The 112972-nt window shown below is 73.2% G+C and carries 112 protein-coding genes and 2 riboswitches (1 of these 114 only partly in view); of the genes, 75 read left to right on the top strand and 37 right to left on the bottom strand.

Annotated elements, in window-relative coordinates; translation table 11 throughout:
* The 3 genes from mmuM to ACGF0J_RS25145 form a co-directional block, all read right to left on the bottom strand.
* Positions 1-399, bottom strand: the start of a protein-coding gene (gene mmuM / locus ACGF0J_RS25155) for a homocysteine S-methyltransferase (protein ID WP_393149415.1). The gene continues 468 nt to the left of window position 1, outside the view; the window shows 399 of its 867 coding nt (coding positions 1-399); its start codon is at positions 397-399; its stop codon lies off the left edge, out of view.
* A 146-nt stretch (positions 400-545) separates the two neighbouring features.
* The gene (locus tag ACGF0J_RS25150) at positions 546-2957 is read right to left on the bottom strand and encodes a VIT domain-containing protein (protein ID WP_393149414.1); all 2412 of its coding nucleotides are present in this window, start codon (positions 2955-2957) and stop codon (positions 546-548) included.
* Positions 2954-3676, bottom strand: a complete 723-nt coding sequence (locus ACGF0J_RS25145) for a helix-turn-helix domain-containing protein (RefSeq protein ID WP_393149413.1) — start codon at positions 3674-3676, stop codon at positions 2954-2956. Before ACGF0J_RS25145 ends, ACGF0J_RS25150 begins: the two co-directional genes overlap by 4 nt.
* Positions 3677-3778: 102 nt before the next feature.
* Here ACGF0J_RS25145 and ACGF0J_RS25140 point away from each other — a divergent pair, with 102 nt between their 5' ends.
* A complete protein-coding gene (locus tag ACGF0J_RS25140; RefSeq protein ID WP_393149412.1) occupies positions 3779-4246 on the top strand; it encodes a Dps family protein in 468 nt (155 codons plus the stop codon).
* Between the two features lie 210 nt (positions 4247-4456).
* The gene (locus ACGF0J_RS25135; RefSeq protein WP_393149411.1) at positions 4457-5491 is read left to right on the top strand and encodes an alkaline phosphatase PhoX; all 1035 of its coding nucleotides are present in this window, start codon (positions 4457-4459) and stop codon (positions 5489-5491) included.
* 56 nt (positions 5492-5547) lie between these two features.
* Here the strand turns inward: ACGF0J_RS25135 and ACGF0J_RS25130 are convergent, their stop codons facing one another.
* Positions 5548-6372 (bottom strand): GNAT family N-acetyltransferase, encoded by an 825-nt coding sequence (locus ACGF0J_RS25130; RefSeq protein WP_393149410.1) that lies wholly within the window; start codon positions 6370-6372, stop codon positions 5548-5550.
* Positions 6373-6489: 117 nt separating this feature from the next.
* Here ACGF0J_RS25130 and ACGF0J_RS25125 point away from each other — a divergent pair, with 117 nt between their 5' ends.
* The 3 genes from ACGF0J_RS25125 to ACGF0J_RS25115 all read left to right on the top strand — a co-directional run bounded on the left by ACGF0J_RS25125 (position 6490) and on the right by ACGF0J_RS25115 (position 10204).
* Positions 6490-7395, top strand: coding sequence for a lactonase family protein (locus ACGF0J_RS25125; RefSeq protein WP_393149409.1), 906 nt, complete (start codon positions 6490-6492; stop codon positions 7393-7395).
* A 105-nt stretch (positions 7396-7500) separates the two neighbouring features.
* Positions 7501-8991: a N,N-dimethylformamidase beta subunit family domain-containing protein gene (locus ACGF0J_RS25120; protein WP_393149408.1), complete on the top strand. Its 1491-nt coding sequence runs from the start codon at positions 7501-7503 to the stop codon at positions 8989-8991.
* A 187-nt stretch (positions 8992-9178) separates the two neighbouring features.
* Positions 9179-10204, top strand: coding sequence for a 6-phosphofructokinase (locus ACGF0J_RS25115; protein ID WP_393149407.1), 1026 nt, complete (start codon positions 9179-9181; stop codon positions 10202-10204).
* A 202-nt stretch (positions 10205-10406) separates the two neighbouring features.
* Here the strand turns inward: ACGF0J_RS25115 and ACGF0J_RS25110 are convergent, their stop codons facing one another.
* A complete protein-coding gene (locus ACGF0J_RS25110) occupies positions 10407-11414 on the bottom strand; it encodes an MHYT domain-containing protein (RefSeq protein ID WP_393149406.1) in 1008 nt (335 codons plus the stop codon).
* 205 nt (positions 11415-11619) lie between these two features.
* Between ACGF0J_RS25110 and thiI the strand changes: the two genes are divergently transcribed.
* Both thiI and ACGF0J_RS25100 read left to right on the top strand, forming a co-directional pair.
* The gene (gene thiI, locus ACGF0J_RS25105; protein WP_393149405.1) at positions 11620-12822 is read left to right on the top strand and encodes a tRNA uracil 4-sulfurtransferase ThiI; all 1203 of its coding nucleotides are present in this window, start codon (positions 11620-11622) and stop codon (positions 12820-12822) included.
* Between the two features lie 81 nt (positions 12823-12903).
* Positions 12904-13350, top strand: coding sequence for a MarR family winged helix-turn-helix transcriptional regulator (locus tag ACGF0J_RS25100; protein WP_393149546.1), 447 nt, complete (start codon positions 12904-12906; stop codon positions 13348-13350).
* 90 nt (positions 13351-13440) lie between these two features.
* Here ACGF0J_RS25100 and ACGF0J_RS25095 read toward each other — a convergent pair whose 3' ends face one another.
* From ACGF0J_RS25095 to aroF, 3 genes are all read right to left on the bottom strand, one after another.
* Positions 13441-14838, bottom strand: coding sequence for a Dyp-type peroxidase (locus ACGF0J_RS25095; protein WP_393149404.1), 1398 nt, complete (start codon positions 14836-14838; stop codon positions 13441-13443).
* Between the two features lie 3 nt (positions 14839-14841).
* Complete coding sequence (locus tag ACGF0J_RS25090) at positions 14842-15114, bottom strand: hypothetical protein (protein ID WP_393149403.1); 273 nt, start codon at positions 15112-15114, stop codon at positions 14842-14844.
* Between the two features lie 189 nt (positions 15115-15303).
* Complete coding sequence (gene aroF / locus ACGF0J_RS25085) at positions 15304-16335, bottom strand: 3-deoxy-7-phosphoheptulonate synthase (RefSeq protein WP_393149402.1); 1032 nt, start codon at positions 16333-16335, stop codon at positions 15304-15306.
* 265 nt (positions 16336-16600) lie between these two features.
* On the opposite strand from aroF, the gene ACGF0J_RS25080 reads away from it, so the two are divergent.
* Both ACGF0J_RS25080 and ACGF0J_RS25075 read left to right on the top strand, forming a co-directional pair.
* Positions 16601-17197: a molybdopterin-dependent oxidoreductase gene (locus ACGF0J_RS25080; RefSeq protein WP_393149401.1), complete on the top strand. Its 597-nt coding sequence runs from the start codon at positions 16601-16603 to the stop codon at positions 17195-17197.
* Positions 17198-17305: 108 nt separating this feature from the next.
* Positions 17306-18049 (top strand): LytR/AlgR family response regulator transcription factor, encoded by a 744-nt coding sequence (locus ACGF0J_RS25075; RefSeq protein ID WP_393149400.1) that lies wholly within the window; start codon positions 17306-17308, stop codon positions 18047-18049.
* 128 nt (positions 18050-18177) lie between these two features.
* Here ACGF0J_RS25075 and ACGF0J_RS25070 read toward each other — a convergent pair whose 3' ends face one another.
* Positions 18178-19107, bottom strand: coding sequence for a helix-turn-helix domain-containing protein (locus ACGF0J_RS25070; protein WP_393149399.1), 930 nt, complete (start codon positions 19105-19107; stop codon positions 18178-18180).
* A gap of 178 nt (positions 19108-19285) precedes the next feature.
* Here ACGF0J_RS25070 and ACGF0J_RS25065 point away from each other — a divergent pair, with 178 nt between their 5' ends.
* Together ACGF0J_RS25065 and ACGF0J_RS25060 are read left to right on the top strand one after the other, a co-directional pair.
* A complete protein-coding gene (locus tag ACGF0J_RS25065) occupies positions 19286-19543 on the top strand; it encodes a hypothetical protein (RefSeq protein WP_393149398.1) in 258 nt (85 codons plus the stop codon).
* Positions 19540-20916 (top strand): serine hydrolase, encoded by a 1377-nt coding sequence (locus tag ACGF0J_RS25060; protein WP_393149397.1) that lies wholly within the window; start codon positions 19540-19542, stop codon positions 20914-20916. Before ACGF0J_RS25065 ends, ACGF0J_RS25060 begins: the two co-directional genes overlap by 4 nt.
* Positions 20917-21654: 738 nt before the next feature.
* On the opposite strand, the gene ACGF0J_RS25055 is transcribed toward ACGF0J_RS25060, so the two are convergent.
* Positions 21655-22494: a deoxyribonuclease IV gene (locus tag ACGF0J_RS25055; RefSeq protein WP_393149396.1), complete on the bottom strand. Its 840-nt coding sequence runs from the start codon at positions 22492-22494 to the stop codon at positions 21655-21657.
* A gap of 147 nt (positions 22495-22641) precedes the next feature.
* On the opposite strand from ACGF0J_RS25055, the gene uraD reads away from it, so the two are divergent.
* The 9 genes from uraD (at position 22642) to alc (ending at position 30609) form a co-directional block, all read left to right on the top strand.
* Positions 22642-23151, top strand: coding sequence for a 2-oxo-4-hydroxy-4-carboxy-5-ureidoimidazoline decarboxylase (gene uraD / locus ACGF0J_RS25050; protein ID WP_393149395.1), 510 nt, complete (start codon positions 22642-22644; stop codon positions 23149-23151).
* Positions 23148-23447: a hydroxyisourate hydrolase gene (gene uraH / locus ACGF0J_RS25045; RefSeq protein WP_393149394.1), complete on the top strand. Its 300-nt coding sequence runs from the start codon at positions 23148-23150 to the stop codon at positions 23445-23447. Before uraD ends, uraH begins: the two co-directional genes overlap by 4 nt.
* Entirely contained in the window at positions 23448-24314 is an 867-nt protein-coding gene (gene pucL, locus ACGF0J_RS25040; RefSeq protein ID WP_393149393.1) for a factor-independent urate hydroxylase, read from the top strand.
* Positions 24315-24316: 2 nt separating this feature from the next.
* Positions 24317-25177 carry an FAD binding domain-containing protein gene (locus ACGF0J_RS25035; protein WP_393149392.1) on the top strand — a complete coding sequence of 287 codons (861 nt, stop codon included), beginning with the start codon at positions 24317-24319 and terminating at the stop codon, positions 25175-25177.
* Positions 25177-25647, top strand: coding sequence for a (2Fe-2S)-binding protein (locus ACGF0J_RS25030; RefSeq protein ID WP_393149391.1), 471 nt, complete (start codon positions 25177-25179; stop codon positions 25645-25647). Before ACGF0J_RS25035 ends, ACGF0J_RS25030 begins: the two co-directional genes overlap by 1 nt.
* The gene (locus ACGF0J_RS25025; RefSeq protein ID WP_393149390.1) at positions 25644-27035 is read left to right on the top strand and encodes an 8-oxoguanine deaminase; all 1392 of its coding nucleotides are present in this window, start codon (positions 25644-25646) and stop codon (positions 27033-27035) included. Before ACGF0J_RS25030 ends, ACGF0J_RS25025 begins: the two co-directional genes overlap by 4 nt.
* Positions 27036-27143: 108 nt before the next feature.
* Positions 27144-28325 (top strand): glycerate kinase, encoded by a 1182-nt coding sequence (locus ACGF0J_RS25020; RefSeq protein ID WP_393149389.1) that lies wholly within the window; start codon positions 27144-27146, stop codon positions 28323-28325.
* A complete protein-coding gene (gene allB, locus ACGF0J_RS25015; RefSeq protein ID WP_393149388.1) occupies positions 28322-29665 on the top strand; it encodes an allantoinase AllB in 1344 nt (447 codons plus the stop codon). Before ACGF0J_RS25020 ends, allB begins: the two co-directional genes overlap by 4 nt.
* Positions 29662-30609, top strand: a complete 948-nt coding sequence (gene alc / locus ACGF0J_RS25010) for an allantoicase (protein WP_393149387.1) — start codon at positions 29662-29664, stop codon at positions 30607-30609. The genes allB and alc overlap by 4 nt, the downstream gene beginning before the upstream one ends.
* Before the next feature lie 19 nt (positions 30610-30628).
* Here the strand turns inward: alc and ACGF0J_RS25005 are convergent, their stop codons facing one another.
* From ACGF0J_RS25005 to thiO, 4 genes are all read right to left on the bottom strand, one after another.
* Positions 30629-32806, bottom strand: a complete 2178-nt coding sequence (locus ACGF0J_RS25005; RefSeq protein ID WP_393149386.1) for a PASTA domain-containing protein — start codon at positions 32804-32806, stop codon at positions 30629-30631.
* Between the two features lie 130 nt (positions 32807-32936).
* Positions 32937-33692 carry a thiazole synthase gene (locus tag ACGF0J_RS25000; protein WP_393149385.1) on the bottom strand — a complete coding sequence of 252 codons (756 nt, stop codon included), beginning with the start codon at positions 33690-33692 and terminating at the stop codon, positions 32937-32939.
* Positions 33685-33885 carry a sulfur carrier protein ThiS gene (thiS, locus tag ACGF0J_RS24995; protein WP_393149384.1) on the bottom strand — a complete coding sequence of 67 codons (201 nt, stop codon included), beginning with the start codon at positions 33883-33885 and terminating at the stop codon, positions 33685-33687. Before thiS ends, ACGF0J_RS25000 begins: the two co-directional genes overlap by 8 nt.
* Positions 33882-35102, bottom strand: a complete 1221-nt coding sequence (gene thiO / locus ACGF0J_RS24990) for a glycine oxidase ThiO (RefSeq protein WP_393149383.1) — start codon at positions 35100-35102, stop codon at positions 33882-33884. The genes thiS and thiO overlap by 4 nt, the downstream gene beginning before the upstream one ends.
* Positions 35092-35206, bottom strand: a riboswitch (TPP riboswitch). (Overlaps the previous gene by 11 nt.)
* A 58-nt stretch (positions 35207-35264) precedes the next feature.
* Here thiO and ACGF0J_RS24985 point away from each other — a divergent pair.
* From ACGF0J_RS24985 to thiE, 3 genes are read left to right on the top strand one after another with little or no spacing between them, the layout of a single operon-like run.
* Complete coding sequence (locus ACGF0J_RS24985; protein WP_393149382.1) at positions 35265-36428, top strand: NAD(P)/FAD-dependent oxidoreductase; 1164 nt, start codon at positions 35265-35267, stop codon at positions 36426-36428.
* Positions 36429-36458: 30 nt separating this feature from the next.
* Positions 36459-36833, top strand: coding sequence for an Rv2175c family DNA-binding protein (locus ACGF0J_RS24980; RefSeq protein WP_393149381.1), 375 nt, complete (start codon positions 36459-36461; stop codon positions 36831-36833).
* A complete protein-coding gene (gene thiE, locus ACGF0J_RS24975; RefSeq protein WP_393149380.1) occupies positions 36811-37446 on the top strand; it encodes a thiamine phosphate synthase in 636 nt (211 codons plus the stop codon). Before ACGF0J_RS24980 ends, thiE begins: the two co-directional genes overlap by 23 nt.
* A gap of 75 nt (positions 37447-37521) precedes the next feature.
* Here thiE and ACGF0J_RS24970 read toward each other — a convergent pair whose 3' ends face one another.
* Positions 37522-38589: a polyprenyl synthetase family protein gene (locus tag ACGF0J_RS24970; protein ID WP_393149379.1), complete on the bottom strand. Its 1068-nt coding sequence runs from the start codon at positions 38587-38589 to the stop codon at positions 37522-37524.
* A gap of 91 nt (positions 38590-38680) precedes the next feature.
* On the opposite strand from ACGF0J_RS24970, the gene metF reads away from it, so the two are divergent.
* Entirely contained in the window at positions 38681-39604 is a 924-nt protein-coding gene (gene metF, locus ACGF0J_RS24965) for a methylenetetrahydrofolate reductase [NAD(P)H] (protein WP_393149378.1), read from the top strand.
* A gap of 204 nt (positions 39605-39808) precedes the next feature.
* Here metF and ACGF0J_RS24960 read toward each other — a convergent pair whose 3' ends face one another.
* Both ACGF0J_RS24960 and ACGF0J_RS24955 read right to left on the bottom strand, forming a co-directional pair.
* Positions 39809-40381 carry a GNAT family N-acetyltransferase gene (locus tag ACGF0J_RS24960; RefSeq protein WP_393149377.1) on the bottom strand — a complete coding sequence of 191 codons (573 nt, stop codon included), beginning with the start codon at positions 40379-40381 and terminating at the stop codon, positions 39809-39811.
* A gap of 10 nt (positions 40382-40391) precedes the next feature.
* On the bottom strand, positions 40392-40892 hold the full coding sequence (locus tag ACGF0J_RS24955; RefSeq protein ID WP_393149376.1) for a YbaK/EbsC family protein: 501 nt from the start codon (positions 40890-40892) through the stop codon (positions 40392-40394).
* A 93-nt stretch (positions 40893-40985) separates the two neighbouring features.
* On the opposite strand from ACGF0J_RS24955, the gene ACGF0J_RS24950 reads away from it, so the two are divergent.
* Positions 40986-41849, top strand: a complete 864-nt coding sequence (locus ACGF0J_RS24950; RefSeq protein WP_393149375.1) for a peptidoglycan-binding protein — start codon at positions 40986-40988, stop codon at positions 41847-41849.
* Positions 41850-42006: 157 nt separating this feature from the next.
* On the opposite strand, the gene ACGF0J_RS24945 is transcribed toward ACGF0J_RS24950, so the two are convergent.
* The gene (locus ACGF0J_RS24945) at positions 42007-42414 is read right to left on the bottom strand and encodes a RidA family protein (RefSeq protein WP_393149374.1); all 408 of its coding nucleotides are present in this window, start codon (positions 42412-42414) and stop codon (positions 42007-42009) included.
* Positions 42415-42487: 73 nt separating this feature from the next.
* Here ACGF0J_RS24945 and ACGF0J_RS24940 point away from each other — a divergent pair, with 73 nt between their 5' ends.
* Together ACGF0J_RS24940 and ACGF0J_RS24935 are read left to right on the top strand one after the other, a co-directional pair.
* Positions 42488-43393 carry a LysR family transcriptional regulator gene (locus ACGF0J_RS24940; protein ID WP_393149373.1) on the top strand — a complete coding sequence of 302 codons (906 nt, stop codon included), beginning with the start codon at positions 42488-42490 and terminating at the stop codon, positions 43391-43393.
* A gap of 168 nt (positions 43394-43561) precedes the next feature.
* Entirely contained in the window at positions 43562-45403 is a 1842-nt protein-coding gene (locus tag ACGF0J_RS24935) for a hypothetical protein (RefSeq protein ID WP_393149372.1), read from the top strand.
* A 99-nt stretch (positions 45404-45502) separates the two neighbouring features.
* On the opposite strand, the gene ACGF0J_RS24930 is transcribed toward ACGF0J_RS24935, so the two are convergent.
* Positions 45503-46114: a TetR/AcrR family transcriptional regulator gene (locus ACGF0J_RS24930; protein WP_393149371.1), complete on the bottom strand. Its 612-nt coding sequence runs from the start codon at positions 46112-46114 to the stop codon at positions 45503-45505.
* A 96-nt stretch (positions 46115-46210) separates the two neighbouring features.
* Here ACGF0J_RS24930 and ACGF0J_RS24925 point away from each other — a divergent pair, with 96 nt between their 5' ends.
* Positions 46211-47410 (top strand): cytochrome P450, encoded by a 1200-nt coding sequence (locus ACGF0J_RS24925; RefSeq protein ID WP_393149370.1) that lies wholly within the window; start codon positions 46211-46213, stop codon positions 47408-47410.
* Between the two features lie 9 nt (positions 47411-47419).
* On the top strand, positions 47420-47611 hold the full coding sequence (locus tag ACGF0J_RS24920) for a ferredoxin (protein ID WP_393149369.1): 192 nt from the start codon (positions 47420-47422) through the stop codon (positions 47609-47611).
* A 181-nt stretch (positions 47612-47792) separates the two neighbouring features.
* On the opposite strand, the gene ACGF0J_RS24915 is transcribed toward ACGF0J_RS24920, so the two are convergent.
* Complete coding sequence (locus ACGF0J_RS24915; RefSeq protein ID WP_393149368.1) at positions 47793-48347, bottom strand: NUDIX domain-containing protein; 555 nt, start codon at positions 48345-48347, stop codon at positions 47793-47795.
* A gap of 460 nt (positions 48348-48807) precedes the next feature.
* On the opposite strand from ACGF0J_RS24915, the gene ACGF0J_RS24910 reads away from it, so the two are divergent.
* Positions 48808-49254, top strand: a complete 447-nt coding sequence (locus ACGF0J_RS24910; protein ID WP_393149367.1) for an SAV_6107 family HEPN domain-containing protein — start codon at positions 48808-48810, stop codon at positions 49252-49254.
* A gap of 260 nt (positions 49255-49514) precedes the next feature.
* Here the strand turns inward: ACGF0J_RS24910 and ACGF0J_RS24905 are convergent, their stop codons facing one another.
* From ACGF0J_RS24905 to ACGF0J_RS24880, 6 genes are all read right to left on the bottom strand, one after another.
* Positions 49515-50009 carry a transcriptional regulator gene (locus ACGF0J_RS24905; RefSeq protein WP_026214021.1) on the bottom strand — a complete coding sequence of 165 codons (495 nt, stop codon included), beginning with the start codon at positions 50007-50009 and terminating at the stop codon, positions 49515-49517.
* 290 nt (positions 50010-50299) lie between these two features.
* Positions 50300-51172, bottom strand: coding sequence for a universal stress protein (locus ACGF0J_RS24900; RefSeq protein ID WP_393149366.1), 873 nt, complete (start codon positions 51170-51172; stop codon positions 50300-50302).
* 2 nt (positions 51173-51174) lie between these two features.
* The gene (locus tag ACGF0J_RS24895; protein ID WP_393149545.1) at positions 51175-52575 is read right to left on the bottom strand and encodes an amino acid permease; all 1401 of its coding nucleotides are present in this window, start codon (positions 52573-52575) and stop codon (positions 51175-51177) included.
* Positions 52576-52640: 65 nt separating this feature from the next.
* Entirely contained in the window at positions 52641-53576 is a 936-nt protein-coding gene (gene arcC, locus ACGF0J_RS24890; protein WP_393149365.1) for a carbamate kinase, read from the bottom strand.
* 4 nt (positions 53577-53580) lie between these two features.
* Positions 53581-54825: an arginine deiminase gene (locus ACGF0J_RS24885; RefSeq protein ID WP_393149364.1), complete on the bottom strand. Its 1245-nt coding sequence runs from the start codon at positions 54823-54825 to the stop codon at positions 53581-53583.
* 51 nt (positions 54826-54876) lie between these two features.
* A complete protein-coding gene (locus ACGF0J_RS24880) occupies positions 54877-55170 on the bottom strand; it encodes a hypothetical protein (protein ID WP_393149363.1) in 294 nt (97 codons plus the stop codon).
* A 190-nt stretch (positions 55171-55360) separates the two neighbouring features.
* Here ACGF0J_RS24880 and pyrR point away from each other — a divergent pair, with 190 nt between their 5' ends.
* The 32 genes from pyrR (at position 55361) to ACGF0J_RS24720 (ending at position 89337) form a co-directional block, all read left to right on the top strand.
* Positions 55361-55918 carry a bifunctional pyr operon transcriptional regulator/uracil phosphoribosyltransferase PyrR gene (gene pyrR / locus ACGF0J_RS24875; protein WP_393149362.1) on the top strand — a complete coding sequence of 186 codons (558 nt, stop codon included), beginning with the start codon at positions 55361-55363 and terminating at the stop codon, positions 55916-55918.
* Positions 55915-56835 (top strand): aspartate carbamoyltransferase catalytic subunit, encoded by a 921-nt coding sequence (locus ACGF0J_RS24870; RefSeq protein WP_393149361.1) that lies wholly within the window; start codon positions 55915-55917, stop codon positions 56833-56835. The genes pyrR and ACGF0J_RS24870 overlap by 4 nt, the downstream gene beginning before the upstream one ends.
* Positions 56832-58121, top strand: a complete 1290-nt coding sequence (locus ACGF0J_RS24865) for a dihydroorotase (protein WP_393149360.1) — start codon at positions 56832-56834, stop codon at positions 58119-58121. Before ACGF0J_RS24870 ends, ACGF0J_RS24865 begins: the two co-directional genes overlap by 4 nt.
* Positions 58118-59224 carry a glutamine-hydrolyzing carbamoyl-phosphate synthase small subunit gene (gene carA / locus ACGF0J_RS24860; protein ID WP_393149359.1) on the top strand — a complete coding sequence of 369 codons (1107 nt, stop codon included), beginning with the start codon at positions 58118-58120 and terminating at the stop codon, positions 59222-59224. The genes ACGF0J_RS24865 and carA overlap by 4 nt, the downstream gene beginning before the upstream one ends.
* Positions 59211-62501 (top strand): carbamoyl-phosphate synthase large subunit, encoded by a 3291-nt coding sequence (carB, locus tag ACGF0J_RS24855; RefSeq protein ID WP_393149358.1) that lies wholly within the window; start codon positions 59211-59213, stop codon positions 62499-62501. Before carA ends, carB begins: the two co-directional genes overlap by 14 nt.
* Positions 62502-62538: 37 nt before the next feature.
* Complete coding sequence (locus ACGF0J_RS24850; RefSeq protein ID WP_393149357.1) at positions 62539-63390, top strand: dihydroorotate dehydrogenase electron transfer subunit; 852 nt, start codon at positions 62539-62541, stop codon at positions 63388-63390.
* 86 nt (positions 63391-63476) lie between these two features.
* Positions 63477-64454 carry a dihydroorotate dehydrogenase gene (locus tag ACGF0J_RS24845; protein WP_393149356.1) on the top strand — a complete coding sequence of 326 codons (978 nt, stop codon included), beginning with the start codon at positions 63477-63479 and terminating at the stop codon, positions 64452-64454.
* Positions 64451-65149: an orotidine-5'-phosphate decarboxylase gene (gene pyrF / locus ACGF0J_RS24840; RefSeq protein WP_393149355.1), complete on the top strand. Its 699-nt coding sequence runs from the start codon at positions 64451-64453 to the stop codon at positions 65147-65149. Before ACGF0J_RS24845 ends, pyrF begins: the two co-directional genes overlap by 4 nt.
* Positions 65150-65756: 607 nt before the next feature.
* Complete coding sequence (gene mihF, locus ACGF0J_RS24835; protein WP_020541698.1) at positions 65757-66080, top strand: integration host factor, actinobacterial type; 324 nt, start codon at positions 65757-65759, stop codon at positions 66078-66080.
* Positions 66081-66219: 139 nt separating this feature from the next.
* Positions 66220-66792 (top strand): guanylate kinase, encoded by a 573-nt coding sequence (gene gmk / locus ACGF0J_RS24830; protein WP_393149544.1) that lies wholly within the window; start codon positions 66220-66222, stop codon positions 66790-66792.
* Positions 66793-66797: 5 nt separating this feature from the next.
* Complete coding sequence (rpoZ, locus tag ACGF0J_RS24825; RefSeq protein ID WP_101783051.1) at positions 66798-67067, top strand: DNA-directed RNA polymerase subunit omega; 270 nt, start codon at positions 66798-66800, stop codon at positions 67065-67067.
* An 8-nt stretch (positions 67068-67075) separates the two neighbouring features.
* Positions 67076-68263 carry a bifunctional phosphopantothenoylcysteine decarboxylase/phosphopantothenate--cysteine ligase CoaBC gene (coaBC, locus tag ACGF0J_RS24820; RefSeq protein WP_393149354.1) on the top strand — a complete coding sequence of 396 codons (1188 nt, stop codon included), beginning with the start codon at positions 67076-67078 and terminating at the stop codon, positions 68261-68263.
* Between the two features lie 108 nt (positions 68264-68371).
* On the top strand, positions 68372-68740 hold the full coding sequence (locus ACGF0J_RS24815; protein WP_393149353.1) for a hypothetical protein: 369 nt from the start codon (positions 68372-68374) through the stop codon (positions 68738-68740).
* A gap of 137 nt (positions 68741-68877) precedes the next feature.
* Positions 68878-70065, top strand: a complete 1188-nt coding sequence (metK, locus tag ACGF0J_RS24810) for a methionine adenosyltransferase (protein WP_393149352.1) — start codon at positions 68878-68880, stop codon at positions 70063-70065.
* Positions 70066-70277: 212 nt separating this feature from the next.
* A complete protein-coding gene (locus ACGF0J_RS24805) occupies positions 70278-72776 on the top strand; it encodes a primosomal protein N' (RefSeq protein WP_393149351.1) in 2499 nt (832 codons plus the stop codon).
* A gap of 49 nt (positions 72777-72825) precedes the next feature.
* Positions 72826-74346, top strand: a complete 1521-nt coding sequence (locus ACGF0J_RS24800; RefSeq protein ID WP_393149350.1) for a hypothetical protein — start codon at positions 72826-72828, stop codon at positions 74344-74346.
* 37 nt (positions 74347-74383) lie between these two features.
* The gene (locus ACGF0J_RS24795) at positions 74384-75718 is read left to right on the top strand and encodes a hypothetical protein (protein ID WP_393149349.1); all 1335 of its coding nucleotides are present in this window, start codon (positions 74384-74386) and stop codon (positions 75716-75718) included.
* A 26-nt stretch (positions 75719-75744) separates the two neighbouring features.
* Entirely contained in the window at positions 75745-76293 is a 549-nt protein-coding gene (gene def / locus ACGF0J_RS24790) for a peptide deformylase (RefSeq protein WP_393149348.1), read from the top strand.
* A gap of 2 nt (positions 76294-76295) precedes the next feature.
* A complete protein-coding gene (fmt, locus tag ACGF0J_RS24785; RefSeq protein WP_393149543.1) occupies positions 76296-77225 on the top strand; it encodes a methionyl-tRNA formyltransferase in 930 nt (309 codons plus the stop codon).
* Positions 77226-77301: 76 nt separating this feature from the next.
* On the top strand, positions 77302-78777 hold the full coding sequence (locus ACGF0J_RS24780) for an RsmB/NOP family class I SAM-dependent RNA methyltransferase (protein WP_393149347.1): 1476 nt from the start codon (positions 77302-77304) through the stop codon (positions 78775-78777).
* A 138-nt stretch (positions 78778-78915) separates the two neighbouring features.
* A complete protein-coding gene (gene rpe, locus ACGF0J_RS24775) occupies positions 78916-79578 on the top strand; it encodes a ribulose-phosphate 3-epimerase (RefSeq protein WP_393149346.1) in 663 nt (220 codons plus the stop codon).
* A 50-nt stretch (positions 79579-79628) separates the two neighbouring features.
* A complete protein-coding gene (locus ACGF0J_RS24770) occupies positions 79629-80438 on the top strand; it encodes an oxygenase MpaB family protein (protein ID WP_393149345.1) in 810 nt (269 codons plus the stop codon).
* Between the two features lie 89 nt (positions 80439-80527).
* Positions 80528-80658: riboswitch (FMN riboswitch) on the top strand.
* A 101-nt stretch (positions 80659-80759) separates the two neighbouring features.
* Complete coding sequence (gene ribD / locus ACGF0J_RS24765; RefSeq protein WP_393149344.1) at positions 80760-82211, top strand: bifunctional diaminohydroxyphosphoribosylaminopyrimidine deaminase/5-amino-6-(5-phosphoribosylamino)uracil reductase RibD; 1452 nt, start codon at positions 80760-80762, stop codon at positions 82209-82211.
* Positions 82211-82801: a riboflavin synthase gene (locus ACGF0J_RS24760; RefSeq protein ID WP_393149343.1), complete on the top strand. Its 591-nt coding sequence runs from the start codon at positions 82211-82213 to the stop codon at positions 82799-82801. Before ribD ends, ACGF0J_RS24760 begins: the two co-directional genes overlap by 1 nt.
* Positions 82798-83466, top strand: coding sequence for a nicotinamide riboside transporter PnuC (locus ACGF0J_RS24755; protein ID WP_393149342.1), 669 nt, complete (start codon positions 82798-82800; stop codon positions 83464-83466). Before ACGF0J_RS24760 ends, ACGF0J_RS24755 begins: the two co-directional genes overlap by 4 nt.
* Complete coding sequence (locus ACGF0J_RS24750) at positions 83463-84680, top strand: bifunctional 3,4-dihydroxy-2-butanone-4-phosphate synthase/GTP cyclohydrolase II (protein WP_393149341.1); 1218 nt, start codon at positions 83463-83465, stop codon at positions 84678-84680. Before ACGF0J_RS24755 ends, ACGF0J_RS24750 begins: the two co-directional genes overlap by 4 nt.
* Positions 84677-85147: a 6,7-dimethyl-8-ribityllumazine synthase gene (gene ribH / locus ACGF0J_RS24745; protein ID WP_393149340.1), complete on the top strand. Its 471-nt coding sequence runs from the start codon at positions 84677-84679 to the stop codon at positions 85145-85147. The genes ACGF0J_RS24750 and ribH overlap by 4 nt, the downstream gene beginning before the upstream one ends.
* A gap of 20 nt (positions 85148-85167) precedes the next feature.
* Positions 85168-85620: a PH domain-containing protein gene (locus ACGF0J_RS24740; protein WP_393149339.1), complete on the top strand. Its 453-nt coding sequence runs from the start codon at positions 85168-85170 to the stop codon at positions 85618-85620.
* Between the two features lie 59 nt (positions 85621-85679).
* The gene (locus ACGF0J_RS24735; protein ID WP_393149338.1) at positions 85680-86546 is read left to right on the top strand and encodes an AAA family ATPase; all 867 of its coding nucleotides are present in this window, start codon (positions 85680-85682) and stop codon (positions 86544-86546) included.
* Positions 86539-87615 (top strand): VWA domain-containing protein, encoded by a 1077-nt coding sequence (locus tag ACGF0J_RS24730; RefSeq protein WP_393149337.1) that lies wholly within the window; start codon positions 86539-86541, stop codon positions 87613-87615. Before ACGF0J_RS24735 ends, ACGF0J_RS24730 begins: the two co-directional genes overlap by 8 nt.
* The gene (locus ACGF0J_RS24725) at positions 87608-88708 is read left to right on the top strand and encodes an XdhC family protein (RefSeq protein WP_393149336.1); all 1101 of its coding nucleotides are present in this window, start codon (positions 87608-87610) and stop codon (positions 88706-88708) included. Before ACGF0J_RS24730 ends, ACGF0J_RS24725 begins: the two co-directional genes overlap by 8 nt.
* Positions 88709-88716: 8 nt before the next feature.
* A complete protein-coding gene (locus ACGF0J_RS24720; RefSeq protein WP_393149335.1) occupies positions 88717-89337 on the top strand; it encodes an NTP transferase domain-containing protein in 621 nt (206 codons plus the stop codon).
* A gap of 87 nt (positions 89338-89424) precedes the next feature.
* On the opposite strand, the gene ACGF0J_RS24715 is transcribed toward ACGF0J_RS24720, so the two are convergent.
* Positions 89425-91146: an asparagine synthase-related protein gene (locus ACGF0J_RS24715; RefSeq protein ID WP_393149334.1), complete on the bottom strand. Its 1722-nt coding sequence runs from the start codon at positions 91144-91146 to the stop codon at positions 89425-89427.
* Positions 91147-91242: 96 nt separating this feature from the next.
* On the bottom strand, positions 91243-92130 hold the full coding sequence (locus ACGF0J_RS24710; RefSeq protein ID WP_393149333.1) for an endonuclease/exonuclease/phosphatase family protein: 888 nt from the start codon (positions 92128-92130) through the stop codon (positions 91243-91245).
* A 105-nt stretch (positions 92131-92235) separates the two neighbouring features.
* On the opposite strand from ACGF0J_RS24710, the gene ACGF0J_RS24705 reads away from it, so the two are divergent.
* The 3 genes from ACGF0J_RS24705 to ACGF0J_RS24695 all read left to right on the top strand — a co-directional run bounded on the left by ACGF0J_RS24705 (position 92236) and on the right by ACGF0J_RS24695 (position 94817).
* Positions 92236-93276, top strand: a complete 1041-nt coding sequence (locus ACGF0J_RS24705; protein WP_393149332.1) for an LLM class F420-dependent oxidoreductase — start codon at positions 92236-92238, stop codon at positions 93274-93276.
* Between the two features lie 41 nt (positions 93277-93317).
* Positions 93318-93443 (top strand): putative leader peptide, encoded by a 126-nt coding sequence (locus tag ACGF0J_RS24700; protein WP_393149331.1) that lies wholly within the window; start codon positions 93318-93320, stop codon positions 93441-93443.
* Between the two features lie 81 nt (positions 93444-93524).
* Entirely contained in the window at positions 93525-94817 is a 1293-nt protein-coding gene (locus ACGF0J_RS24695; RefSeq protein WP_393149330.1) for a dicarboxylate/amino acid:cation symporter, read from the top strand.
* Between the two features lie 62 nt (positions 94818-94879).
* Here ACGF0J_RS24695 and ACGF0J_RS24690 read toward each other — a convergent pair whose 3' ends face one another.
* Positions 94880-95272, bottom strand: a complete 393-nt coding sequence (locus ACGF0J_RS24690; RefSeq protein WP_393149329.1) for a hypothetical protein — start codon at positions 95270-95272, stop codon at positions 94880-94882.
* A gap of 273 nt (positions 95273-95545) precedes the next feature.
* On the opposite strand from ACGF0J_RS24690, the gene ACGF0J_RS24685 reads away from it, so the two are divergent.
* Genes ACGF0J_RS24685 through ACGF0J_RS24675 form a run of 3 tightly spaced genes read left to right on the top strand, consistent with a single transcriptional unit; the run spans position 95546 to position 98027 of the window.
* Positions 95546-96976 (top strand): serine/threonine-protein kinase, encoded by a 1431-nt coding sequence (locus ACGF0J_RS24685; protein WP_393149328.1) that lies wholly within the window; start codon positions 95546-95548, stop codon positions 96974-96976.
* Between the two features lie 3 nt (positions 96977-96979).
* Entirely contained in the window at positions 96980-97315 is a 336-nt protein-coding gene (locus ACGF0J_RS24680) for a transposase (protein ID WP_393149327.1), read from the top strand.
* 16 nt (positions 97316-97331) lie between these two features.
* Complete coding sequence (locus ACGF0J_RS24675; RefSeq protein WP_393149326.1) at positions 97332-98027, top strand: alpha/beta hydrolase; 696 nt, start codon at positions 97332-97334, stop codon at positions 98025-98027.
* Between the two features lie 98 nt (positions 98028-98125).
* Here ACGF0J_RS24675 and ACGF0J_RS24670 read toward each other — a convergent pair whose 3' ends face one another.
* The 7 genes from ACGF0J_RS24670 to ACGF0J_RS24640 are packed head-to-tail and all read right to left on the bottom strand — an operon-like array spanning position 98126 to position 106281.
* Positions 98126-99421, bottom strand: coding sequence for a hypothetical protein (locus ACGF0J_RS24670; protein WP_393149325.1), 1296 nt, complete (start codon positions 99419-99421; stop codon positions 98126-98128).
* A complete protein-coding gene (locus ACGF0J_RS24665) occupies positions 99422-100450 on the bottom strand; it encodes a LacI family DNA-binding transcriptional regulator (RefSeq protein WP_393149324.1) in 1029 nt (342 codons plus the stop codon).
* Positions 100451-102160, bottom strand: coding sequence for a glycoside hydrolase family 36 protein (locus tag ACGF0J_RS24660; protein WP_393149323.1), 1710 nt, complete (start codon positions 102158-102160; stop codon positions 100451-100453).
* A gap of 2 nt (positions 102161-102162) precedes the next feature.
* Entirely contained in the window at positions 102163-102972 is an 810-nt protein-coding gene (locus ACGF0J_RS24655) for a carbohydrate ABC transporter permease (RefSeq protein ID WP_393149322.1), read from the bottom strand.
* On the bottom strand, positions 102969-103871 hold the full coding sequence (locus tag ACGF0J_RS24650) for a carbohydrate ABC transporter permease (RefSeq protein ID WP_393149321.1): 903 nt from the start codon (positions 103869-103871) through the stop codon (positions 102969-102971). Before ACGF0J_RS24650 ends, ACGF0J_RS24655 begins: the two co-directional genes overlap by 4 nt.
* The gene (locus ACGF0J_RS24645; protein WP_393149320.1) at positions 103868-105178 is read right to left on the bottom strand and encodes an ABC transporter substrate-binding protein; all 1311 of its coding nucleotides are present in this window, start codon (positions 105176-105178) and stop codon (positions 103868-103870) included. Before ACGF0J_RS24645 ends, ACGF0J_RS24650 begins: the two co-directional genes overlap by 4 nt.
* 14 nt (positions 105179-105192) lie before the next feature.
* Positions 105193-106281 (bottom strand): aminotransferase class V-fold PLP-dependent enzyme, encoded by a 1089-nt coding sequence (locus ACGF0J_RS24640; protein ID WP_393149319.1) that lies wholly within the window; start codon positions 106279-106281, stop codon positions 105193-105195.
* Positions 106282-106518: 237 nt separating this feature from the next.
* Between ACGF0J_RS24640 and ACGF0J_RS24635 the strand changes: the two genes are divergently transcribed.
* The 4 genes from ACGF0J_RS24635 (at position 106519) to ACGF0J_RS24620 (ending at position 109514) form a co-directional block, all read left to right on the top strand.
* The gene (locus ACGF0J_RS24635) at positions 106519-107583 is read left to right on the top strand and encodes a M24 family metallopeptidase (RefSeq protein ID WP_393149318.1); all 1065 of its coding nucleotides are present in this window, start codon (positions 106519-106521) and stop codon (positions 107581-107583) included.
* A 25-nt stretch (positions 107584-107608) separates the two neighbouring features.
* A complete protein-coding gene (gene efp / locus ACGF0J_RS24630) occupies positions 107609-108169 on the top strand; it encodes an elongation factor P (protein WP_101783018.1) in 561 nt (186 codons plus the stop codon).
* Positions 108170-108580, top strand: coding sequence for a transcription antitermination factor NusB (gene nusB / locus ACGF0J_RS24625; RefSeq protein ID WP_393149317.1), 411 nt, complete (start codon positions 108170-108172; stop codon positions 108578-108580). It abuts the gene before it with no gap.
* Between the two features lie 94 nt (positions 108581-108674).
* A complete protein-coding gene (locus ACGF0J_RS24620; protein WP_393149316.1) occupies positions 108675-109514 on the top strand; it encodes a hypothetical protein in 840 nt (279 codons plus the stop codon).
* Here ACGF0J_RS24620 and ACGF0J_RS24615 read toward each other — a convergent pair.
* The gene (locus tag ACGF0J_RS24615; protein ID WP_393149315.1) at positions 109504-109833 is read right to left on the bottom strand and encodes an MmcQ/YjbR family DNA-binding protein; all 330 of its coding nucleotides are present in this window, start codon (positions 109831-109833) and stop codon (positions 109504-109506) included. The two genes, ACGF0J_RS24620 and ACGF0J_RS24615, sit on opposite strands and share 11 nt — an antisense overlap.
* Before the next feature lie 127 nt (positions 109834-109960).
* On the opposite strand from ACGF0J_RS24615, the gene ACGF0J_RS24610 reads away from it, so the two are divergent.
* The 3 genes from ACGF0J_RS24610 (at position 109961) to ACGF0J_RS24600 (ending at position 112589) form a co-directional block, all read left to right on the top strand.
* On the top strand, positions 109961-110713 hold the full coding sequence (locus ACGF0J_RS24610) for a methyltransferase domain-containing protein (protein WP_393149314.1): 753 nt from the start codon (positions 109961-109963) through the stop codon (positions 110711-110713).
* Positions 110714-110747: 34 nt separating this feature from the next.
* Positions 110748-111989 (top strand): DNA polymerase IV, encoded by a 1242-nt coding sequence (gene dinB / locus ACGF0J_RS24605; RefSeq protein WP_393149313.1) that lies wholly within the window; start codon positions 110748-110750, stop codon positions 111987-111989.
* Between the two features lie 204 nt (positions 111990-112193).
* Positions 112194-112589 carry a DUF3040 domain-containing protein gene (locus ACGF0J_RS24600; protein ID WP_393149312.1) on the top strand — a complete coding sequence of 132 codons (396 nt, stop codon included), beginning with the start codon at positions 112194-112196 and terminating at the stop codon, positions 112587-112589.
* Positions 112590-112972: the final 383 nt, after the last annotated feature.

Raw genomic sequence — 112972 nt, 5'->3', positions numbered from 1 at the left:
GCGGGGCCGGTGCCAGGCCAGCAGGCCCTCCTCGTCCAGGTCGTAGTCGCCGGTGTACTCGGCTCCGTTGGCCAGGTAGGCGCCGTACGGGCCGACCGAGGCGGCCACCAGCCCGCCCCCCGCCTCGTCCCGCGCCTGCCCGGCCAGCTCGACGGAGCGCCTGATGAGTCGTTCGGCCTGCGCCACGTCCAGCCCGTGCCGGACGAACCCGGGGATGGACGCCTGGTAACTCGCGGTCGTGGCCACCTGCGCCCCTGCCGCGAAGTAGTCGGCGTGGACGCGGCGGATCAGGTCGGGATCCTCCAGCAGGAGGCGGGCCGACCACAGGTCGTCGCTCAGGTCGGCGCCGAGCGCTTCGAGGTGTGTGGCCAGGCCGCCGTCCAGGACAAGAGTGCTCACCGCCCCAGACTATGGTCCCCACCGCACAGCTGGAGCCCGCCACGGCCACACCCGCCCAGGTCCCGTCCGCCCAGGTCCCGTCCAGCCCGGGTCCGCGCCCGCGGAGGGGCCCGTCCCCGCCGGAGGGCAGGGACGGGGACCGGGGCTCAGCCGCGCTTCCAGAAGGGACGGCGCTGCTCGGTGGCCGGTCCGCCGCCGGTCAGCGCGGTCAGGACCGCGACGGCCCGCTCGCGCAGCGCCTCCAGGTCCGTGCCCGGCCGCTCGGCCGCCTCCAGGTCGCGGGCCAGCTCGGCGAGCTCGGCGTGACCGCCCAGGTACGCCGACAGCGCCGCCAGCCGGGAGCCCAGGTCGGCGAGGTAGAGGGCGTCGGCCGTCCGCAACGCCCTGAGCCGGTCGAGCTCCGCCAGGAGCTGGGGTTTGACGGTGTCCAGGCCGTGCGGCGACCGGCGGGCGGGAGCCGGCGCGGGCCTGCCGAACGTCCGCCCCCGCCGCGTCCAGCCCTCCGCGCCGCCGGCGTCCGCGGCACCGCCAGGGCCCGCTGCCCCGGCGTCCCCGGAACCACCTGAACCGCCTGCACCGCCGAAGCCGCCGGGCGTGCCCACGGGGCCGCCCGCGAAGGGAGCGTCGTCCAGGGTGGACTCGAACGCGGGCGCGGCCGAGGCGCGGAACGCGCGCGGCGCCGACATCACCGCCGCCTGCGCCATGAAGCCCGGCATCGCCGGCGACTGCGACGGCGTCTCCCACCCGCTCGGCGGCTCGACCGGCTGGATGACCCGGTGCTCCGGCCCGCCCTCGGCCACCTTGCCGGTGTCCACCGCCACGTACGCCGTGAACCGGCACAGCACCCCGTACTCCAGCGAGACGCGGACGATCTCCGCCTCCAGCTCCCGCTCGCCCATCGCGTAACGGTCCTCCAGCTCGCGCAGGTGCGCGCGCGCCCATACGGCGCGCAGCGCCGGACTGTCCACGACCGTCCCGGCCACCTGCCGCTCCCAGGGGGCCCCCGCCGCCAGGCCGCGCACCGTGACCGCCGCGGCGCCCCTCGCTCCGTCACCCTCGCCGTCCCGGCGGCGGCCGTACACCCGCAGCGGCACCCCCGGGAAGATCGAACCCAGGTGGGTGAGCGTGCCCGGCTCCACGTCGAGGCCCTTGAGCGACAGGTCCGTGACCACAGGCGCGCCGATGCGGCGGTGGATCTGGTCCATGGCGGCGTCGAGCCGGTCCTCCGACTCCACCAGCTCGCACCGCCCGGCGCCCAGACCGGCCAGTCGCCCGAGGAACCCGGCGTTCACCGCCCGGTCGATGCCGACCGCGTGCACCCGCATGGCCGACAGCGCGCCGCCGGCCTGTTCCAGGATCTGGTCCTCGTTGCCCACCTGGCCGTCGGTGACGAGCACCACGACCCGCTCGCGGCCGTCCGTCCGCCCGCCGCCGAGCAGGGACACCGCCTGGCGCAGCGGCTCCAGCAGCTCCGTGCCGCCGCGGGAGTCCACCCGGGCCAGGTGCTCGACCGCCCGGTAGCGGTTGCGGTCGGACGCCGCCACCAGCCCCTCGAACGCCTGCTCCACCACCGAGTCGAAGGTCAGCACCGCGAACCTGTCGTCGGCGGTGAGCGTGTCGACGATCCGGGCGGCGGCACGGCGCGCGGCGACCATCTTCCAGCCGCCCATGCTGCCCGACCGGTCCAGCAGGAGCACCAGGTCGCGTGGCGTGCGCGTCTCGTCCACCGGAGGCGGCATGACGGTCAGCGCAAACGTGCCCGTCCCGTCGAGCTGCAACGCCGTGGAGGCCTCGAACGCCAGCCTCAGGACGAAGTCGCGGTCGAGCCGCTCGCCGGGGCGCAGCCGTACGGTGTCGCCGTCCTCCTCGACCACGTGCAGGCTGGACGACAGCTCCCGCAGGTCCAGCCCGGCCGCGTCGATGCGCACCGACAGCGACAGGCGCACCGGGTCGGGGAAGCCGGGCAGCAGGACCGGCGGCGTGATCCGCGACGCGTCGGGCACGGCGTCGGTGTCGGGGGCGGTGCCGTCGCCCGCCGGCGGCCCGTCGAGGGGGACCCCCGGCACGTAGCGGGGGGCGACGACCAGCGGGAAGCGGAACGTCGCCGCGCCGTCCTCGTACGGCAGCGGCTGGCTCAGCGTCAGCCGGACCGTGACGTGCTCGCCGGGCAGGATGTTGCCCACCCTGATCGTGAACACGTCGGGCCGGTCCTCCTCGGCGATCGCCGCCCGCCGGCCCTCGCGCAGCGCCCGGTCGTAGTCGGCCCTGGCCTGGCCGCGCTCCTTCAGCACGCCCTCGATGACCCGGCCGTCCGCCTCCATCCGGAACGCCGTGACCGCCGCCCGGTCGGGCAGCGGGAAGACGTACGTGGCCTCCAGCGTGACGTCGAACGGGTTGCGGAAGCCCTGCGTGACCTCCACCCCGGCGACGAGCCCGCTGATGGAGGCGGCGACGTCGACGCTTTCGAGCGGCAGGTTGCCCCGCTCGGTCCGCAGCGCGCCGAACCCGGCGTCGGGAACCGGCGCGCACCGGGCCGGCTCGAGCGAAGTGATCCTCATGCGAGTTTCCTCTCTTCGAGCACCGCCAGCAGCGGCGCCGCCGCGGCCAGCACCGCATGGACGTCGTCCGGGGTGGGGGAGCGGCCCGCCCGGTCGAGCACGAGCGTCACGCCGGGCGCGATCCGCACGCCCGCGACGAGCCCGGGCGACCCGTCGCCGACGGGCCCGGGCGACCCGTCGTCCCCGGCGCCGTCCGCCGCTGGGACGGCGCCGTCGGGCCGGGCGTCGCCTGGCTCGGGGTGCAGCGGGGCGCGTGCCCAGAAACGGGCCAGTCCCCGCGCCGGCTCCCCGTCCTGCTCCACCAGTCCCGGACCGCCCGGCCCGGCACCGGTCGCGTCACCGGTCGCGTCACCGGTCGCGTCACCGGTCGCGTCACCGGTCGCGTCACCGGTCGCGTCGCCGCTCGCGGCAGCGGACTCGGCGTAGGTCTCCAGCATCGCGTCCGTGGCGCCGGCGAGGGCGGCCTGGATGTCCGCGATCGAGTGGCCCGCCGCCTGCAGCCGCTTGACCGCCACGAGCTGGAGCAGGTGCCGCCTGCCGTACCGGGCGATCCTGCCGCGCCTGGACAGCGGGGGGTCGACGAGACCGATCGTGGTGTACCACCGGATCAGCCGCTCGCCCGGCACCTCGCGCACCCGGCCGTTGCCGCGCTGGGCTTCGGCGCGCAGCAGGGCGGCCGCGCGCTCCGCCAGCTCGCCGATGGTCCAGGTCTCGCTCATACCCTCACAATGACACTGTCATCTTTGCAGTGTCAACTGAGGATTAAAGCGCACGATTTCGCTCATAAGAGATGAGATGCCGTACAACGGGGAGGAAACACCATGGCTACGATCACCGGTCCGCTCTCGGGCGACGCGAAGAACACGGTCGCCGAGGCCCTGCAGGGCGCCCTGGTCGATCTCATCGATCTGTCGCTGGTCGCGAAGCAGATGCACTGGAACATCGTCGGCCACAACTTCCGGCCGATCCACCTCCAGCTGGACGAGCTCGTCGCGCTCGCCCGGGAGCACGCCGACACCATCGCCGAACGGGCGGCCGCGCTCGGCATCAACCCCGACGGCCGTTCGGCCACGCTGGGCCGCTCCACCAAGATCTCCCAGCCGGAGAGCGGGTGGATCGAGGACGGCAAGGTCGTCGCGACGATGACCGACATCCTGGAGGGCGTCGGCCGGCGGATGCGCGAACGGATCGAGGCCACGGATGAACCGGACAAGTCCACGCAGGACCTGTTCATCCGGATCGCCCAGGACATCGACAAGGAGCGCTGGATGTTCCAGGCCCAGCGCTGAGCCCGCCCGAGCCCGGGAGCCCGCGACGGCCCCGGGCTCTCGCGTGCCCGGGCCCGGAGAGGAGTGCCCGGCCGGCCGGGGGGAAATGGCGCGTGATGGGGGATCACGGGGGACTGGTGGGCCCGGGTTCGCGCGGTGTTCTCCCTATCCGGTCCCTCCTATTCACGTCGGTGCTGTCGACTAGCGTGGCACCAGAGGGAGGCGCCTGACATGTCCCACAAGACTCTCCTCCGCGCGGGCCCGCTGCGGCAGCAGACGGTGGGTCCGTACGGCCCGCTCCAGCCCGCCGGCCTCGCCGGGCCGGCCCTGCCCGAGGGATTCACCGGCCGGGTGGTGGCGCGCTCGGGCCACAGAGTGGCGGGGCTGACCTGGCACGCCGCGCCCGACGGGGGCGCCTGCTTCCCCGACGGGGCGGGCTGGATCTACGTCTCCAACTCCGAACTGCCGCTGCTCGGCGGCGCGTCCGCGATCCGGTTCGGCGCCGACGGGTCCGTGGCCGACGCCTACCGCATCCTGTCCGGCACCGACCTCAACCGTGCGGGCGGGGCGACGCCGTGGCACACCTGGCTGTCATGCGAGCTGGGGCATCGCGGGGTCGTCTTTGAGTGCGACCCGTACGGGCAGCGGGCCGCCCGGCCCCGGCTGGCCATGGGCCGCTTCCGGCACGAGGCGGCCGCCTGCGACCCCGACCGGCAGGTGGTCTACCTGACCGAGGGCGAGCCCGACGGCTGCTTCTACCGCTTCAGGCCCGGTGACTGGGGCGACCTGACCGAGGGCGTCCTGGAGGTGCTGTGCGAGTCCGGCGGCTGGCGCCCGGTGCCCTCGCCCGCCGCGCTGTCGCACCCCACCCGCCACCAGGTCGAGGACGCCCGCCATTTCGACGGCGGCGAGGGCTGCCACTACGCCGGCGGCGTCTGCTACTTCACCACCAAGGGCGACGGCGGCCTGTGGGCCTACGACGCTCAGACCTCCGCCGTCGAGCGGGTCTGCGACGGGGTGCGCGCGGTCACCGCGAGCCCGTCCGGTGACCTGTACGTGGCCAGGGACGCGATGCGGATCGACGTCATCACGCCCGATCGTGTGATCGCGCCCTTCCTGGCCCTCGGCGGCCACGACGGGTCGGCGCTGAAGGGTCCGGCGTTCTCGCCCGACGGAGGCCGGCTCTACTTCTCCTCGCAGCTCGGCACGGCCGGCGACCCCTCCGACGGCCACACCTTCGAGATCACCGGCCCCTTCCGCCCATGAGCCGCCCCCGACCCCGCTGATCCCCCGAGTCCGCTGAGGCGTGCCGCCGCGCGGTGTCACAGGTCGAGCGTCCACATCTCGTCGACCAGTTCGATGCCGTTCTCCGTCCCCTGCTCGCCGGACTCCAGCACGAACCCGGCGGCCGCGTAGATGCGCCGGGCGCTCACCAGGCAGTCGCGGGTCCACAGCGTGATCCGCTGGTGTCCGGCGTCCTTCGCGTGCCGCACGCACTCCTCGACGAGCCGCCGTCCCAGACCCAGTCCTCGGGCGGACGGCTCGACCAGCAGCAGCCGCAGTTTCGCCGTGACGCCGTCGCCGTGTTCGCAGAAGACGCTGCCGACCCGTTCGCCGCCCGCCTCGGCGATCCAGCCCCGGTCGCGCGACAGGTCCAGCCCGCCGACGATCCTGGACACGAGTTGCTCGAACTCCGTGCCCCAGCCGTAGTCGCGGTGATAGAGCTCGGCATGCCGGTAGGCGACCCAGGACAGGTCGCCGGTGCGCGGCGCCCTGATCATGTACGGCTCCGGCCGTCCGGGCTCGCCCAAGGCCTGCCTGACGGCGGCCATGCCGGCCACCAGCCGCTCCTGCGCGGTCTCGCCCAGCCCGGCGAGCAGCCGCTCCACCTGCTCGGCCGAGCGGGCGTCCAGCGCGCGGAACACGGTCAGGCCCGCCTCGCTCAGCCGTATCACCTGCTTGCGCGCGTCGGCGGCCGAGCGCTCGCGGACGATGAGGCCGTCCGCCTCGAACCGGGTGAGGATCCTGCTCAGGTAGCCCGCGTCCACGTCGAGCAGGCCGCGCAGCGCGCCCGTCTCCATCGGCTCGGCCTGCGCCAGCTCGAACAGCGCCCGCGCCTCGGTCAGCGAGTAGGGCGAGTCGTGCATGCCTGCCTGGAGAACCCCGATGACCTTCGTATAGAACCGGTTGAACGCTCTGATCTCAGAGACCCTTGCTTTGGTCAACGAATTCATTGCTCAAGTCAACCATGAGAGGACCATGCTGTGAACCTCTACGTCGGCGGGTACGGCCCGGGCATCGTCACGCCCGGCGGCGAGCTGACCCGTCTCGCCTCCCCGTCGTTCCTGGCCGCCCACCCCACGCTCCCGGTGCTGTACGCCGTGGGGGAACTGGCCCGCGGCTGGCTCACGGCGCTGTCCGCGGCCGACGACGGCCTGCGGCCGCTGGCCGAGCGGCCCAGCGAAGGCCACAGCCCCTGCCATGTCGCCGTGCATCCCTCGGGAGAACTGCTCGCCGTGGCCAACTACGGCGACGGCACGGCGAGCATCCACCGCCTCGACCCGCGGGGCGCCTTCGCCGGCGAGCCGATCGTCCTGCGCCACGAGGGGACGGGGCCGGTCGCCGACCGCCAGGAGTGCTCGCACGCCCACCAGGCCGTCTTCCACGAGGACGTGCTGCACGTCACCGACCTCGGCACCGACGAGATCCGCCGCTACGCGCTCGACGGCACGCCGCTCGAACCGATCACGCTCCCGCCGGGCACCGGGCCGCGCCACATGGTCATCGACGGCTCGCGGCTGTACGTGGTGGGCGAACTGGACGGTGCCGTACACGTCCTGGAGGGCGACGGCCGCACCGCCTCGGCCCCCGCGTCGCGGGCCGAGGGGCCCAACCAGCCCTCCCACCTCGACCTGGCCGGTGGCCTGCTGTACGTCGGCAACCGGGGGCCCGACACCGTCTCGGTGCTGCGGGCCGACGACCTCACGCACGTGGCCGAGGTGTCCTCGGGCGGCCGGTGGCCGCGCCACTTCGCGATCGGCGGCCAACGCATGTACGTGGCCAACCAGCACTCGGGGACGGTCGCGGTGTTCGCGCTGGAGGGCGGGGTCCCGGCGCCGACCGGGCAGGCGTACGAGGTGGAGAGCCCGGCCTGCGTCCTCCTCCGCTGAGACCGGTGGGGGGCAGGGCTCCAGCCCGGTAAGGGCGGGTAAGAAGGGCGTCAGATGTCGGCCAAGCCCGCATGCCAGGCAGGCGGAGTGGTCTTCGATGGGCCCGTGCGCAAGCCCATCGCCGCCCTTGCCCTGCTCGCCCTCGGCTGCGGCGCCGCCGCACCCCATGCCGCCGCCGCCCCTGGAACGGCCGCAGCACCCCGAGCCGCCGCCTCCGCAACGGCAAGCCCCGCGGCCGCGGGCCCCGCAGTGGCAGGCCCCGCGGCCGCGGGCCCCGTCACGGCGGCTGAGGCTCGTACGGACGGGGAACGGGACCGGGCGTCGTGGCGCATCGCCCGCCAGGGCGCCGAGCGCGAGATCGAAGGCTATGCCGACCGGGTCAGCGTGCTGCCGGGGGAACGGTTCCGGCTGCTGGTCTCCACGACCGCGCCCGCGTTCACCGCACGCGCGTTCCGCATGGGCGCGCGGGCGACGCAGGTGTGGCGCTCCGGCCCGCTGGACGGTGTGCGGCAGCCGCCCGCGCTGATGGTCGAGGACATGGTGACCGCGGCCCACTGGAAGCCCTCGGTCACGGTGGACACCACCGGCTGGCCGGAGGGCGCCTACCTGGTGCGGCTGGACGCCTCGACGGGAGCACAGCGGTACGTGCCCGTCACCGTCCGCTCGGCCTCGACCCGGGGCCGGGTGGTGCTGGTCAACGCCGTCACCACCTGGCAGGCGTACAACGGGTGGGGCGGGCGGAGCCTCTACGAGGGACCCGGCGGGTTCGCCGGCCGATCACGGAAGGTCACCTTCGACCGGCCGTACGACGGGACCGGCGCCCGGCACTTCCTGGCCTTCGAGCGCGACGCCATCGCGGTGGCCGAGCGCAGCGGCGTGCCGCTGGCGTACCTGACGAGCCTCGACCTGCGGCCCGGCGCCCTGGACGGAGCCCGCGCCGTCGTGTCGCTGGGACACGACGAGTACTACTCGCCCGGCATGCGCGCGGCGCTCACCCGCGCGCGCGACCGGGGGGTGAACCTGGCCTTCCTCGGGGCCGGCGCCGTGTTCTGGCGGATCGCCCTGCACGGCCGGATGATCATGTGTGACAAGGAGAGCGAGTGCCTGCCCTGGCAGGTGTCGGAGCCGGACAACGCGCTGGTCGGGCAGGGATTCGACTGCTATCCGGCCGAGGCCGCCTACGTCGTGAGCAGGCCCGGCCACTGGATCTTCAAGGGCACGCGGGGCAGACGCTTCCCGGGGCTGGCGGGCGTCGAGACCGACCGGGTGTCGCCGCGGTCGCCGGCGGGCGTCCAGGTGCTGGCCCGCTCGCCGGTGGACTGCGGGGGCCGGGCGACCGAGGGCACCACCACGTACTACACCGCGCCCGGCGGGGCGGGGGTGTTCGCCGCGGGGACGACGCGCTGGGTGTGCGGGATGCGCGGCCGGCGGTGCGGCCACGGCGTGACCGGAGCCGCCGCCGCCTTCACCCGCCGGGCCACCCGCAACCTGCTGACCCGCTTCGCCCGAGGCCCCGCCGCGGATCCCGCCGCCCACCCCGCCGCCCACCCCGCCGCGGATCCTGCCGCCCGCGCTGCCGCCCGTCCCGGCCGGTAGGGACGGGCACCCCGCGGGCTGCGACGGGACGCGGGGAGCGCGGCGTCGGGCGGGCGACAGCGGAGGGTGGCGATTCGACTGCCGTGCGGGTTTGCGATCGCTACGCTCACCTTTTGGTCTAGACCACTCGCCTTTCGGGCGGGCACAATGCGATTCTGGTCCTGAAGCTCATCGGGAGGAACCCGTCATGCGTATTGGAGTGCTGACCGGGGGCGGCGACTGCCCCGGTCTCAACGCCGTGATCAGGGCTGTCGTACGGAAGGGAGTCGGCGTCTACGGCCACGAGTTCGTCGGTTTCCGCGACGGCTGGCGTGGACCGCTCGAAGGCGACACCATGCCGCTGGACATCCAGGCCGTGCGGGGCATCCTCCCGCGCGGAGGGACCATCCTCGGTTCGTCGCGCACCAACCCCATGAAGATCGACGGTGGCGTCGACAGGATCAAGGAGAACCTCGCCGCCACCGGCGTCGACGCCCTGATCGCCATCGGCGGCGAGGACACCCTGGGCGTCGCCAAGCAGCTCTACGACCGCGGCGTCCACGTGGTGGGCGTGCCCAAGACCATCGACAACGACCTGTCCGGCACCGACTACACCTTCGGCTTCGACACGGCCGTCAACATCGCCGTGGAGGCCATCGACCGGCTCCACACCACCGCCGAGTCCCACCACCGGGCGCTGATCTGCGAGGTCATGGGCCGGCACGCGGGATGGATCGCGCTGCACGCCGGCATGGCGGGCGGGGCCAACGTCATCCTCATCCCGGAGAAGCCGTTCGACATCGACCGCGTCTGCGAGTACGTCGAGTCGCGCTTCCGCACCCGCTACTCGCCGATCATCGTGGTCGCCGAAGGCGCCCATCCCATCGAGGGCCAGATGGCGCTCCAGGCGGGCGAGCTCGACGCGTTCGGCCACGTACGGCTCGGCGGCATCGGCGAGGTGCTGGCCAAGGAGATCGAGAAGCGTACCGGCAAGGAGGCCCGCACCACCGTGCTCGGCCACATCCAGCGCGGTGGCACGCCGACCGCCTACGACCGGGTGCTGGCCACCAGGTTCGGCCTGCAGGCGATCGACGCCGCGCACGAGGGCGACTTCGGCACGATGGTGGCGCTGCGCGGCACCGACATCGTCCGGGTCGGCCTCGACGAGGCGACCGCTGAGCTCAAGACCGTGCCCGCCTCCCGCTACGCCGAAGCCGAGGTCTTCTTCGGCTGAGTGAAAGCGGCCTGCAAGCGGCGGGCCGTACGTTCTGTCCTGCGGGGTCACCGCTACGACCTCGTCCGACGGGTACGGCCCGCGCGCGCAGAGTCGGCGGCCCACCAGGCGCCGCGAGCCGCACCCGGGACTTGGTCCGAGCAGCGCGGGGCGTGCCGGAGAACCCCATCTCCGACACGCCCCGCGTCGCGTTCCGGCGCGGCTATCGGCCGCGCCGTGACCTGCCGCCACGTGACCGGCCCGGCTCCCTGTCCTGCGCCGCCTCCGGCGGGTAGGGCGGCTGCCCGCCGGGCGCGCCCGGGTACGGTGCCTGACCGCCTGTGGGCTGCACGTCAGGGACCGGAGCGGCGAAGAGCGGCTGGCCGCCCCGGCGCTCCGCGGGCGCGGCGAACGACGACTGCGCCACCGGCGTCGCGGTGATCGGCGCAGAGGCCAGGCGTCGCTGCTCCAGCCGGGCCGCCAACTCGGCGTCCTCGTGCAGTTCCTCCTCCGACGGCGACAGGATGACCATGAGCAGCATGGTGAGCGTGATCAGGCTGATCACGGTCATCAGCGGCACCAGGAAGTCGAGGGCGTCGGCGCCCTCCACGACCCCCGCCTCGTGGTCGACCGTGACCTCCATCGCGAGCATGCCCGTGTAGTGCATGCCGGAGACGGCCACGCCCATGACGAGGGCGGCGAGGGTGATCCAGATCGGGCGCTTGACCCGCAGGGTGAACCAGAGCGCGGTCGTGGCGGCGATCACCGCGATCGCCACCGAGGCGGCCACGGTAGCGCGGTCGTAGGAGACGTGGGCGGACATGTTCATGGCGTACATGCCGAGGTAGTGCATGCTCGCCACGCCGAGGCCGGTGAGCAGGCCGCCGCCGAGCAGGGCGAGCACGCGGCCGCCGCCGTACGAGACGAGGAACAGGCCGGTGCCGACCACCACGATCGCGACCACGGCCGACACGGCCGTCAGCGGCACGTCGTAGCGGATCTGGGTGCCGTCGACCTGGAAGCCCATCATGGCGATGAAGTGCATGACCCAGATACCGGTGCCGCCGATGGAGATGGCCGCGCCGAGCAGCCATCGCACCCGCGCGCCGCCCCGGGAGGCGTGAGCCTGAGCGGTCAGCCGCAGTCCGAGCATCGACCCTATGCACGACATCACGTACGCCAGCAGCGGCGTGATGAAGCCATGGGCGAAATGGGTAACAGCGGAGGACATGATTCAAGTTCCTTGCATTAGGGGTCTCCGGATTGTCGCAGTTGCCCTGTCCCATTTGCATGGATAACTGGACTATCTGTCAATCGGGCGTGTCGGAAACATGAGAGCTGCTCAGGGCTGCCGGTTGACTGCCCGGCGCGGACTAAACTCGATGGGTCGCGGCGTTGGTCACAGCGCCGTCCCGTCTTCCCTCGGAGGTTCCGCCATGACGATGTCCGCCCTGGGCGAGCCATGCGTTCTGCTCAAGCTGGGCGAGATCGTCCTCAAGGGCAAGAACCGTGAACTGTTCGAGCGTCGCCTCATCGCCAACATCCGGGCCGCACTCAAGGAGCTCGACCTCAAGATCGACGTGCGCCGCCGGCACGGCGTCATCGCGGTCTTCCTGCCCATGGGCGCCACCGCCGAGCAGGCCCAGACCGTAGCCGAGCGGGTGGCCGACGTGCCCGGCCTGGTGTGGATCCACCCCGCCTGGCGCGTCGCCAAGGACCCCGACACGGTGCTCAAGGCCGGGCTGGAGCTGCTGCGCGACCGCGAGGAGGTCAAGCGGGGCGCGCCGTTCGCGGTCCGCTCCCGCCGCCGCGACAAGCGCTTCCCGCTGCGCTCCAACGAGCTCGACCGGCTGGTCGGCGGCGCGATCAACGACGAGTACGGCCTGCCCGTCAACCTGCGCAAGCCCGAGTTGACCCTGTTCATCGAGGTCGACCGCGACGAGGTGTTCGTCTTCACCGGCGGCCTGCCCGGGCAGGGCGGCCTCCCGGTCGGCAGCAGCGGCCGGGCGCTGGTCCTCATGTCGGGCGGCATCGACTCGCCCGTTGCGGCCTACCGCATGATGCGGCGCGGCCTGCGCGTCGACTTCCTGCACTTCTCGGGCATCCCGTTCACCACGTCCGAGTCCATCTACAAGGCATACGCGCTGGTCCGGAAGCTCGACCGGTTCCAGGGCGGGTCGCGGCTGTGGGTGGTGCCGTTCGGCAAGGCCCAGCAGTCGATCCGCACGTCGGGAGAGGACCGCCTGGCCGTCATCGCGCAGCGGCGGCTCATGCTCAAGACGGCCGAGGAAGTCGCCCACCGCATCCGCGCCGCCGCGCTGGTCACCGGCGACGCGCTCGGCCAGGTCTCCTCCCAGACCCTGGCGAACATCACCGCTCAGGACCACGCGGTGGACCTGCCCATCCTGCGCCCGCTGGTGGGCTGGGACAAGACGGAGATCATGGCCGAGGCGCGCCGCATCGGCACGCTGGAGATCTCCGAGCTGCCCGACGAGGACTGCTGCAGCCTGCTGGCCCCCAAGCGCGCCGAGACCCGCGCCAAGATCGAGGACCTGAAGCAGATCGAGAAGCGGCTGGACGCCGAGGAGCTCGCCGTCCAGCTCGCCGACTCGATCCAGGAATACACCCTGGAGTCGTGATCGTGACCGGCTGCCGCACGGCGGGGGTCTGAGTCGGTGACCGCCGACGGAGGCCGGCCCCGCGATCCCCGGCCCGACGAGATCCCGTCCGACGATGGCCGGGCCGGTGTGCCCGTGGCGAGCACGTCCGTCATCGCGCTGGCGCTGGCCCGGCGGGTCGAGGCCGAGCTCAACGCCGCCCTGGCCCCCCTCGACCTGACGGTGCGCAGGCTGGGACTGCTCGGCCACATCGCCGGCGTGCCGGGGGTGTCGTTCAGCGACCTGGCGAGGATGTCCGGCACCACCGTGCAGACCGCGCACGCCGCGGTGAAGGCGCTGGTCGCGGCCGGGCTGGTGCGTGACCACACCGCCCGGGCCGGGTCCGCCTCGACGATCGAGCTGACCCCGGAGGGCGCCCGCCTGCTCCAGGCGGCGCGGCGGGCGGTGGCCGAGGTGGACGACCGGATGTTCGGCCCGGGCGCGGAGCCGGCCCAGCGGCAGATCGGCGACGCCGTCCGCGCCGCGTTCAGCGGCGACCTCGCGCCCTGAGCCCCCTGGCGGTCCGGGTCACGGTTCACACCACGGTTTCGGTCACGGTTGTGGTCACGGTTGTGGTCACGGTCCGGGCCGAGGTTCAGGTCACTTCGGCCGGAACAGCGCGGCGGCGATGCTCCCCCCGGGCTTGACGCCCGGCGGGACGGCGAAGACCGCGCTGCCCGTGTGCCGGACGAAGGCGTTCATCCGGTCGGCGGCGGCCAGCTTGCGCTGTGCGCGGACGAACTCGCCGGGATCGCGCAGGTAGGCGCAGAACAGCACGCCGCTGTCGTAGCTGTCGTGCCCGCTGCCGGAGTGGTCGTGCGTGTGACCGTCGTCATGGTGGGCGTCGTCATGGTCGGCGTTGTCATGGTCGGCGTCGTCATGGTCGGCGTCGCCGTGCGCGTGCTTCCCGGCGTCCGGGATCGGTTCGGTGATCGCCTGCACGGCGTAGTCGTAGTTGTACGACCGGCGCAGCATCGGGATGCCGTGCACCAGGGCCACGTGGGAGTCGGGTGGGATGAGGCGCTCACCGTCCGCTCCGGTCCTGGTGAGGTCGGGGGCGGTGAACTCGTGCCCGCCGCTCAGCGGCGCGCCGTCGGTCCGGCGGCGGCCCATGGTCAGATCCTGCTCGCGCGCCGTCGTGGTGTCCCATTTCGGCAGGTCCATCCGGATCTTGCGGAAGACGAGGTAGGTGCCTCCGGCGAACCAGTCCGGCTCGTCGGGGCCGGCCCAGACTCCCTTGTCGAACGATGCGGTGCCGGGCCGGGGATTGGCGGTGCCGTCCCTGTGCCCGAACAGGTTGCGCGGGGTGGCGTCGCCGAACAACCCCAGGAACCCCTGCTGGCTCCAGCGCAGCCGGGCCAGCCCGGGGGCGCGGCTCCGCACGGCGCGGAAGGCGCGGCTGATCACCTGCGCGTCGTCGCCGCAGATCTGGACGAGCAGTTCGCCGCCGGACCAGGCGCGCTGGAGCCGGTCGGTGCCGAACCGGGGCAGCGGGGCGAGCCGGTGGGGCCGCCGTTCGCGCTGCCCGATCCGCTCGAACAGCTCGGGCCCGAGGCCGAACGTCACCGTGAGCCGGGCCGGGTCGAGACCGTCGGCGATGCCGGAGTCGCCCGGCACCCCGGGGCGGACGATCGGGTTCGGGCCGGGCGGCAGGCCGCGCGTCAGGCGCTCGGCGACGGCCGTCCACCGCTCCATGAGGTGCTGGAAGTTGGCGGCGACGTGGGCGGTGGTCAGGCGCTTGCGGCTCCGGGGATCCACGCGTTCCAGATCGAAGGCCGCGAAGAACCCGTACTGCTGCTGGCGTGTGGCGATGCCCGCCTGGTGCGGCCCGTGGAACGGCTCCGTGCCTCTCGGCGCCGCGGCGTGGGTGAGCTGGACGGCGGGCTCCGTCCCGCGGTCGCCCGCCCCCGAGGCGGCGACCGCGCCGCCCACGCCCGCGGTCGCGGCGATCGAGGTGATCAGGGAACGGCGGGAGAAGCGGGTCGGCTGATCCGGCATGGGTCACGCCTCCCCGGTCTCGGCGAGTGGCTGGTCGTGGAGCCGCCGCAGCGCGAGCAGGCCCCCGATCCCCGGGATGAGGGCGCGCCGGCGGACGGCCGCGGGGAAGGGGCTCGTCAGGGTGGTCAGGATGACGATGAGGTACGCGGTGCCGTGCGTCGGGCCGAGCAGTGACGTGACCGGCTTCAGGTGCACGGTGACCAGGTTGGTCAGCAGGATCGCCAGCGAGGCGGCCTCCACCGCCGCTGCGATGCGCAGCGTCAGCGGGCCTTTCACGCTCCCTCCCCGGGAGGGCGGCGGACCGGCGACGTCAGGGCTTCCATTCGGGCCTCCTCAAACCTTCAGGACAACTGAAGCCTAGCAGTCGACCTTCAGGCCCCCTGAAACGGGCTCGGGCGCCGGCCCGAGCCCCTGAAGCGGACTCGGGCCGGTACCGCCGCACCGGCCCGAGCCCCTTCACCCGGATCAGATGGTCAGCGCCGCCGCGGCCGTCTTGCCGAGCAGCGCCGGCAGGTCGCGCAGCACGCCCGCCAGCTCGTCCAGGTCGCCGTCGACCAGCGCCTGCGGCCCGTCGCACAGCGCCAGCTCCGGCTGGGGGTGCACGTCGATGATCACGCCGTCGGCGCCGACCGCGATGGCCGCCCGGGTCAGCGGCAGCACCAGGTCGCGCCGGCCGCCGGAGTGCGACGGGTCCACGATGACCGGCAGGTGCGACAGCCGCTGCGCCACCGGCACCGCCGAGACGTCCAGCGTGTTGCGGGTCGCCGTCTCGAACGTCCGGATGCCGCGCTCGCACAGCACGATGTCGAGGTTGCCGCGCTGCGCGATGTACTCGGCCGCCATCAGCCACTCCTCGATCGTGGCGTTCATGCCGCGCTTGAGCATCACCGGCTTCCCGGCCGCGCCGACGGCCTGCAGCAGCGCGAAGTTCTGCGCGTTGCGCGTGCCCACCTGCAGCATGTCGGCGTACGACGCGACCAGATCCACGTCCTGCGCGTCGACCACCTCGGTCACCACCGGCAGGCCCGTCTCCTCACGCACGCCGGCCAGGATGCGCAGCCCCTCCTCGCCGAGCCCCTGGAACGCGTACGGCGACGTGCGCGGCTTGAACGCGCCGCCCCGCAGCAGGGTCGCACCCGCCGCCTTGGCCATCAGGGCCGCCTCCAGCGTCTGCCGCGGCGTCTCCACCGCGCACGGACCCGCGATCAGCGTCACCGTTCCGGGGCCGATCGGCACCCCGCCCACCCGCACCGTCGAGCGGTCCGGGTGGTTGTCGCGGCTCACCAGCTTGTACGGGGCCGACACCCGCATGACGTCGGCGACCCCGCGCATGCCGCGCAGCGCCGCCGCGTCGAGCTGGGTGACGTCGCCGACCAGCCCGACGATCGTGCGCTGCACGCCCTTGCTGACGAACGCCTCGACGCCGGCCGACTGAACGACCGTGACGATCGACGCGAGATCCTCACCGGTGGCCTGCGGGCCCATCACGATGACCATGTGCTGTCTCCTTACGAAAAGCGCAGGTGGGAAAAGGTGCCAGGGAACGCGAAAGGCCCCGGGTCCGCAACGGACCCGGGGCCTTTCGTTCGCCTGTCTGCTAGCGCAGCCTCAGATGGCGAACGGACTCGGGTCCGTCGCCATACCAAAACAGCCACGCGGTGCGCATAACGCGTAATGGTAGCGCACCCCACCCGATCGCCAACCACTTCCGGCCCGATGGGAGGATGACTCACGACCGCGAGACCGTGCGAGGGGAGTGATCGTGGAGCAGTCGCGCCTGCCCCCGGGACAGTACGTCCCGCGCGGCCGGCCCGTGATCCACTACGGCAGGGTGCCCTCGTTCCGGCCGGACAGCTGGGACCTGCGCGTCTTCGGGGCGACCGCCTCGGGGGAGGAGCACCGGTTCACCTGGCCGGAGTTCGAGAGCCTGCCCCGGACGAGCGTGCTCGCCGACTTCCACTGCGTCACCAAGTTCTCGCTCATGGGCAACGAGTGGCGTGGCGTGAGCCCGGCCACCCTCCTGCGGGCCGCGCCGCCCGACCCGGGCGTCCGGCACGTGATGATCTGGGCCGAGTACGGCTACAGCGCCAACGTGCGGATGTCGGACCTCACCGCGCCGGGAACGGTGTTCGCCCTCGAACTCGACGACAAGCCGCTCAGCGCCGACCGCGGGTTCCCGGTGCGGGCCGTCGTCCCTCACCTGTACGCGTGGAAGAGCGTGAAGTGGGTGCGCGCCGTGGAATATCTTCTTGAGGATCGCCGCGGCTTCTGGGAGGAGCGCGGCTACCACAACGTGGCCGACCCGTGGCGCGAGCAACGCTACTCCTACCAGGAGGAGCCCGGCGAGGGGCCGCCCTAGGGTGCGGCGCCTCTTCCCGCGCCTACATGTGGCTCATCGTGGCCGAATCTTTACCCAGGGTTTGCGTATCGCTTGTGACCTTGGCGTTCTTGCGTCAGCGTAGATGGCATGCTGCGTCTCCTGGCCGTCGACGACGAACAGCCCGCACTGGAGGAGCTGGCATATCTGCTCCGCCAGGACTCCCGGGTCGAGCACGTGACCACCGCCTGCGACGGTGTCACGGCCTTGCAGGACATGGTGCAGATGATCGGCACCGGTGAGCGCCTCGACGGCGTGTTCCTCGACATCCAGATGCCGGGCCTGAGCGGGCTCGACCTGGCCCGGCTCGTCGGCGGCTTCCCCAGCCCGCCCAAGCTCGTCTTCGTCACGGCGCACGAGGAGTGCGCCGTTCAGGCGTTCGAGCTGGAGGCCGTCGACTACCTCCTCAAGCCCGTCCGGGCCGCGCGCCTGGCCGAGGCCGTCCGCAGGCTGCAGGCGGCCGCCTCGCCCGCCGCCGCCGAACCCGGCCAGGACGACGTCATTCCGGTCGAGCTGGGCGGCCGCACCAGGTTCGTGCCGCAGCAGTCGGTGTGGTTCGCCGTGGCCAAGGGCGACTACGTGCGGTTGCACACGGTCGACGGCAGCTATCTCGTACGCATGTCGCTGGCCGCCCTGGAACGCCGCTGGGCCGAGGCGGGCTTCATCCGGGTGCACCGGAGCACGCTGGTGTCCAGCCGGCACGTCAGCGAGCTGCGGTTCGAGGGTGGCCGGGTGACGCTGACGGTCGGCACCGAGACCCTTCAGGTCAGCCGCCGCCACACCCGCCAGGTCCGCGAACAGCTCGTCCACCAGCACCGCACCGCCCTGTCCTGACGTACGCGTCCTGACGTACGCGGCCCTCTCGGGCGGCCCGCGGCGGCCCTCACCGGTGCCCCGGCCTGGCCTGCGCGCGCCGCACCGCGTCACCGATGTCGAGGACGCGCCGGCGCGCCTGACCGGGCTCACTTCTCCAGTGCTTCGCGTTGTGCCGGGCTCAGGCGGTCCGGTCTCGTGGTGAGCGTGTAGGTCTCGGGCCCGGCGGTCCGCAGGACGAAGGGGTCGGTGAGGGCCGGTCGACGGTGGATCGCGTCCAAGGCGGTGGCGGCGCGGTCCCGTGGCCAGTCGAGCGCGCCGGCCAGCGTGCCCAGGGTGAGCGGCCGGCCGGCGTGCACGAGGGCGGCGACCACGGTCAGCGCGTCGTGCACGGCGGTCTCGGCGAGGGTGGTGCCGCTCATCTGTTCGCTGAGCCGGGCGAAGAAGCGGCCCATCGTGCCGAGCCGGGCGCCGGTGGTCGTGTCGGCCCCGAAGATCTCGATGCCCCGCTGTGCGGCGGTGGCGATCTCGCCATGTGCGTCCGTGTCGGCCCGCCACGCCCGGAGCCAGACGTCGTCGTCGATGACGTATCGCTCGCGCCGCCCGCCGGGGTCCGGTCGGCGCGCCACCAGCTCCATGGATTCGAGGGAGCCGATGGACTTGGAGACCGACGCCGGGCTGACCTGCAGCCGGCGCACCAGGTCCGCCGCCGTCAGGCCGCCGGCGTCCGCGGTGAGCAGGCAGACGAACACCCGGGCGGGCATGCGGGGCAGGCCGGTCGCGGCCAGCAGGGCCGCGAACCGGTCGACGAAGCCGCGCTCCACCTCGGTCGGCTGTCCGTCGGTCGCCGCCTCGGCGGGGCGGGCCCGCTTGCGTCGGCGGGCACGGTGGCCGGCGACCCGCTGGGCATGGTCGGCCAGGTAGTCACCGGGTGCGCCGTTGCGGGCGACCTCACGACTGATCGTGGACGTCGGCCGGCCGAGCCGGCGGCCGATCTCGGCGTACCCGAGCCCGTCGCGCAGCCATGCCGCGATCTTGCGGCGGTCCTCGTGGGTCAGCCTGCCTCCTGGCACGGGCACAGCTCCTCTCCTTGCGTTCATCAACAGTACATCGCAACGGGCAGGTGGAGTGGGTTGCATTTACTCGCAGTCTTGTTGCAACGATTCGCTTCTACCTAGGGTTTTGCCAAGAGATCTTGTTGACAAGATTCAAAACGCAACGTAGCTTTTCCGCACCTGGAAAGGAAGGAACACCTTGATGCACGTGATGGCAGTGTCGACCGTCTCCGACGACGGCAAGTTCTGGGACGGCCTGAAGAGGGCGCACGCCGCGCTCCCCAAGGGCGCCAAGTGGAAGGTGGCGGTCGCGAGCAGGGACGGCGCCAAAGCGGTGAACATCATCACCCACGAGTCCGTCGAGGCTGTCCGCGACTTCTTCGAGACACACACCGGCGCCTACGCCACGACGGAGTACTTCGAGGCGGACGCCGCGAACGCGGTCGGTCTCCCGCGATGACGCTCGACGTGCCGCGGCTTCAGGCCCGGGTCGCCGCACTCCTTTCGGAGTACGGAATCCCGGGCGCCGCGATCGGCGTGCTCCGCGACGGAGCCGTCACCGAGTTCGCGGTCGGCGTGAAGAACGTGGAGACGCGGGAACCCGCGACGACGGACACCGTCTACCAGTGCGGCTCGATGACCAAGACGTGGACCGCGCTGGCCTTCATGCAGCTCGTCGACGAGGGGAAAGTCGAGCTGGACGAACCGGTGCGAAGCTACCTGCCCGGTTTCGCGGTGGCCGATCTCGAGGCGAGCGCCAGGACCACCCCGCGTCACCTGCTGAACCACACCAACGGCATCGAGGAAGCCTACGGCGATCCCGGCGAGGGCGACGACGTCTACGAGCGAATGGTCGGCAACATCGCCGACGCGCCGCAGGTCTTCCCGCTGGGGCGCACCCACGGTTACAGCGCGGCGCTGGGTTATGCCGTTCTCGCCCGGATCATGGAGGTGGTCGACGGCAAACGCTGGGATGACGTCATGCGGGATCGCCTGTTCGACCCCATGGGCCTGACCAGCACGAGCAGCGGGCGCGAGCAGGTGGACGAAACCCGGGCCGCCACCGGGCACCTGATCCGCTCCCTGGACGAGGGCCCCGTCGTCACGCCGGTGGACTACCTGCCGCGTGCGTTCGGCCCCGGCGGCGCCGTCACCTCGACGACCGGAGAAGTGCTCGCGATGGCCCACGTCCTCCTCGCCGCCGGCACGGCGCCGAACGGGAAGCGCGTCGTCTCGCCCGGAAGCATCCGGGAGATGATGCGTTCGCGGGTGCCCGTGCCGGATCCGTACCTGTTCGGGCCGGCATGGGCGCTCGGGCTCATCGTGTGTGACTGGCACGGCGAAACCGTCTACGCCACGGACGGCAGCACGATCGGCCAGAACGCCCGGCTCCGGCTCCTGCCGGACTCGGACACCGCCATCGCGATGCTGACGAACGGCGGACCACGAGAAGAGTTCTACCGCAGGGTGTTCAACGACATCCTGGCCGACCTCGGCACGGTCGCCATCCCGGACCTGCCCGCGCCGGACACGACCCTGCACCTCGACCCGTCCAGGTACGCAGGCGTCTACGAGCGCCCCGGCGCGCGGTACGAGGTGTCGGCCGAAGGCGGCCGGCTGCACCTGACCCTGGTCCTCGACCCGGTGCAGGCAGGGTTGATCGAAAGACCGGAGCGCATCGGATACGACCTGCTCCCGGTGAGCGAGACACAGTTCCTGATGCCACCGGCGGACCCGCTGGAGGACACCCAGACGGTGGCGATCTACGATTTCACCGACGGCCCTGCCCGATACCTCCACACCAACTGCCGGGTGCATCCACGGTCGGGGTGACCGGGTGCACGACCGGCCGGGCAGCGGCGGTCGGGAAGCCCCTGGACGGCGACGGGCGGGCGTGAGGGGGGGAGGGGGCCGCGCACGCATGGCGGCGCCGGGAGCCGGGCGGCAGCGGGAGGCACTCGCCGCGCGCAGGGGCGATTGCGCTGGTCACGCCTGACCGCTGCCCGTGGATCCCGGGGCCCGGCCACCACACGCCCGCCCTCCGAAGGCGCGTAAGGCGCGTACGAGCCCCTTGAAAGACCGTTCGTCGCGCCGCACCGACCGCTCGACCCTCCAACACGCTCCGTATGGCGCTGACTACAGACCGTTCGCCGCGCTGTGCGGGAACGGGGTGTCAGCCACAAGATCGCACTCGTAGTGTTTCCGCATCGGACAAGCCACTCCGGCGCATCGGGTGGACGAGCCGGGGGGCTCACTGTCGCACTGATGCGCCGGACTCACCGGTGACCGCGTGGTCACCACGGCTGTCGGGCCCTTGACCGGGGGTAGGGGCCCGCCCGCCGGGTCCGTGAAGGGGCGCCCGCTCCGCAGAGCGGGCAGAGCGCGAGCCGGCCGTACGGGGGCGCCGGATCGCGGGCGGGCGCCCCGACACGAACCGCGATCACCACCCGGCCACGTCCCGCGCTCACCAACCGCTCACGTCCCGCGAACACCACCCGCTCACGTCCCGCGAACACCACCCGCTCACGTCCCGCGCCCACGACGCGGCACCCGCGGACGGCGCGGACGGCGTCAGCCGTCGCGCAGGCGCTTGAGCAGCTCGATGTCGGCGCGGTGCTTGTCGGCCTTGCCCGGGGTCTCGATGCAGATCGGCACGCCGGCCACCGCCGGGTGACGCATCAGGTCGGCGAACGCCTGGCTGCCGATGCGGCCGGCCCCGATGTTCTCGTGGCGGTCCTTCTTGGAACCGCAGTCGTCCTTGGAGTCGTTGGCGTGGATCAGCTTCAGCCGCCCCGGGGCGATCTTGTGCAGGGCGTCGAACGTCTCCCGCACCCCCTCGGCGGTCGTCAGGTCATGACCGGCGGCGAAGGCGTGGCAGGTGTCGAGGCAGACGCCGGCCCGCGGATGCCAGTCGAGCGCCGCGAGATAGGGCTCCAGGTCCTGGACGGTGGCGCACAGCATCGCACCCTGGCCGGCCATCGGCTCCAGCAGCAGGTCGGGCCCGCCGTCGGGGATCTCGTCGAGCAGCGGCAGCAGGTGCTCGTGGAGCTGGCGCATCGCCGCGTCGCGCGGCTGGGTCACCGCCGAACCCGTGTGGACGATCACGCCCTTGGCCCCCGTGGCGACACCGCGCCGCAGCGTGTGGCGGACCAGCGCGACGGAGTTGGCGAGCGTCTCGGGGCTGGGCGAGCCGAAGTTGGCGAGATAGGGCACGTGGACGAACGCGTCGACGCCCGACTCGGCCAGCTTGGCGTCCTGGTCAGGCTTGCCTTCGGCCAGCGCCCAACCGCGCGGGTTGGTGACGAACACCTGGATCATCTCGGCGCCGATCTCGGCCATGTACTTCAGGCCGCCCGTGGCCAGGCCGCCGGTCACGGACACGTGTCCGCCGATGAGAGAGCGTGGGGTCATGATGGGACCCAGTTTATGGGCCCCCACCGCCACCCGGGTCCGCCGCCGACGCTTGGAGCATGCGACGAAAAGTCCTGGCCAACCGGTTGGACAGTTGAGAGTTCTTACGGATGGACCGGGCACGACGGACATGTGTGTACTGCTGGCATGCCCCACACGGTGGCCGGCCTCGACCGGTTCAACGCGCTGGCTCCCGCGGAAGCGGAGCGGGACCTGCTGGCCTGCTGCGCCTCCCGCGTCTTCGCCGCGACCGTCGCCGCGGGCCGCCCGTACGCCGACCCCGAGGCGCTGGCCGACGCCGCGGGGGCGGCCGTGCGCGCCCTGGACTGGCCGGACGTGCTCGAAGCACTGGCGGCCCACCCCCGCATCGGCGCCCTCGCCGACGGCCAGAGCAGGGAGGCGGCCTGGTCGCGGCAGGAGCAGGCCGGCGTGGCGGACGAACTGCGGCAGGCCCTCGCCGACGGCAACCGCGCCTACGAGGACCGCTTCGGTCACGTCTACCTCGTCTGCGCCACCGGCCTGACCGGCGCCGAGATGCTGGCCGGGCTGCGCGAGCGCCTCGGCAACGACGACAGCGCCGAACGCGGCGTCGTACGCGACCACCTGGCCCGCATCACCGGGCTGCGGATCGCCAGACTCCTCGGGGAGGCCCCGTGAGCTTCTCGACGCACGTGCTGGACGCGGTCACCGGCCGCCCCGCCGCCGGGCTGCTCGTACGGCTGGAGCACGACGGCCGGGTCGTGGCCGAGGGCCGCACCGACGGCGACGGCCGGATCAAGGGCTGGACCGCCGGCCCCGGCGTCAACCGCGTCGTCTTCGACACCGGCGGCTACCTCGGCGACACCTTCTACCCGGAGGTCGTCATCGCCTTCACCGTCCGCGACCCCTCGGCCCACCACCACGTGCCGCTGCTGCTCAGCCCGTACGCCTACTCCACCTACCGAGGGAGCTAGATGCCGATCACCCTGGGGCCCAACCGCTACGGCAAGGCGGAGACCAGGCTCGTCCGCGTCACCCGGGACGGCGCCACGCACCACCTCAAGGACCTGAACGTCAGCACCTCCCTGTCCGGCGCGATGGAGCCCGCCCACCTGACCGGCGACAACTCCGCCGTGCTGCCCACCGACACGCAGAAGAACACCGTCTACGCCTTCGCCCGCAAGCACGGCGTGGACCAGATCGAGGACTTCGCGCTGCTGCTGGCCCGCCACTTCGTCGACTCCCAGCCGGCGATCCACCACGCCCGGGTCGAGATCGAGGAGTACGCCTGGAGCCGCGTCCCCGTCACGCCGCACTCGTTCGTGCGCGACGGCGGCGAGGTGCGCACCTGCGTCGTGCACCACGACCGCGACGGCCGCAGCACCGTCGTGTCCGGGCTGACGGACCTCGTCCTGCTGAACACGACCGGCTCGGAGTTCCACGGCTTCGTCGTGGACGAGTACACCACCCTCGCCCCCGCCGCCGACCGCGTCCTCGCCACCGCCGTCACGGCCCGCTGGCGGCACGCCGGCGACACCCCTTCCTACGCCTCCTCCTACGCGCGGGTGCGGCGGAGCCTGCTGGAGGCGTTCGCCGGGACGCACAGCCTGTCGCTGCAGCAGACGCTGTACGCGATGGGGGAGCGGGCGCTGCGCGCTTGCGAGGAGATCTGCGAGGTGCGGCTGGCCCTGCCCAACAGGCACCACTTCCTCGTCGACCTGAGGCCGTTCGGCCTCGACAACGACGGCGAGGTGTACCACGCCGCCGACCGCCCGTACGGGCTGATCGAGGGCGCCGTCCTCCGCGACGACGCCCCCGACGCCGCTTTCGCCTGGGAGTAGCGATGGACTTCTTGCGCCCCACCACGTGGGAGGAGGCGCTGGCCGCCAAGGCGGACCGGCCCGACGCGCTGCCCCTGCAGGGCGGCACCGACGTCATGGTCGAGATCAACTTCGGGGTGCGCAGGCCCCCCGCCCTGCTCGACCTCACCCGGGTGGCCGAGCTGCGCGCCTGGAGCGTCACGGGCGGCGTCTACCGGGTGGGCGCCGGCGTGCCGTACGCGACCGTCATCGAGGAGCTGGGCGGCGCGCTGCCCGGCCTGGCGCAGGCGTCGCGGACGGTCGGCTCGCCGCAGATCCGCAACCGCGGCACCGTCGGCGGCAACCTCGGCGCCGCCTCCCCCGCGGGCGACAGCCACCCGCCGCTGCTCGCGGCCGGCGCCGTCGTCGAGGTGGAGTCGCGCGAGCGGGGCGTCAGGCTGATCCCGGCCGAGGAGTTCTACCTGGGCGTCAAACGCTCGGCGCTGCTGCCCGACGAGCTGATCAGAGCCGTCAGGGTCCCGGGCGCCGCGGGACCGCAGTACTTCTCCAAGGTCGGCACCCGCAACGCCATGGTGATCGCGGTGTGCTCGTTCGCCGTCGCGCTGCACCCGCGCGAGGGCCGGGTCGGCACCGGCATCGGCTCGGCCGCGCCGACCCCGCTGCGGGCGCCGGAGGCGGAGGAGTTCCTGCGCGCCGAGCTCGACTGGGCCGCGCCGCTCGACCCGGCGCTGCTGCGCCGGTTCGGCGAGCTGTGCGCGGCCGCCGCCACGCCCATCGACGACGTGCGCGGCACCGCCGCCTACCGCAGGCACGCCGTCGGCGTGCTCGCCCGCCGCACGCTCACCTGGGCGTGGGACGACCACCTGGGAAGGAGGGCCGCCTGATGCGCGTCACGTTCACCGTCAACGGCCGCGAGGAGACCGTGGACGACGTGTGGGAGGGCGAGAGCCTGCTGTACGTGCTGCGCGAGCGGGTCGGCCTGCCCGGCTCGAAGAACGCCTGCGAGCAGGGCGAGTGCGGCTCGTGCACCGTGTACCTGGACGACACCACCGTCTGCGCCTGCCTGGTCGCCGCCGGGCAGGCCGACGGCCGCCGGGTGCGCACCGTCGAGGGCCTCGCCGACGGCGACCGGCTCGACCCGGTCCAGGAGGCGTTCGTCGAGTGCGGGGCCGTCCAGTGCGGCTTCTGCACGCCCGGCCTCGTCGTGCAGGCGCACGACCTGATCGAACGCGTCGAACGGCCCTGCGACGCGGAGATCCGCGAGGCGCTGGCGGGCAACCTGTGCCGGTGCACCGGCTACGAGAAGATCCTCGACGCCGTACGGCTCGCGGCGGCGCGCAAGGCGTGCCCGTGACCTCCACGCTGATCGAGAACGCCCACATCGCGCCGGTCGCCGGTCCCGAACTGGCCCACGGGTACATCCTGGTCACCGGCGACCGGATCGCCGCCCTCGGCCCCATGACGCAGGCGCCCGAAGCGCCCGGCGCCGCCCGGATCGACGCGTCCGGCTGCCTGGCCACCCCCGGCCTGGTCAACACCCACCACCACCTGTACCAGTGGGCCTCGCAGGGACTCGCCCAGGACGCGACGCTGTTCGAGTGGTTGGTGGCGCTCTACCGCGTGTGGGCCGCCATGGACGCCGAGGTCGTCGCCGGCGCCGCCACCGCAGGCCTGGCCCACCTGGCGCTGTCCGGCTGCACCACCTCCAGCGACCACCACTACCTCTTCCCCTCGGGCCGCGGCGACCTGTTCGCCGCCGAGATCGACGCGGCCCGCGCGGTGGGCCTGCGCTTCCACCCGGCGCGCGGGTCGATGGACCGCGGCCGGTCGCAGGGCGGGCTGCCGCCCGACGAGGTGGTCGAACGGCTCGACGACATCCTCGACGCCACCGCCGAGGCGGTGGACGCCCACCACGACCCGACGTTCTCCTCCAGGCTGCGCGTCGCCGTCGCCCCCTGCTCGCCGTTCTCCGTCAGCGCCGAGCTGATGACCCGTTCGGCCGAGCTGGCCAGGGACAGGGGCGTCCGCCTGCACACCCACCTCGCCGAGACGATCGAGGAGGAGGAGCTCTGCCTGCGGCAGACGGGGCTGCGGCCCGTCCCGTACATGGAGAAGCTGGGCTGGCTCGGCCCCGACGTGTGGGTGGCGCACGCGGTGCACCTGAGCGACGCCGACATCGGCGCGTTCGCCGCGACCGGCACCGGCTCGGCGCACTGCCCCTCCTCCAACGGCCGGCTCGGCGCCGGCATCGCCCGCGTCTCCGAGATGCTGCGGCGCGGCGCGAACGTCGGCCTCGGCGTGGACGGCAGCGCCTCCGCCGAGCTGACCCGGCTGTCCGGCGAGATGCGGCAGGCGCTGCTGTTCCAGCGCGCCAGGTACGGGCCCGCCGCGCTGACCGCCAGGCAGGCGCTGGAGCTGGCCACGCTCGGCGGGGCGCGCAACCTCGGCCGCGAACGGGAGCTGGGGACGCTGGAGCCGGGCAAGCTCGCCGACATCGCGCTGTGGCGGACGGACGGCGCCTTCGCCGCCGCGGTGGCCGACCCGGTGTGCGCGCTGGTCTTCGCCACCGCGCAGCCGCCGCTGGTGCGGCTGCTGGTCGGAGGGGAGACGGTGGTCGAGGACGACGAGCTGCGCACGGTCCCGCACGACACGGCGGGCGCGGCCGGGGCGCGGGCGCACCGCCGGCTGGTCCGGCTCGCCGAGGAGCAGGGAGTCGCCGTCTCGGCCGGGGTCCACCCGTGACGCCGCCGCCGCGAGGCAGGTGTGATGATGGGGCCACGCCGGCACGCCCCGCCGCCCCGGGCGGGAGGAGGGCGTGCGGCCACCGTCGTCGTCGTGTGGGAGTTCGTAGTGGTTGAGCACGTGCTTGTCGCCCCCGACAAGTTCAAGGGGTCGCTGACGGCTGCCGAGGTCGCCGACCGGGTGTCGGCCGGTCTCGGGGTGCCGGCGGTCCGCCTGCCGGTCGCCGACGGAGGTGACGGCACGGTGGACGCCGTGGTCGCCGGCGGCTTCACCCGGGTCGCCGTCGAGGTGACGGGCCCGACCGGGCAGCCCGTTCAGGCGTCGTACGCCTGGCATCCCACCGGCACCCCTGCGGGCGACGGCTCGCCCGGACGGCCGACGGCCGTGATCGAGCTGGCGGAGGCGTCCGGGCTGCGCCGCCTGCCCGCCGGTCCGCAGCCCCTGACCGCCACCAGCCGCGGCACCGGCGAGCTGATCGCGCACGCCCTCGGCAGGGGCGCCCGGCGCGTCGTCCTCGGGCTGGGCGGCAGCGCGTGCACCGACGGAGGAGCGGGCATGGCGCAGGCCCTCGGCGCGCGCCTGCTCGACGCCGACGGCGACGAGCTGGGCCCCGGCGGTGCCGCGCTCACCGCCCTCGACCGCATCGACCTCACCCACTTCACCGACATCTCGGGCGTGGAGTTCGTCGTGGCCGGCGACGTCGACAACCCCCTCCTCGGCCCGCACGGCGCCGCCGCCGTCTACGGCCCGCAGAAGGGCGCCACCCCCGACGACGTCCGCACCCTCGACGCCGCCCTCGGCAGGCTGGCCGCCGTGGCGGCCTGGACCCACGGGCTGACCGGCGCGGTGGAGCACGACGACCGGCCCCGCCCCATGGGTGTCGCGGGCGCACCGGGAGCCGGCGCCGCCGGCGGCGTCGGGTTCGCGGCGCTGGCCTTCCTGCACGCCGAGATCCGGCCGGGCATCGACTACCTGCTCGACCTGCTCCGCTTCGACGACCTCGTGCGCGGCGCCCGGCTGGTGATCACCGGCGAGGGGTCGCTGGACGAGCAGTCGCTGCGCGGCAAGGCCCCCGTCGGCGTAGCCCAGGCCGCCGCCGAGGCGGGCGTCCCCGTGGTCGCCGTGTGCGGGCGGCGCACCCTCACCGACGCGGAGCTCAAGGCCGCGGGCATCGAGGCCGCCTACGCCCTGACCGACCTCGAACCCGACCCGGCCCGCTGCATGACCGAGGCCGGACCGCTCCTCGAACGGCTCGCCGCCCGCCTGGCCGCCGACCGCGGGCTCACATGACGGCCCGCGCGCCCGCCGGGTCCGGGCCGACGCGCTACGACCTCGTCGTACGCTCCCGGCGCACCGTCACGCCCGACGGCGAGCGCGCCGCCGCCGTCGCCGTGCGCGACGGGAGGATCGCCGCGCTGCACGCCTACGCCGACCCCCTGGCCGCGGCCGAGGACGTCGACCTGCGCGACCTGGCCCTCCTGCCGGGCCTGGTCGACACGCACGTGCACGTGAACGAGCCGGGCCGGGCCCACTGGGAGGGGTTCGCCACGGCCACCCGGGCGGCGGCGGCCGGCGGCGTCACCGTGATCGTGGACATGCCGCTCAACGCGCTGCCGCCCACCGTCGACGTGCCGGCCCTGGACGCCAAGCTGCGGGCCGCCGCCGGACGATGCCACGTGGACGTCGGCTTCTGGGGCGGCGCGGTGCCGGGCAACGCCGAGGACCTGCGGCCGCTGCACGATCGCGGCGTCCTCGGCTTCAAGTGCTTCCTGTCGCCGTCCGGGGTGGCGGAGTTCCCGCCGCTGCGGCCGCACGAGGTGCGGCGCGCGATGGAGGAGATCGCCGCCTTCGACGGGCTCCTCCTCGTGCACGCCGAGGACCCGGCGCTGCTCGGCGAGCCGGGCGGCCCCACGTACCGGCACTTCCTCGACTCGCGGCCCGGCGCGGCCGAGCGGAGCGCGGTCGAGCAGGTGATCGGGCTGGCCCGCGAGACCGGCGCGCGCACGCACGTCCTGCACGTCTCCAGCGCCGACTGCCTGGAGCCGCTGGCCGCCGCCCAGGCCGACGGGGTGCGGGTCACCGCCGAGACGTGCCCGCACTACCTGACCCTGACCGCCGAGGAGGTGCCCGAGCGCGACACCCGTTACAAGTGCTGCCCGCCGATCCGCTCGGCGGCCAACCGCGACCGGCTCTGGGACGGGCTCGCCGGCGGTGTGCTGAGCTGCGTCGTCTCCGACCACTCGCCCTCGACCGCGGACCTGAAGCTGCCCGACTTCGCCGCCGCCTGGGGCGGCGTCGCCTCCCTCCAGCTCGGGCCGGCCGCCGTGTGGACCGAGGCGTCCCGCCGCGGCCACGGCCTGGCCGACGTGGTCCGCTGGATGGCGGCCGGCCCGGCCGCCCTGGCCCGCATCCCCGGCAAGGGGGCCATCGTGCCGGGCGCCGACGCCGACCTGGTCGCCTTCGATCCCGGCGCCGAGGTACCCGTGGACGCGCGCAGGCTCCACCACCGCAACCCCGTCACGCCCTACCACGGCCGCACTCTCAACGGCGCGGTCCTCACCACCTGGCTGCGCGGCAGGCCCGTCGAGGGCGAGCCGCACGGCGTGTTCCTGTTCGGAGGGCAACAGTGACGGCCGCCTTCACCTCCCTGCCCGACCTGGCCCTGCGCACCCTCGGCGGGTCGGTCGTCGCCGCCAGCGACGAGTCGTTCGCCGGCAGGGAGAACCTCATCCGCCCCGGCCGGCCCGCCTTCCAGGCCGGCACGTTCGGCGGCAAGGGCCAGGTGTACGACGGGTGGGAGACGCGGCGCCGCCGCGAACCCGGCCACGACTGGGCGATCGTCCGGCTCGGCGTGCCCGGCGTCGTCCACGGCGTGGTCATCGACACCGCCTGGTTCACCGGCAACTACCCGCCGCACGCCTCGGTGGACGCCACGGCCGCCGACGGCCACCCGTCGCCCGCCGAGCTGGAACGGGCCGCCTGGACCGAGATCGTGCCCCGCACCGCCCTGCGCGGCGACGCCGAGCACCACGTCCCCGTGACCGACCGCCGCCGCTACACGCACGTGCGGCTGAACGCCTACCCCGACGGCGGCATCGCCCGCCTGCGCGTCCACGGCGAGGCCCGCCCCGACCTGTCCGCGTACGACGGCCTCGGGCTGGACCTGGCCGCGCTGCAGAACGGCGGCCTGGTCACGGCCTGCTCCGACGAGTTCTACTCCGCCCCGAACAACGTCATCGCCCCCGGCCTGGCCCGCCACCAGGCGGACGGCTGGGAGACCGCCCGCCGCCGCGGCGGCGGCAACGACTGGCTCGTCATCCGGCTGGCCGGGCCCGGCGTCGTCCGGCTGGCCGAGATCGACACCACCCACCTCATCCACAACGCCCCCGCCGCCGTGGCGCTCACCGGCCTGACCGACGGCCGGCAGATCGAGCTGCTGCCCCGGACGCGGCTGCAGCCCGACACCCTCCACCGCTTCCGCCTGCCGCCCGCCGAGCCCGTCACGCACGTACGGGTCGACATCTACCCGGACGGCGGGCTGGCCAGGGTGCGGCTGCACGGCCACCTCGCCTGACCGGCCCGCCGTCGGCGGGTCAGTGCCAGAGCATGACCACGGCGCCCGGCGGACGCTCGCTGTTGGGCAGCGGCCGCTGGAACCGCACCACGCCGCCGTTGCCGAGCCGGCGCACCTTGACCTTGAAGCCGAGCTGCTCCAGCTCCTGCCTGGCGTCGTTGACGTTCTTGCCCATCACCTGCGGCACCAGCGCGAACTGCTGGTCGTCACGCGCCTCGTCGTCGTCGCCGTCGCCCCGGTTGAACCAGCCCCAGAAGTCGTCGCTGCACCGGGCCACCGTGACCATCGCCATCGAGCCCTTGTCGACCTCGGCCTTGGCCTTCGGCGCCTGCGCGATGACCGTGCACGGCTCGGCGTCGTCGTCGACCTCGTTGACCTGCACCTGGAAGCCCTGCTCCTGCAGGTAGGCGGCCGCCTCGTTCTTCGTCATGCCGGACACGTCGGGCATCACCAGACCGGCGCTGACGAAGACGCCGACCTTCGAGCCCTCCCTGACCTTCTCGCCCACCTGCGGCGAGGTGCGGATCACCGCGCCCCGCTCGACCAGCTGGCTGGGCAGCCGCCTGACCGTGCCCACGCTCAGGCCGGCCTTGGCGATCTCCAACCGGGCGTCGCTCTCGCTCAGCCCCTGCACCTTGGGCACCAGCACCCGCTTGGGGCCCAGCGACGGCACCAGCGTGATCGTGGCGCCGCTCTCGACCTCCTTGCCGGAGACCGGGTCGTGGCTGAGCACGAGGCCCTCGGCCACGTTCTCGTCGTGCCGGCCGGGCGCCTGGCGCACCTTGAAGCCGCGGGAGGTCAGGTTCTGCTCGGCCACCACGACGTTCTTGCCGATCAGCCCGCCGGGCACGGCCACGTAGCGGGTCTGCGAGAAGTACACGCCCGTCGCCGCGATCGCCACCGCCATCACGGCGGCCAGCGTGACCAGGAACCAGGTCGAGCGGAGAGCGCGACGCCGCCCCGGCGGCGCGGGGGCCGCCCCCTCGGCGCGCGGCTGGATGAGCGTCGGGTTGGGCCCGCCGGCCGCCGGGCCGGTGAGCCCCGCCTGCGGCAGCGCCTGCGTCGGCTGGGGCTGCGGCGGCAGCGCGTGCGGGGCGGAGTGCGGCTGGGACGGGTGCTGCGGCGCCGAGTGCGGCTGCGGCCCGTAGGGCTGCGACGCGCCGGTCTGGAACCCGTAGGGCCGCGACGCGCCGCCCTGGGAGCCGTAGGGCTGTGATGAACCGTAGGGCTGCGAACCGTAGGCCTGCGAACCGCCGGTCTGGGTCCCGTACGGCTGCGACCCCGACGGTTGCGACGGCTGCGGGTGCGGCTGCGAGTGCTGGGTGCGGGACGCGGCGGGATCGGTCAGCCGGGGCAGCAGGCGGTGCGTCTCGACGGCCGCCACCAGCATCGCGGTCGCATCGGCCGGACGGTCGCCCGGCTCGCGCGCGGTGGCCTGCGCGACCAGCGCGTCGACCTGCGGCGGCACGTCGGGCGTCAGCGACGACGGCGCCGGGACGGTGTCGTGGACGTGCCGGTAGGCCACCGACATCGGGGTCTGGCCGTCGTAGGGCGGCTGCCCGGTCACCAGCTCGAACAGCATGATGCCCGTCGCGTAGACGTCGCTGCGCGCGTCGGCCGCGCCCGTCGTCACCTGCTCGGGCGACATGTAGCCGATCGTGCCGATCATCATGCCGGTGCGGGTCTGGCCGGACGCCTCGATCGCGCGGGCGAGCCCGAAGTCCACCACCTTGACCCGGCCGTCGGCGGTCAGCAGGACGTTCTCCGGCTTGACGTCGCGGTGCACCATCCCGGCCTGGTGGGCCGCGCCCAGCGCCGCGAGCACCGGGATCACCAGCTCCAGCGCCTCACGCGCCGGCAGCCTGCCCCGCTCGCGCAGGATGTCGCGCAGCGTCCTGCCCGGCACGTACTCCATCGACAGGTAGACCACGTCGCCGTCGGTGCCCTGGTCGAAGACGGCCACCACGTTGGGGTGGGACAGGCTGGCCACGGACTTGGCCTCGCCGATGAACCTGCGCACGAACGACGGGTCCTCGGCCAGCGAGCGGTGCATGACCTTCAGGGCCACCGTGCGGTCGAGCCGGACGTCGAGCGCGAGGTAGACGGTCGCCATGCCACCCCGCGCGATGCGGGACTCGATGCGGTAGCGCCCATCGAGGAGCCGCCCGACGAGGGCGTCCGCAGTCGTCGTGTCCACGAGGCCGAGTTTACGGGCGATCGCGGCCCGGCACGTCCTGACCATCCCAAACGATGCCGAGCCGTGCCCCGCACCCGGCCCCCACCTGGAACGGCCGCCGCGGCCCTGCCGAGGCGGCCTCCCGGCGGAGCTAGGGAGTCATCGGCGAGGACGCCTCCGCGTAGCGGCGGCGGGGGATGCGCCCGGCCAGGCGCGCGAGCCGGCCCGCCCGCACGGCTTCGCGCATCGCCGCCGCCATGAGGTCGGGCCGCCGTGCCCGGGTCACCGCGGTGGCCAGCAGCACCGCGTCGCAGCCCAGTTCCATGGCGAGGGCGGCGTCGCTCGCCGTGCCGATGCCCGCGTCGAGGATCACCGGCACGGAGGCCGCCTCGACGATCAGCTCGATGTTGTGCGGGTTGCGGATGCCGAGACCCGAGCCGATCGGCGCGCCGAGCGGCATGACCGCCGCACAGCCCGCCTGCTCCAGGCGGCGCGCCAGCGCCGGGTCGTCGCCGATGTACGGGAGCACGACGAACCCGTCGGCCACCAGCCGCTCCGCCGCGTCGAACGTCTCGATCGGGTCGGGCAGCAGGGTCCGCTCGTCGGCGATCACCTCCAGCTTGACCCAGTCGGTGCCGAGCGCCTCACGGGCCAGCCGGGCGGTCAGCACGGCGTCGCCGGCGGTGAAGCAGCCCGCCGTGTTGGGCAGCACCTTGATGTCGCGCCGCCGCAGCACGTCCAGCACCGATCCGCGCGCCGACGGGTCGAGCCGCCGCATCGCGACCGTGGTCAGCTCGGTGCCGGAGGCGTCCAGCGCCTGGTCCAGCACCTCCAGCGAAGGGGCGCCGCCCGTGCCCATGATGAGCCGCGAGGAGAACTTCTCGCCCGCGATGATCAGGTCATCCACCTTGCACCGCCGTCAGCACCTCGACGCGGTCGCTGTCGCGCAGCGGCGTGGTCTCCCACGTGCCGCGCGTCACCACCTCGTCGTTCACGGCCACCGCCACACCGGCGGTGAGGCCGGTCAGGATCCGTACGGCCTGCGCCACGGTGGTGCCGTCGGGCACCTCGCGGGCGTCGCCGTTGATCGTCACTTTCATCGCCAACTCCTCGAGGGTGGGGACCCGGGCCCGGGGCGCGGCCCAGCGCCGGATGCCGTGCCGGATGTCGCGCCGGATGTCGTGCCGGTTGTCGCGCCGGGTCCGGTGCCGGGTCCGGTACGCGGGCGGGACGGGGAGCACAGGGCGGCCAGCTCGGGCTCCTCGCCCAGCAGGACGGCCGCCGTGAGCGGGGCCAGCAGCACGCCGCCCCGGTGGTGCCCGGTGGCGAGCGTCAGCCCGGGGGTGCCGCTCGGGCCGATGTAGGGCACGTTGTCCGGCGTGCCTGGGCGCAGCCCGGCCACCACGTCGGCGACCTCCAGCTCGGTCACCCCGGGCACCAGCTCGCGGGCGTCGCGCAGCAGCTCGTACAGGCCGCCGGCCGTCACTCGCGTGTCGAACCCGAGCTCCTCCTGCGTGGCCCCCACCACCAGCTCGCCGTCGCCGCGGGGCACCAGGTAGACGTGCGCGCCGTGCACCGTGCCGCGCACGCACCGGCGCAGCAGCGGCTCGGGGGAGCGCAGCCGCATGATCTGCCCCTTGACCGGCCGGACCTCGACGTCGGCCAGCTCGGCGCTCCACGCCCCGGCCGCCAGCACGACGCCGTCGCCCCGCAGCTCGCCGGGCGCCCGGTCCAGCGACACCCCGCGGACCGCGCCGCCCTCGCGCAGCAGCCCGCTCACCCGGGCGCGCACCAGCGGGACGCCGCGCCGGTCCAGGGCGGCGAGCAGCGCCGCCGTGACCCGGCGCGGATCCACCCACGCGTCACCGGGGGCGAGCAGCCCGCCCCGCACGGACGGCGCGAGCATCGGCTCCAGCCGCCGGCACTCGCGGCCCGTCAGCCGCTCGACCGGGAGCCCCAGTTTCTCCATGAAGTCGGCCAGCTCGCCCAGCGCCGCCAGGTCGTCGGCCCCGAAGGCCACGTCGAGGGTGCCGTCGGCCCGCAGGTCCACACCGCCTCGGGCGGTGGAGGCGTCGAGTCCGGCGTCGGCGGCCAGCTCGGCGGCGAACGACGGCCACCTGCGCAGCGAGGCGACGCCCAGCCGCAGCAGCGGCTCCTCGGTGTAGGTGACCTCGCTGACCGGCGCCAGCATGCCCGCCGCCGCGTGCGACGCGCCCGTGCCGGGCGCCGGATCCACCACGGTCACCGCGCGTCCCGCCCGGGACAGCCGCCAGGCGATCGTCAGCCCGACGATCCCGCCGCCCACGACCAGGTCCATGCGCGCTCCCTTCGCCGGCATGATCCGGATCAGGTGGTTTGCGGTCGAAGGCCCGCGCAGCCTTCCTCTCAGCCCGGTGCGGCCGGACTCCCGCGCGTCGTACGGCTCCAGCCTATGCCCTCGCCATGACGTGCCCGGCACCGGCCCGTTATGGTCATGTCCGTGAACCATGTCGTGGTGGTCGGAGCGGGCCTGGCGGGCGTGCGGAGCATCGAGGCGTTGCGGGCGAGGGGGTTCGACGGCGCGATCACGCTCGTGGGGGCCGAACGCCACCGCCCCTACGACCGCCCGCCGCTGTCCAAGGCGGTCCTGCTGGGCGCCAGTGACTCCAGCTACGTCGACTTCGACCCGGTCGCGCTGCGGGTGGACTTCCGGCCGGGCGTCGGCGCCACGTCGCTGCGGGCCGGCGTCGTGGAGACCACCGAAGGCGAGCTGGCCTACGACGGTCTCGTCATCGCCACCGGGGCCGAGCCCGTCACGGTGCCCGGCGACGGGCCGCAGCACGTGCTGCGCACCCTCGACGACGCGCTGGAGCTGCGCGCCAGGCTCGTCCCCGGCGCCCGGGTGGTCGTCGTCGGGGCCGGCTGGATCGGCGCCGAGGTGGCCACCGCGGCCCGCCGGTCCGGCTGCGAGGTGACCGTGGTGGAGGTCGGGCCCGCGCCGCTCGCGCACGCCGTCGGCGCCGAGCTCGGCGCCCGCACCCTGAGCTGGTACGACGGCGTCGACCTGCGGCTGGAGACGATGGTGGGGTCCGTCGAGGAGGGCGGCGTCGAGCTGGTCGGCGGGGAGTTCGTGCCGGCGCACGTGGTGGTCACCGGCATCGGCGTCCGCCCGGCCGTCGAGTGGCTGGCCGGCGCCGACATCGACCTGCACAACGGCGTCGTCACCGACGAGCACCTGCGCACCTCCCTGCCGGGCGTGGTGGCGGTCGGCGACTGCGCCGCCTGGTGGTCGCGCCGCTACGGGACGCGGCTGCGGGTCGAGCACTGGGACACCGCCCTGGGCGCCCCGGAGGTGGCCGCCGCCTCCCTGCTCGGCGAGGACGCCGTCTACGACCCGGTGCCGTACTTCTGGTCCGAGCAGTTCGGCCACATGCTCCAGTACGCCGGCCACCGCGAGGCGGGGGAGCGGCTGCTGTACCGGGGCGAGCCCGAGGGCAAGTGGGCGGCCGTCTGGCTCACCGGCGACGACCGGCTCGCCGCCGTGCTGGCCGTCGACCGGCCGCGGGACCTGGTCCAGGGCCGCCGGCTCATCGAGGCCGGGCGGCGACTCGACGCGAACCGCCTGGTAGATCCCGATATTTCGCTACGAGATTGTGTTGTTTGAGCCAGCACGGCATGTGGTAGTTGTGGTTCCGTGACGCTTTCTGTTGCGCAGATCGACCGGGAGACCGACCAGCTCGTCGACGAGTGGCTCACTCTTCCCGAAGTGGCCGACCGCCTGGGGTTGTCCCTGGGCCGGGCCAAGCAACTCCTCAAGGACCACAAGCTGCTCGGCGTCCGCCGCGGCAGCGGTGGGCCGCAGGTGCCTGCGGTGTTCATCGACGGAAGGGACGTGATGAAGGGCCTGCCGGGCACCCTGACCGTGCTGCAGGACGCCGGCTACGACGACGTCGAGGCGCTGCGCTGGCTCTTCACCCCCGACGACTCGCTGCCGGGCTCGCCCGTCCAGGCGATCAAGGCCGGTCGTCACACCGAGGTCAAGCGGCGTGCCCAGGCCCTTGCTTTCTGACGCCCGGCTCTACCTCTGCACCGACGGCCGCCGCGCACGCGGTGACCTGGCCGAGTTCCTCGACGCCGTGCTCGCGGCCGGCGTGGACATCGTCCAGCTCCGGGAGAAGGGGCTGGAGGCGCGCGAGGAGCTCGCGCTGCTGGAGGTGTTCCGCGACGCGTGCGACCGGCACGGCCGGCTGCTGGCCGTCAACGACCGTGCCGACGTGGCCTTCGCCGCCCGGCCCGACGTGCTCCACCTGGGGCAGGACGACCTGCCCGTGAGGGTCGCGCGAGAGATACTCGGCGACGACGTCCTCATCGGCAGGTCCACCCACTCCACCGCCGAGGCGTCCGCCGCCGCGGTGGAGGAGGGCGTCGACTACTTCTGCTGCGGCCCCGTCTGGCCCACGCCCACCAAACCCGGCCGGTCCGCGCCCGGGCCCGCGCTGCTGCGGCACGCGGCCTCGCTCGGCACCGACCGGCCGTGGTTCGGCATCGGCGGCATCGACCTGGCCAACCTGGACGAGGTCATGTCCTACGGGGTCAGCCGGGTCGTGGTGGTCCGGGCCATCACCGACGCCGACGACCCGGGCGCGGCGGCGGCCGAGTTCGCCAAACGCCTGGCTCGCTGAACGGCCTGCCCTGCTGAACGGCCTGCCCCGCTGAACGGCCTGGCTCGCTGGACGCCTGGCTCGCTCGATGCGGCGTCAGGTCTTGCGCGAGGTGGCCGCCACGGCCAGCTCGGCCAGCGCGGCGCGGGCCTCCGGCGTGATCGGGGCCTTGTCGAGGCAGGCCAGCGCCTCGCCGAGGTAGCTCGTGATCAGGTCCTCGCACGCGCCCAGCGCGCCCGTGTCCTCGATGATCCCGCGCAGCGTGGCCACGCCCCCGTCGTCGAGGCCGGGGTCGCCCAGCAGGCGGCGCACGGTCGCGGCCTGCTCCGGTGCGGCGGCGGCCAGGGTGCGGGCCACGAGCATCGTCCGCTTGCCCTCGCGCAGGTCGTCACCCGCCGGCTTGCCGGTGCGCGCCGGATCGCCGAACACGCCCAGGATGTCGTCGCGAAGCTGGAAGGCGATGCCCACCCGGGTGCCGAACGTCGTGCACAGCTCGTCCATCCACGGCAGCCGCTCGCCGGCGGCGAGCACCAGGCCGAGCCGCAGCGGCTGCTCGACGGAGTACTTGCCGCTCTTGTACAGGGCGACGCGCAGCGCCGACTCGAACGTGTTCTCCCCGTGGGCCTGCTCCAGCAGGTCGAGGTACTGGCCGCACATCAGCTCGGTGCGCATGTGGTCGTGCACCGGCTGGGCGGCGGCCAGCGAGGCGGGCGGCAGGCCGCTGGTGCGCCACATCTCGCCCGACCAGATCAGCAGCAGGTTGCCCAGCAGGATCGCCGCGCCCACGCCGAACTGCTCCGGCGACCCCTGCCACCCGGACTCGGTGTGGATCGTCTCGAAGCGCCGGTGCGCGGCGGGCATGCCCCGGCGCAGGTCGCTCCTGTCCATCACGTCGTCGTGCACCAGGGCGCTGGCCTGCAACAGCTCCAGCGACGCCGCCGCCGTGAAGATCTCCGGCAGGTCGGCGCCGCCGGCGCCGCGCCAGCCCCAGTAGCAGAACGCCGGCCGCAGCCGCTTGCCGCCCGCCAGCAGCTCGGTGGCGGCGACGCGCAGCGGCTCCAGCTCCTCGGACCCCGTGGCGGGTAGCTGCCGGCCGACGAACGCCCGCAGGGAACGATCAACCTGTTCGCGCAGGGTGTCCAAGCCCGCGGCCTCAGTGCTCATGTGCATGAGACTAGTGGTCGCACGCCGGGGGCAGGATCTCCAGGTTCCCCTCGGCCCGCTGGTGCGGGGCGCGTCGGGGTACCCTGATCTCATGGCCCTTGGTCGACCCTCCGTCCTCCCCGATCGCGTCCCCACCGTCCGTGAGCTTCTCGCCGCCGGTGGCCGCTCGTTCTCGTTCGAGTTCTTCCCCCCGAAGACCGACGAGGGGGAGCGTCAGCTGTGGCGGGCGATCAGGGAGCTGGAGGCCCTGCGTCCGACGTTCGTCTCGGTGACCTACGGCGCCGGCGGCTCCACCCGTGACCGCACGGTCGACATCGTCGAACGGCTGGCCCACGACACCACGCTGACGCCGGTGGCGCACTTCACGGCCGTCAACCACTCCGTGCGCGAGCTGCGTCACCTGGTGGGCCGCTTCGCCGACGCGGGGGTGCGCAACATCCTGGCCGTGCGCGGTGACCCGCCGGGCGACCCGACCGGCGACTGGGTCAGGCACCCCGAGGGGGTCAGCTACGCCGAGGAGCTGGTGCGGCTGATCCGGCAGGCGGGCGACTTCTGCGTGGGCGTGGCCGCGTTCCCCTACAAGCATCCGCGCTCGCCGTCCGTCGAGTCCGACACCGAATACTTCGTGCGCAAGTGCCGGGCAGGGGCCGACTACGCGATCACGCAGATGTTCTTCCAGGCGGACGACTACCTCCGGCTGCGCGACCGGGTGGCGGCCATGGGCTGCGACACGCCGATCATCCCGTGTGTCATGCCGGTCACGCAGATGAGCACGATCGCCCGGTCGGAGCAGCTGTCGGGGGCGCCGTTCCCGCCCGGCCTGGCGGCCCGCTTCGAGGCCGTGGCCGACGACCCCGCGGCGGTGCGCGCCCTGGGCATCGACCACGGGGCCGAGCTGTGCCAGCGGCTGCTCGACGAGGGGGCGCCGGGCATCCACTTCATCACCTTCAACCGGTCGAGCGCCTCGCGTGAGGTCTTCCAGCGCCTGTCGCACGCCGAGGCCGTCACCGCCTGACCCCGCTGCCTGACCCCGCTGCCTGACCCCGCCGCGCGGAGGAGAGGCCGCCGGGGTCCCGCCACCCGCCCGCAGGGGGACCCGGCGGGTGGCGGGCTGGGGTGGGCAGACGCGGGGTAAAGCGTCCGTTACCTTACGTGTTCAGGTGTGCCCGTCCGTCATGAGGGCCAAACCAGCAGGTCAAGGCTTTACCATGGCCGTCCGTCAGCAGCTCAGCGGCAGCGGCCGGCCGACGATCGCGTACTCTTCGTAGCCGCCGGGGAAGACGTAGCGGCTCAGCAGGTCCGTGAAGCCCATGGCGGCGTAGAGGTGGCGGGCGGCGGTGGGCCGGTCGTGCGTGGACAGCACGGCCGAGCGCTCAGGCCGGCCCGCGCAGAGCGTCGTGATCATCGCCCGGCCGATGCCCTTGCCCTGGTGGTCGGGGTGCACGTGGATCTCGGCCAGCTCGAAGGCGTCGCCCAGCCAGGCGTCGGCCACCTCGCGCCCGGCCAGGTCCTCCAGCGCCCGGGACACCACGTCGTGCCACCACTGTCCGGGCGCGCCGTGGAAGCCGTAGGCGAAGCCCACGACGCGCGGCACCGGCCGCACTCCGCCCGAAATATCCCGCAGCTCGGCGAAATAGCATTGAAAACGGGGATATGTGGCGTGATTGCGCATGATGGTGGTGCGACCGGTGATCTGTTCGGGCGGTGGGCGCATGGCGGCGGTGTAGATGGCCATCACCGTGTCCAGCCGCGCGCCGAACTCGGCGGGCCCGCCGCCGCGGAACTCGACCACCGGGCGCACGCTACTCGACGTCCACGGGGGTGCCCGCGGTGATGCGGACCAGCTCGTCGAAGGTGGTCGGGAACACCGTGTGCGGATGCCCGCCCGCCGCCCAGACGACCTCGTGCTTGGCCAGCCAGTTGTCGACCAGCGTCCGGACCGGCGCCGGGTGGCCGACCGGGGCGACGCCGCCGATCGGCTGGCCCGTCGCCTGCCGGACGAACTCGGGGGTGGCCCGCCGTACCGTGCCGACGCCCGCCGTACGGGCGATCAGATCGACGTCGACACGGTGCGCCCCGCTCGTCAGCACGAGCAGCGCGGAGCCGTCGGCGTCGAAGACGAGGCTGTTGGCGATCGCCCCCACCTCGCAGCCGAGCTGGGCCGCGGCGGTGGCGGCGGTGGGGGCCTTCTCGGGCAGGACGACGATGTCGCCGCCGGCCCCCAGCTCGCGCAGCGCGGACTGGACGATGACGGCGTTCGAGGGCAGCGGCACCCCGCCGCCCCGGCTGAACTTCTCGGACATGCGGACACTCTAAAGCGATTGAGCGCGGCTTTACCGCGCATGGTGTTGGTATAGGGTCCTTTGACTTGATCGTTGAGGTGAGAGGTGATTCGGGTGGGCGCACCACGTCTGGCCGCACTGGCGACAGCGGGCGCCGTCGTGCTCGCCGGGGCGGGGGTCGGGACGGGCCTCACAGCCGCAGCCGCAGCCGGGGCCGCCCAGGCGGCGCCGGCCGCCGCACGGTCCGACGCCGCACGGTCCGCGACGGCCGCGGGCGTCACCCGGGGTGCCGAGGCGCGGCAGGGCGGCACGGCGGCCTGGTCCGCGCCGCTGGGCGCACCGAAGCGGCTCAAGCTCGGCGCCAAGGGCGAGGCCGTCGAAGCGCTCCAGCGACGCCTGGCCGAGCTGGGCTACCGGCCGGGCAAGGCCGACGGCCGGTACGGCGGGACGACCCTCATGGCCGTCTGGGCGTTCCAGAAGGTGAACGGCATCAGGCCGAGCAGCACGGTCGGCACGTCCACGTGGCGGGCCCTGGAGCGTCCACGGGCCCCCAAGGTGCTGGTCGGCAAGGGCAAGGCCACCCGCGCCGAGGTGAACCTGACCACGCAGATCATGGTCCTGTACGTGGCCGGGCAGCCGAAACTGATCAGCCACGTCTCCTCGGGCAGCGGCATCGCGTACTGCGAGACCAGCGTCTGGCAGGGCAGGCAGCAGCGCTTCTGCGGCTCGGCCCGCACGCCCACGGGCGACTACCGGACGACGTGGCGCAGGTCGGGCTGGCACAAGTCCTATCTCGGCGAGCTGTACAACCCGATCTTCTTCAACGGCGGCATCGCGTTCCACGGGGCGCTGTCAGTGCCGTTGTATCCCGCTTCGCACGGGTGCGTCCGGCTGCCGATGAACGTGGCCGAGGTGCTGCCCGGCATGCTGGGCAAGGGCGTGCCGGTGCACGTGCGCGGCGCGTTCAGGAGGGCGTGACGCCCGGCCTCCTCGGCCGCCGTGTCGATGGCGGCCGGCTCGTCGCGCAGCGCCCACGCCGGCGCGAGCAGGGCGACCGACTGGCCGCGCGCCTCGGCGACCGCGCCGAGCGCGCGGACTGCCGGGTCCGCCGCCCGGCACGGAGGTTACCGGTGGATCAGGCGGCGCCCGCGTCCGGGGCGGCGGGCCGCCGCGCGTCCACCTCGATCTCGATCTTCATGCGCGGATCGGCCAGCCCGCATTCGAGCATCGTCGCGGCGGGCCGCACCGCGCCGAAGACGCGGCGCAGGACCGGCCAGCACGGCTCGAAGTCGTCGCGGTCGGGCAGCAGGTAGCGGACCCGCACCACGTCGGCGAAGGTGCAGCCGGCCTCCTCCAAGGCCGCCCCGATGGTGCGCAGGCACTGCTCGGCCTGCTCGACCACGTCATCGGAGATGGTCATGGCCGCGTAGTCGAACCCGGTCGTCCCCGACACGTGGACGCGGTCGCCGTCCACGACCGCCCGGGCGTACCCGATCCGCTCCTCGTACAGGGAACCGCTCATGATCGCGCGTCGTTCTCTCACGCCTGGAAACGGTAGGCGACCAGCGATGATACGTCCAAGACGCATTGATGAACGGTGTGATATCTCTCGACGTATGGACCGGCCCGAGCTCGCCCTGCACCAGTTGCACGCCTTCGCCGTGCTCGCGGAGGAGCTCCACTTCGGACGCGCCGCCGAACGGCTGGGCATCGCCCAGCCGCCGCTGAGCCAGCAGATCGGCCGCCTGGAGCGCCGGGTCGGACACCCGCTGTTCGAGCGGGGCAGGCGCGGGCCCGCCGGCCGGGTCACACTCACCCCGGCCGGCCGGGAGCTGTTGCCCGCCGCCCGGCGGGCGCTGGACGAGGTGGCCGCCGGGCTCGACGCTGCCCGCCGCACCGGCAGCGGGCAGGCCGGCCTGCTGCGCATCGGCTTCGCGGCGTCGCTGGCGCTCACCGTCCTGCCCCGGATCGTGCGCGCCTACGGCGGCCGTCATCCGGGCGTCGAGCTGGAGATCCGCGAGATGACCAGCGCGCCGCAGGCGACGGCGCTGCGGGAGCACGTCCTCGACGTCGGGCTGCTGCGCGAGCCGCCGGACGGCGACGACCTCGTGGCCGAGCCGATCCTGTCGGAGCCGTTCGTCGTCGTGCTGCCCGCGGGCCACCCGCTCGCCGCCCGGCGCGTCGTCCCCGTCGCCGAACTGGCCGGCGAGCCGTTCGTGCTGCTGCCGCGGGCCGCCGCGCCGGCCTTCCACGACCGGATCGTCGCCGTGTGCCGGCAGGCGGGGTTCGAGCCGCGCGTCACGCAGCGGGCGGTGGAGTGGCAGACGGTCACGGCGCTGGTCGAGGCGGGCCTAGGGGTGTCCCTCGCGCCGGCGGGCATCCGGCGCGTCCGGCTGGCGGGCGTGGCCTACCGGCGGGTCACGCCCGCCGCTCGGACGACGGTCGCGCTGTGCCACCGCCGCGACGACGCCTCCCCGCTGGTGGCCGGCTTCCTGGAGACCGCGCGGGCCCTGCGCGGCTGACGCCGGCCCCAGCCGGCCACCCGGTCGCGGCAGGGCGCGGCCCGGGACGGCGCGGGCCGGTCTAACGTCCGGATAACCCTTCGCGGTGACGGGCGGGTTATGAACCTCCTGCTGGACTCCCATGCCCGAGGCCGGGGACGTCCCGGCCCGGAGCCCCGGGGGAGAACCATGCTGTCCACACCCGTCGCCCGACTGCGCCCACCGGCCGCCCGCCCCGCCTTACCGGACCGCCGGTGGTGGTGGGCCCTCGCCGGCGGGTGGGCCGCCCAGGTGCTGCTGCGGCTGTGGCTGTTCAGGTACCACGCGGGGCCCGTGGCCAACCCCGACGAGACCGGCTATCTCGTCGCCGCCCGCTGGCTGGCCGGCGGGCCGGGGGCGGACCTCACCGGGTCCACGTTCTACCAGGCGGGGTACGCGCTGCTGCTGGCGCCGATCCACTGGGTCACCTCCGACCCGGCCACCGTCTACCGGCTGGTGGTGGCCGTGGGGTCCACGGCGGCGGCCACGGCGTTCCCGCTGGCGTTCCTGGTTTTGCGGCGGCTGGGCGTCGGACGGGGCCCGGCACTGTTCCTGGCGTTCGTGGCGGCGGCCTCGCCGTCGCTGCTGCTGTTCTCCGGGCTGGCGCTGGCCGACGCGGTCCTGCCCACGCTGCTCCTCGGGTGGCTGCTGGGCCTCCACGACCTGGCCCGCGCGGGCTCCGGACGGCGCGGGCCCGGCCGTGGAGCAGGCGTGCGTGCGAGGGTGCGTCCGGGCGTGCGTCCGGGCGTGCGGGCGGGCGTGGCCGTCGGGGGGCTGGCGGGGTTCGCGGCGGCGGTGCACATGCGGGGCGTCGTCGTGCTGGCCGTGTCGGTCGTCGTGGTGGGTGCGCTGCTGGTCGCGCGACGGGTGCCGCGCGGAGCCGGGCTGGTGTCGCTGGCCGTGGCGGTGGTCCTGGCCGCGGCGGGCGCGGTGCTCAACCGGGCGCTGGCCGCCGCGGTCTATCCGGGCGGCGTGCGGGACCTGTCCGGCCTCCTGGTCTCGCGGCTGACCGGCCTCGACGGGCAGGCATGGGCGCTGTCGGGGGCGGCCGGCCAGCTCTGGTACCTGGTGGTGGGCACGTGGGGGCTGGCCGGCATCGGGCTGGCGGCCGCCGCGATCGCCGCGGTACGGGGAGTCGGCGTCCGCCGGGGCGCCGGGCGGCCGGAGCGCGCTCGGGACGCGGACGGTGCGCGGGCGGGCCGGGCCGCGATCACCTTCGCGCACCGGGTCACCGCCGTGGCGTTGCTCGCGGTCACCCTCGGCATCGCGTACGCGTCGTCCGCCGCGCTGCCCGACGAGCACCGGGTCGGCAACTACGCCTACGGCCGCTACCTGGCGTGCGTCGCCGTGGCGTGGACGCTGGTCGGCCTGGCCGCGCTGGTGCGCGTCCGGCGGGCGGCGGTCGCCGGGCTCGCGGCCGCCGCGGCGGCGCTGGGAGCGGCGGCCGGCGGCGTGGCCGCGTGGTACGCCGGTGACCGGCTCGACCGGTACGCCTTCATCGCCTTCGACTTCCCCGAAGTGATCTTTCTCAGCGGGGTGCCGGACCGGTTCGACATGGCCGCCGCCTCGCTGACGGCGCTGGCGCTGCTCTCCGGGCTCACCGCACTCGCCACGTGGTCACCCGTGCGGGCGTGGGCTCCCGTGCGGGCGTGGGCGCCGGCGGCGGGGCTGGCGGTGGTGACCGTCGCGTTCGTCGTGCACCTGGCGCCCAAGTCGGCTCCCGCACCGGGCCGCGACTGGCTGCCCGCCCCCGGCCCCGGCCGGGTCGCGGTGGACACCCGGGTGGCGTGGAACGTCTGGCTTCCGCTCATCCACCGCGTCTGGTGGACGCCGCTGGAGAAGTACGACGGCGCGCGTCAGGCGCCGCCCGCGGGCGCCTGCACGGTGATCGTGCCGCCTTCGGCCGGTCCGCCTCCGGCGGGGTGGACCGCGACGGGCGACGGCGACCCGTCGAAGGGCTGGGCCTCCTGGAAGGGCGCCCGCTGCCGCTGACATCCGCCCTTGGGATTCGCCCGCCCGATCGGCCGCTGCCCGATCGGCCGCTGTCCGGCGGGCGCGCTCGGTGGAAGGGGGGCCGGGTCGGACCCTGACTCAGGTGCCGCCGAGGCTGTCGAGGCCGCGCAGCGCCACCTCGGCGGCGCGGACGGCGGCCGCCACGGCCTGCTCCATGGAGTCGCCCCGGCCGATGGACACCATGACCGCGAGCTTGGCCGCGCCGGTCAAAGCCCCCACGGCCGCCGCCGCGTCGACCGGGTCGAGCAGGTCGGCGTAGGCGTCGTGCAGCGCCCGCGCCAGCCGTAGCTGGCTGTCGAACAGCAGGTGCAGCGCGCGCGCCTGCAGGGCGGGCACGTTCATGACGAGGTCCATGCGCAGCGGCGCGTCACGCAGCGGTGGGCCCTCGTCCTCGGCCGCCTGCGACAGGCTCTCACGGACGATGCGCAGCAGCAGTCCGGGCAGCGGTTCGTCGGGCTTCCTGGCCGCCACCAGGTCGAGAATGCGCTCCATCCGCACTTCGGAGTCGAAGAAGACCACGTCCTCCTTGCTGGCGAAGTAGCTGAAGAACGTGCGCGTCGACACGTCGGCCTCCGCCGCGATCTCGGCGAGAGTCGTCTCCTCGTAGCCCTTCTCGGCGAACAGCCGGAGCGCGGCCTCGATCAGCGCCCGGCGTGTGCGCTGCTTCTTGCGCTCCCGCATACCCACCATGACGGAACTGTACTGCACAGGCTTATACTTTTCACCAATTGAAAATTTGCATTCGGTGATGTTTTGTGGAGGTACCGACCCGGAAGGAGTCCCGGCATGTCCGACCTCACGCTGACCACCGAGCGCGACCGCCCCCTCGACCCGCCAGACCGGTTCACGGCGCTGGCCGAACGGGCGCCCCTGCACCGTATGACGTACGCCGACGGGCACCTCGGCTGGCTGGTCACCGGCTACGCGGCGGCCCGCGCGGTGCTCGCCGACCCGCGCTTCAGCAATCGGCCGGAGCTGACCCATCCGCCCGTCCCGGCCCGGCTCCAACTGCTGAAGGAGGTCCAGGAGCAGGGGTTCCAGGTGCCGCCGGGATTCTTCCTGCGGATGGACGCGCCCGAGCACACGCGCTACCGCAAGCTGCTGGCCGGCCAGTTCACCGTGCGCAGGATGAACCAGCTCGAGCCCCGCATCGGGGAGATCGCCGAGGCCTGCCTCGACCGGATGGAGGCGGGGGAGCGGCCGGCCGATCTGGTGGAGGCGTTCGCGCTGCCGGTGCCGTCGCTGGTCATCTGTGAGCTGCTCGGCGTCCCGTACGACGACCGCGAGCGGTTCCAGGCCGACTCCAAGGTGCTCTTCGGCCTCGACAGCGAGGGCGCGGACGTCATCGCCGCGATGACGCGGATCTCCGCCTTCCTGTACGGCCTCATCCAGCACAAGCGCGGCGAGCCCGGCGACGACCTGCTCAGTGGGCTCGTCGGGGGCGGCGAGCTGACCGACGAGGAGCTCACCGGGGTCGCGTTCCTGCTGCTCGTGGCCGGCCACGAGACCACCGCGAACATGCTCGGCCTCGGCACCTACGCGCTGCTGAGCGACCCCGGGCAGCTCGCCCTGCTGCGCGAGGACCCCTCGCTGATGGAGAACGCGGTCGAGGAGCTGCTGCGCCACCTCACGATCATCCACCTGGGGCCCGTCCGGGCGGCGCTGGAGGACGTCGAGCTGGAGGGGACCGTGATCGCCAAGGGTGAGGCGGTCACCCTCCACCTCCCGGTGGCCAACCGCGACCCCGCGCGCTTCCCCGGCGGCGACCACCTCGACGTCACCCGGGCCGCGACCGGACACCTGGCCTTCGGCCACGGCATCCACCAGTGCCTCGGCCAGCAGCTCGCCAGGATCGAGATGCGGGTCGGCTACGCGGCGCTGCTGCGCCGCCTGCCGGGCCTACGCTTGGCCGTACCACCGGAGGAGGTGCCGATGCGCACGGACATGAGCATCTACGGCGTGCACCGCCTCCCTGTCACCTGGTAGGGCGTGAGGATGAAGATCGAAGCGGATACGACGGTGTGCATCGGGGCGGGCATGTGCGCGCTGACGGTGCCGAAGGTGTTCGACCAGAGCGAGGAGGACGGCACCGTGGTGCTTCTCGACCCGTCGCCGCCGGAGGAGCTGGCGGACGCCGTCCGACGGGCCGTGACCCTCTGCCCGTCGGGCGCTCTGTCGGTGTCCTGAGAAACCGTCCGGGCCGCGCCGCTTTTCGGCGGTCCGCCGTCCCCCGCGTGGTTGTGCGGGTTTACTGCCGGGTTGCTTTTCGGGTCGGTGGCCGGTCAGACGGGCGCTTTTCCGTCCTATCGCCATATAGGGGATTTTACGGCCAGCAGGGCCCGGCCACCGGCCGGAAGGGAGGCCGGGCTCACTCGCCGGTCAGGAGCAGCAGCGTGTAGGCCGCCAGCGTGGCGGCGTCCGTGATGTCGCCCCGGCGGATCATGGCCTCCACCTCGGCCCGGGGGAACCACTGGTGCCGCAGGTCCTGCTCCTCCGGCTCCAGCTCGGGCTCCCCGTGCGTGAGGTCCCAGGCCAGGAACACGTCGAAACCCTGTGCCGACACGCCCTTGGCCGTGTCCAGCCGGCCCAGGTGGCGGATCCCGCCGGCCGTGAGCCCGGTCTCCTGGCGCAGTTCCTCGCGGGCCAGCGCCTCCGGGTCGCCGGTCGCCAGGTGCGGGAAGGTTCCCTGCGGGAACTCCCACGACCGGGCCCGGACCGGGTAGCGGTACTGCTCGACCAGATGGAACCCGCCGTCCTCGACGGCGATCACCAGCGCGAAGTCCGGCTTGTCGACGTAGGTGTAGACGCCGGGCGAGCCGTCGGGGCGGCGGATGCGGTCCTCGCGCAGGCGCAGGTACGCGTTCTCGTACACGATCTCGGTGGACACCTGCTCGATGACCTGTCCCTGCTCCTGCTGCGTCACTGGCTGCTCCCCTGGGCCGCGCGGTCGGATTCGGGCGACGCCGGGGGCCGCCCATAATGGCCGGTCCCCGGGGTGGCCACGTGCCCCCAGCCTTCCGCATGGCACGGCCGTCGCGCCACGCCGGCGGCGGGCGGGGCGGGATCGATCGAACCTGTGTTCTGGAACAGGTTGACACAGACCGTGATCGAAATTATGTTCGACGTAGTGACGTGAGACTCGCGGCTCACGTCGAGGACCTGATCGCGGGCCGCGCTTCCCCCAAGCGAGACCCGCGGTCGGGCTCCACGGGCGAAGGGCGCGTCCTCGTCGTCGGCGGAGACGAGCGGGCGCGTCCTGGCCGGACGGGGAGAGGGGAAGCTTCTCGTCCGGCCGGCCCGGCGGAAATGTCGGTGGCGTCTGCGATCGTTGGCTTCACCGGCGGCGACGCCGGGAGCCGCCACGACCCCAAGGAGGCGTGCACATGGCACCACGGTCTAGAGACCCGCAGGGTCCCGGGCTGTCGCCTGCTGTTCGGGCGCATCTGACGGATTCACGTTCCTGCCTGGCGGAGGCGACGACCGCCCGCACCCCGGCATCCCGCTATGTCGCCGCCCACCTGGCGGCGCTGCGCGCGGCCGCCGCGATCCTGGCCGCCCGCCCACGCCCCATGGAGGGCCGCAGGCGCCGCCTGCGCAGCGCGTGGGAGCTCCTGCCGGAGGCGGAGCCGCAGCTCGCCGATTGGGCCGCCTACTTCGCCGTGAGCGCCGCCAAGCGGGCCAGGGCGGAGGCGGGCATGGTCCGCGGCGTCTCGGCGGCCGACGCCGACGAGCTGCTGACCGAGGCCGGAAAGTTCGTCACCACGGTGGAGGGCATCCTCGGCGTCCCCACCCAGTCCCAGCTCCCGGTCGTCGTGCCCCTGGCCGGCTGACCGGCCGCCCCGAGACCCGGGTGCCGCCCTCCGGGCGGTCTCGCCGGGGCCCCGTGTCGGTTCCGCCCGCTCCGCGAAGGCCGGGTGAGCCTGCGCGCGTGAACTTCTTCCGGGCAACGCGCCGGGCGCGCGGCCGCCGTCCGTGACGGTCGTCCGGCCATCCCCGGCGCCGACGGAGGGGCGTACATGGGTGAGGGGCGCGCCCGTGCGGTGGCGCGCCCCCGAGAGTCGCGGTCAGCCCCTGAGGACCACGGTGTCCGTCAGAAGGACTCGACGGCGCGGCGGGCCTCGGCGTCGAGGACGCCCCAGCTGATGAGCTCCTCCGTCAGCTCGCTCGGCGACTTGTCGTAGATCACCGCCAGAGAGCGCAGGTCCTCCTGGCGGATCGACAGCACCTTGCCGTTGTAGTCGCCACGCTGGCTCTGGATGGTGGCGGCGTAGCGGGCCAGCGCGCCCGCCTTCTCCTTCGGCAGCGTGGCCAGCCGCTCCAGGTCGATCACAAGCTTCGGGGTGGGCCCGAGCGGGCTGGGCGCCGCGCCGCCGGGCAGCAGCTCGGACACGGGAACCCCGTAGAAGTCGGCAAGCTCGGCAAGCTTCTGCACCGTGACCGCTCGGTCGCCACGCTCGTACGAGCCCACGACCACGGCCTTCCACCTGCCACGCGACTTCTCCTCGACCCCGTGCAGGGACAGGCCCTGCTGGGTGCGGATGGCGCGCAGTCGTGCACCCAGCGACTTTGCGTACTCAGACGGCATCGTGTGGCCCCCCGGCTCTCTATGTGTTGCTCTCAGTAGATTGTGCTCCCTTGCGGCGAATGCCCGAGCCACCGGGGGGTCTGGTGCCGAGGTGGCTCCATCGGTGGCGGTGCCATGGGTTTACCCCAATTCGCCGCGCGGTGCTGGTTACGCACAGTGACGGTAAAGGGGAGGACGCTCAAGGTCAAGCTGATTGGAAAAAAGATGCCGAATCCGATCCGGGAGGCTACGCCGCAAAAGCCCCACATGTCCCATAAATAGCGGCAGTTCGTCATAGTTTGCCGGATGTTTCACTGCTGCCGAGTGAGGATCATCACGGGACGGGACGACGCGCGAACGATCTTCAGCGAGGTGTCCCCGAGGAAGACCCGCCGCAGCGGGCCACTGTCGCTCGACGCGCAGACCAGCAGATCTCCGGGCAGCCAGGAGGTCGCGGCGAGCGCCTGGGCGACGGTGCGACCCTCCAGCACCTCCACCGAGACGCGGCGCCGGTGCCCCTTGGCGGCCTCGGCCAGGTCGGCGGAGGCCAGCTCGCGCAGCCGGTCGAGCATGTCCTCCTCGATCTTGACCCGGCGGCCGCTGCTGACGAGCAGCGTCACGAGCCGCAGCGGCACGTCCAGCCGGACGGCGGCCCTGGCGGCCGAGGCGACGGCGCCGTCGGCGCACGGCCCGCGCCGGTAGGCGAGCGTGATCCGCTCGAACGCCTCGGGCTGGACTTCGGCGTAACCGCGGGGGGCCAGCAGCACGGGCACCGACGAGGCGTGCAGGAGCTGGTCGGCGGTGCTGCCGACCGAGATGCGGCCCTTGCCGCCGCCCGGAGCCGAGCCGATCACCACGACGTCGGCGCCGCGGCCGCGCGCCAGCTCCAGCAGGCCGCGCCCGCTGGCCTTGTGGTGGTGCACGACGTAGTCGACGTCATCGCCGGCCAGTTCGCCCACCGCCGCACGCGCCTTGTCCAGCGTCGCCTCGGCCTGCTCGTCGAGGTAGGCGCGCCAGGCGCTCTCCTCGGCCCGGGCCGGGCCGGGCGCCGACCGGGCGGGCGGCTGCACGGTCGCCACCGTCAGGCGGCCACCGGCCTGGCGGGCGAGCAGGGCTGCCAGCATGAGCCCGTCGCGGCCCCGCGGCTCGGCGATGAACCCGCTCAGCACGTTGTCGAGCCTCATGGTCAGACCACCTCGGTGTTCAGCCGCGAGTTGCGGTAGCCGTACAGGAAGTAGCAGACGAACCCCAGCAGCATCCACAGCCCGAACGCCAGCCACGTCACCCCGGCGAGCCCGGCCATCACCACGCCGCACATCACGGCACCGAGCACCGGCGTGACCGGGAACAGCGGAGTGCGGAAGCTGCGCGGCAGCTCGGGCCGGCGGCGGCGCAGCACCAGGACACCGACGTTGACGATGGCGAACGCGAACAGCGTGCCGATGCTGGTGGCCTCGGCGAGCTGCCCGAGCGGCACCAGTCCCGCCAGCACCGAGATGAACGCCGCCACGATCAGCGTGTTGGCGACCGGCACCTGGCGGCGCGGGTTCACCTTCTGGAACACGCGCGGGATCAGCCCGTCGCGGGACATGGCGAACAGGATGCGGGTCTGACCGTACATGACGGTCAGCACGACGCTGGCGATGGCGATGGACGCCCCGAAGGAGACGATGAGCCCGGCCCAGGTCGAGCCGGTGGCCAGGTCGGCGATCTGCGCCAGGCTGGCCTCGGTGCTCTCCGGGTCGAAGTCGGTCCACGGCATCGCGCCGACGGCGGCCATGGCGACCAGCACGTACAGGACGGTCACGATGGCCAGCGACAGGATGATCGCCAGCGGCAGGTCCCGCTTGGGGTTCTTCGCCTCCTCGCCGGCGGTGGAGGCGGCGTCGAAGCCGATGTAGGAGAAGAACACCTGCGAGGCCGCCGCGGTGATGCCCGCCACCCCCATCGGCGCGAACGGCGCGAAGTTCCCGGCCCGGAAGGCCGTGAAGGCCACCACGCAGAAGAACAGCAGCACGACCACCTTGATGAGCACGAACACGGCGTTGGCCCTGGCGCTCTCCGAGGCGCCGCGCAGCAGCAGCCAGGTGGCCAGCACGACGATGAGGATCGCCATGAGGTTGACCACGCCGCCGTCCTGGCCGGGCGAGCCGATGATCGCGGCGGGCAGCTCCCAGCCGAACAGGCTGCGCAGGAACGAGTTGAGGTACTGGCCCCAGCCGACGGCGACCGCGGCGACCGACACGGCGTACTCCAGCATGAGACACCACCCGGCGACCCAGGCGACCAGCTCGCCGAGCGTGGCGTAGGCGTAGGAGTAGGAGGAGCCGGACACCGGGATCGTCCCCGCCAGCTCGGCGTACGACAGGGCGGAGAACAGCGCGGTGACCGCGGCGAGCACGAACGCCACGATCACCGCGGGCCCCGCCTTGGGCACGGCCTGCCCGAGGATGACGAAGATGCCGGTGCCGAGCGTGGCGCCGACGCTGAACAGCGTGAGCTGCCACAGCGACATCGTGCGCCGCAGCTCACCGCCTTCGCCCCGGCCGCCCTCGGCCACGATCAGGTCGGCCGGCTTGGTCCGCATCAGCCGTTGAGCCAGTGTCACGAGGACCTCCCAGGTGGGCAGCGGGTGCTACAGCGTGCTCGGTGCTACAGCGTGCTCGTGAGGGGCCAGCGGGCGTTGGGGGTGACGATGGTGCCGGCGGAGCCGTCCAGGATGCTCTCGGCCTGGTCGAGCCGGCCGATGGCGGCCATGTCGCCGGTGGTCTCGACGAACCGGCACACCGCCTCGACCTTCGGCCCCATCGAGCCGGCCGGGAAGTCGAGGGCGCGCAGCTCGTGCGGGGTGGTGTGGCCGATCTCGCTCTGCCGCGCGGTGCCGAAGTCGCGCATGACCCGCGGCACGTCGGTGAGGATGAGGAAGGCGTCGCACTCCAGCGCCTCGGCCAGCACCGACGCCGTCAGATCCTTGTCGATCACCGCCTCGACGCCGGACAGCCGGCCGTGCTCGTCGCGGATGACGGGGATGCCTCCGCCGCCCGCGCAGACGACCACGACCCCCTCGCGCAGCAGCCGGCGGATCAGCCGGGTCTCCACCACGCGGCGCGGCACCGGGGAGGGGACCACGCGCCGCCAGTGGCCGCCGTCGGGCCGGATCGTCCAGCCGTACTCGCCGGCCAGCTTCTCGGCCTCCTCCCGGTCGTAGACCTGGCCGACGAACTTGGTCGGGTCGCCGAAGGCCGGGTCGACGGCGGAGACGAGCGTCTGGGTGACCATGGCGATCACCTGCCGGCCGGGCAGGGCGTTCTGCAGGGCCTGCTGCATCCAGTAGCCGATCATGCCCTGGGTCTGCGCGCCGAGCGTGTCGAACGGGTACGGCCTGCTCAGGCCGGGGTCGGCGGCGCTCTGCAGGGCCAGCAGGCCGATCTGTGGTCCGTTGCCGTGCGTGATGATCAGCTCGTGTCGCTCGGCCAGCCGGGCCAGCTCCCTGACGGAGGCGGCGACGTTGGCGGTCTGCTGCTCGGCGTCGGGCTGCTGCCCGCGCCGCAGGACGGCGTTGCCGCCCAGCGCGACGATGACGCGCATGGCGTCAGATGCCGTCGCGCTCGAGCGGGCAGCTCATGCAGCGGGGCCCGCCGCGCCCTCTGCCGAGCTCGCTGCCCCGGATGGTGATCACCTCGACGCCGTTGGCGCGCAGGAAGTTGTTGGTGGTGGTGTTGCGCTCGTAGGCGATCACCACGCCGGGCTCGACGGCCAGCGCGTTGCAGCCGTCGTCCCACTGCTCGCGCTCGGCCGCGTAGACGTCCTGGGTGGGCGTCAGGACCTTGATGTCGTCCAGGTCCAGCGCCCGCGCGATCGCCCGGTGCATGTCCTCGGGCGGGTGGTCGGTGACCTTGAGCTCCTTCTCGGTGTCTCCCGGCTCGATGGTGTACGAGGGCAGCATGCCGAGCCCGGCGTACTTGGTGAACACGCCCACGTCGACCATGGTCATCACGGTGTCGAGGTGCATGAAGGCCCGCGCCTTCGGCATGTCCAGGGCCACGATGCGCCGTACCGAGCCCGACTGGAACAGGTGCTGCGCCAGCATCTCGACGGCCTGCGGCTGGGTGCGCTCGCTCATCCCGACGAGCACCGCGCCGCGGCCGATGACGAGCACGTCACCGCCTTCGAGCGTGGCGGGGGCGATCGTGTGGCCGGGCAGCCAGACGTGGTAGCCGTCCTTCTGCGGCCGGTCGAAGCCCTCGGCGAAGGTCGGGTGGAACTGGTAGACGGCCTCCATGTTCACCGTCTCGCGCATGCGGGCCTTCTTGCGCATGGCGTTGACCGACACGCCGTCGTAGATCCAGCACGACGGGTCGCGCGTGAACAGGTGGTTGGGGAGCGGCGGCAGCACGAAGCCGTCGTCGTGCAGCGCGTGGAAGGCCACCGACTTGGGGGAGCAGTCGAGCGCGACGAGCTCGCGCTTGGTGACGCCGCCGGTCAGGTAGGTCTGCAGGGTCGCCGAGTCGAGGGTGTCGAGCGTGTTGCGGATGTCGTCGACGGCCAGCGGGCCGAGGAAGCGCTCGTCCACGATCGCGTCGAGGATGTGCTTGCGCGCCTCGGGGATCTCGACGGTCTCCCGCAGCAGGTCACCGAGGATGTGGACGGTGACGCCGCGCTCGCGCAGCACCCGCTGGAACTCCTCGTGCTCCTCCACGGCGCGCTGCACCCACAGCACGTCGTCGAAGAGGAACTCGTCCTTGTTGGTGGGGGTGAGCCGCTTGAGCGCGAGGTCCGGCCGGTGCAGGAGCACCTGGTGGAGCCGGCCCACCTCCGAATCGACATGGAAGGTCATTGGTCCTATATCCCCCCTGGGACCCGACCGTCACGTCCGGGGGGCGACGCCCTATCTGTCGCGGGGGGCGGGGGTGAAGAGCATGGCCACGGCGAGCACGACCAGGCCGGCCGCGACGAGCCCCATCGTCCTGCCGTAGTCGGGCCTGTCGTGCGCGGTCCTGTGGCGCGCGGCGGGCGGCTGCGCGGCGCGGCGGGAGCTCACGGGGGCGACCGGCGCGATGCGCTCGGCCGTCACCGGGCCGGTGCCGAGCCGCGACAGGCCATGGGCCAGTCCGGGGTCCTCGGCCTGGATCTGGCGGGCGATGTCCTTGAGGACCAGTCGCTGACGTGCGGACAGCGTCATGACGCTAAACCTTCCACAGGGATACTTTGAGGAGGCTTTATACCTTTTCATCCGCTTCTTGCCAAATCGGTGGCCGGCACCCCCGTACGCGTGGCCCCTCCCGTCGTGGCTGGTCGCCCCTGGTACTGTGGGGGCCGACCAACACCCTTTAAGCCCCGTCCCGTGAGGCGGGAAAGGTGGTGAGCTCCCCATGTCCGAAAGCAGGCCCGAATCCAGGGCCGTCCTCGAAGGCCCCGACATCCACCGGGCGCTGACGCGCATCGCGCACGAGATCCTCGAACGCACCAAGGGCGCCGACGAGGTCGTCCTCCTCGGCATCCCGACCCGCGGCGCCACGCTGGCCCGCCGGCTCGGTGAGCGCATCGAGCAGTTCGAGGGCGTCAAGATCCCCGTCGGGTCGATCGACATCACGATGTACCGCGACGACCTGCGGCTCAAGCCCGCCCGCCCACTCGGCCACACCGAGCTGCCGCCCGACGGCGTCGACGGCAAGATCGTCGTCCTCGTCGACGACGTCCTCTACTCCGGCCGCACCGTCCGCGCCGCGCTCGACGCGCTCAACGACCTCGGCCGCCCCACGGCCGTGCAGCTCGCCACCCTGGTCGACCGCGGCCACCGCGAGCTGCCCATCCGCGCCGACTACGTGGGCAAGAACCTGCCCACCGCCAAGAGCGAGAAGGTCAAGGTCTACCTCCAGGAGACCGACGGGCGCGAGGCCGTGCTGCTCATCAAGGAGGCCGCCGCGTGAACCGTCACCTCATCTCCGCCGGCGACCTCGCCAAGGACGACGCCCTGCTCATCCTCGACACCGCCGAGGAGCTGGCCAGGGTTTCGGAACGGTCCATCAAGAAGCTGCCCACGCTGCGCGGCCGCACGGTGGTCAACCTCTTCTTCGAGGACTCCACCCGCACCCGCATCTCCTTCGAGGCGGCGGCCAAGCGGCTGTCCGCCGACGTGATCAACTTCTCGGCCAAGGGCTCCAGCGTCTCCAAGGGCGAGTCGCTCAAGGACACCGCGCTGACCCTGGAGGCCATGGGCGCCGACGCGGTCGTCATCCGCCACGGCGCCTCAGGCGCGCCGCACCGCCTGGCCACCTGGGTGCGCGGCAGCGTCGTCAACGCCGGCGACGGCACCCACGAGCACCCCACGCAGGCCCTGCTCGACGCCTTCTCCATGCGCCGCCGGCTGGGCGGCCTCGACGGCCGCCGCATCACGATCGTCGGCGACGTGCTGCACAGCCGGGTCGCCCGCTCCAACGTGCTGCTGCTCGCCACGCTCGGCGCCGAGGTGACCCTGGTGGCCCCGCCCACGCTGCTGCCCGTCGCCGTCGGCACCTGGCCGTGCGAGGTGTCCTACGACCTCGACGCGGTGCTGCCCAAGTCCGACGCGGTGATGATGCTGCGGGTGCAGAAGGAGCGGATGAACGCCGCCTACTTCCCCAGCGAACGCGAGTACTCCCGCCGCTACGGCCTCGACCGCGACCGCTTCGCCAAGATGCCCGGCGACGCCATCGTCATGCACCCGGGCCCGATGAACCGCGGCATGGAGATCGCCGCCGAGGTGGCCGACTCGCCCCGCTCGACCATCGTCGAGCAGGTCGCCAACGGCGTGACCATCCGCATGGCCGTCCTGTACCTGCTGCTCGGGGGAGAGACCCTAGCATGATCATTAAGAACGTGAGGGTCCTCGGCGGCCGGTCCGTGGACCTCCGCCTCCACGACGGCCTCATCGCCGAGATCGGGCCCGGCCTGACCGGCGACGACGAGACGGTCGACGGCGGCGGCGCCGTCGCCCTGCCCGGCCTGGTCGACCTGCACACCCACCTGCGCGAGCCCGGCCGCGAGGACGCCGAGACCGTGCAGACCGGCACCCAGTCGGCCGCCCGGGGCGGCTACACCGCCGTGCACGCCATGGCCAACACCTCGCCCGTCGCCGACACCGCCGGCGTCGTCGAGCAGGTCTGGCGGCTCGGCCGCGAGTACGGCCACTGCGACGTGCAGCCCGTCGGCGCCGTCACCGTCGGCCTGGAGGGCAGGCAACTTGCCGAGCTGGGCGCGATGGCCGACTCCGCGGCGCGGGTCCGGGTCTTCTCCGACGACGGCAAGTGCGTCAGCGACGCCGTGCTGATGCGCCGCGCCCTGGAGTACGTCAAGGCGTTCGACGGCGTCGTCGCCCAGCACGCCCAGGAGCCCCGGCTCACCGAGGGCGCGCAGATGAACGAGGGCGTCGTCTCCGGCCGGCTCGGCCTGACCGGCTGGCCCGCGGTCGCCGAGGAGGCGGTCATCGCCCGCGACTGCCTGCTCGCCGCGCACGTCGGCTCCCGGCTGCACGTCTGCCACGTCTCCACCGCCGGCTCCGTCGAGATCATCCGCTGGGCCAAGTCCAAGGGCTGGAACGTCACGGCCGAGGTCACCCCGCACCACCTGCTGCTCACCGACGAGCTGGTCGAGGAGTCCCCGGTCGGCGCCTACAACCCCATCTACAAGGTCAACCCGCCGCTGCGCACCCGCGCCGACGTCGAGGCGCTGCGCGCCGCCCTGGCCGACGGCACGATCGACGTCGTCGCGACCGACCACGCCCCCCACCCGGTCGAGGACAAGGAGACCGAGTGGTCGGCCGCGGCCATGGGCATGGTCGGCCTGGAGACCGCGCTCAGCGTGGTGCAGGAGGCGATGGTCGACACCGGCCTGCTCGACTGGGCGGGCGTCGCCGACCGCATGTCGGCCGCCCCCGCCCGCATCGGCCGGCTGCCCGGCCACGGGCAGCCCCTCGAGGTGGGCGCCCCGGCCAACCTCACCCTCTACGACCCCTCCGGCCGCACTCCGGTCGACCCCGCCGCCTTCGCCTCCAAGAGCCGCAACACCCCGTACGAGGGCATGACGCTGCCCGGCCGGGTGGTCGCGACCTACCTGCGCGGCAGGGCCACCGTTCTCGAAGGGAAGCTCACGTGACCGACGCGCTGCTCGTGCTCGAAGACGGGCGGGTCTTCCGCGGCACCCCGTACGGGGCCGTGGGCGAGACGTTCGGCGAGATGGTCTTCAACACCGGCATGACCGGCTACCAGGAGACCCTCACCGACCCGTCCTACCACCGCCAGATCGTCGCCATGACGGCCCCGCACATCGGCAACACCGGCGTCAACGACGAGGACCCCGAGTCCGGCCGCGTCTGGGTCGCCGGCTACGTCGTGCGCGAGCCGTCCCGGATCGTCTCCAACTGGCGGGCCGACCGCTCGCTCGACGACTACCTCAAGGAGCAGGGCGTCGTCGGCATCGCCATGCCCGGCACCCGCGCGCTGACCCGCCACCTGCGCGAGCGCGGCGCCATGCGCGCCGGCATCTTCAGCGCGCCCGCCGAGCCGGTCGAGGCCCTCGTCGAGCGCGTCCGCCAGGCGCCCCCGATGACGGGCGCCGACCTGGCCGCCGAGGTCGCCACCACCGAGCCCTACGTCGTGCCCGCCATCGGCGCCAAACGGTTCACGGTCGCGGCCGTCGACCTCGGCATCAAGGGCATGACCCCGCACCGGATGGCCGAGCGCGGCTGCGAGGTGCACGTGCTGCCCGCCACCGCCACCGCCGCCGACATCCTCGCCGTGGAGCCCGACGGGGTGTTCTTCTCCAACGGCCCCGGCGACCCGGCCACCGCCGACGTCGGGCCGCTGCGCGAGGTGCTGGCCGGCGGCACGCCGTTCTTCGGCATCTGCTTCGGCAACCAGCTCTTCGGCCGCGCCCTCGGCCTGTCCACCTACAAGCTGCGCTACGGCCACCGCGGCGTCAACCAGCCCGTCCAGGACCTGCGCACCGGCAAGGTCGAGATCTCCGCCCACAACCACGGGTTCGCCGTCGAGGCGCCGCTCGACGGGCCGTTCGAGACCCCGTTCGGCCCCGCCGAGGTCAGCCACGTCAACCTCAACGACCGATGCGTCGAGGGGCTGCGGCTGCTCGACGGACGGGCCTTCAGCGTCCAGTACCATCCCGAGGCCGCGGCCGGCCCGCACGACGCCGCCTACCTGTTCGACGAGTTCTGTGAGGTCATGAGCCGTGCCCAAGCGTGAGGACATCAGGTCGGTCCTGGTCATCGGTTCCGGCCCGATCGTGATCGGCCAGGCGTGCGAGTTCGACTACTCCGGCACCCAGGCCTGCCGCGTGCTGCGGGCCGAGGGCTTCCGGGTCATCCTGGTCAACAGCAACCCGGCGACGATCATGACGGACCCGGAGTTCGCCGACGCCACCTACGTCGAGCCCATCACCCCCGAGTACGTCGAGAAGATCATCGCCAAGGAGCGGCCCGACGCGCTGCTGCCCACCCTGGGCGGGCAGACCGCGCTCAACACCGCGGTCGCCCTGCACGAGTCGGGCGTCCTGGAGCGCTACGAGGTCGAGCTGATCGGCGCCGACTTCGACGCGATCCAGGCGGGCGAGAACCGCGAGCGGTTCAAGGAGATCGTCGCCAAGGTCGCCCGCGAGCACGGGCTCAACGCCGAGTCGGCCCGCTCGGTCATCTGCCACTCCATGGACGAGGTCCTCGCCGGGGCCGGCGAGCTGGGCTACCCCCTCGTCGTGCGGCCGTCGTTCACCATGGGCGGTGTCGGCTCCGGGTTCGCCTACGACGAGACCGACCTGCGACGCATCGCCGGGGCCGGGCTCGACGCCTCGCCGACCACCGAGGTGCTCCTGGAGGAGTCGATCCTCGGCTGGAAGGAGTACGAGCTGGAGGTCATGCGCGACAAGGCCGACAACGTCGTCATCGTCTGCTCCATCGAGAACATCGACCCGATGGGCGTGCACACCGGCGACAGCGTCACCGTGGCCCCCGCGCTCACCCTGACCGACCGCGAATACCAGAACATGCGCGACGTCGCCATCGCCGTCATCCGCGAGGTCGGCGTCGACACCGGCGGCTGCAACATCCAGTTCGCCGTCGACCCGCGCACCGGCCGCATGATCGTCATCGAGATGAACCCGCGCGTGTCGCGCTCGTCGGCCCTGGCGTCGAAGGCCACCGGCTTCCCGATCGCCAAGATCGCCGCCAAGCTGGCCATCGGCTACACCCTCGACGAGATCCCCAACGACATCACCAAGGAGACCCCGGCCTCCTTCGAGCCGACCCTCGACTACATCGTCGTCAAGGTGCCGCGCTTCGCGTTCGAGAAGTTCCACGGCGCCGACCGCACGCTCACCACCCACATGAAGTCGGTCGGCGAGGCGATGGCCATCGGCCGGTCCTTCCCCGAGGCGCTGCAGAAGGCGCTGCGGTCGCTGGAGAAGTCCGGCTCGTCGTTCTCCTGGGCGCCGGGCGAACAGCTCGACAAGGACGAGCTGCTCGCCGCCTGCCGCACCCCGCACGACGGGCGGCTGCGCACCATGCAGCAGGCCATCCGGGCGGGCGCCACCGCCGAGGAGCTGTTCGAGGCGACCAGCGTCGACCCGTGGTTCATCGACCAGCTCCTCCTCCTGCACGAGGAGGCCGGCGCCCTCGGCGAGGCCGCCGAGCTGACCCCCGAGACGCTGGAGCGGGCCAAGCGGCACGGGTTCAGCGACGCGCAGATCGCCGAGATCCGCGGCGTCGACGAGGCCCGGGTGCGCGACCTGCGCCACGCGCTCGGCGTGCGGCCCGTCTACAACACGGTCGACACCTGCGCCGCCGAGTTCGCCGCCCGCACCCCCTACCTCTACTCCACCTACGACGAGGAGACCGAGGTCCCCCACGGGGAGCGGCCCAAGGTCGTCATCCTCGGCTCCGGGCCCAACCGCATCGGCCAGGGCATCGAGTTCGACTACGCCTGCGTGCACGCCTCCTTCGAGCTGTCGCGGGCCGGGTTCGAGACCGTCATGGTCAACTGCAACCCCGAGACCGTCTCGACCGACTACGACACCTCCGACCGGCTCTACTTCGAGCCGCTCACCCTGGAGGACGTGCTGGAGGTCGTGCACGCCGAGCAGCAGACCGGCCCCGTCGTCGGCGTCATCGTGCAGCTCGGCGGGCAGACGCCGCTCGGCCTGGCGCAGGCGCTCAAGGACGCGGGCGTGCCCGTCGTCGGCACCTCGCCCGAGTCGATCCACCTCGCCGAGGAGCGCGGCGCGTTCGGCCGGGTGCTGGCCGAGGCCGGGCTGCCCGCGCCCCGCCACGGCACCGCCACCACCGTCGCCGAGGCGCTGGGCGTCGCCCAGGACATCGGCTACCCCGTGCTCGTGCGGCCCTCCTACGTGCTGGGCGGCGCCGGCATGGCGATCGTCTACGACGACGAGACCCTCACCCGCTACATGGCGGGCCAGGAGGGCGGCCACCCGGTGCTGGTCGACAAGTTCCTCGACGAGGCCATCGAGATCGACGTCGACGCCCTCTACGACGGCACCGAGCTGTACCTCGGCGGCGTCATGGAGCACATCGAGGAGGCCGGCATCCACTCCGGCGACTCGGCGTGCGCCCTGCCGCCCATCACGCTCGGCAGCCACGACATCAAGCGCATCCGCGCCGCCACCGAGGGCATCGCCCGCGGCGTCGGCGTGCGCGGGCTGCTCAACGTCCAGTACGCGATGTCGGCCGGCGTCCTCTACGTCCTGGAGGCCAACCCGCGCGCCAGCCGTACCGTGCCGTTCGTGTCCAAGGCGACGGCGGTGCCGCTCGCCAAGGCGGCGGCCCGCGTGATGCTCGGCGCGTCGATCGCCTCGCTGCGCGAGGAGGGCATGCTGCCCGCCACCGGCGACGGCGGCACGCTGACGCTGGAGGCGTCCATCGCGGTCAAGGAGGCGGTGCTGCCGTTCAACCGGTTCCGCGGGGTGGACATCGTGCTCGGGCCCGAGATGCGCTCGACCGGCGAGGTCATGGGCATCGACGAGTTCTTCGGCATCGCCTACGCCAAGTCGCAGGCCGGCGCCTACGGCGAGCTGCCCACCAAGGGCCGCGCGTTCGTGTCCGTGGCCAACCGCGACAAGCGGGCCATGATCTTCCCCGTGCGGGCGCTGGCCGACCTCGGCTTCGAGATCCTGGCCACCGAGGGCACGGCCGAGGTGCTGCGCCGCAACGGCGTCCATGCCAAGATCGTGCGCAAGCACAGCGAAGGCCCTGGACCCGGAGGTGAGCCGACGGTCGTGCAGTGCATCCTGGACGGCGAGATCGACCTGATCGTCAACACGCCGTTCGGCAGCCCCGGCCAGTCGGGCCCCCGGCTCGACGGCTACGAGATCCGCACCGCCGCGGTGCTGCGCGGCATCCCGTGCATCACCACGGTCGCGGGACTCGCCGCGGCCGCCGCGGGCATGCAGGCCATCATGCGCGGCGACGTCGGCGTACGGTCGCTCCAGGAGCACGCACGGGCGCTTCGCGGATAGCTGCCGCGGGAGGTGAAGGAGACTGGCCGGCACACCGGTGCAGGTGACGGGCACGGTGCTGACGACGCGCCGGGTCGACGCCTACCATGCGCTGACCGTGGTGGCGCCCGGCATCGCCGAGCGCTACCGTCCCGGCCACTTCGTGTCCGTCGCGGTCGGGGGCGCGCAGACGTCGATGGTCACCCGGCGCGCCCTCACCGTCCACGACGTCAAGCCCGACTACGGCGGCACGGTGGAGCTGGTCTTCACCGTGCGCGGCCCCGGCACCGCCTGGCTGGCCGAACGCCGCGCCCGCGACACGCTCGACCTCGTCGGGCCGCTCGGGCGGCCGTTCCCGCTGCCGCGCGACCCCGTGCACTGCGTGCTCGTGGGCGCCGAGTACGGCTCGGCCGTGCTGTTCCCGGTGGCCGACGCGCTCATGGAACGCGGCTGCCGGGTCGACTTCCTGCTGGGCGGGGCCGGCGCCGACCGGGTGTTCGGGGCGATGCGGGCCCGGCGGATGGCCGAGACCACCACGCTCACCACCGAGGACGGCTCGCTCGGCCTGCGCGGCAAGGTCACCGACGCGCTGCCGTCCGTCATCGCCGACACCCGGGCCGACGCCGTCTACGCCTGTGGGCCGATGGAGACGCTGCGCGCCGTCACCGCGGTGGCGATCGAGTTCGACATCCCGGTGCAGGTGGCGGTCGAGGAGTCGATGGCCTGCGGGATCGGGGTCTGCATGACGTGCGTCATCCCGGTCATCGGCGACGACGGGACGACCAGGATGGTGCGCGCCTGCGCCGAGGGGCCGGTGTTCCGGGGGGAGCGGGTGCGGTTCGAGGACGTCGGCACCATCCCGTTCGACGCCCTCGGCGCGCCCGGGGGCGGTGCTCGCCATGCGGGCTGAGCCGTACCGGCCGTCCGTGACGCGCACCGCCCGCCACCGGGCCGCCGTCCCGACCGGCGCCACGCCGGGTGCGGCGGTGGCCTGACATGCCGGTGGACATGCGGACGTTCCTCGCGCACGTGGAGCTCGCCAACCCCGTCACGACGGCCGCCGGCTGCGCCGCCTCCGGGCGCGAGCTGGCGCAGTTCTTCGACCTGCACCGGCTGGGCGCGCTCGCCACCCGGTCCATCACCATGGCCCCGCGCGCCGGCCGCCCCACGCCGCGCATGGCCGAGACGCCCTCCGGCATGCTCAACGCCGTCGGGCTGCAGGGCCCCGGCATCGACGCCTTCCTCGAACGCGAGCTGCCCTGGCTGGCCCAGCGCGGCATCCGCACCATCGTCTCGATCGGCGGCGGCACGGTCGCTGAATACTCCGAGCTGGCCCGCCGGCTCGCCGACGCCCCCGGCGTGACCGCGCTGGAGGTCAACCTGTCCTGCCCGAACATCGAGGACCGCGGCCGGGTCTTCGCCCGCGAGGGCAGCGCCGCCGCCGAGGTGATCGCCTCGGTGCGGTCCATCATGCGCTACGACGTGCCGGTCGTCGCCAAGCTCGCCCCCGACGTGGCCGACATCGTCGCGGTGGCCCGCGCCTGCGTCGACGCCGGGGCCGACGCCCTGTCGATGATCAACAATCCGCTGGGCATGGCCATCGACACCGAGGCGCTGCGGCCCTCGCTCGCCGCCGTGACCGGAGGGCTGTCCGGGCCGGCCGTCCTGCCCATCGCCGTACGGTGCGTGTGGCAGGTGCACGCCGCGCTGCCCGGGGTGCCGCTGATCGGCGTCGGCGGCGTCATGACGGGCGCCGACGCCTTCCAGCTCATCCTGGCCGGGGCCTGCGCGATCGGGGTCGGGACGGCGCTGTTCCACGACCCGTACGCGTGCCTGCGCATCGAGCGCGAGCTCGAGGACCTGTTGCAGGCGCGCGGCTTCCACCGGCTGGCCGACGCCGTCGGCCTGGCCCACCGCCCGCCGGGGAGCGCCCCCCGGCACCTGCTCGTCGACTCCGAGGAGAGCTCCCCGTGACGCCCGCACCCATCGCCGTCGCCCTCGACGCACCCGACCTGGAGACCGCCGCCCGGTGGGCCGGGCTGGTGACTCCGCACGTCAGCACGGTCAAGGTGGGCCTGGAGCTCTACCTGCGCTACGGCCCCGACGTGATCGCCTCCGTCCGGGGAGCCAGCGGCGTGCGCGTCTTCCTCGACCTGAAGCTGCACGACATACCCAACACCGTCGCGGGCGCCGCCCGGGCCGTCGCCCGGCTCCGGCCCGCAATCCTCACCGTGCACGCCACCGGAGGCCCGAGGATGATCCGGGCGGCGGTGGAGGCCGCGCCGCACACGCAGATCGCCTCCGTCACGGTCCTGACGTCGCTCACGGAGGCCGATCTCGGCCGCGTCGGCATCCGGGGACCCGCCGACGACGCCGTACGCCGGCTGGCCGCCATGTCGGTCGAGGCGGGCGCCACGGCGCTCGTCTGCAGCCCCAACGAGGTGGCGGCGGTACGCACCGAAGTGGGGCCGGGCATCACGCTGATCACACCGGGGGTACGGCCCGCGGGTGCCGACACGCAGGACCAGGCGCGGGTGGCCACGCCCGAACAGGCGCTCGCGGACGGCGCCGACCTGCTGGTCATCGGCCGTCCCATCACCGGCGCCCCGGACCCGGGCGCGGCCGCCGCCGCCGTCGCCGCTGCCCTGCGCCGCACCACCCCGTCCTGACGCCGCCGCCCGCCTGCGGGGCTCAGGACACGCCGCGCCGATGCCGTCGCGGCCCCGCCGCCTCCGCGTGCGCCCGCGAAGGGACGGCGCCGGTGCGCGGGGCCGGTGCGCGGTGCCGGTGCGGGTGCGGGTGCGCGGGGCCGGGCACGCCGCGCTCACCCCACACCAAGACGCGGCACGCCCGGACGGGCATGCGGCCGGACCCCACCCAAGGTCACCGCCGCCCGCGCGCGGCGGCCCGACGACAAGATCAACGGGCAGCACGCCGGACCCCCGCGTACAAGATCAAATCATGGCACAGACGACGCCGCGCCGCGACTTGGATCATGATGTCGCCGGGTTTGGGACGCAGGTGGGAGCGGGATTTCGGACAGGAGTGATCGACGGGAATGTGATCATCGTCCCATTCCGTCGAGCCGTCGCCCAGGTGGCCGGGAACGGGGAAGTGAGGGCGATTTGATCACCTGGCCGTAGTTTTACCGACACGGAACGTGATGAAGTTGATTTTGTCGTGGGAGAAACTGCCATTGACGTTGCTTAGGGGGCGATGACCAGCTAGTTTCCCTTCCCGTCCGAGTACATCGACAGAAATTCGAGGTGACCCGGCGTGGCTCTTCCTCCCCTGACCCCTGAGCAGCGCGCCGCAGCCCTGGAGAAGGCTGCAAAGGCCCGTAAAGAGCGTGCCGAGGTCAAGAACCGGCTCAAGCATGGCGCGGTTTCTCTGGCTGAGGTGCTCAAGGATGGGCAGACCGACGACGTCATCGGCAAGATGAAGGTGTCGGCTCTCCTGGAGTCGCTTCCCGGCGTGGGCAAGGTCCGCGCCAAGCAGTTGATGGAGCGGCTCGCCATCGCCGAGTCCCGCCGCGTGCGGGGCCTCGGCGCGAACCAGAGGGCCTCCCTCGAGCGCGAGTTCGGTGGCAACGAGAGCTAATCTCGTAGCCACACGAAGCGCTGGTTCAGCAGGGGGGTAGGAAGTGACCGACAGGTCCCGGTCCGGCGGTGCAAGGGTTCATGAGACGGTCCGCGCCGGGACGAAGGTCGGCGACTTCCTCCCCTCCGAGGGCAGGCGCCTGACGGTCCTGTCGGGACCGTCGGGCGTCGGCAAGTCCACGGTCGTCGCCGAGATCCGGCGGGCGCACCCTGAGGTGTGGCTGTCGGTCTCGGTGACCACCCGGCGACCCCGGCCCGGCGAGACCGACGGGGTCCACTACTTCTTCGTCGACGGCGAGGAGTTCGACCGGCTCGTGGCGGCCGGCGAGCTGCTCGAATGGGCGGAGTTCGCCGGCAACAGGTACGGCACGCCGCGCCGGGCCGTCATGGAGAAGCTCGACGCGGGCGTCCCCACCCTGCTGGAGATCGACCTGGAGGGCGCCAGGCAGGTGCGCGGCAGCATGCCCGAGGCCCTGCTGGTGTTCCTCGCCCCGCCCACGTGGGAGGAGCTGGAGAAGCGCCTGCGCGGCCGCGGCACCGAGCCCGACGACGTGATCGCCCGCCGCCTGGAGGCGGGGCGGATCGAGATGGCGGCCGAGCGGGAGTTCGACCTCACCCTGGTGAACACGAATGTCAAAGACGTGTGCCACCGGCTGATAGCCTTGATGACTGACCCTCTGGGGGTCACGACAACCACCAATCGAGAGGTCTGACAATCGTGGCAGGCATTGCCCCGGTCGCCGAGGGCATCACCAACCCTCCGATCGACGCGCTGCTCGACATCGTCGACAGCAAGTACTCCCTGGTGATCATGGGTGCCAAGCGCGCCCGACAGATCAACGCCTACTACTCCCAGCTCGGCGAGGGCCTGCTGGAGTACGTCGGGCCGCTGGTCGAGACGCACGCCCAGGAGAAGCCGCTGTCCATCGCGCTGCGCGAGGTCTCCGAGGGGCTGCTCAACGCCGAGCCCATCGAAGGCGCGGTCTGACCCCTTCGATGAAGGTCGTCCTTGGCGTCAGCGGGGGCATCGCGGCCTACAAGGCGTGCGAGCTCCTGCGCCTGTTCACCGAGTCCGGGCACGAGGTGCGGGTCGTGCCGACCCGTGACGCGCTGCGGTTCGTGGGCGAGCCCACCTGGGCCGCCCTGTCGGGCCGGCCGGTCACGACCGACGTGTGGGACGACGTGCACGAGGTGCCCCACGTGCGGATCGGCCAGGGCGCCGACCTCGTCGTGGTCGCGCCCGCCACCGCCGACGTGCTGGCCAAGGCCGCTCACGGCCTGGCCGGAGACCTGCTGACCAACACCCTGCTGACCGCCCGGTGCCCCGTGGTGTTCGCTCCCGCGATGCACACCGAGATGTGGCAGCACGCCGCCACCCGGGCCAACGTCGAGACGCTGCGCCGGCGCGGCTCGATCGTGCTCGACCCCGCCGTCGGCCGGCTCACCGGCGCCGACACCGGCCCCGGCCGGCTGCCCGACCCCGCCGAGATCTTCCAGGTCTGCCTGCGCGTGCTGAGCGGCCGCCCGCGCGACCTGGCCGGGCGCAAGGTCGTCGTGTCCGCCGGCGGCACCCGCGAGGCCATCGACCCGGTCCGCTACATCGGCAACCGCTCCTCCGGCCTGCAGGGCTACGCGCTGGCCCGCACCGCCGCCGCCCGCGGGGCCGAGGTGACCCTGGTCGCCGCCAACGTCACGCTGCCCGACCCCGCCGGGGCCACCGTCGTCCGGGTCGAGTCCACGGCCGAGCTGCGCGAGGCGGTGCTCGCGGCCGCCGGCGGCGCCGACGTGGTCGTGATGGCCGCGGCCGTCGCCGACTTCCGGCCCGCCGCCCGTTCCGGCTCCAAGATCAAGAAGTCGGACGGCGGCGAGCCCGAGCCCATCCGCCTGGTGACCAACCCCGACATCCTCGCCGAGCTGGGCGCGCGCCGCACGACCCCGTCCCAGGTGATCGTCGGGTTCGCGGCCGAGACCGACGACGTGCTCGCCAACGGTCGCGCCAAACTCGCCCGCAAGGGCTGCGACCTGCTCGTCGTCAACCAGGTCGGCCACGGACTGGCGTTCGGCACCCCCGACAACGCCGCCACCGTCCTCGTCGCCGACGGGGAGCCGGTCGAGGTGCCGCGCGGGCCCAAGGAGGACGTCGCCGACGCCGTCTGGGACCTCGTCGCCGCCCGCCTCGCCTGACCCTCGTCCGCCGTCCCGGCGGGACGCCGCCAATCCCCCTCCGGACCCGTGGACGAGGCTGTTGCGGCGCCCCTGATGCCTGCGGATACTGGGCAGGGAGGGGGATCGATGCCGGTGAGCTCCGCTGTCAGGGATCGCTGCAGGACGTTGCTGGGCGCGCGTGAGGAGATCCGTTACGTCTTCCCCGCCGTCTCCCTCGGGCCGCCGGGCGGGGCCGGGTTCCTCGTCGTGGTGACCGGCGCCGGCGTCTCGGTGCTGGGCACCCGGGTGCTGCGCAGTGACAGGCCCGTGTCGGTGCACGCGAGCTTCCCGCGGCGGACCAGGCTGGGCCCTATTCGCTGGAGGCCTGGACCGAGAATCGAGCTCGGCTCGATGACGCTGGAGTTCGATGAGGAGTACGCCGCGGTGGTCGCGGCGGCCGACGCGGAGGTCTTCGCGCCGGAGACGCTGCCCCCCGATCCGCTGCCCCATCTATGAGATGCACCTAAATGTCCGTAGGGTGTGGCGGTTTCGCGATGGAGCGCCGGGTAGGGCTAGACTTCGGCGAGGCCCTGGCCCGACCACCAGCCGGAGCCGCACATCCGTCAGCAGCCGCTGCATGAGGAGCCACTGAGTTGTCACGTCGCCTGTTCACCTCCGAGTCGGTCACCGAAGGCCACCCGGACAAGATCGCCGACCAGATCAGTGACGCGATTCTCGACACCATGCTCAAGGACGACCCCAAGAGCCGGGTCGCCGTCGAGACGCTGATCACTACCGGCCAGGTTCACGTCGCAGGCGAGGTGACCACCGAGACCTACGTCGACATCCCGGGCGTCATCCGCGAGAAGATCCTGGAGATCGGCTACGACGCCTCGCACAAGGGCTTCGACGGCGCCTCCTGCGGCGTTTCGGTGTCCATCGGCGCGCAGTCGCCCGACATCGCGCAGGGCGTCGACGACGCCTACGAGCACCGCGTCGGTGGCGACGTCGACGAGCTCGACCGGCAGGGCGCCGGCGACCAGGGCCTGATGTTCGGCTACGCCTGCCGTGACACGCCCGAGCTGATGCCGCTGCCGATCATGCTGGCCCACCGCCTGGCCCAGCGCCTGGCGGGCGTGCGCAAGTCCGGCACGGTGCCCTACCTCCGTCCCGACGGCAAGACCCAGGTCACGATCGAGTACGACGGCGACACGCCCGTCCGCCTCGACACCGTGGTGGTCTCCACCCAGCACGCCGCCGAGATCGACCTGCGCGAGATGCTGACGCCCGACATCAAGGAGCACGTGGTCGACCCGGTGCTCGCGGGCCTCGACCTCGACACCGAGGGCTACCGGCTGCTGGTCAACCCGACCGGCCGCTTCGAGATCGGCGGCCCGATGGGCGACGCCGGCCTCACCGGCCGCAAGATCATCATCGACACCTACGGCGGCATGGCCCGCCACGGTGGCGGCGCCTTCTCCGGCAAGGACCCGTCCAAGGTCGACCGTTCGGCCGCCTACGCCATGCGCTGGGTCGCCAAGAACGTCGTGGCCGCCGGGCTGGCCGACCGCTGCGAGGTCCAGGTCGCCTACGCCATCGGCAAGGCCCAGCCGGTCGGCCTGTTCGTCGAGTGCTTCGGCACCGAGCAGATGCCGGTGGAGAAGATCCAGGACGCGGTGCTGCAGGTGTTCGACCTCCGTCCGGCCGCGATCATCCGCGACCTCGACCTGCTGCGCCCGATCTACTCCGAGACGGCCGCCTACGGTCACTTCGGCCGCGAGGGCTTCTCCTGGGAGTCGACCGACCGCGCCGAGGCGCTGCGGACCGCCGCCGGCCTCTGACCCGCCGCACCGGATGCCGCGCCCCACCGGGGCGCGGCATCCGCGCGTTCGGGGCGCTTCCCACGCCCCGCCGGGGGTCAGCTCTCGACGTGCTTCCCGAGCGCCTCGTTCAGGTCCCCGAAGTCGTCCTCCGCCGCCGGCGAGCGGGCGCGACCTGCGCGAACGCCCACGTGCGGGCATGACGGGGTGACGGCTTCTGGTAGACCTAGGGCGTGACCCACCCCGACGACGCCCTCCTGCCGCTCGCCGCCGTGCAGCCGGCGGCACCGGCCAAGGGGGCGCCGGCCAAGGGGGCGCCCGAGCCCGCGCCGGAGCTGCCGGTGGCGCGGGTCGCGGTGGACAACCCGCTGCCGCACCTCGACCGGCCCTTCGACTACCTGGTGCCCGCCACGATGCACGCCGCCGCGCAGCCCGGCGTGCGGGTCCGGGTGCGCTTCGCGGGCAAGCTGGTCGACGGGTTCCTGCTCGAACGCGCCGAGTACAGCGACCATCCCGGCAAGCTCGCGACGCTGGAGCGGGTGGTCTCGCCCGAGCGGGTGCTGACGCCCGAGATCGCCGGGCTGGCCAGGGCGGTCGCCGACCGCTACGCGGGCACGCTGGCCGACGTCCTGCGCCTGGCCGTCCCCCCGCGCCACGCCAAGGCCGAGGCGGAGACCCCGGCGGCGGCGCGGACCGGCACGGCACCCGCCGCCCCGCCCGCCGCGGCGCCCGCTGTCCCGCCCGCCAGCCCGGCCACTGCCGCCGCGACGCCCGCGCAGCCGCCCGCGCAGCCGCCCACGGAGGCGGTCGCGGGGACGCCCGCGGAGGCGCCCGCGGACGCGTCCACGAAGCCTCCCGCCGCGGCGCCCGCGGAGGCGGTCGCGGGGACGCCTGCGGAGACGCCCGCGGGGACGCCTGCGGAGGGTTCTGCGGGGGTGGTCATGGGGATGCCTGCGGAGGCGGTCCGGGAGGGTGGCGCGGGGGCGTCCCCGGGGGCCGGCGTGGGGGAGTGGGACGCGTACCCGATGGGGGCCTCGTTCCTCGACGCGCTGAGGAACGGCAGGGCGCCGCGCGCGGTCTGGCAGGCGTTGCCCGGCGCGGGAGGATGGGCCGGGGCGGTGGCCGAGGCGGTGCTGGCCACCCTCGACGGCGGCAGGGGAGCCGTCGTCGTCGTCCCCGACGGCAAGGACGTCGCGCTGGCCGACGCGGCGCTGGCCCGGGTGCTCGGGCCGGGGACGCACGTGGCGCTCACCGCCGACCTCGGCCCCGCCGAACGCTACCGCCGCTGGCTGCGCCTGCTGCGCGGGCAGGTGAAGGCGGTCGTCGGCACCCGGGCCGCGATGTTCGCGCCGGTGGCGGACGTCGGGCTGGTGGCCATCTGGGACGACGGCGACGACCTGCACGCCGAACGGCTCGCCCCGTACCCGCACGCCCGCGAGGTGCTCGCGCTGCGGGCGCACCGGTCCGGCGCGGCCCTGCTCGTCGGCGGCTACACCCGCACCGCCGAGGCCACCCGGCTCGTCGCCACCGGCTGGGCGCGGCCCATCGTCGCCGCGCGGCAGACGATCAGGACCCGGGCGCCGCGCGTACGGCCCGCGGGGGAGGACGCCGAGCTGGCCAAGGACCAGGCGGCCAGGGCGGCGCGGCTGCCCAGCCTGGCCTGGCGGGCGCTGCGCCTGGGTCTGGACTCCGGGCCGGTGCTCGTCCAGGTGCCCAGACGCGGCTACCTGCCCGCCGTGGCCTGCCAGCACTGCCGCGCTCCGGCCCGGTGCGCGCTGCCGCCCACCCGCTCCGGAGGCCGGTACGCGGCCCACGGCCCTGCGTACGACGCCGCGGCCGTGCCTGAGGCGCTGCCCTTCTCGGGCCGGAGCGGCGTATCCCGGGAGGCGCTCGGCGTGCCGGAGACGGCCGTGGCGGTAGCGGCCGAGCCGGCGGGCCCGCTGGAGGCGCCGGCGCCGCCGGGAAGCTGCCACGGGCCGCTGGCGCTGCGGGCGGGGCACGCGGCGCCCTACTGCCGCTGGTGCGGCCGGGTGGACCCGGGCTGGCGCTGCGCCCGGTGCGGCGGCCCCCGACTGCGTGCCGTGGTCGTCGGCGCCCGCCGCACCGCCGAGGAGCTGGGCCGTGCCTTCCCGTCGGTGCCCGTGCGCACCTCGGGCCGCGACGGCGTGCTCGCCACCGTGCCCGGTGGCCGGGCGCTGGTCGTGGCCACGCCGGGCGCCGAGCCGGTGGCCGAGGGCGGATACGCGGCGGCCGTGCTGCTCGACGGGTGGGCCCTGCTCGGCCGGGCCGACCTGCGGGCGGGCGAGGAGGCGCTGCGCCGCTGGATGAACGCCGCGGCCCTGCTGCGGCCCGCCGCCGAGCTGGTGGTGCTCGCCGACGCCATGCTGCCGGCCGTTCAGGCGCTGCTGCGCTGGGACCCGATCACCCACGCCGAACGCGAGCTGGCCGACCGCGCCGAGCTGGGGTTCCCGCCCGCCGTCCGGATGGCGACGCTCACCGGCGTGCCCTCGGCGGTCCGGCAGATGCTCGACGAGACGCGGTTGCCGCCCGCCGCCCAGATTCTCGGACCGGTGCCCGTCGACGACGGCGGCCAGGAGCGCGCCATGATCCGCGTCCCGCGCGCCGACGGAGCCGCCCTGGCGGCGGCGCTCAAGGGCGCCGGCGGCGTTCGCGCGGCACGCAAGGCGCCCGATGTGGTGAAGGTGAGTGTTGACCCCCTCGACCTGATTTAGGCGAGATCCCCGATTCGCTCATCTGTAAGCCAGCCGTTAGCGTGCCCCTGTGTCGATCGAATGGGTGAACCAGGCCATCGACTCCCTGCGTGCTTGGGGCCGGGCGCGGGGCGTCGAGGTGGACGCGGACGAGGTACGACTGCTCTGCGACTACGCCAGCGACTACCTCAACGTCGACGAGCCGGGCGATTTCGCTCCCGAGACCTTCGACGAGCTGCTGCTGTCCATCTATCCCCGCAAGGTCATCGCCCCGCCCGAGAGCGCGCCGCAGACCGTGACGGCCGCCCGCACGCTGGTCGACTATCTGGAGGACACCGGGCAGGTCGCCGGCCCCACCGCGGCCGTCATGCGCGAGCGGCTCGCCGACATCGCGCCGCGGCTGCCGGAGGCGCTCGCCGACGAGGCCAACTTCGGCATGGCCAAGAGCCTGTTCAGCTCGATCGGGCCGGAGTCGCTGGAGCAGTCGGTTGCGATCCCGTCCGGTGAGGTGCCCGACCTGGGGGAGGCGCCCTGCGACTGCCCCGGCTGCTCGCCGCTGCCCGCCGTACGGACCGACCCGCCCGACGCGCTGCTGGCCGGTCTCGCGGACGTGCCGCTCTGGGCCGAGCTGCACGGCCCGGGCCCGCACGCCGAGCCGGTCGCCGGCCTGCGTCCCCTTCTCGACGCCGAGCCGCGCGACGAGCCGCTCGGCCGGTGGGCCCGGATCGTGGCCCACCTCGTCGAGCACGACACCGGCGGCGCAGTCACCGGCAGCGCCGACGCCGACCACGAGCTGTACGACCTGCTCGACATGCTCTACCGGGTGCGCGCCCGCGTGCCCGTCGCCGTGATCGGCGCATACCTGGAGGAGGCGTCCGACGGCGCCGAGATCGACGTCGGCGCCACGCTCGACCGGCTCGCCTGGTGCGGCCTGGTCGAGACGACCGGCGACGAGGCGGGGCTCACCCCGCTCGCCGTCTGGGCGTTGCGCGAGCACTACCTCACCCTCGGCCTCGACGCGCCGCAGGCGCCCGACCTGGCCGAGGCCGACGCCACCGGTCTCATCGAGGGGCTGCTCGACGGCGTGCCGGCCGACCTGGCCGAGGCCGACATCACCCGCTGGCTCGACCGCCGCGGCCCGGCCGAGGCCGCCGCCGAGCTGTTCGGCGCCGCCTCCGGCGCGCCCGCCGTGGCCCGCGGCATCGCGGTCACCATCGTCGACCGGCTGGGCGCCGAGGCCGAGACCGCGGTGCGCGCCGGCCTCGACGACCCCGAGCTTCGCCCGCACGCCATCCACTGGCTGGCGGCCCGCGGGCTGCCGGCCCCGTCGCTCACCCAGGACGAGCTGCTCTGGGTCAGCGTCGACATGCTGGCGCTCGCCCTGCCCGCCGCCGAGGAGGACCCCGACGTCTTCTCGGAGAACATGGCGGCCTCCGGCCCGCCCGCCCACCTCATCGAGGAGATGTGGCAGGTCGACCACCCCGACGTGATCGAGGTGCTGGAGCTGCTCGGACGCTCCCTCGCCGACGGCACCGTCGCCAAGGCCGCGCGCAAGGCCGCCTTCAAAGCCCGCTCCCGGGGCATCGGATGAGTACGCCCCTGTGACCGCTGTGCAGTAAGTTTCCTGGGTGGCCAACAACGTCTTCGACCTCGCCGAGCTGCGCAAGCTGATCGATGAGCAGGCAGCGGTCCCGCCGCGGCCGCCGCAGGAGACGCGCGCCGACCACGAGGCGCTGACGTTCCCGCCGGTCCAGCTCGCGCCGGACGCCGAGCTGGCCGCCCAGGTGCCCACCGTGCCGCTGGTGGCCGACGCCATCCGGCTGACCACCTGGACCGGCAGCCGCGCCGTGACGCCCGAGGGGCTGCTCACCGACACCGACACGGCCGCCGCTGCGGCCGAGCTCGGCCTCGACCCCGCGCGGCTGCGCCTGGTGTGGATCGTCGCCGTCAACACCGGCCTGCTGCGCATCATGCGCGGCCAGGCGTCGCGCGGCCCGCTGTCGCTGCGGCTCACGGTCGAGGCCACGCTGGAGTTCTGGGACGGCGTCGTCATGGACGTGCTCGACCGGGCCGACGAGGGGCTGACCGGCTCCGTCGTGGTCGACGAGCACCTCGCCGAGATGCTCGCCACCATCTACTCCGTGCGCTCCGGCGTCGCCGTCACCAACCTCGCCCGCGGCATCCTGCAGTCCCACGAGGTCGCCTGCGAGCCCGGGGCCGTGCCGATGCGCCGCCTGGCCGCCTCGCTCCCCGCCGAGCTGCTGGAGGCGCTGTCGCTGCTCGGCTACTGCGGGCTCGTCGAGCAGACCGGCTCGGGCCGCACCGCCCTCACCCCGCTCGGCGTCTGGGCCATCCGCCGCGACCTGCTGCGCGAGGGCCACGACGCGCCCACCACGGCCGAGGTCGAGGTCTTCGCCGACCTGTCGGCCGCCGAGCTGGTCGAGGCCCTGGTGAAGGGCGCCGCCAGCCAGAGCGCCGTGGCCGGCTGGCTCGAACGCCGCCCGCCCGAGCAGGCGGCCCGCGAGCTCGTCCGGATCGCCGCCGACGGCACCGCCGGCAGGCGCGGAGCGGTCGGCGCCATCCTGGAGGAGCTCGGCCCCGAGGCCGAGGCGCCCCTGCGTGAGGCGCTCGACCTGCCGCTGACCCGCCGCTACGCCGCGTCGTGGCTGCACATTCGCGACCTCGACGCCCCCGCGCTCAGCGGCGAGGACCACACCTGGCTCGCCGTCGACTCGCTCGCCGCCCTCATGCACCTGTCGGGCCAGGCGGCCGACCGGCTCGACACCCCGGAGCCCGGCGAGGACCTGATCCGGCTCATCGACGAGATGCCCGCCGTCGACCACCCCGACACGGTCGCCGTCCTCGACATGCTCGCCACCGCCCACGACGACCCGGCCGTCGTCAAGGCAGCCCGCAAAGCCGCGATGAAGGCGCGCTCCCTGGCGCACACTAAACTGGGCTGACCCCACCGACGAAACGGAGTGACCCTTTGGCGATCCAGTCGATCCGGCTGTTCGGAGACCCGGTGCTGACCACCCCGGCGGCGCCGGTCGTCGACTTCGACAAGGAGCTCCGCAAGCTGGTCAAAGACCTCACCGACACGATGATGGACGCGCCGGGCGCAGGCCTGGCGGCCCCGCAGATCGGCGTCGGGCTGCGGGTGTTCACCTACTACGTGGACGACCAGCTCGGCCATCTGATCAACCCCGACCTCGACCTGTCCGCCGAGATGGACGAGGAGGGCGAGGAAGGCTGCCTGTCCTTCCCCGGGCTGTCGTTCCCGACGCCGCGCGCCATCCGCGCCGTGGCCAAGGGCTTCACCATGCACGGCGAGCCCGTCGTGCTGGAGGGCACCGACCTGATGGCGCGCTGCTTCCAGCACGAGACCGACCACCTCGACGGCATCCTGTTCATCGACCGGATGGACCCCAAGCAGCGCAAGCTCGCCATGAAGGCGATCCGCGAGGCGGAGTGGAGCGGCCTGTCGGCCCCCACCATCCGCTTCTCGCCGCACGCCACCGGCGGAAAGGCGCTGTGACGATGCGCCTGGTCTTCGCGGGCACGCCCGAGACGGCGTTGCCGTCCCTGCGCACCCTGATCGACTCGCCCCGGCACGAGGTCGTCGCGGTCGTCACCCGGCCCGACGCCCAGTCCGGCCGCGGCCGCAAGGTCCACCCCTCGCCGGTGGCCGAGCTGGCCGAGGAGGCGGGGATCGAGGTGCTGCGCCCGGAGAAGGCCGGCGCTCCCGAGTTCCTCGACCGGCTGGCGGAGCTGAAGCCCGACTGCTGCCCCGTGGTCGCCTACGGCGCGCTGCTGCCGCAGGCCACGCTCGCCGTGCCGCGCCTCGGCTGGATCAACCTGCACTTCTCGATCCTGCCCGCCTGGCGCGGCGCCGCCCCTGTCCAGCACGCGATCCTGCACGGCGACGAGATCACCGGCGCCTCGACGTTCCAGATCGTCAAGGAGCTCGACGCCGGGCCCGTCTACGGCGTGGTCACCGAGCAGATCCGGGCCGACGACACCAGCGGCAGCCTCCTCGACCGGCTCGCCGTCTCCGGCGCCGGGTTGCTGGCCGCGACCCTCGACGGCGTCGAGGACGGCACCCTGCAGGCCCGCCGGCAGCCCCGCGACGGGGTCAGCGTCGCACCCAAGATCAACGTGGTCGACGCGCAGGTCGACTGGACGGCGCCCGCCATGCGCGTCGACCGGCTGGTGCGCGCCTGCACCCCCGGGCCGGGCGCGTGGAGCACCTTCCGCGGGCAGCGGGTCAAGCTGGGCCCCGTCCGCCCCGCGCCGTCCGCCGAGCCGCTCCCGGCCGGGGCGATCGCCGCCGGCAAGGACACCGTCCTGGTCGGCACGGCCACCCACCCCGTCGAGCTGGGCGAGGTCCAGCCACAGGGCAAGCGGGTGATGGCGGCCGGCGCCTGGGCGCGCGGCGCGCGGGTCGGCGGAGACGACCGGTTCGAGTGACCACCCAGGGCCGGCCCACCCGGGCCCCCGGACAGGGCGGCGCGAACGGGACAGACACGAGCGAGAGCCGGAGACGATGAAGACACGGGGAGGCCGGGGGCCCGCGGGCCGCGGTGGACAGCCGGGCAGGCCCCGCAGGCCGGCACGCGACCAGGCACGCAACGCCGCCTTCGACATCATGCGGGCCGTCGACGAGCGCGACGCGTACGCCAACCTGCTCGCGCCCCGCCTGCTGCGCGAGCGCGGCCTGAAGGGGCGCGACGCGGCGTTGGCGACCGAGCTGGCCTACGGCACCCTGCGCGGGCTCGGCACCTACGACGCCGTCATCGACCTGTGCAGCGACCGCCGCCCCGACCCCGACGTGCACGACGCCCTGCGTCTGGGCGCCCACCAGCTGCTCAGGATGCGCGTCCCGCCGCACGCCGCCGTCGGCACCACCGTCGACCTCGTACGCCTGCGGATCGGCGCGGGCGCCGCCAAGTTCGTCAACGCGGTCCTGCGCAAGATCGCCTCCAGGACGCTCGACGAGTGGATCCCCATCGTCGCCCCCGACCCGGCCGAAGACCCGTCGGGCCACCTGTCGATCGCTCACAGCCACCCCCGGTGGATCGTCAGCGCCTTCCGTGACGCCCTGGGCGGCATGGGCGGTGGCATGGGCGACGGCATGGCGGAGACCGCCGAGCTGCTCGCCGCCGACAACGAACGTCCTCTCGTCACGCTGGTCGCCCGGCCGGGCCGCGCCACGGTGGCGGAGCTGGGCGACGCCGGCGCCGAGCCGGGCCGCTTCTCCCCGTACGCCGCCTACCTGCCGGAGGGCGACCCCGGCCGCATCCCCGCGGTCGCCGAGACCCGTGCGGCCGTCCAGGACGAGGCCAGCCAGCTCGTGGCGCTCGCCCTGACCCGCGTGCCGCTCGACGGCCGCGACGAGCTGTGGCTCGACATGTGCGCCGGCCCGGGCGGCAAGGCGGGTCTCCTGGACGCCATCGCCGTCCACGGCGACCGCGCGGCCCTGCCGTCCCCGGGGGTTTCCGGCGACGTGGGGCCGGAGCCGTTCCGGGGCGGGGCCCGGCTGGTGGCGGCCGACGTGCAGCACCACCGGTCCCGGCTGGTCCGGCAGACCACGACCGACGCCGCCGTGATCACCGCCGACGGCACGGCGCCCGTGTGGCGGCCGGGCACGTTCGACCGCGTCATGCTCGACGCCCCCTGCACCGGCCTCGGCGCGCTGCGCCGCCGGCCGGAGGCCCGCTGGCGGCGCGACCCGGCCGGCATCGCGGAGCTCGGCCGGCTGCAGCGCCGCCTGCTCGGCGCCGCCCTGGACGCTGTACGGCCCGGCGGTGTCGTGGCGTACGTCACCTGCTCCCCGCACCTGGCCGAGACCAGGGTCGTGGTGGGCGACGTGACAGCCGGGCGGGACGACGTGGACCTGCTCGACGCCCGCCGCTACCTGCCCGGGATCGACGGGCTGGGCGACGGCCCGTACGCGCAGTTCTGGCCGCACCGCCACGGCACCGACGCCATGTTCCTGGCCCTGCTGCGCAGGCGCGCGTAGGGGCGGCGGGCGCGACGAGGGCGCTCGGGCCCGCGTCACGATCACGCGGGGTCAGGTCAGGCATGGCGTTCCGTCCGGGACGGCTACGGTGTGCGGGGTCATGTGGACGGCGACGTGGCTGACTAGACTCGCCTCATCATGGCTGTACAAATCTCGCCCAGCATCCTCGCCGCCGACTTCGCGCGCCTCGCCGACGAGGCCGCCGCGGTGCACAACGCCGACTGGCTGCACGTGGACGTCATGGACTACCACTTCGTGCCCAACCTCACGCTCGGGCTGCCCGTGGTCGAGTCCCTGCGCAAGGCCACGCCGCTGCCCCTCGACTGCCACCTCATGATCGACGACCCCGACCGCTGGGCGCCGGCGTACGCCGAGGCGGGCGCGGGCAGCGTCACCATCCACGCCGAGGCGACCCGGGCGCCGGTGCGCACGCTGCGCCAGATCCGCTCTCTCGGTGCCCGCGCGGCGCTGGCGCTCAATCCCGGCACGGCGGTCGAGCCGTACGAGGGGCTGCTCGGCGAGGTCGACATGCTGCTGCTGATGACGGTCGAGCCGGGGTTCGGCGGGCAGAAGTTCCTCGACATGGTGCTGCCCAAGATCCGCACTGCCCGGTCGCTCGTCCGGCGGCACGGCGGCCAGGTCTGGATCCAGGTGGATGGCGGTGTCGACACCACCACCATCGAGCGCTGCGCCGAGGCGGGGGCCGACGTGTTCGTGGCGGGCAGCGCCGTCTACGGCGCCGACGACCCCGCCGCGGCCGTGGACGCGCTGCGCGCGCAGGCCGCCGCCGCCACCGGCTGATCGGTCCCCGGGCGACATGAACCCCGGCCCGGCTGGGTAACCACTTACTTATGACGGACCACGGGATCTTCGGCCCCGGCTCGGTGACCTGGCGCGTCATGGGAGAGCCGATCCTCCTGGTCGGCGGCCTGCGCGCGCTCCTCATGCAGGGGCTGCATCCCCGGGCCATGCGCGGCGTCCTGCAGAACTCCGCCCTGATGGACTCCGGTGAGGCGTGGTCGCGGTTCGTGCGGACCACGGAGTTCGTCCGCGTCCGGACGTACGGCACCCGTGCCGAGGTGGAGCGCGCCGGGCGTCGCGTCCGCAAGATCCACGCCACGCTGACCGCGCACGACCCCGACACCGGGGAGGACTTCCACCTTGACGAGCCCGACGCGCTGCTGTGGGTGCACATCGGCGAGGTCGACTCCTACCTGTCGGTGGCCCGGCGCAGCGGCGTCCGGCTGACGGACGCCGAGGCCGACATGTTCGTCGCCGAGCAGCGGCGCGCGGCCGAGGTGGTCGGCCTGGACCCGGCCGGGGTGCCGGGCTCGGTGGGGGAGATGCGCGACTACATCGAGGCGCAGCGGCCCGTGCTGAGGTTCGTCCCCGAGGCCGCCCATCCGCTGCGCCAGTCACTGAACGCGCCGCTGCCACTGATCCTGACACCGCTCAGGCCGGCGGTGCCGGCGATCACGCTGCTCGCCTTCGCCACGCTGCCGCGCTGGGCCAGACGGCTGTACGGGCTGCCCGCCACTCCGGTCGGCGACCTGTGGGCGACCGCGACCCTGCGGACTCTGCACACCGGCATCGGGCTGGTCCCGGCCCAGGTCCGCTACTCCCCGGCGGCCCGTCAGGCCCGCCGCATCACGGCCGCCTGACCAGTTGACCAAGCGGCCGCTTGGGTGTCATGGTGGGGGTCGCTGACAGATGCCTCGACGGACATGGCAGACTGGTAGGCGAACAGAGCTAGCGTGCTCCGGGGTCGGTGAAAGTCCGAACCGGCGGTGACAGTCCGCGACCCGGCCGATGCCATCGGCCGGTTGACCCGGTGAAATTCCGGGACCGACGGTGAAAGTCCGGATGGGAGGAAGCGCGCGGGTGTCCGGCATACGCCGGGCGCCTCTGTGACGCGTTCGTACGCGTCGTAGCACCCCCGGGGCCCGTCATCGCTCGAAGCCGATGGCGACGAGGAGGCCCGGGTGGAGAGACCCGCCGCAGGACGACCTGGCGGCGTCGCGCCCGTGACGCGCGCCCGGCACGAGGACGTCCGGCATATGGCGCGGGCCGTCGTACTGGCTGCGCGCGGGCACGGCACCACCAGCCCCAACCCCGTCGTGGGTTGCGTCGTGCTCGACGCGACCGGGCGGGTGGCCGGGGAGGGGTTCCACGCCTACGCCGGCGGCCCGCACGCCGAGGTGGTCGCGCTGCGGCAGGCCGGAGAGCGGGCGCGCGGCGGCACCGCCTACGTGACGCTGGAGCCGTGCGACCACACCGGCCGCACCGGCCCGTGCAGCGAGGCGCTGCTCGACGCCGGAATCGCCTGCGTGGTGATCGCCGTGGCCGACCCGAACCCGAAGGCCGCCGGCGGCGCCGACCGGCTGCGCGCGCACGGGGTCGTCGTGGAGACGGGCGTTCTGGCGATCGAGGCCGAACGTGTCAACGCCGAATGGCTCACCTTCGCCCGGCTCGGCAGGCCGCATGTGACGTGGAAGTTCGCCGCCACCCTGGACGGCCGGTCGGCCGCCGCCGACGGCACCAGCCAGTGGATCACCTCCCCCGAAGCCCGTGCCGACGTACACCGGCTGCGGGCCCGCGCCGACGCCGTGATGGCGGGCATCGGTACGGTCCTCGCCGACGACCCCCGCCTGACCGCCCGTCCAGTCCAGTCCGGGCAGGCCGAGGAGACCGAGCAGACCGGGCAGGCCGAGGAGACCGAGCAGACCGGGCAGGCTGAGGAGACCGGGCAGGCCGGGCAGGCTGAGGAGACCGGGAAAGCCGAGCAGACCGAGGAGGCCCGGCGGGCCGCCGGAGCGGGCGCGGGCGGTGCGAAGGGAAGGCGGCGCGCCGTGCTGCGGGTCGTGGTCGACACCGAAGCCAGGACGCCGGCGACCGCCAGGGTCCTGGACGGCGAGGCCCCGACCCTGATCGCGGTCGCCCCCGATGTCCCAGCCCCCGATGTCCCAGCCCCCGATGTCCCCGTCCCCGCCCTCGACGCCGGCGTCGCGGGGAGCCCCGACGTGGAGCTGGTCCGTGTGCCCCGCCATCCCGGAGGCGGCCTGGACCTGCACGCCCTGCTGGGCGAGCTGGCCCGCCGTGGCGTCGTCAGCGTGTTCCTCGAAGGCGGCCCCACCCTGGCCGGAGCGTTCCTGGCGCAGGGCCTCGTCGACCGGGTCGTCGCCTACGTGGCCCCGGCGCTGCTCGGCTCCGGCGCCGCCGCGCTCGGCGACGCAGGCGTGGCCACCATCGCCGGCGTCCACCGGCTCGCCTTCGACGACGTCCGCCTCGTCGGCCCGGACCTCCGGCTGACCGCCCGCCCCCGGCCGTCCGGCAGCCCGCCCCCCGGTCACCCCCACCCCAGCCACTCCCACCTCAGTCAACCCCGTTCCAGTCACCCCCACCCCAGCCGGCCCCACCCCAGCGAGGAAGTGTGATGTTCACCGGAATCATCGAGGAAAGAGGCGAGGTCGTCGCGATCGCGGCGGCCGGTGACTCCGCGCGGTTGTCCGTGCGGGGCCCGCTCGTCACCTCCGACGCCGCCCACGGAGACTCGATCGCCGTCAACGGCGTCTGCCTGACCGTCGTGGCCGTCGACGACGACGTGTTCACGGTGGACGTGATCAAGGAGTCGCTCGACCGCAGCTCCCTGGGCGCGTTGCGGGCGGGCTCGCCCGTGAACCTGGAACGCGCCGTACGCGCCGACCAGCGGCTCGGCGGCCACATCGTGCAGGGACACGTCGACGGCACGGCCGTGCTGCTGTCCCGTGAGAGCGGCGAACGCTGGGACGACCTGCGCTTCTCGCTGCCGCCGGCGCTCGCCAGGTACGTGGCCGAGAAGGGCTCGATCGCCGTCGACGGAATCAGCCTGACCGTCACCACGGTTGACGACGACAGCTTCGGCGTGAGCCTCATCCCCACCACGCTGGAGCTGACCACGATGGGCACGCGCCGGGTCGGCGACGTGGTCAACATCGAGGTCGACGTGATCGCCAAGTATGTCGAAAGGCTGGTGGTCAGGCAGTGAACTGGGCCGATGCCGGATTCAACGCGTTCGGCTTCCACGTGCTCTGGACGGACCTGATCGGCAACATCGCCGCGCTGTCCACCGTCCTGCTGGCGATGCGCAGGTCCATCTGGACCTGGCCGGTGCAGTTCACCGGCTCCGTGCTGCTGTTCATCGCCTCCGTCAACGCCGGGATCACCGGCAACGCGCTCAAGCAGGCCATGTTCGGCGTGCTCGCCATCTACGGCTGGTGGGCCTGGCGGCGCGGCACCCAGGGCGGCGCCCAGCTCGCCGTGCGGCCGGCACGGACCTGGGAGCGGACCGCGCTGGTCGGCGCCATGCTGGCCGGGACGGTGCTGGTCGGCCTGCTGTTCTACGTGACGAAGTGGTCGTGGGGCGCCGAGGTGCCGCTGCCCCAGGGCGCCTTCCTGGTGGCCGCCGACGCCTACATCTTCGTCGGCAGCGCCGTCGCCACCTGGGCCCAGGGTCGAGCGCTGGTCGACTTCTGGATCGTGTGGGTGGCGGTCGACCTCGTGGGCGTGCCGCTGGCGTTCAGCTCGGGGCTGGTCGTCTCCGGAGCCGTGTACGGCGTGTTCTTCGTGCTCGTCGTCGTGGGGTTCGTCAAGTGGCTCAAGGAGTACCGCGCCCGGCGGGACATGCCCGGACCGCTGGTGGTGGCGTCGTGAACGACATCCGGTTCGACCCGATCGAGCGGGCCGTCGCCGACGTCGGCGCCGGCCGGCCGGTGGTCGTGGTGGACGACGCCGACCGTGAGAACGAGGGCGACATCATCTTCGCCGCCGCCAAGGCCACGCCCGAGCTGCTGACGTTCACGATCAGGCACACCAGCGGCGTCATCTGCGTCCCCATGACGGGCGAGGAGCTCGACCGGCTCGGCCTGCCGCTCATGGTCTTCGAGAACAAGGAGCGCATGCGCACGGCGTACACGATCAGCGTGGACGCCCGCGACGGCGTGACCACCGGCATCTCCGCGGCGGACCGCGCCCGGACGATCCGGGCGCTCGCCGACTCCGCCACCGAGCCGAACGAGCTGGTGCGGCCCGGCCACATCTTCCCGCTGCGCTACCGCGACGGCGGCGTGCTGGCCCGGCGCGGCCACACCGAGGCAGCCGTGGACCTGGCCCGGCTCGCCGGCCTGTCGCCCGCCGGCGTGCTGGCCGAGGTCGTCAACGACGACGGCACCATGGCCAGGCTGCCGGAGCTGCGCGCCTTCGCCGACGAGCACGACCTGGCGCTCGTCTCCATCGAACAGCTCGTCGAGCACCGCCGCCGCACCGAGAGCATGGTCACCCGGGTCGCCGAGACGACCGTGCCCACCGCGTACGGCACCTGGCGGGCCTACGGCTACGCCAGCGCGCTCGACGGCGGCGAGCACGTCGCCCTCGTCTACGGCGACCTCACCGGCGGCGAGAACGTCCTCGTCCGCGCCCACTCCGAATGCCTGACCGGCGACGTGTTCGGCTCGCTGCGCTGCGACTGCGGCCCCCAGCTCGACCACGCCATGGCCGCGATCGCCGAGGAGGGCCGCGGCGTCGTCGTGTACCTGCGCGGCCACGAGGGCCGCGGCATCGGCCTGCTCGCCAAGCTCAAGGCGTACAGCCTGCAGGACAGCGGCAGCGACACCGTCGAGGCCAACCTGGAGCTCGGGCTGCCCGTCGACGCGCGGGAGTTCTCCAACGCCGGGCAGATCCTGGCCGACCTCGGCGTCAAGTCGGTGCGGCTGCTCACCAACAACCCGGCCAAGCTCAAGGGCATGGACGGCTACGGCATCAAGGTCCTCGGCCGCGAGCCGATGCCGGTGGCCGTGAACCCCCACAACGAGCGGTACCTCAAGGCCAAGCGCGACCGGCTCGGCCACGACATCTCGGAGGCCTCATGAGTGCGGAAGGACGTCCCGCGGCGCAGCCGGTGCCCGAGGCGGCCGGCCTGACGGTCGGCGTCGTCGCGGCGAGCTGGCACCCCAAGATCACCGACCGGTTGGTGGCACGCGCGCTGCAGGCGTGCGACGACAGCGGCGCCACGGCCACCGTCGTGCGGGTGCCGGGCTCGCTGGAGATCCCGGTGGTCGCCCAGGCGCTGGCCCGCCGCTGCGACGCGGTCGTCGCCCTCGGCGCGGTCATCCGCGGCGAGACGGCGCACTTCGACTACGTGTGCGACTCGGTCACCGCCGGGCTCACCCGGATCTCGCTCGACGAGTCGACCCCGGTCGGCAACGGCGTGCTCACCTGCGAGACGCTCGACCAGGCGCTCGACCGGTCCGGACTGCCGGGCAGCAAGGAGGACAAGGGCTACGAGTCGGCGGTCGCCGCCCTGGAGACGGCACTCCTGTTGAGAGACCTCCGCTGACCTGCGATAAATTGCCGATCATGCCTGACCACGTGCCCACCCCCCCGCTGCCCGTCACCTGGCGTCCGCGCCGGGGGAGAATCGTCGCGTACGGCGTCGCCGTGCTCATCGTGGTGGGGGCGGTCGTGATGGCGATCTACATCGCGGAGCCGTTCATGCTGCCCGACCGGATCGCCATCGTGGCCTTCGGCTGCCTCGTCGCCTTCGTCCTGCACCTGCTGGGCAGGGTGCGGGTGGAGGCCGACGAGGAGGGCGTCACCCTCGTCAACGCCGTCCGCACCCACCGCTACACCTGGCCGGAGGTGCTCGACGTCACCTTCCTCGTCGGCGACCCCTGGCCCCGGATCGACTTCTCCGACGGCCGTACGATCGGCGCGATGGGCATCCAGGGGTCGGAGAAGGAGGCCGCCCGCCGCGCCACCGCCGAGCTGGCCGCCCTCATCCACGAGCGGGGCGAGGCGCGCGAGGACTGAAACCTGGTTGTCGGTGGAGCTTGATTTCGCGGCGGGCGGAGGGCGCGTAGCCTGAAGGCGTGCTGGTCGAATCGCCGCAGAAGCTGGTCGAACTGCTCGACCGGCATGCCTACCTGGCCGACGAGGGGCTGGCCACGGCCGCGTTCCTGGCGTTGCGGATGGGGCGGCCGCTGTTCCTGGAAGGGGAGGCGGGCGTCGGCAAGACCGAGCTGGCCAAGACCCTGGCCGGGCTGCTGGACGCGCCGCTGATCCGGCTGCAGTGCTACGAGGGGCTGGACGCCGCCCAGGCGCTCTACGACTGGGACTTCGCCCGGCAGCTCCTGCATCTCAAGGCGGCCGAGGCGGCCGGGGTGACCGACGTGGGCCGGCTGGAGGGCGAGATCTACGACCGGCGGTTCCTCATCGCCCGGCCGCTGCTGAAGGCGCTGGAGACGCAGCCCAGCGTGCTGCTGGTCGACGAGATCGACCGGGCCGACGACGAGTTCGAGGCGTTCCTGCTGGAGGTGCTGTCCGACTTCACCATCTCCATCCCCGAGCTCGGCACGGTCAGGGCCGAGACGCCGCCCGTGGTCGTGGTCACCTCCAACCGCACCCGCGAGGTGCACGACGCGCTCAAGCGCCGCTGCCTCTACCACTGGCTGGAGCATCCGAGCTTCGACCGGGAGGTCGCCATCCTGCTGCGCCGCCTGCCGGCCTGCACCGAGACGCTGGCCGCCCAGGTGGCCAGGGCGGCCGAGCGGCTGCGGCAGGCAGATCTGGTCAAGCCGCCCGGCGTGGCCGAGACGCTCGACTGGACGCAGGCGCTGCTCACCCTGGGCGTGCGCGAGCTGGACCCCGACCGGGCCGCGCTCACCCTGGGCGCGGCGCTGAAGTACCGCGAGGACGTCGAGAACGTGCTCGCCAAGGGGCTGCTGCGCGATGGATGAGCTGGCCGCCACCGTCACCGGTTTCGCCAGGACGCTGCGGGCCGCGGGCGTCGGCGCCGACCACGAGCGCACCGCCAACCTGCTCAGGGCCCTGGACCACCTCGACGTGTCCGACCCGCGCGAGGTCTACTGGGCCGGCCGCCTCACCCTGTGCGCCACGCCCGACGACCTGCCCCGCTACGACCGGTGCTTCGCCGCGTACTTCGGCGGGCGCCGGGCCGTCCCCGCTCCGCGCGCCGGCGCGACGGTCGTCACCCGCCACACCGCCGCCCCCGAGGAGGGCGGCGAGCCGGGGGAGGAGGGGGAGACGGCGCCCGCCACCGCCAGCCGCGCCGAGCTGCTCCGGCACCGCGACGTGGCCGGGCTCACCGCGGCCGAACGTGACGAGGTGCACCGCCTGCTGGCGATGCTGCGAGGCCGGCGCGCGCAGCGCCGCTCGCGGCGCTTCGCGCCCGCCGCCAGAGGCGGTCTCGACCGGGGGCGCACGATCCGCGAGGCGCTCAGGAAGGGCGAGGTAACCCGGCTGCGCCGCCGCGCCCACACCACCCGGCCGCGCCCGGTCGTGCTGTTCGTCGACGTCAGCGGCTCCATGGCGCCGTACGCGGAGACGCTGCTGAGGTTCGCCCACGCCCTGGTCCGGAGTGAGCCGCGGGCCACCCGCGTCTACTCGATCGGCACCCGGCTCACCTCGATCACCGCCGAGCTGCGCCACCGCGATCCCGGCACCGCGCTGGAGGCGGTGTCGCGGGCCATCCCCGACTGGAGCGGGGGCACCAGGCTCGGTGCGGAGCTGCGCGAGTACCTGGGCCGGCACAGCGCCCGCGGAGCCGTCGTGGTGATCGCCTCCGACGGGTGGGAACGCGGCGACCCCGGCCTGCTCGGCTCCCAGCTCGCCCGGCTGTCCCGGCAGGCGCACCGGATGATCTGGGTGAACCCGCACAAGGGGTACGCCGGCTACCAGCCGCTGACCGGTGGCATGCGCGCGGCCCTGCCCCATCTCGACGACCTGGTGGCCGGGCACAGCCTGGCCGCCTACCAGGAGCTCAGCGAAAGGCTCGCCCATGCGTGACGTGCTGCCGGAGATCGAGCGCTGGTGGAGGTCGGGCGACAGGTTCGGCCTGGCGACGGTGGTGAGCACGTTCAGCAGCGCGCCCCGGCCGCCGGGCGCGTCGATGGCGGTGCGCGGCGGCGAGGTGGTCGGCAGCGTGTCCGGCGGCTGTGTCGAGGGGGAGGTGTTCGAGCTGGCCACGGAGGTGGCCACGGTGACCGGCACGCCCGTCCTGCAGCGGTACGGCGTGACCGACGACGACGCGTTCGCCGTGGGCCTCACCTGCGGCGGCGTCCTCGACATCCTGGTCGAGCCGGTCTGCGCCGAGACGTTCCCGGAGCTGGGCGACGTCGCCCGGTCCGTCGAGGAGCACGAACCGGTCGCCGTCGCGACGATCGTGTCCGGACCCGGCCGGCTGGGCGCCCGCCGCGTCGTCTGGCCGGGCCGCTCGTCGGGCACGCTCGGCCTGGCCCGCCTCGACGAGGCGGTGGACGACGACGCCCGCGGCATGCTGGCGCAGGGCGTGACCGGCGTCAGGCGCTACGGCGCCGAGGGGGAGCGGCGGCTGGACGACCTGGCGGTGTTCGTCCACTCGTTCGCGCCGCCGCCGCGCATGCTGGTGTTCGGCGCGATCGACTTCGCCGCCGCGGTGGCGCGGCTCGGCAAGTTCCTCGGCTACCACGTGACCGTGTGCGACGCCCGCCCCGTCTTCGCCACCGCCAAGCGCTTCCCCGAGGCCGACGAGGTCGTCGTCAGGTGGCCGCACGACTACCTGGCGTCGGTCCGGGTGGACGAGCGGACGGTGATCTGCGTGCTGACCCACGACCCGAAGTTCGACGTGCCGCTGCTGGAGGTGGCGCTGCGCACCGGCGCCGGGTACGTGGGCGCGATGGGCTCGCGCCGTACCCACGACGACCGGCTGGCCCGGCTGCGCGAGGCCGGCCTGTCGGCGGACGAACTGGCGAGGCTGCGCTCGCCGATCGGCCTCGACCTGGGGGCCCGCACCCCGGAGGAGACCGCGGTGTCCATCGCGGCCGAGCTGATCCAACTGAGATGGGGCGGCTCCGGGCAGCCGCTGACGCGGACCAGCGGCCGCATCCACCACGAGGGGTAGCGGCGGCGATGAAGGGACCGCAGGTGGCCGGGCTGCTGCTGGCGGCCGGGCAGGGGTCGAGGCTGGGCACTCCGAAGGCGCTCGTCGAGTACGAGGGCGAGCGGCTGGTGGAGCGCGGGGTGCGGCTGCTGGAGGAGGGCGGCTGCCACCCCGTGGTGGTCGTGCTCGGCGCGGCCACCGTGCAGGTGCGCGGGGCGGTCGCGGTGCGCAACCCGGACTGGGCGTCCGGCATGGGCTCATCGCTGCGGGTGGGCCTGGCGGCGCTGCCGCCGGCGGCCGAGGCCGTGGTGATCGCCCTGGTGGACCAGCCGCTCATCAGGCCCGCGGCGGTGCGCGAGCTGATCGCCTCCGGGGCGCGGCTGGCCGTCGCCACCTACGGCGGCCGGCGACGCAACCCCGTCCTGGTGTCGCGCCGCGACTTCGCCGAGGTGGCCGAGCTGGCGGTCGGCGACGTGGGCGCCCGCGCGTTCATGCGGGCGCGTCCCGACCTGGTCACCGAGGTGCCGTGCGACGGGCTCGGCGACCCGGCCGACATCGACACCCCCGCCGACCTGGCGCTGCTCGACCCGGAAGGCGGCGCGCGGCCACCGGATCCGTCGGCGGTGTTCCGTTCCCCGGGCCGGGGGTGAAGGACCCACGCCGCCGCCCCGGCACGACGGCCTCCGCTCTCCACCGGGGTCGCCGTCCAGCCCCGGTTGCCCAGGTCGGAGCCCGCCTCACCCGTTCCGGGGACGCGGCGTCGGCACGCGCACCCGTTCGCGGGCGCGCGTGGCCGGCGCGGTGAGATCGGTGGCGAGCAGGCCGGCCACCGTGTACAGGTGCCAGACCAGTGGCGCCTTGGTGAGCCTGCCGCCGTCGAACAGCGCGGGCACCTTGTCCAGCCGGACGATCTCACCGAGCCCGGCCGACGACAGGATGGTGCGCCGCAGCTCCTCGGCGATCTCCCTGCCCGGCTCGACCCGCCAGTTCCACGGCTTGGCCTGCCTGGCCTGCTCGGCCTGCTTGGCCGCCGGCCGCTGCGCCTTGCTCCGCAGCCAGGCGAAGCGGCTCTGGGACGTGAACCGCCACGGCCCGCCCTCCAGCGGCACCCCGGCCAGCGCCGGCGCGAACGTCTTGATCAGCTTGTGGACCAGGCGCTCGGAGTGCCGGTAGGCGGGGTCGAGCCCGAGCGCGGCCGCGACCACCCGGTTGTCCAGGAACGGCTGGACGGGCGTCCCCCTGCGCAGCATGGCGGCGCGGGAGGCGGCGTGCCAGCGGCCCACCCGGAAGCGCACGTACAGGTGGTCGGGCACGTGCGGCGTGTCCGAGCGCCAGGCCAGCTCCTCCGCGTGGGCGTTGGCCGCGTCGGTGAACAGGGCGTGGTGGGCGAGGAACAGCGACCGGGTCCTGCGCCGCACCGCGGCGGGCGTGGCCTCCTCCATCCCGGACAGGAAGCCGCCGCGCAGGATCTCCCCGTTGTGCCCGCCGAGCGAGGGCCGCCTGCTGTAGGCGGCCTCGCCGGTGATGTTCTCGTAGGCCGACAGCATGCCCTCGCACACGCGCAGCACGTTCTGCACGCGGTCGGCGGGATGCGCCACCAGCAGCTCGCTGTCCGGCGTCCGGGGCGGAGCGTGCACCTCGTGCTCCACGCCGAGCGCCGCGGCCACCTGGCGGGCCACGACCACGTCGGGATGGTCGTCGAAGCCCGAGGTGACCGCGTGGAACGGGATGCCCGAGGCGTGCAGCAGCGCCGCCACCAGCCGGCTGTCCCTGCCGCCGGTGAGCGTCAGCCGTACCGGATCCGTGGTGTGGAGCAGCGGTTCCACCGCCGCCAGCATCCCTTCGCCGACCTGTTTCGCCCCGGTGCGGCTCTCGCCCTCGGGCAGCGGGTCGGTGGTGACGGTCAGCCGCTCACCCGCGACCAGCCGGGAGGAGGGCGGCAGCGACCGGACGTCAGCGTAGGGGGTCTCCTCCGACAGGAAATACCCCTGCCGGGCGATCGACTGCAGTGCCGCCACGTCGTGGCGGACGCCGCCGAAGGCCGCCAGCCGTACCAACAGGGCGCGGTTGCCGATCACGGAGAGCTCTCCCGTCTGCGCGTAGTAGACGGGGTCCGCGGGCGCGAGCGAGGTCGAGGCGCCGATGCCGTGCTCGTCGGCCTGGAAGGCGGCGAAGCACCCAGGCTCGCCGGCCGCCCGGCCGGACAGCGCGCGCGTCCGTCCCGGACGGTGCCCGGCTACGGCGGTGACGCCGCCGGGGGTGACGAACGGCTCCCAGTCCGGCTCGTTGGTCCAGGCCAGCAGGTGGACGCCGCCGTGTGAGGCCCGCCATTCCGCGGCGCGGATACGCTCGGGCGCGACGGGGAAGGCCGCCTCGATCGCGTCCCTGGCCCGCTGGACTGCCTGCCGTACGGCCTCACGCTGGTGCGGTTTGGCCGCCACGGCCAGAAGAACATTCATCGCCCCCCCGAGGTGCTGTCGCTCTCGTAGGTATCCGCCGTGGGGGCGATCTGCTTTCACGGGGCGCGTCAGAGGCGGCGCGTCAGAGGCGGCGCGTCAGAGGCGGAAGGAGGCGACGGCGGCGCGGTGGTCGCTGCCGGTGGCCGGCGCGACCCGCGCCTCGGTCGCCGTCATCCCCTTGTACAGGATGTGGTCGGGCCGGGTGATCGGGAACGACGACGGCCAGGTGAACCCGAACCCGTCGCCCGCCTCCCGCTGGGCGTCGGCCAGCGGCGGGACCAGGCCGTCCATGACCCGGTCGGTGCTGGCGGTGTTGAGGTCGCCGAGGAGCAGGATGCGCCGGCTGCGGTCGGCGTCGACGAGCCTGCGCGCGTGGGCGAAGGAGTCGTCGCGCGAGGCGGTGTGGCCGGGGCGGGCCGAGGCCAGGTGCATCACGTAGACGGTGACGTCGCCCTCCGGCGTGGCCGCCACCGCGCGCAGCGCGCGCGGCCAGCCCAGGCCGACGTCGATCGGCCGCGCGTCCTTCAGGGGGAACCGGCTCCACAGCCCCACGGTGCTGACCGTGTAGCGGTGCTTGAACATCTTGTTGAGCTGCTTGGCCGCCGGGCCGCCCGGGGTGAGCTCCTGCGCGGCCAGCAGGTCGAGTTTCTCGGCCACCACGCGTACGGCCTCGCCGGAGGCGTCGTTGGTGACGCCGACGTTCACCGTGCCGACAGACAGGTCGCTGCGCCCGCCGGGCGGCTCGGCCAGCGCCGTCGAGCCGAACATGGCGGCCCACACCAGCCCCGGCACCAGCGCCGCCACCGCCGCCGAACGCGACCGGGCCAGTGCCGCCAGCGCCAGCAGGAACGGCACCACGGCCCCCAGCCACGGCAGCAGGCTCTCCAGCACCGGGGTGAAGCCGCCTAAGGCGGGGATCAGCCGATGTCCGGCCAGGGCCGCGGACACCACCGCGGACAAGACGATCACAGTCCCCCTGAGCATCCCCACAGGCTAGCCGGTCGCGGGTCGGAGCGCCGACGCGCTAACCTGGTGCCGCCCACGAACGGAATAACATTCGGTTTCCCTACGCGGTCTCAGGAGCCCGGCATGCGCATCGGTATGGCACTCAACTACTCGGGCGGTTTCAAGGAGACGGTCGCCGAGCTGGCCGACTACGAGAAGGCCGGGCTGGACATCGTCTTCGTGGCCGAGGCCTACAGCTTCGACGCGGTCAGCCAGATGGGCTACATCGCGGCCAGGACCGAGCGGCTGGAGATCGCCTCCGGCATCCTGCCGATCTACTCGCGGACGCCGACCCTGCTCGCGATGACCGCCGCGGGCATGGACTACGTCTCCGACGGCCGCTTCACGCTCGGGCTCGGCGCCTCCGGCCCGCAGGTGATCGAGGGCTTCCACGGCGTGCCGTACACCGCCCCGCTGGGCCGTACGCGGGAGATCATCGAGATCTGCCGCACGGTGTGGCGGCGCGAGAAGGTGGAGCACCAGGGCCGGCACTACACACTGCCGCTGCCCGCCGACCAGGGGACCGGCCTCGGCAAGCCGCTCAAGCTCATCAACCACCCGGTGCGGCCGCGCATCCCCATCGTGGTGGCCGCCATCGGGCCGAAGAACGTCGAGCTGGCCGCCGAGCTGGCCGAGGGCTGGGAGCCGATCTTCTACATGCCCGAGAAGGCCGCCGACGTGTGGGGGGCCTCGCTGGCCGCCGGCAGGGCCATGCGCGATCCCGAGCTGGGGGAGCTGGACGTCATCGCGCAGGCGTCGCTGGCCGTCGGCGACGACGTGGCCGGTCTGCTGGAGCTGGGGCGCCCCATCGCGGCCCTCTACATCGGCGGCATGGGCGCCAAGGGCAGGAACTTCTACAACGACCTCGCCCGCCGCTACGGCTACGAGAAGGAGGCCGAGCGGATCCAGGAGCTCTACCTCGACGGCAAGAAGGACGAGGCGGCGGCGCTGGTGCCGCACGAGCTGCTGGAGAAGATGTCGCTCATCGGCAGCGAGGGCTTCGTCCGGGACCGGGTGCTGGCCATGAAGGAGTCGGGTGTGACGACCCTGAACGTCGCCCCGCTCGGCAGGACGCACGAGGAGCGGATCAGGCTCATCGAGCTGATCAAGGAGATCGCGTCCTGAGGCCTGGCTCCGCCGGGAGGTTGTGACGCTGATCACGTGAAATGCCGGAATGTTCCGGTACTGGCGGGCTGTTGGACCCACTCGTGAGGTTTTCCGTGGTCATCGTGCGGCTCGTGGAGCGGCTGCACATCGATCTCTGCCGCGTGCTGGGGTCTCTCTGTCGCTGATCGCGCCCTGACGCGCCGATCGCCCGACCCCGTCACCCGCACGCCCCGGCGTGCCGTACCTCACGAAGGTTTCCCTCTCCCGTGAAGAGATTCAGCTTCTCCCTGCAGTTGCTGCTGGGCCTCGCCGTCGGCGTGGCCCTCGGCTTCGCCGCCCGGATCTGGGACGTGGCCTGGCTCACCGAGACCCTGACCCGGGTCGGCCAGATCTTCGTCCAACTGCTCAAGCTCGCCGTGCCGCCCCTCGTCTTCACCGCCGTGCTGGTCAGCGTGGCCAACCTGCGCAACGTCAACGGCGCGGCCCGCCTGGCGACCAGGACGCTGCTGTGGTTCCTCGGCACCGCCGCCATCGCCGTGGCCATCGCCATCGGCATCGGCCTGCTCGTCGACCCCGGCAGGGGCGTCACGATCGACACCGGCGCGGCCAAGGCCGTCGACACCGAGGGCGCCGGCACCTGGCTCGACTTCGTCACCGGCATCCTGCCCACCAACGTCGTGACGGCGTTCACCGAGGTGAACGTCCTGCAGATCGTCTTCCTCGGCGCGGTCCTCGGCGCCGCGGCCCTCGCGGTCGGCGAGCCGGCCAAGCCGTTCCTCGACCTCGCCCGCTCCGTGCTGGAACTGGTGCAGAAGGCGCTGTGGTGGGTCATCCGCCTGGCACCCATCGGCACCGCCGGCCTCATCGGCAAGGCCGTGTCCAGCTACGGCTGGGACCTGCTGGCGCCGCTGGCCAAGTTCAGCGCGGCCGTCTACGTCGGCTGCTTCGTCGTGCTGCTGGCCGTCTACCCGGCGCTGCTCGCGTTCCGCGGCCGGGTCAGCCCGCTCACCTTCTACCGCAACGCCTGGCCGGCCATCGAGCTGGCGTTCGTCTCCCGCTCGTCCGTCGGCACGCTGCCGCTGACGCAGCGGGTCACGATCGAGCGCAACGGCGTGGACCGCGACTACGCCTCCTTCGCCGTGCCGTTCGGCGCCACCACCAAGATGGACGGCTGCGCGTCGATCTACCCGGCCCTGGCCGCGATCTTCGTCGCGCAGGTCTTCGGGGTGCCGCTCGGGGTGGGCGACTACCTGCTCATCGCCTTCGTCTCGGTCGTCGGCTCCGCCGCCACCGCCGGCCTGACGGGCGCGACAGTCATGCTCACGCTGACCCTGAGCACGCTCGGGCTGCCGCTGGAGGGTGTCGGCCTGCTGCTGGCCATCGACCCGATCCTCGACATGATCAGGACCGCGACGAACGTGGCCGGGCAGATGGTCGTGCCCGTGCTGGTGGCCCGCTCGGAGGGCCGCCTGGACGTGGCGACCTTCAACGCGCCGCCGCAGCCCCTCGACGACGAGCGGGCCGTGACCCCGCGGGCGCCGGAGCCGGTGGCGGTCTGACGCTCCGCGGCACGTGAGGACGGGAGCGCCCCGGCGCCCCGTCCTCACGCACGAGTGACCGCCTACGGGTTGTCGATGCCGATCCAGTTGACGTACCAGCCGTTGCTCTGCGCGTCGGCGGGCTCCAGGTGGGCGCCGTCGCTGCGTCGGACGTACAGGGTGAACCCGGTCGGGCTGGAGTTGTAGATGGCGTTGGTGCCCGACAGCAGCCAGTGGTGGGCGAGCCCGCCGATGGAGGCGGTGTAGACCGGCGTGCCGCCGAAGCGGGCCGAGCTGGTGTCCACCTCGATGCAGATCCCCGTGCCGTAGTAGTTCTGCCAGCCCTCGCCGGCCGGCGTGTGGCCCGAGGCGATCCGCTGGGTCACGTGGACCGTCGAGGGCGTCGGCGGCAGGGTGCTGTGCGGCTGGGGCTGCGGCCCGTCCATGGTCTCGTCCGGTCGTTGCTGAATGGACATGGTCCTCCTTCGGTCAGGCCCTCCATGATCATGACCTCGGAGTGACCGCCGTCGCGCGGGTGCGCCGGCGACCGCCATGGCGTGAGAGGACAGCGACGTTGCAGCACTGATCGTAATCGATTCGTGACTTTGAGTGTGGTAGTGCGGGGCGAGGCTCTCCGTGTCCTGCCGTTACGGCCGGGGTGGGCATGTGGCGTGGTTCTGGGGCCTATGGTTGATCGAAATGCCGTTTCTGAAGTAATTGGCGGAGATATGTCGGACCAGGCCCCGTCCATGATCGCTGGCCGCTACCGGCTCGATGAGCGCATCGGCAGCGGGCCGATGGGAGAAGTGTGGCGGGCCTACGACACGCGGGCCGACTGGACCGTGGCCGTGCGCGTGCTCGGCGCCGGGGCCGCCCGCGAGGTGCTCGAACGGCACGCCCAGGCCGTGGCCCGGGTCATCCACCCGAACGTCGCCATGGTGCTCGACGTGGGGGACGAGAACGGCACGCCGTACCTGGTGACCGAGTTCCTCACCGGCGAGAGCCTGGAGGAGGAGGCGGCCCGCGGCCCGCTGCCCGTCGTGGAGGCGTGCGACCTGGTCGGGCAGGCCGCCGCCGGCCTCGACGCGGCCCACCGGGCCGGCGTGGCGCACGGCGAGGTGGAGCCCGGCAGCTTCCGCCGCGCCGGCAGTGGCGTGCTGAAGGTCTCGGGGTTCGGGCCGGCCGGCCGGCCGCCCTCGCCCGGCCGGATCGCCTACACCGCCCCCGAGCGCCTCGACGGCCGCGCCGCCGAGGCGCCCGCCGACATGTACGCGCTCGGATGCGTCTGCTACGAGCTGCTGTGCGGCCGGCCGCCGTTCCAGGGCACCCCGGAGGAGATCGCCGCGGCGCACCGCGACGCCGAGCCCGAGCCGCCCAGCCGGCACCGCCGGGAGGTGCCCGCCGACCTGGACCGGCTGGTGCTCGCCCTGCTCGCCAAGGACCCCGCCACCCGGCCCTCCAACGGCGAGTCGGTACGCCGCACGCTGGCCGCCATCGCCCGGCCCCGGCCCGCGTCCCCCTCCCCGCAGGGACCGGTGGCGGCCGTTCCCGTGACGGGGGCGATGGCGGCGCAGGGCGGCCAGGCGGGCGCGGCCCCGCGGGCCGGCGACACCGCCGTCTTCGACCTGCCGCCCGACGGCCCCGACCCCGGCTCGAACCGGCGGCTGTTCCTCCAGCTCGGCGCCGCCCTGGCGGTGATCGCGGCCGTGACCGTCGGCCTGGTGCTGTGGGGCGGCTCGCGCGGCGAGCAGGCCGCCGCGCCCACCCCCTCCTCGACCCCGCCCTCGTTCACGCCCTCCTCGACGCCCGCCTCGTCGCCCTCGTCGCCCCCGTCGACACCCTCGTCGTCGCCCGAGCCCACCGCCCTGGCCGAGACCAGCGCGCCCCCGCCCAAGGCCACCCTCGGCGACTCGGTCCCGCGCGGCGGGTGGGAGACGTGGCTGCGCGCCTTCGACGACAACGTGACGACCGCCGAGACCATGGGCACCATCGAGCCGAGGACGGCGGCCAAGGCCCACGACAAGATCAGGGAGGCCGCCCGGAAGTTCCTCAAAGGGGAGGACGAAGCGGGCCGCGACCAGATCCGCCACGTCCTGCGCGACCTGGAGCGAGGCCAGCGCAAGGGCGAGGTGCCCACCACCGGCCCGCTGGCCGACTTCATGCGGGACTGGCGCCTTTAGGGCGTGTATCAAAAGTGGATCTTGAGGTGGGATGATCTTGGTTTGACAGACCGCGGGCTCGGGCGCTCGCGCGGTGGCCCGACCACCAAGCTGCACCTGGCCGTCGAGCAGGGCCACAAGCCCATGTCCATCGTGATCACGGTCGGGCGGCGGGGCGATTCCCCGCAGTTCGAGCCCGTCCTGAACAAGATCCGCGTCCTGCGTCCTGGGCCGGGCAGGCCCCGCACCCGGCCCGATCGCGTGCGCGCAGACAAGGCCGCCGAAGTTCGACCCCCAGGACCAGTTCGAAGCGAAGCCGTTCTGCTGTCAGCCAAGACTGTCGCGCCTCCGAAGGCATGAGCGACAGGATCGTCACATGCAGCCGATTTTCGTTCTCGTGCACAGCCCGTCCGTAGGCCCCTCGACCTGGCACCCTGTGGCCGAACACCTGGCGACGGCCGGATACCAGGTGCGGGTGCCGTCTCTGCTGCACATAGGCGCCGGCGCGCCCCCCTTCTGGCCCCGCGTCGTCGGCGCCGTCCGCGACGACCTCCGGCAGGTCCCGGCTGACAGCCCCGTCACGTTGGTGGCACACAGCAACGCGGGCCTGTTTCTCCCGGCGATTCGCTCGAGCCTCGACCATCCAGTGATCAGCTCCATCTTCGTCGATGCCGCGCTGCCGGCCCGGACCGGATCGACCCCTGTCGCCACACCCGACTTGCTGGAGTTCCTCCGCCCGATGGCGGTGAACGGCAGGCTGCCGCGCTGGACCGACTGGTGGGACGAGGCAGACGTCGCACCCATGTTCACCGATCCGACGATGCGGCAGACAGTCATCGAGGAGCAGCCCACTCTGCCGCTGTCCTACTACGAGCAGCACATCCCGGTCCCCGACGGCTGGGACGACCATCCCTGCTCCTACTTGCTGTTCGGCCCTCCGTATGACGACCTCGCCGACCAGGCGGGCGAACGCGGCTGGCGTGTTGCACACCTGCCTGGCGCACACCTCCATCAGATCATCGACCCTGCTGGCACCGCCCGTCACCTCGTCGAGCTCGCCCGTACAACTTGATCCGCATTCGATACACGTCCTAGCAGCCCAGCTTCGGTGGCGGTCCTGAACAGGCGCTCGGCGCGTGGGCGGGACAGTCGGCCGCCGGATCCCTGCGCTCAACCGCGTTCCGCGGTGACGGTGGCGCCGGGCGGGACGTCCCGGGTGATGTCGGGACCGCCGGGGAAACGGGCGGTCCACCGGTACGTCACCTGCTCGGACAGGTTGGTGAGCGTGGTGGCGTGCTCGCCGTCGTGCCGCACGGCCACGCTGCCCTCGCCGATCCGGATGCCGGAGACGGCAACCCAGCCGATCTCCGCCGGCAGCCTCGACACCGTGGTCAGCGCGTTCTCCGGCGCGTTCGGCCGGACCCCGAGCAGACCCTCCACCACCTGACTCACCAGGGTGAAGGAGACCTCCGGGTAGTCCCCGTTGAGCCCGCCGGCCACATGCCGGGCCGTCCGGGCGTGGAAGATCTCCCGCATCCACCGCCAGGCGGTCTGCGGCCTGCCGTGGCGGAAGAAGACGTCGGGCAGGTACGTCCACGCCTCGACGTTCTTCGGCCGCTCCGGACCGCTCGCTTGCGCGTCGATGTAGTCGAGGTGGGCCGGGTCGTCGCGCAGGCCCTTCAGGGGCGTGAACCAGCTGTTCTCCGCGCCCCACCCGGTGACGGGCCGGCCGTCGAAGGTGAAGCCTCGGGCGCCGTTCCACTCTTGCTCGTAATGGCGGCGCACCTTCGCGGCCAGCGCCTCGAACCTCTCGCCGTCATCGCCGCGGGCCCTGGCCAGCTCCGCCATCGCCAGGTGGGCGGCGTACTGTGCGGCGATGCCGTCACCGGCCACCGCGAGCGGCTCGCCGCTCAGCTCGTTGTAGCTCGCGGTGCCCTCGAAGATGCCCGTCCCCTGGGCGGTCGCGGGCAGCGCGATCGCGTTGGCGCAGTAGTCGCGCAGCACGGGGTCGTGGACATAGGCGTGGTCGCCGGTCCAGCGATAGAGCGCCGCCACGCACTCCACGAGCTCGAAGACCGCCGGCACCTCCCTGACGAACTCGTCAGGAGCGCGGTAGTCGATCGACAGGTAGGAGCCGTCGAAGTTGAACGCCCACACCGGGCGGTGGCCGTGCTCCTCCGTGGCGGAGGCGGCGAAGCAGCGCAGCATCGCCAGGTTGGCCTCGGCCAGGCCGAGCAGGTGCGCGCCTGCCGCCTGATGGACGAAGTCGCGGGCGTAGAAGCCGCTGCGGTGCGCGTACCCGGCCCAGTAGGAGGGCAGGTAGAGGCCCTCACCGCTGCCATGCGGGTGCCGCTCGTCGACATTCACCGGGCCGCGCGTCCCGCCGGGATGGGCCCAGCGCAGCGCGCGGTCGCGTGCCCATGCGAACATCGCCACGAGCTCGTCGTGGCCGGAGTCGAGATGCATTCACGGTCCTAGGCTTGAGCGGATCACCAGCTCGCCGGGGAGCATGAGCCCCGCCTGCGGGGTGACGCCGTCTTCGATGATCTGCAGGAGGCGGCCGATCAGCGCCTCGGCGATGCGGCGCAGCGGCAGCCGTACCGTGGTCAGCGCCGGTTGGAGGAAGGCGGTGATCGGCAGGTCGTCGAAGGCGGCCACGGCCAGGTCTCCGCCGATCTCCAGCCCTTGTGCGCGTGCCGCCGTGTAGACGCCGAGCGCGAGCCAGTCACCGCCGGCGATGATCGCGGTGGGCCGGTTGCGGCCGGCCAGTTGGTCGCGGGTGGCCGTGACGATCTCGCCCGGATCGTCGCCCGGCACCGAGTACACCTGTCCGGCCAGGCCATGGCGGCGCACGCCGGCCAGGAACCCGTCGCGCCGGTCGTCCATCCACGGCTGCCCGGAGGTGGAGGCCAGGAAGGCCACCCGCCGGTGCCCTCTGGCCGCGACCAGGCCGACCAGGTCGATCACCGCCTGCACGCTGTCGACGTCCACCCAGGACTGCGGCTGGTCGGGCAGGGTTCTGCCGAAGGCGGCGAACGGGAAGCCCGTGCTGGTCAGATGGGCCACGCGAGGGTCGTCGCGCAGTATGTCCGACAGCAGGAACCCGTCCACGCTCCGCGCGGCGATCAGCTCGTCGAGCGCCTGCTCCTGACTCTGGCCCGGTCGTGGGCGCACCAGCAGGATGCGGTAGCCCGCCTCGCCTGACGCCGCCACGACCGCTTCGAGGAAGCCGCCCATCAGGGGGTTGGGGTTGGCCGGGTCGTCCACCGGTGTCGGGTAGGCGATGATCCGACGGGTGCCCGACTTCAGGCTGCGTGCCGACTGGTCGGGCCGGTAGCCGAGCTTGTCGATGACGGCGGAGACGCGCTCCAGCGTCTCGGCCTTCAGCCGGTGCGGCGCGTTGAGGGCGTTGGAGATCGTCTGGCGGGACACGCCGGCCGCTCGCGCGACGTCCTCGATGGTGACCCCGCGCTCACGCGGCCGGCGTGCCGTCACTCAGTCCCTCCTCAGCGTGAGCAGGCCGCCCATGGGCACCTCGACGAGGCAGATCCCGGACTCCAGCGCGAGTGTGGCCGTTCGGACCAGGGCACCGCCGCAGTCGTGGACCTCGACGTGCGCCGAGCCGGTGCCGAGCAGGACGACCCGCGGGTCGGAGTCGGCGTTGGCGATGAGGAGTTCGCCGGAGTCGGGCACCTCGACGGGCAGGGGTGCGTAGCGGGCGACGATCGTGGTGCGCTCGTCGCGGGCCCGCACGAGCGGGTAGCCGTGCTCGGGCTGCTCCGGCTCCAGTGTCCCCAGTTGCAGCGTGCCCAGGTGCCGGCGGAAGATCCCCAGCCAGAACCGGATCGCGGCGAGCTGGTCGGGGCGTTGCGCCGCCAGGTCGACCGAGATCTGCGGAACCGAGAACAGCGCGTTGATCAGGTGCACGGCCACCTGTTCCGCCGGCTCGTCGGGATGCCAGAGGATCATGTCGGAGTGCACCGCCACAGGACCGGCGGTGAGCCGTAGGTCGACCGTCCGCTGCCGGTTCTCCTGTGAGCTGAGCGGGCAGTCAACCGCTCTGATCATGTTGGCGTACGGCCACAGCCCGGGACTGGTGTAAGGCTGGCGGTGCTCGATCAGCACCTCCGGCTTGGTGAGGCGGAGCCGGGCGTCCAGGTCGTGCAGCAGCCGCCTGACTCCTTCGTCCACATCCACGCAGTCAGCTCCCGCGCCGGGCGCCAGGTCGCCGCCCGGGGTCGCGAAGCGGTCCACGAAGTCGATCTTCAGGCCGTCCATGCCCCAGGTCTCGACGGCCTGGGCGAGCCGATCGATGAGGAATTCGCGGACCTCAGGATAACGCGGATCCAGGACGGCGGCGTCCATGTGGTCGAGGTAGCGCAGGAACCTGCCCGTGAAGCGTTCGAAGGCGGTGTTGTGTTTGCCGACGAACGGCAGCGCGTACCAGAGCAGGTAGGCCATGCCGAGCTCACGCACCCTAGCCACATGTCGCGAAATGTCGGGAAAGGTGGCCGGGTTCGGCTCCCAATCGCCGCAGAACGCGTACCCGCGCGCCCGGTCGGCGGTCTGCCAGCCGTCGTCCACGATGATCGTCTCGCAGCCCAGCTCCTTGGCCAGCTTCGCCTGGAACTCCACGGACTCGGCGGAGACGTTCTGGTGCATGCTGTACCACGTCGAGTAGGCCGGCAACCGGGCGCGGTCCGGCGTGGCAGGCAGGTCGCCCGCCTCGTCCCGCCACCAGGCCGCCACGCCGGTCACCGCCGCGGAGAACGGCCGCTCCGAAAGGTCCAGCCGGATCCGCAGCCCCTCGCCGTGCAGGGTGAAGACGAACTCGCCGGTCTCCTCCATCACCCCGCCGGTGAAGCTCACCCGGGACACCGGCTCGGCCAGGCCGACCGTGCAGACGTTGGCCCCGTTCGTGCCGATGAGGGAGACCACCGGCGAGCCCGCGGTCAGCCTCGACGTCAGCGGAGCGGTCCAGATCGGCGGCACCCAGCGGGTGCCGCCCACGGGCGTCCAGAACGCACTGACGTTCACGCACGGCACCCGCCACTGCGCGGCTGTGGCGCCTGGCGCGTCGATCAGCCAGATGCCGTCGGAGACCTGCGTCACCGCCGCATCGGCCGCCCCGGCCATGGCCAGTTCGACCGCGCCGGCCCGTACCAGGGTCGTCTCGCCGAGCGCGTACGGCTCCCAGACCTGCATGCTTATCCTTTCGTGGCACCGGCCAGCAGGCCGGAGATGAACTGTTTCTGGAGGATGAGGAAGAGCACCATCATGGGCAGCGAGGAGATGGCGGTGCCCACCATGACCTGGCCGAAGTCTGTCCTCGCCAGCCCCTGCAGAGTGGCCAGCGCGACGGGCAGGGTGTACATCTCCGGCGTGCGCAACGCGATCAGCGGCCACAGGAAGTCGTTCCACGCGCCGAGGAAGAGGAAGACGGCCAGCGCCGCCAGGACCGGGCGCATGACAGGGATCACCACCCGCCAGAGCACCCGCAGCTCGCCCGCTCCGTCGACCCGGGCGGCGTCGAGCAGCTCGTCCGGGACGGCCAGCAGCGACTGGCGCATCAGGAAGATGCCGAAGGGCACCGACAGGCTCGGCAGGATCAGGGCCGGGAAGCTGTCGATCAGCCCGATGTCGTTCATCATCTCGAAGATCGGGATGATGGTCACGCCGCCGGGGATGACCAGCGTCGACAGCAGCAGCACGAAGAAGAGGTCGCGCCCGGCGAACCGGAACTTGGCGAAGGCGTACCCGGCCAGCAGCGACACCACGATCGCGCCCGCCGTCTGCGCGACCGCGACGAAGAGCGTGTTGCCCAGCACGTTGACCAGCCCGATCGACTCCTCCAGCTTCGCCGTGTTGGCCGCGAGCTGGTCGCCGGGGTAGAACTTCGGGGGCCAGGAGAAGATGTCGGAGTTGGCGTGCGTGGCCGCCATGGCCAGCCAGTAGAACGGGCCGACGCACAGCCCGAACACCGCGGCGAGCACGAAGGTGAGTGTCCAGCCCTTCATCGTTTCTGCATCCTCATCTGCGCGATCCCGAATCCGGCCACGATCAGCGTGAGCGCGTAGGCGATCGCCGCGGCATAGCCGAAGTCGAAGTAGCGGAAGCCGTTCTGGTACAGGTACAGCGAGATCGTCAGGGTCGAGTTGTCCGGCCCGCCGCCGGTCAGCACGAACGGCTCGTCGAACAGTTGCAGGGTGCCGATCGTGGACAGCACCACGGTCAACAGCAGGATCGGCCGCAACTGGGGGACCGTGATCGACCAGAACCTGCGGGCCGAACCGGCGCCGTCCACCATGGCGGCCTCGTAGAGATCCTTGGGGATGCTCTGCAGGCCGGCCAGGTAGATCACCGCGTTGTAGCCGGTGTAGTGCCAGGTGAGCGCGATGACGATGGCGATGCGGGCCCAGAACGGGCTGCCCAGCCAGTCGATCGGGTCGACCCCGAAGAGGCTGAGCAGCCAGTTGAGCAGTCCCGCGTCCTTGCGCAGGATCACCGAGAACATCACGCCGTAGGCGACCAGACCGGTCAGCGACGGCATGAAGACGCCCAGCCGCCACAGGCCACGCAGCCGGACGAGCGGCGAGTTGAGCCCGAGCGCCAGCAGCAGCGCGAGCAGCAGCATGATCGGGACCTGGACGACCAGGATCAGCCCGGTGTTCCCCAGCGAGGTCCAGAACAGCGGGTCGTTCACCAGCCGCACGTAGTTGTCCAGCCCGACGAAGCTGCGCGCCGCGCCCGCGCCGGTGGTCAGGCTGATGTACATGGCGGCCAGGATCGGATAGGCCTTGAACACCATGAAGCCCACCAGCGCGGGAAGGACCAGCAGGTAGGGGACGTTCCGCTTGGTGACGAACGAGCGCCTGGGCACCGTCATCCGCCCGGGCCGCGGCAGGGTGAGCGTCATCCCGCGAGCTTCCTGTTCGTCTGCTGGGCCAGCAGCGTGGCGGCCTCGGTCAGCGCCGCGGCCGGGTCGGCGCCCTTGAGCAGGACCTTCGTCTGCGCGTCACTGGCGATCTTCAGCGCCCTGGCGTAGTCGCCCGAGTAGTAGGTGGCGTCGGCGCCCTCGGTGAGGGCGTCCACGAAGGTCTTGAGCGCGGGCTGGTCGCCGAAGTAGGGCTGCGGCGCGGCGAAGGCCGGATCAGAGTAGGCCTCGGTCAGCGCGGGGAAGACGCCGCCCTCCTTGAAGGCCTTGGTGACGACGCCGGGCTTGGTCAGCGCGTACTCGACGAACTTGAAGGCCTCCGACTGGTGCGGGCTGGTCCCGGAGATCGACAGATGGGTCGAGTTGACGATCGCGGTGCGCTTGCCACCCGCCGTTGCCGCGGGGGGCTGCATGACCCGCCACAGGCCCTTCTGCTCGGGCCGCATCTCGGGGATGTAGCTGACCGCCCAGGCCGCCCAGGGCAGCACGGCCAGCTTGCCGCCGCTGATGAGTTGCTTGGCGGTGTTCTCGCCGGAGGTGTCCGCGACGATGCCCGCGTCGTTCATCTTCTTGATGAGGGTCATCGCCTGGACGGCGGGTGAGGAGGAGAGCGTGACCTCGCCCTGCTGGTTGAAGTAGAAGGCGCCCTGCTGCTGGAGCAGCGACTGGAAGAAGTCCATGTCCGCGCCGCCGGCCGCGGGCTTGTTCAGCCCGATGAGGAAGGCCCCGGTCTTCTCCTTGAGCGTCTTGCCCGCCTCGATGGCGTCGTCCCAGGTCTGGATCTTCTCCGGATCGATGCCCGCCTTCCTGAACAGGTCCGCGCGGTAGAAGAAGCCGACCGGGTTGACCTCCCAGGGCATCGCGTAGACGCCGCCGTCCTTGCCGGTCACCGTGGGCCACAGACCCTCGGCGAAGGCGTCCTTGTAGCTGTCGGCGCCCAGCTTGCGCAGGTCGGCCAGGCCGCCGGGGAACTTGTCCATGTATCCGGGCAGGTAGTCGACGCCGATGTGCAGCACGTCGGCCAGACCTTTGCCGCCCGCGGCCATGGCGATGGTGATCTTGTCCCAGATGGCCGGGTTGCCGACCGCCTGGACGTCGACCTTGATGCCGGGATGGGTCTGCTCGAAGTCCTTGGCGACGGCGGCCAGGCCGTCGGAGGCGGGCTTCCAGCTCCAGACGGTGATCTTGACGGGCCCGCTGCCCTTCTCGGACGCCCCGCCGCCGCCACAGGCGGCGAGGGCGAGCGTGGCGGTGAGGGCGAGCGCCAGGGCTCCACGACGGTTGATCATGTGGGTGTTTCCCTTCAGGGGGTGAGTGCTTCGCGCAGCCGGTCGGCGGTGTCGACGGGGGTGGTGGCGTGCGGGGAGAGCCGGATCCAGCCACCGCGCAGCGTGGTGGTGAGCCCGGCGGCGCCGAGTGCCGCGTGGGTGCTCGCGGGGTCACGGCCAGGCAGTCGTACGCGCGCGATCCCGGCCGGCTCGGTGGGGACGAGGACCTCGGCGCCCGCGGTCCTGGCGGCGTCCAGCAGATGCGCCAGGGTTCGAGCGATCTGCCGGGCGATGTTGCCTTCTCCGGCGGAGAGCACCAGGTCGATGGCGGCTCCCAGTGCGGCGACGGCGGTCAGGTCGGGGTTGGTGGCCGTGTGCGCGACGGCTCCCGCCAGGGGCGGCGTGGGATGCCGGGCCCCGAACGGATCCCGCACGCCCGCCCAGCCGCCGAGGCCGGGCGTCAGGCGGTCGGCCACCCGGTCGCGGATGAGCAGCAGCGCCGCGCCCCAGCCCGCCCGCAGCCACTTCTGCCCGCCGCAGGCGAGCACGTCCGCCGCCGCCACCTCCAGCGGCACCGCGCCGAGGCCCTGGACGGCGTCCACCACCAGCAGCCGGTCCTCGCCCAGCACCTCCTTCAGCGCGCCCAGCGGGGCGCGGTGGCCGGTCGTGGCGTCCACCGCGCTGACGGCGAGCGCCCTGACGTCGTCGTCGAGGTGCTCACGCAGGACGTCGGGGGTGATCGCCGCGGAGTCGACCCAGCGTGGCCGAAGGCCGCCGCGTTCCTGGAACCGCAGCCATGGGTAGACGTTGGCGGGGAACTCTCCTCTGGGGACGAGCACCACGCCGCCGTCCAGCCCTGCCGCGGCGGCGAAGAGCGCGTGGCTGGTGGAGGAGACGAAGGCCACCTCATGCGGGGCGCAGCTCAGCAGGCGGGCCGCGGCGGCGCGTGCGCCGCTCGCCGCGAGCTCCAGTCCGGTGAGCGCTGCGGACGGATCACGCGCCAGCAACTCCGCGGCCCGGGCGACGGTCCGGGTGACAGCCAGCGAGGGTGGCCCGATCCGGGCGAAGTCAAGGTATCCGGCTGGTTCCTGGAACTGGCTTAAGTAGGTATTTTGAACGTTCAAACCAGCTCCGAACAGGTGAAATGGCGCACTGGGAGGAGGCGGTAGCGGGCATATCGCTGACCTACCGGGGCAAACACTATTTGAGCGTTCATATCGTGTGCAAGAGGCAGTTCGCCGCGAGGTGGCGCGGCGGACATCTCGACCCACTCGGCGTCCACGTGGCCGCGACCGCGGCCCGCGCCTCGGCCAGGCGCATGACGTAGCCGCCCTCAGGGCCGGCGCGCGTACATTGACGCCATGACCATCCACCCCGAACGCCACCCCGAACGCCACCCCGAACGGCGGGCCAGGCTCACGGCCATGCTGGCCGCTCACCAGGTCGAGGCGCTGCTCGTCACCTCCCGCGTCAACGTCCGCTACCTCACCGGGCTCGACAGCTCCAACGCCGCCGTCCTGGTCCGGGCCGACGGGTCGGCGCTGCTGGCCACCGACAACCGCTACATCGGCAAGACGCGCGCCCTCGACGTGGACGCCGTCGAGGCGGCCGACGTGGCCGCCCGGCTCGCCGTCCCGGGCGCCGGCATCGAGTCCGCGCACATGACCGTGGCGACGTTCCAGCGGCTGGGACAGGGGCTGGTGCCGCTGCCGCCGCTGGTCGAACTGCTGCGGACGGTCAAGGACGACGAGGAGCTGGACCACCTCCGCACGGCCTGCGCGATCGCCGACCAGGCGTTCGCCGACCTGACCGGCGGGGGCGGCATCAGGCCCGGCGTGACCGAACGCGAGGTCGCCCGGCTCCTCGAGACCCGCATGGCCGAACTGGGCGCCGACGCGCCCGCCTTCGACAGCATCGTCGCCGCCGGGGAGAACGGCGCCATCCCGCACCACGCCCCCACCGGCAGGCCGTTGCGCGCCGGCGACCTGGTCACGCTCGACTTCGGCGCCCGCCACCGGGGCTACCACTCCGACATGACCCGAACCGTCTGCCTGGGCGAGCCCGCGGCCTGGCAGCGCGAGCTCTACGACCTCGTCGCCACCGCCCAGCGCGCGGGCCGCGAGGCGCTCGCGCCGGGTGCCGAGGCCAAGGAGGTCGACGCCGCCGCCCGCTCCGTCATCGAGGCGGCGGGACACGGCGACCACTTCCGGCACGGCCTCGGACACGGCGTCGGCCTGGAGATCCACGAGGAGCCGTTCCTGGGCCCTTCGCGGACCGGTAAACTAGAGGATCGAGTTCCGATCACCGTCGAGCCGGGGGTCTATCTACCCGGGCAGGGCGGCGTTCGCATCGAGGACACCCTCGTGACACGTGAGGGCGAGCCGGAACTCCTCACGAAGACGACCAAGGAGCTGCTCGTCCTTTAGAGCGGCCGCACGCGGGAGATGACGAGTGGCGACGACCAACGACCTCAAGAACGGCATGGTGCTGAGGCTCGACGGCGGTGAGCTGTGGGCCGTTGTGGAGTTCCAGCACGTCAAGCCGGGCAAGGGCGGCGCGTTCGTCCGCACCAAGCTCAAGAATGTGCTGTCCGGAAAGGTCGTCGACAAGACCTTCAACGCCGGCGTGAAGGTCGACGTGGCCAACGTCGACAAGCGCGAGATGCAGTACTCCTACCGTGACGGCGACGACTTCGTCTTCATGGACACCGAGACCTACGACATGGTCAACGTGCCCGCCGGCACCGTGGGCGACGCCGCCAACTACATGCTGGAGAACACCCTGGCCACCGTCGCCTTCAACGAGGGCGCGGCGCTCTACGTCGACCTGCCCGCCGCCGTCGAGCTGACCATCGCCAACACCGAGCCGGGCCTGCAGGGCGACCGCTCCACCGGCGGCACCAAGCCCGCCACGCTGGAGACCGGCGCCGAGATCAAGGTGCCGCTGTTCATCACGACCGGTGAGCGGGTCAAGGTCGACACGCGCAGCGGCGAGTACCTCGGCCGGGCCTGAGTGTCGGCCCGGGGCAAAGCACGCAGGCGCGCGCTCGACATCCTCTTCGAGTCCGAACTCCGCGGCGAGGACCCCTTGCGGATCCTCGCCGAGCGCGTCGAGCGCAAGGAGCCGCCGGTCAACGAATACACCTCGGCCATCGTCGAGGGCGTCGCCCGGCACCAGGTCCGCATCGACGAGCTGATCACCACCTACTCCGAGGGCTGGAGCCTCGACCGCATGCCGGCCGTGGACCGCAACCTGCTGCGCGGCGGCACCTACGAGCTGCTGTGGATGCCCGACGTGCCCGAGGGCGTCGTCATCAGCGAGTGGGTGCACCTGGCCGGCGAGCTGTCCACGGACGAGTCGCCGCAGTTCGTCAACGGGCTGCTGGCCCGCTTCAAGCAGCTCAAGCCCAGCCTGACGCTCTGAGCCGGGGCGGGCGGCCGCAGCCGCCCGGTTGACCTTGACGCGACGTCAACGTGTCTCATGGGGACCGTCACCCCTACGGCCCCAAGGAGACACCGTGCTGCTCAGGACGGCCCGCGCCGCCCTCTACGTCGTGCCACCCCTCGAACTCCTGCTCCTCGTCATGCTCGCCGCCGGCGTGCCGCTGCCCACCCCGGTGCTCGTGGCGGCCGAGACGGGGGTGGCCGCCGTGCTCGCGCTCGAACTGCTCGTCGCCCGCCGGCTGTTCCGCGCCGAACGGCGAGGCGGCGCCGGACGGCGCGTCGCGCTGTCGGCGACCGTCGCCCACCTGGTGCCCCCGCTGGTGCGCCGGCTGCTGGAACTGGAGGTCCGGGGCCTGGCCGCCATCGCGCTGTTCGCGGTGCGCCGCCGGCCCGCCGTGCCGCCCGGCGCCGTCGCGGCGCCGTACGCCCGCGAACAGGCCCCGATGCTGCTGGTCATGCTGTTCCTCATGGTCGTGGAGACCGCGGGCATCGACCTGCTCCTCGTGTCGCTGGACGTGCCCGCCGTGGCACGCGTCACGGTGCTCGTGCTCGACGTGTACGGCATCGTCTTCGCCCTGGCCCTCGGCGCGTCCTGCGCGCTGCGGCCGCACGTCGTGTCGGCCGGGGAGCTGCGCGTCAGGTTCGGCGAGTATCTGGACGCGCGCGTGCCCCGCGCGCTGATCTCCTCGGTCCGGCAGGTGCGCAACTACAACGAGGGCGGCATGGTGTCCGTGGCGGACGACAGGCTCGTCGTCGCGGTGTCGTCGCAGACCAACGTGGTCGTCGAGCTGGCCGGGCCGGTCACCGTGGTGCGCCCCCTCGGCGGCCGCGCCGAGGTGCGCTCGATCCGCTTCTTCGCCGACGACCCCGCCGCCGTCGTACGCGCCCTGCGCGCGCCGGCCGTCACGGCCTGAGCAGCCTCCTGGGGGCGCGCAGCCGCCAGGCGTCCGTCAGCAGCTCTGCCAGCTCGTCGCGGTCCACCGCGGCGAACCGCACCAGCACCACCGCGTGCCCGTCGTAGTGCGGCGTGGTGAAGAACGCCTCGGGCTTGGCCGCCACCAGCTCCCGCTTGTGCTCCTCGCTGGGGCAGGGTACGGCCAGCACGTCGCCCTCCTCCCTGATCCGGGCGAACCATCTGCCACCCACGTAGAAGGCGGGCGTCCCGTACATGGGACGCTCAGCGGTGCCCGGCAGTGCCAGCGCCTCATGGCGCACGTCGTCCTCGCTGATCACCTCCTCATCCTCGCCCGCCGCATGGCCGCGCGGCAATGGGACGCGGACACCCCTCGGCCGGTGTGGGGCAGGCCCCGACGGCGTAGGCTGGGGCGGGTTCGAGGAGCAAGAAGGAGGCGAGCCCACGTTGCGTGCTGAAGGCGTCACGAGGACCCCGGCGGTGCGGACGGCCGTCGTCTGGGAGGCGCTGCTGGCCCAGCTGACCGAGCTGGCCGCGGCCACCGGGCGTGACCGGCTCGACATCGTCGACGCCGGCGGCGGCACCGGCGGGTTCGCCGTGCCGCTGGCCGAGCGGGGCCACACCGTCACCGTGGTCGATCCCAGCCCCGACTCGCTGGCCGCGCTGGAGCGCCGCGCCAAGGAGAAGGGCGTGGGCGTGCGCGCGCTCCAGGGCGACGCCGCCGACCTCGCCGAGCTGCTCGACGGCGGCTGCGCCGACCTGGTGCTCTGCCACAGCGTGCTGGAGTACGTCGAGGACCCGCTCGGCGCGATGACCGCCGTCGCCGGGTTGCTGCGCCCCGGCGGCGCGGTCAGCGTGCTCGCCGCCAACCCGGTCGCCAGCGCCATCCACCGCGCGCTCGCCGGCCACTTCGACGAGGCCAGGGCCGCCCTCGCCGATCCTCGGGGCTCCTGGGGCGACCGCGACCCCACCCCGCGCCGCTACACCGCCGAGACCCTCGCCGAGCTGCTGCGGGCGGCGGGCCTGACGGTGGGCGCCGTCCACGGCGTGCGCGTCTTCGCCGACCTGGTGCCCAGCCGCCTGGTCGACGGTGAGCCGGGCGCGGCCGAGGCGCTGGTGGCCTTGGAGAAGGCCGCCGCCACCCATCAGGTGCTGCGCGACCTCGCCACACAGCTGCACGTCTTCGGCCACCGGGGCTGACTTGTAGAACGCGTGTTCGGATAGGATCGCAGTCGTGTCCCGCAAGCAGATCACCGGCATCGGCCCCGCTCCGCGGACCGGGGGCGATGACAGCGGCTGCCCGATCCTCCACGTCGACATGGACGCCTTCTTCGCCAGCGTCGAGCTGCTCGACCGGCCGGAGCTGCGGGGCCGGCCGGTGATCGTGGGCTCGCCCGCGGGGCGCGGCGTGGTGCTCAGCGCCACCTACGAGGCCAGGGCCCACGGCGTGCACTCGGCGATGCCCATGTCCCGGGCGCGCCGGCTCTGCCCGCAGGCGACCGTCATCCCGCCCAGCCACGGCAAGTACTCCGAGGTCTCCCGCGGCGTCATGGAGATCTTCCACTCGATCACCCCGCTGGTCGAGCCGATCGCCTCCGACGAGGCGTTCCTCGACGTGGGAGGGGCGAGGCGGCGGCTGGGCCCGCCCGGCGCGATCGCCGCGATGATCAGGGCCCAGGTGTGGGAGCGCTACGGCATCACCTGCTCGGTGGGGGTGGCGAGCAGCAAGTTCGTGGCGAAGCTCGCCTCCAAGCAGTGCAAACCCGACGGGCTGCTGGTGGTGCCCGCCGGCGAGGTCGTGGCCTTCCTCCATCCGCTGCCCGTCTCCGCCCTCTGGGGAGTCGGCGAGCGCACCGAGCAGGCCCTGGTCCGCCTCGGCATCCGCACCGTGGGTGACCTGGCCCGCGTCCCGCCCGCGACCCTCCAGCGCGAGCTGGGGCAGGCGGTGGGCGGCCACCTGGCCGCGCTGGCCTGGGGGAGTGACGAGCGGCCGGTGACCGCGCACGTCCCCGACAAGAGCATCGGCAACGAGGAGACGTTCGCCGCCGACGTCGACGACCCCGAGGTGATCCGGCGCGAGCTGCTGCGCCTGTCGGAGAAGGTGGCCGCCCGGATGCGCAGCGGCGGCCACGTGGGCAGGACGGTGAGCGTGAAGCTCCGCCGGGCGGACTTCTCGACCATCACCAGGTCGCGCACCCTCAAGGAGCCGACCGACGTGGCCCAGGAGATCTACGTCACCGCCTGCGAGCTCTTCGAGGCGGCCGGGCTGCAACGGGTGCGGCTGCGCCTCGTCGGCGTCAGGATGGAAAACCTGCGGGCCGCCGACTCCGCGTCACATCAGCTCGCTCTGGGTGAGCGCGAGACCGGGTGGCGGGAGGCCGAGCGGGCCATGGACAAGGCGATCCGGAGATTCGGTCCGGATGCGGTGCTCCCGGCGTCGCTTGTACGCGCCAGACTTGATGAAATGGAGGCATGACGCGGATGTCGCGACTTGGGGGGAGTGGTGTGGTGATGCACCACAATGGAGCCATGACGTCACCTCCGGTTTGGTCTGCGTTGGACGTTTGCTTTCGCCTACGTCTACAGCCTCGTATTCTGGGGATAACCGACCGCGAGGTTCGGACACCCCGTGTCGTCCGTTGCCGTCTTCCCCGTCCTGGGGCCGTCCTTGGGAGGCGCCGTGCCGCTCTCTGAGCACGAGCAGCGCTTGCTCGACCAGATCGAGCAGGCCCTCTACGCCGAGGACCCGAAGTGGGCCAACACCGTAAGGATCAGTGACCCGCGCAGCCACTACAAGCGTCGCCTGATCAAGGCCTCCATCGGCTTTGCTCTCGGCGTCGTCCTGCTGATGGTCGGCGTGGTGATCAACCTGATTCCGCTCGGCGTCGGCGGTTTCGTGGTCATGCTCGCCGCGTGTCTGTGGGGTCTGTCGAGCTGGAAACGTATGAACGGGTTCGGTGACGCGTCGTCCCCGGCCCCCGGCGCGCCCGTGGCGGGCAAGCAGTCGCGCCGCCAGCGCGGCACCTTCATGGAACGGATGGAGGAGCGCTGGCGTCGTCGTCACGACGAGCGCTGACCTCGCCCTTCCGCACCCACGGCGACGGATCGGCCGGCATCCCTCGGACGCCGGCCGGACGGGCCTGACCCCTGCCCCCGCCCAGCGGCGCCCGCCGGGCGGCCGGCCGGGCGCCGCCCAGGCCACTCGCACGGCCGTCCTGCCCGCACGACAGCGTCCGGTGGCATGGACGGACACCCGGACGACCGAGGCCGAGAGACCGGCCCCCACGGACCCCGACCTCCAACGGACACCGGATCGCCCGACGACCCCAGCCTGGAACGACCGTGGGGGCGCCCCCCCCCCGGGGGCGGGCGCCCCGGGGGGGCCGGGCGCCGGCGCCCCCCGGGGGGGCCCCCCTGCCGCGCCCCCCCCCGGGTTCCGCCCCGGCGCAAACCGCCCCC

The organism is Nonomuraea sp. NPDC047897 (genome assembly GCF_043204415.1).
Lineage (GTDB): Bacteria > Actinomycetota > Actinomycetes > Streptosporangiales > Streptosporangiaceae > Nonomuraea.
The sequence above is the reverse complement of the archived record's forward strand: the minus strand, read 5'-3'. Positions and strand labels throughout refer to the sequence as shown.

Coding starts and splice junctions, on each gene's coding strand:
- ACGF0J_RS25150 (WP_393149414.1), bottom strand. CDS start 2,957: ATGAGGATCACTTCGCTCGAGCCGGCCCGGTGCGCGCCGGTTCCCGAC.
- ACGF0J_RS25145 (WP_393149413.1), bottom strand. CDS start 3,676: ATGAGCGAGACCTGGACCATCGGCGAGCTGGCGGAGCGCGCGGCCGCC.
- ACGF0J_RS25140 (WP_393149412.1), top strand. CDS start 3,779: ATGGCTACGATCACCGGTCCGCTCTCGGGCGACGCGAAGAACACGGTC.
- ACGF0J_RS25135 (WP_393149411.1), top strand. CDS start 4,457: ATGTCCCACAAGACTCTCCTCCGCGCGGGCCCGCTGCGGCAGCAGACG.
- ACGF0J_RS25130 (WP_393149410.1), bottom strand. CDS start 6,372: ATGCACGACTCGCCCTACTCGCTGACCGAGGCGCGGGCGCTGTTCGAG.
- ACGF0J_RS25115 (WP_393149407.1), top strand. CDS start 9,179: ATGCGTATTGGAGTGCTGACCGGGGGCGGCGACTGCCCCGGTCTCAAC.
- ACGF0J_RS25110 (WP_393149406.1), bottom strand. CDS start 11,414: ATGTCCTCCGCTGTTACCCATTTCGCCCATGGCTTCATCACGCCGCTG.
- thiI (WP_393149405.1), top strand. CDS start 11,620: ATGACGATGTCCGCCCTGGGCGAGCCATGCGTTCTGCTCAAGCTGGGC.
- ACGF0J_RS25095 (WP_393149404.1), bottom strand. CDS start 14,838: ATGCCGGATCAGCCGACCCGCTTCTCCCGCCGTTCCCTGATCACCTCG.
- aroF (WP_393149402.1), bottom strand. CDS start 16,335: ATGGTCATCGTGATGGGCCCGCAGGCCACCGGTGAGGATCTCGCGTCG.
- ACGF0J_RS25075 (WP_393149400.1), top strand. CDS start 17,306: ATGCTGCGTCTCCTGGCCGTCGACGACGAACAGCCCGCACTGGAGGAG.
- ACGF0J_RS25065 (WP_393149398.1), top strand. CDS start 19,286: ATGCACGTGATGGCAGTGTCGACCGTCTCCGACGACGGCAAGTTCTGG.
- ACGF0J_RS25060 (WP_393149397.1), top strand. CDS start 19,540: ATGACGCTCGACGTGCCGCGGCTTCAGGCCCGGGTCGCCGCACTCCTT.
- ACGF0J_RS25055 (WP_393149396.1), bottom strand. CDS start 22,494: ATGACCCCACGCTCTCTCATCGGCGGACACGTGTCCGTGACCGGCGGC.
- uraD (WP_393149395.1), top strand. CDS start 22,642: ATGCCCCACACGGTGGCCGGCCTCGACCGGTTCAACGCGCTGGCTCCC.
- pucL (WP_393149393.1), top strand. CDS start 23,448: ATGCCGATCACCCTGGGGCCCAACCGCTACGGCAAGGCGGAGACCAGG.
- ACGF0J_RS25035 (WP_393149392.1), top strand. CDS start 24,317: ATGGACTTCTTGCGCCCCACCACGTGGGAGGAGGCGCTGGCCGCCAAG.
- ACGF0J_RS25030 (WP_393149391.1), top strand. CDS start 25,177: ATGCGCGTCACGTTCACCGTCAACGGCCGCGAGGAGACCGTGGACGAC.
- allB (WP_393149388.1), top strand. CDS start 28,322: ATGACGGCCCGCGCGCCCGCCGGGTCCGGGCCGACGCGCTACGACCTC.
- thiS (WP_393149384.1), bottom strand. CDS start 33,885: ATGAAAGTGACGATCAACGGCGACGCCCGCGAGGTGCCCGACGGCACC.
- thiO (WP_393149383.1), bottom strand. CDS start 35,102: ATGGACCTGGTCGTGGGCGGCGGGATCGTCGGGCTGACGATCGCCTGG.
- ACGF0J_RS24970 (WP_393149379.1), bottom strand. CDS start 38,589: ATGAGCACTGAGGCCGCGGGCTTGGACACCCTGCGCGAACAGGTTGAT.
- metF (WP_393149378.1), top strand. CDS start 38,681: ATGGCCCTTGGTCGACCCTCCGTCCTCCCCGATCGCGTCCCCACCGTC.
- ACGF0J_RS24955 (WP_393149376.1), bottom strand. CDS start 40,892: ATGTCCGAGAAGTTCAGCCGGGGCGGCGGGGTGCCGCTGCCCTCGAAC.
- ACGF0J_RS24940 (WP_393149373.1), top strand. CDS start 42,488: ATGGACCGGCCCGAGCTCGCCCTGCACCAGTTGCACGCCTTCGCCGTG.
- ACGF0J_RS24935 (WP_393149372.1), top strand. CDS start 43,562: ATGCTGTCCACACCCGTCGCCCGACTGCGCCCACCGGCCGCCCGCCCC.
- ACGF0J_RS24930 (WP_393149371.1), bottom strand. CDS start 46,114: ATGGTGGGTATGCGGGAGCGCAAGAAGCAGCGCACACGCCGGGCGCTG.
- ACGF0J_RS24925 (WP_393149370.1), top strand. CDS start 46,211: ATGTCCGACCTCACGCTGACCACCGAGCGCGACCGCCCCCTCGACCCG.
- ACGF0J_RS24920 (WP_393149369.1), top strand. CDS start 47,420: ATGAAGATCGAAGCGGATACGACGGTGTGCATCGGGGCGGGCATGTGC.
- ACGF0J_RS24910 (WP_393149367.1), top strand. CDS start 48,808: ATGGCACCACGGTCTAGAGACCCGCAGGGTCCCGGGCTGTCGCCTGCT.
- ACGF0J_RS24905 (WP_026214021.1), bottom strand. CDS start 50,009: ATGCCGTCTGAGTACGCAAAGTCGCTGGGTGCACGACTGCGCGCCATC.
- ACGF0J_RS24900 (WP_393149366.1), bottom strand. CDS start 51,172: ATGAGGCTCGACAACGTGCTGAGCGGGTTCATCGCCGAGCCGCGGGGC.
- ACGF0J_RS24895 (WP_393149545.1), bottom strand. CDS start 52,575: ATGCGGACCAAGCCGGCCGACCTGATCGTGGCCGAGGGCGGCCGGGGC.
- arcC (WP_393149365.1), bottom strand. CDS start 53,576: ATGCGCGTCATCGTCGCGCTGGGCGGCAACGCCGTCCTGCGGCGCGGG.
- ACGF0J_RS24885 (WP_393149364.1), bottom strand. CDS start 54,825: ATGACCTTCCATGTCGATTCGGAGGTGGGCCGGCTCCACCAGGTGCTC.
- ACGF0J_RS24880 (WP_393149363.1), bottom strand. CDS start 55,170: ATGACGCTGTCCGCACGTCAGCGACTGGTCCTCAAGGACATCGCCCGC.
- pyrR (WP_393149362.1), top strand. CDS start 55,361: ATGTCCGAAAGCAGGCCCGAATCCAGGGCCGTCCTCGAAGGCCCCGAC.
- ACGF0J_RS24865 (WP_393149360.1), top strand. CDS start 56,832: ATGATCATTAAGAACGTGAGGGTCCTCGGCGGCCGGTCCGTGGACCTC.
- ACGF0J_RS24845 (WP_393149356.1), top strand. CDS start 63,477: ATGCCGGTGGACATGCGGACGTTCCTCGCGCACGTGGAGCTCGCCAAC.
- coaBC (WP_393149354.1), top strand. CDS start 67,076: ATGAAGGTCGTCCTTGGCGTCAGCGGGGGCATCGCGGCCTACAAGGCG.
- ACGF0J_RS24815 (WP_393149353.1), top strand. CDS start 68,372: ATGCCGGTGAGCTCCGCTGTCAGGGATCGCTGCAGGACGTTGCTGGGC.
- fmt (WP_393149543.1), top strand. CDS start 76,296: ATGCGCCTGGTCTTCGCGGGCACGCCCGAGACGGCGTTGCCGTCCCTG.
- ACGF0J_RS24780 (WP_393149347.1), top strand. CDS start 77,302: ATGAAGACACGGGGAGGCCGGGGGCCCGCGGGCCGCGGTGGACAGCCG.
- rpe (WP_393149346.1), top strand. CDS start 78,916: ATGGCTGTACAAATCTCGCCCAGCATCCTCGCCGCCGACTTCGCGCGC.
- ACGF0J_RS24770 (WP_393149345.1), top strand. CDS start 79,629: ATGACGGACCACGGGATCTTCGGCCCCGGCTCGGTGACCTGGCGCGTC.
- ACGF0J_RS24760 (WP_393149343.1), top strand. CDS start 82,211: ATGTTCACCGGAATCATCGAGGAAAGAGGCGAGGTCGTCGCGATCGCG.
- ribH (WP_393149340.1), top strand. CDS start 84,677: ATGAGTGCGGAAGGACGTCCCGCGGCGCAGCCGGTGCCCGAGGCGGCC.
- ACGF0J_RS24740 (WP_393149339.1), top strand. CDS start 85,168: ATGCCTGACCACGTGCCCACCCCCCCGCTGCCCGTCACCTGGCGTCCG.
- ACGF0J_RS24730 (WP_393149337.1), top strand. CDS start 86,539: ATGGATGAGCTGGCCGCCACCGTCACCGGTTTCGCCAGGACGCTGCGG.
- ACGF0J_RS24725 (WP_393149336.1), top strand. CDS start 87,608: ATGCGTGACGTGCTGCCGGAGATCGAGCGCTGGTGGAGGTCGGGCGAC.
- ACGF0J_RS24720 (WP_393149335.1), top strand. CDS start 88,717: ATGAAGGGACCGCAGGTGGCCGGGCTGCTGCTGGCGGCCGGGCAGGGG.
- ACGF0J_RS24715 (WP_393149334.1), bottom strand. CDS start 91,146: ATGAATGTTCTTCTGGCCGTGGCGGCCAAACCGCACCAGCGTGAGGCC.
- ACGF0J_RS24710 (WP_393149333.1), bottom strand. CDS start 92,130: ATGCTCAGGGGGACTGTGATCGTCTTGTCCGCGGTGGTGTCCGCGGCC.
- ACGF0J_RS24705 (WP_393149332.1), top strand. CDS start 92,236: ATGCGCATCGGTATGGCACTCAACTACTCGGGCGGTTTCAAGGAGACG.
- ACGF0J_RS24700 (WP_393149331.1), top strand. CDS start 93,318: ATGCCGGAATGTTCCGGTACTGGCGGGCTGTTGGACCCACTCGTGAGG.
- ACGF0J_RS24690 (WP_393149329.1), bottom strand. CDS start 95,272: ATGTCCATTCAGCAACGACCGGACGAGACCATGGACGGGCCGCAGCCC.
- ACGF0J_RS24685 (WP_393149328.1), top strand. CDS start 95,546: ATGATCGCTGGCCGCTACCGGCTCGATGAGCGCATCGGCAGCGGGCCG.
- ACGF0J_RS24675 (WP_393149326.1), top strand. CDS start 97,332: ATGCAGCCGATTTTCGTTCTCGTGCACAGCCCGTCCGTAGGCCCCTCG.
- ACGF0J_RS24670 (WP_393149325.1), bottom strand. CDS start 99,421: ATGCATCTCGACTCCGGCCACGACGAGCTCGTGGCGATGTTCGCATGG.
- ACGF0J_RS24660 (WP_393149323.1), bottom strand. CDS start 102,160: ATGCAGGTCTGGGAGCCGTACGCGCTCGGCGAGACGACCCTGGTACGG.
- ACGF0J_RS24655 (WP_393149322.1), bottom strand. CDS start 102,972: ATGAAGGGCTGGACACTCACCTTCGTGCTCGCCGCGGTGTTCGGGCTG.
- ACGF0J_RS24650 (WP_393149321.1), bottom strand. CDS start 103,871: ATGACGCTCACCCTGCCGCGGCCCGGGCGGATGACGGTGCCCAGGCGC.
- ACGF0J_RS24645 (WP_393149320.1), bottom strand. CDS start 105,178: ATGATCAACCGTCGTGGAGCCCTGGCGCTCGCCCTCACCGCCACGCTC.
- ACGF0J_RS24635 (WP_393149318.1), top strand. CDS start 106,519: ATGACCATCCACCCCGAACGCCACCCCGAACGCCACCCCGAACGGCGG.